The sequence below is a fragment of the Pseudomonas sp. B5(2017) genome, assembly GCF_002112825.1.
GTDB classification, from domain to species: Bacteria; Pseudomonadota; Gammaproteobacteria; order Pseudomonadales; family Pseudomonadaceae; genus Aquipseudomonas; species Aquipseudomonas putida_Z.
Window position 1 is genome coordinate 114889 of the sequence record NZ_NEIR01000005.1, and the last position, 114131, is coordinate 229019.

Here is a 114131-nt window from a genome sequence, read left to right on the forward strand (position 1 = left end):
GGCCACCCGTAGTGGCTCCCAGCTGCCGTATGCGATCACCACGCCATACCGCAACACCATCCCTGTCACCCACGAAGCACGCATGCCTGGCGACCTGTTCATGGAACGCCGCATTCGCTCGATGGTGCGTTGGAACGCCCTGGCCATGGTCATGCGTACCAACCTGAAAGACTCGGACCTGGGCGGACACATCTCCAGCTTCGCCTCCAGCGCCACCCTGTACGACATCGGCTTCAACTACTTCTTCCAGGCCCCGACCGAAGAACACGGCGGCGACCTGATCTTCTTCCAGGGCCACGCTTCGCCAGGCGTCTACGCCCGTGCGTTCATGGAAGGCCGCATCAACGAAGACCAGATGAACAACTTCCGTCAGGAAGTGGACGGCAACGGCCTGTCTTCGTACCCGCACCCATGGCTGATGCCTGACTTCTGGCAGTTCCCGACCGTTTCGATGGGTCTGGGCCCGATCCAGGCCATCTACCAGGCACGCTTCATGAAGTACCTGGAAGCCCGTGGCTACATCCCGGCGGGCAAGCAGAAGGTCTGGTGCTTCATGGGCGACGGCGAGTGCGACGAGCCGGAATCCCTGGGTGCAATCGCCCTGGCCGGCCGCGAGAAGCTGGACAACCTGATCTTCGTCATCAACTGCAACCTTCAGCGCCTCGACGGCCCGGTTCGCGGCAACGGCAAGATCATCCAGGAACTCGAAGGCGTGTTCCGTGGCGGTGGCTGGAACGTCAACAAGGTCGTCTGGGGCCGTTTCTGGGACCCACTGTTCGCCAAGGACACCAACGGTGCCCTGCAGCGCCGCATGGACGAAGTCATCGACGGCGAGTACCAGAACTACAAAGCCAAAGACGGCGCGTACGTTCGCGAGAACTTCTTCAACACCCCAGAGCTCAAGGCCATGGTCGAAGACCTGTCCGACGAAGAGATCTGGAAGCTCAACCGTGGCGGCCACGACCCGTACAAGGTCTACGCGGCGTACCACCAGGCGGTCAACCACAAGGACCAGCCTACCGTCATCCTGGCCAAGACCATCAAGGGTTACGGTACCGGTGCCGGCGAAGCCAAGAACACCGCGCACAACACCAAGAAGGTCGACGTCGACAGCCTGCGTCACTTCCGTGACCGCTTCGACATCCCGGTCAAGGATGCCGACCTGGAGAACCTGCCGTTCTTCAAGCCGGAAGAAGGTTCTGCCGAAGCCAAGTACCTGGCCGAGCGCCGTGCTGCCCTGGGCGGTTTCGTGCCACAGCGCCGCGCCAAGAGCTTCAGCGTACCGACCCCGCCACTGGAAACGCTGAAAGCGATCCTGGACGGCTCGGGCGACCGCGAAATCTCCACCACCATGGCCTTCGTGCGTATTCTGGCGCAGCTGGTCAAGGACAAGGAAATCGGCCAGCGCATCGTCCCGATCATCCCGGACGAAGCCCGTACCTTCGGTATGGAAGGCATGTTCCGCCAGCTGGGCATCTACTCGTCGGTCGGCCAGCTCTACGAGCCAGTCGATAAAGACCAGGTGATGTTCTACCGCGAAGACAAGAAGGGCCAGATCCTCGAGGAAGGCATCAACGAAGCCGGCGCCATGTCGTCGTTCATCGCTGCCGGTACCTCGTACAGCTGCCACAACCAGCCGATGCTGCCGTTCTACATCTTCTACTCGATGTTCGGCTTCCAGCGTATTGGCGACCTGGCCTGGGCCGCTGGCGACAGCCGCACCCGTGGCTTCCTGATCGGCGGTACCGCCGGCCGTACCACCCTGAACGGTGAAGGCCTGCAGCACGAAGACGGTCACAGCCACATGATGGCGGGCACCATCCCGAACTGCCGCACCTACGATCCGACCTACGGCTACGAGCTGGCGGTGATCATCCAGGACGGCATGAAGAAGATGACCGAAGAGCAACAGGACATCTTCTACTACATCACCGTGATGAACGAATCCTACCAGCAGCCAGCCATGCCGGCCGGTGTCGAGGAAGGCATCATCAAGGGCATGTACCTGCTGGAAGAAGACACCCGCGAAGCCGCGCACCACGTACAGCTGATGGGCTCCGGCACCATCCTGCGCGAAGTCCGCGAAGCAGCGAAGATCCTGCGTGAAGAGTTCAACGTCGGTGCCGACGTGTGGAGCGTCACCAGCTTCAACGAACTGCGTCGCGACGGCCTGGCCGTGGAACGCGCCAACCGCCTGAAGCCTGGCCAGAAGCCACAGCAGACCTACGTCGAGCAGTGCCTGAACGGTCGCAAGGGCCCGGTCATCGCCTCCACCGACTACATGAAGCTGTTCGCCGAGCAGATTCGCCAGTGGGTACCGAGCAAAGAGTTCAAGGTCCTGGGTACCGACGGTTACGGTCGCAGCGACAGCCGCAAGAAGCTGCGTCACTTCTTCGAAGTCGACCGCCACTTCGTGGTGCTGGCTGCCCTGGAAGCCCTGGCTGACCGCGGCGAGATCGAACCAAAGGTTGTTGCAGACGCTATCGTCAAGTTCGGTATCGACCCGGACAAGCGCAACCCACTGGACTGCTGAGGAGTATTTTTAAGTGAGCGAACTCATTCGCGTACCTGACATCGGCAGCGGTGAAGGTGAAATCATCGAGCTGTTCGTCAAGGTCGGTGATCGTATCGAGGCTGACCAGAGCCTGCTGACCCTGGAGTCCGACAAGGCCTCCATGGAGATCCCGGCCCCGAAAGCCGGCGTCATCAAGGAGCTGAAGGTCAAGCTGGGCGACCGCCTGAAAGAAGGCGACGAGCTGCTGGTCCTGGAAGCCGAGGGCGCCGCTGCTGCGGCCCCTGAGGCCCCGGCCGCAGCCCCGGCCCAGGCTGCTGCGCCGGCTCCGGCCGCCGAAGCCGCCCCTGCCCCTGCAGCAGCCCCGGCTGCCGCCAGCGTGCAGGACATCCACGTGCCGGACATCGGCTCGTCGGGCAAGGCCAAGATCATCGAAGTGCTGGTCAAGGTCGGCGACACCGTCGAAGCCGACCAGTCGCTGATTACCCTGGAGTCCGACAAGGCCTCCATGGAAATCCCTTCGCCGGCTGCCGGCGTGGTCGAAGAAGTACTGTGCAAGCTGGAAGACGAAGTCGGCACTGGCGACCTGATCTTCAAGCTGAAAGTCGCGGGCGCTGCCCCGGCTGCTGCTCCGGCACCTGCCGCTGCTGCTGCCCCGGCCAAGGCTGAGGCGGCTCCGGCCGCCGCACCTGCCGCTGCTGCCCCGGCTGCTACCCCTGCACCGGTTGCTACCGCACCGGCTGCCGGCAGCAACGCCAAGGTTCACGCAGGCCCGGCGGTTCGCCAGCTGGCCCGTGAATTCGGCGTCGACCTGGGCGCGGTTGCCGCGACCGGTCCGCACGGCCGCATCCTGAAAGAAGACGTGCAGGTCTACGTCAAGGCGATGATGCAGAAGGCCAAGGAAGCACCGGCAGCCGCTGGTGCAACCGGTGGCGCCGGCATCCCGCCGATCCCTGCCGTGGACTTCAGCAAGTTCGGTGAAGTGGAAGAAGTGGCCCTGACCCGCCTGATGCAGGTCGGTGCTGCCAACCTGCACCGCAGCTGGCTGAACGTGCCGCACGTGACCCAGTTCGACTCCGCCGACATCACCGAGCTGGAAGCCTTCCGCGTTGCGCAGAAGGCCGTGGCCGAGAAGGCTGGCGTGAAGCTGACCGTGCTGCCACTGCTGCTCAAGGCCTGCGCCTTCCTGCTCAAGGAACTGCCGGACTTCAACAGCTCGCTGGCGCCAAGCGGCAAGGCCATCATCCGCAAGAAGTACGTGCACATCGGCTTTGCCGTGGACACCCCGGACGGCCTGCTGGTCCCTGTGATCAAGAACGTCGACCAGAAGAGCCTGCTGCAACTGGCTGCCGAAGCGGCTGCGCTGGCCGAAAAAGCCCGCACCAAGAAGCTGTCGGCCGACGAGATGCAAGGCGCCTGCTTCACCATCTCCAGCCTCGGCCACATTGGCGGCACCGGCTTCACGCCGATCGTCAACGCGCCGGAAGTGGCTATCCTGGGCGTCTCCAAGGCGACCATGCAGCCGGTCTGGGATGGCAAGGCATTCCAGCCGAAGCTGATGCTGCCGCTGTCGCTGTCCTACGATCACCGTGTGATCAACGGCGCTGCCGCCGCGCGCTTTACCAAGCGCCTGGGCGACGTGCTGGGCGATATCCGCACCATGCTGCTGTAAGGCAGCCCACTGCCCCTCCCCGCGAGGGGCAGTACCCTTTTCGAGCTGCCACGCTCGTACCTCAACCCCGTCGATTGGCGGGGCTTTTTTTTGCCTTGAGAAAGCCGGGAGGGCTTTGCCCTCCTATCGCGACACAAGGCCGCTCCTACAAGGTACCGCGATCGCCTGCGATGGGCTGCAAAGCAGCCCCGGAAATATCAGCCAGACTACAGATTCCCACCCACCAGCCGATAACCCGTCCACAGCATCACGCATGGCTGCTTGCCAGCCCCCGGGACATGATGCAACCTTGCCAGACCTGCCGCCCCCAAGGCCGCGTTTCCTCTTCAAGCGAGTCTTCGATGAAAAGCCAACCCGATGCCGCCAGCCGTGTGGCGGCCGAGGTCGTCACGCAGTTACCCGTGCCCTCGCGGCTCGGCATGCTGCGTTTCGAAAGGCTCAACGAAGCCAGCTGGACCATGCTCTACCTCGACCCGGCCTGCGAGCGCCAGTTCGGCCTGCACGCCGGCGACCTGTGCGCCCTGGTAGACGCACCCTATGCCAGCCTGATGGAACCCGAAGCCCGCTACCGGCTGCACGACGAGATCCAGCTGCAACTGGCCCAGCGCGGCTACTACCGCGTGCGCTACACCTTGCACACGCCAACTGCATCGCTACGCCTGCTGGAGGCTGGGGAAGCCTACAAGCAGCACAACCGCCACCTGTTGCGCGGCTACCTGAGCGTGCTCGACGACCAGGCCGAAGATACTGGCGAAGCCGGTGCCAGCGACCTGGAATCGCGCAACAACCGCCTGCAACTGGCCCTGCAACTGAACCAGCGCGCGCAGCAGGAACAACTCGAGCATCTGGACCGGGTACGCGGCCAGCAGGACCTGATCCTTCGCCTGGCCCGCCAACGCTACAGCGCCGGGAACTCGCTGCGGGAAGCCGCCCAGCTGATTACCCAGAGCGCCTGCGAGATCTACAAGGTGGACTGCGCCAGCATCTGGCACCTGGAAGACCAGCGTCTGGAGCCGATAATCGCCTGGTACCGGGACGCGCAAGAGCACCGCCAGCCCGAAGCAATCGATGCCAGCCACTTCCCCGATTATCTCGACGCGCTGCACGCCAGCCGCGCCATCGACGCCCACAATGCCGGCCACGACCCACGCACCCGCGCCCTGGCGCAAAGTATGTACCCGGAAAACAAGGCCATGCTCGATGCCAGCATCCGTGTCGATGGCCAGGTAGTCGGCGTGCTGTGCCTGGAACAGACCGGCCAGACACGGGCCTGGCAGTCGGACGAAATCGCCTTTGCCGGCGAACTGGCCGACCAGTTCGCCCAGGTCATCACCAACCACAACCGGCGCACCGCCGCCAGCGCCCTGCACCTGTTCCAGCGTGCGGTCGAGCAGAGCGCCAACGCTTTCCTGCTGGTCAACCGCGACGGTGTGGTGGAGTACGTCAACCCCAGCTTTACCGCCATCACCCAGTACAGCACCGAGGAAGTGCAAGGCCGCCACCTGGGCGAGCTGCCGGCGCTGGAAAACCTGAGCGAGCTGCTGTTCGACTCGCCGTCGAGCCTGGCCATGGGCAACAGCTGGCAGGGCGAGTTCAAGAGCCGGCGCAAGAACCTCGAGCCCTACTGGGGCCAGCTGTCGATTTCCAAGGTATACGGCGACAACCGTGAGCTGACCCACTACATCGGCATCTACGAAGACGTCACCCAGACCAAGCTGGCCCAGCAGCGCATCGAGCGCCTGGCCTACACCGACAACCTGACCAACCTGGGCAACCGCCCGGCGTTCATCCGCAGCCTGGACGAGCGCTTTGCCCGCGATGGCGAGTACTCGATGTGCCTGCTGCTGGTGGACATCGACAACTTCAAGCGCATCAACGACAGCCTCGGCCACCAGACCGGCGACAAGCTGCTGATCAGCCTGGCCCGGCGCCTGCGCAACAGCCTGCACACCGGCGGTATCCTGGCGCGCTTTGCCAGTAACGAGTTCGCCGTGCTACTCGACGACACCAGCCTGGAAGATGGCCAGGGCGTCGCCCAGCAACTGCTGCGCACCCTCGACAAGCCGATGTTCGTCGACAACCAGCTGATCAACGTCACCGCCTCGGTGGGCCTGGCCTGCGCGCCACTGCATGGCGCCGACCCGGCCAGCCTGATGAAGAACGCCGGCCTGGCGCTGCACAAGGCCAAGGCCAACGGCAAGCACCAGGTGCAGGTGTTTACCGAAGTGCTCAATGCCGAAGCCAGCTACAAGCTGTTCGTGGAGAACAACCTGCGTCGCGCCCTGACCCAGAACGAGCTGGAGGTGTTCTACCAGCCCAAGCTGTGCCTGCGCAGCGGCCGCCTGCTGGGGCTGGAAGCACTGCTGCGCTGGAACCACCCCGAACGCGGCATGATCCGCCCGGACCAGTTCATCAGCGTGGCGGAAGAAACCGGCCTGATCATCCCCATCGGCAAATGGGTGGTGCGCCAGTCCTGCCGCATGAGCCAGCAACTGCGCGAGGCCGGCATGGGCAACCTGCATGTGGCCATCAACCTGTCGCCCAAGCAGTTCTCCGACCCGGACCTGGTGGCGTCGATCAGCACCATCCTCGAGGAAGAAGCCCTGCCCCCGCACCTGCTGGAGCTGGAGCTGACCGAAGGCCTGCTGCTGGAGGCCACCGAAGACACCCACCGCCAGCTGGATGAGCTGAAGGCACTGGGCCTGACCCTGGCCATGGACGATTTCGGCACCGGTTACTCGTCGCTGAGCTACCTGAAAAAGTTTCCGATCGACATCCTCAAGATCGACCGCAGCTTCATCAACGAGATCCCGGACAACCAGGACGACATGGAAATCACCTCGGCGGTGGTGGCCATGGCTCACAACCTCAAGCTGAAGGTGGTGGCCGAGGGTATCGAGACGCCGGAGCAGCTGGCGTTCCTGCGCCGGCACCGCTGCGACGTGGGCCAGGGCTACCTGTTCGACCGGCCGATTCCGGGGCGCGAGCTGGCTGAACGGCTGAAGCGCTATCCGCGTGGCCCGGTGGCCTGACAGCCGCGCAAACCTCGGGCACTATAGAGCCCATACGGGCCCCTTCGCGGGCACGCCCGCTCCCACAGGTACATCACAATATTCGAAATCTGTGCAGGACCTGTAGGAGCGGGTTTACCCGCGAATGCCCCAGCCCCCATCTCAAAGATCTACAGAGGAACGGCCATGGTCCTGCGTTCGGAAATCCTGGTGAACAAAAACGTCATGCCAACCGCGGAACAGGCCCTGCCTGGCCGCGAAACGCCAATGAGCCTGCCCGAGTTCCACTACGTGTTCAAAGACACGCCGCTGCTCGGCCCTTTCTTCGAAGGCGCCATCGACTTCGCCATCTTCGGCCTGGGTTGCTTCTGGGGCGCCGAGCGTCGCTTCTGGCAGCGTGAAGGCGTGGTCAGCACAGTGGTCGGCTACGCCGGCGGCTTCACTCCCCACCCCACCTACGAAGAAGTGTGCTCGGGCCTGACCGGCCACACCGAAGTGGTGCTGGTGGTGTTCGACAAGGACAAGGTCAGCTACCGCGAGCTGCTGGCGATGTTCTGGGAGCTGCACAACCCGACCCAGGGCATGCGCCAGGGCAACGACATCGGCACCCAGTACCGCTCGGCCATCTACTGCACCAGCCCTGAACAGCTGGAACAGGCCAAGGCCAGCCGCGACGCCTTCCAGGCCGAACTGAACAAGGCCGGCTTCGGCGAGATCACCACCGAAATCGACCAGGCACCGACCGTGTACTTCGCCGAGGCCTACCACCAGCAGTACCTGGCCAAGAACCCGGACGGCTACTGCGGTATCGGCGGTACCGGCGTGTGCCTGCCACCGAGCCTGCAGGGTAACTGAAGCATGAGCACGATGACTCTGTTCCACTCGCCGTTGTCGCCTTTCGTGCGCAAGGTCATGGTGGTGTTGCACGAGACTGGCCAGCTTGAGCGCGTGCAGCTGCAGCCGGTGAACATCAGCCCGGTCAGCGGTGACCCACAGCTCAACCAGGACAACCCGATCGGCAAGATCCCGGCCCTGCGCCTGGAAGACGGCACCGTGCTGCATGACAGCCGGGTGATCTGCGAGTACCTCGACCTGCAGCACGTCGGCCTGCCGCTGCTGCCGCGCGAAGGCTTGGCGCGCTGGCGGCGCATGACGCTGGTGTCACAGGCCGATGCCATCATGGATGCGGCGGTGTCGAGCCGCTATGAGAGCTTCCTGCGCCCTGAAGACAAGCGCTGGGATGGTTGGCTGCAGGCACAGGGCGACAAGATCCGCCGTAGCCTGGCCAATCTGGAGCAGGAGCATTTGCCCGAGTTGATGTCCGGGTTCGACCTGGCAGCGATCGGCGTGGCCTGTGCGCTGGGGTATCTGGATTTGCGCCAGCCCGAGTTTGGCTGGCGTGAACACCAGCCTGGATTGGCGGCGTGGTATGCCGAGGTGGCCAAGCGGCCGTCGATGGTCGCGACCTCTCCGGTGGCCTGAAGGGCCTCTTCGCGGGCGTGCCCGCGAAGGCCTCACCTCGATGTCAAAGGAAACAGCTGCCCGATCCTGAGGGCCAACCACCGCCCGATCTCTCTGTCCTCCCTCATGCCGCCCTCCCCACCCGGGCCCAGTCCAGCCGCCGGGTCAGCACCATGAATACCCCCAGCAGGCCAAAGCACAGCAACGAGCCCATCAACAGCGCATAGTCCTCGGCACTCAGCAGCCCGTAGAGCAGCGCATACAGCGCCGCCAACCCCACCGCAAAGCCCACCCCACGCCCCAGGCTGCGCAACACATGGCTCAGGTAGAAGCCGATCAGCAGCACACACGCCGAAGCTGACAGCCCATACGCCAAACCAAAGCCGATGTGTTCGGACAACGACAGCAACAGCAGGTAGAAGAACGCCAGCGCCACCCCCACCAGGATGTACTGCACCGGGTGCACGCTGAGGTTCTTCAGCACTTCGAACAGGAAGAAGCCGGCGAAGGTCAGGGCGATGAACAGCAAGGCGTACTTGATCGCACGCTCGCTCTTCAGGTACTGGTCCACCGGGTCGACGAAGCTGACACCGAAGCTGCGCTCGCTGAAGTCCGCACACTGCCCGGCGGTGGCGCACTGGCGCAGGGCGTCTTCGAGGTTGGTGGCAAAGAACGAGGTCTGCCAGTGGGCAGTGAAGCCCTGGGCGTCGATGTCGCGACGACTGGGCAGGTAGTTGCCGACGAAGCTCGGGTGCGGCCAGTTGGCGCGCAGGTCCACGGCACTGGTGCGGCCCACCGGCACTACGTGCAACTGGCCGGTGCCCTGCAGTGCGAGATCGAAACCGTAGCTGAATTCACGCGCCTGCAAGCCGTCCAGCCCCGGCAGGCTGGCGTGCACGCCGCCGCGCATCCAGTCGAGCCGGGTACCGGCTTCGAACGGCACCTTCTGCTCGCCCATGCTCAGCTCAAGGCCGTTCTCGATGCCGCGGATATCGCTGATGCCCACCACCAGGAACGGCTTGTCGAAGCGGTAGTCGTCGAAGTCCTTGTCGATGCCCCAGCGTTCCGGGAGCTTGAAGCGGCCACTGATACGGCCCTTGGCGTGGAACAGCCGGGCCTGGTAGATGCCACGGGCGCGCAGTTCGGTGTCCACGCCCAGGTCGGCGTCGAAGGTTTCCGGCAGGAAGTACAGGTGGCCGGCAATGATGCTGGTTTCCTGGGTGCGCTCGCCGTCCTTTTCGATCCAGCGGCGCTGGTACTTGCGGTAGGGCACCACCAGCAGCGGGCCGCTGAGTTGCTGGTCGAAGCTGGCGCTCTGGGCGATATCGCGCAGCACATTGTCGCGCAGTGCCTGGCGTTCACCGATCAGGCCGCTGATCAGCAGTAGCGGGACGAGCAGCAGCAACATCAATACGGCGATCATACCGAGTTTGAAACCGAGGGTCTTGTTCATGGGGCCTCCTGTGGCAGTGGGCGCAGTGTCTGCGCCTTGCGTGGAGGCCATAGGGAGGCTGTGTGGAGATTGTGTGTTTTTGGGGCCGCTTTGCGGCCCATCGCGACACAAGGCCGCTCCTACAGGAGGGCGCGCGCTCTTGTAGGAGCGGCCTTGTGTCGCGATGGGCTGCGCAGCAGCCCCGGCAATGTCAGCTGATACGCCGCACCGGCAGCCACAACCTCACCCGCACCCCTCCATCGACGTTATCCACAGCCAACGCCCCGCCATGCAGCTGCATCACCTCGGCCACAAAATTCAGCCCCAACCCGGTGCTCTTGCGCCCACTCCCCGGCCGCGGCAGCGAGTAGAATCGCTCGCTCACCCGCCCAATGGCGTAGGCCGGTATCGCCTGCCCCTGGTTGAACACACTCAGCGCCACCCGCTCGCCATCGCGCTCCAGGTCGAACAACAGCGCGCCTCCCTCCGGGGTGAAGTCCAACGCGTTGTCGAGCAGGTTGGCCAGCGCCTGGCGCATCAGGAACGGGTCACACAACAAGCGCAAGCCAGCCGGCACCCGCTGGCGCACCTGCAAATCGGCACCTTCGATACGCACCGCATGGGCCAACAGCAACTCGTCCACCAACGCCGCCAGCGCCACCTGCTGCTCATCCTCCAGCGCCTGCATCTGCTCGACCCGGGCCAGGTTGAGCAGGCGTTCGATCATCTGCTGCAAACGCTCGCTCTCGCGCTCGATGTTGCCGGCAAAGCGCGCCCGCTGGTCAGCCGGCATATCATCGCCCTGCAACAGCTCGGACGCACCACGAATGGCCGCCAGCGGGCTTTTCAGCTCGTGTGTCAGGGTATGCACATACCGCTCGACATAGGCCTTGCCCTCCAGTTGCGTGCGCATGCGCTCGACCGCCTGGGCCAGGTGCGCCAGTTCGCCACCCTTGTAGTGCGGCAGGGCGGCGCGCTCGCCCTCGCTGACCGCCTGGGCGTAGCGGGCCAGCCGGCGCAGCGAGCGCGCCAGCCACCACGACAACGCGGCACCGATCAGCAGGCCCAGGCCGATCAGCCCCAGGCCCAGGGTCAGCAAGCGCCGTTCGGAGCGGTCGATGTAAGGTTGCAGCGAGCTGTTGGGCTTGGCCACGGTGACCACGCCGATGATCTTGCCATCGTCGATGATCGGTGCACCCACGTGCATCACCGAGGTGCTTTCATCGTCGGGGTCGCTGCGGGTGGAGCGGGCGCCGTACTGGCCACGCAAGGTCAGGTACACGTCATTCCACTTCGAGTAGTCCTTGCCCAGATCCTCGCCGCTGGAGTCCAGCAGCACGGTGCCCTTGGCATCGGTGACATAGATGCGGTGGCTGACCTGATTCTTGGCCAGGCCCCAGATCTGCGCACCCGGGCTGCGCGAGCCATAGGCCTTTAGCACCTCGGGCAAGCGGATCTGGTTCAGGGTGCCGGCCTTGACGTCATCGTGCAGGATCTCGGCCAGCAGGTTGGCGGTGTCTACCAGCGTTTCTTCAGAGGACTGGCGCACCACCGGACGGATCTGTTCGCGCACCGTGTTGAGCAGAAAGTAGCCCGCCAGTCCGACGAACAGGAAGTACACCAGGAAGATCCGGATGCCCAGGCGCATCAGGCATGGTCCGGGCTGTAGCTGTAGCCGAGGCCACGGTGGGTCTGGATCGGTTCGGCATCGCTGGCCACCTGGCGCAGCTTGGCGCGCAGGCTCTTGATATGGCTGTCGATGTTGCGCTCGTAGCCCACGTCAGAGGCCACGCCCACGGCGTCCAGCAGCTGTTCGCGGCTGAATACCCGGTGCGGTTGCTCGAGCAGGCATTGCAGCAGGCGGAATTCGTGGAGGGTAAGGGGGAGTGGCTGGCCGCGGTAGGTAATCTGCATGCGCAAGGTGTCGAGCTGGAACAGCGTGGCCTCGACAGCGGGCTCGACCCTGGGGCCCATGCGCTTGAGGATCGCCCGTACCCGCGCCGCCACTTCACGCGGGCTGAAGGGTTTGACCACATAATCGTCTGCGCCGATTTCCAGGCCCACCACCCGGTCGATTTCGCCATCGCGGGCGCTGAGGAACATTACCGGTACTTCGCTGAAGCGGCGCAGCTGGCGGCAGGTTTCGAAGCCACTGATATCGGGCAAGCCGATGTCGAGGATGACCAAGTCGGCCGGGCGCTGGCGCTGCTGGTCGAGGGCGGCGCCGCCCAGGGTTACCCATTCGGTGCTATGGCCGTCGGCCTGCAGGGCGTAGACCAGGGTATCGGCGATGGCGGCTTCGTCTTCGACGATGAGGATGTGGGGCATGGCGTCCGGGCCTGTGCAGATATCTATGGCGACGCACTATTGTGTAGGAGCGGCCTTGTGTCGCGAAAGGGCCGCAGAGCGGCCCCGGCGATTTCTGCATCAGCGCTGAGATCGTGGGGCCGCTATGCGCCCCATCGCAGGCAAGCCAGCTCCCACAGGTACCGCGCAGCCCACAAGGACACGCGCCATCCCTGTGGGAGCGGGCGTGCCCGCGAAGAGGCCGAGGCTTGCGATCAGCAGTCAGGCTTGCCAGCGGTGAACTTCTTGGCCGGGTTGACCGCCGCCTTGAACTCGCGCAAAGCCTTGGAGCCCACCAGCAACGGGTAGTTGAAGCTGCTGCGGTCCACCAGGTTGACCTCGACGGTGCGTTTCACGTCCCCCAGGCACAGCTCCAGGTCGACCACCGGGCGCTTGGAGATTTCCGGCGCATCGCCTTCCTCCTCTTCATCGGCACGGCCCTTGATCTTGCTGATGCGCGAGACCTTGTGCTCGTACACCTTGCCGTCCGAGTCCTTGGTAGCCAGGCGGAAGCGCACCCACTCGTCGCCATCACGGGTGAACAGCTCGATGTCCTTGGCCGACAGCGACGCGGTGAAGGCACCGGTATCCATCTTGGCTTTCAGGGTTTCGCCCAGTTCGGGCAGGGCTATGTTCTCGTAACGGCCATAGATTGTGGGCTCGGCGGCCATGACCGGCAGCGCCAACAACGACAGCAGGGCAAGCAGAGGTTTCACAGGCAAGCTTCCTTGAGGAGGGTCAGTGCTTAGACTGCACTGGCAGGATAGGTTCGCTGTCACAAGCCTAACCAACATAATGTGAAACATTTGTCCTCGCCGCAGGGCACTGGAAATTTGGCGTAGGCCACTGCCCTGCTTATCATTGCCAACCGTTTATCTCCCACAACAAGAGTCTCTTTATGCGTCGCCTGCTGACCGGCATCCTCACTACCACCCTGCTGCTGCTCAACACCCTGGTGTTGATCTGCCCGCTGCTGGTCTTCGCCCTGCTCAAACTGGTGCTGCCGGGGCGTGGGCGTGACTATGCCTCATGGGCGGTGATGTGGGTGGCCGAGACCTGGTCGGAGATCGACAAGGCTATCTTTGCCCTGTGCATTCCTACCCAGTGGGATATCCGTGGCGTCGAGAACCTGCGCAAGGACACTTCGTACCTGGCCGTCAGCAACCACCAGACCTGGGTCGATATTCCGGCGCTGATCGAGAGCCTCAACCGCCGTACACCGTTCTTCAAGTTCTTCCTGAAGAAGGAGCTGATCTGGGTACCACTGCTGGGCCTGGCCTGGTGGGGGCTGGATTACCCGTTCATGAAGCGCTACAGCAAGGCCTTCCTGGAGAAGCACCCCGAGCTGAGGGGCAAGGACCTGGAAATCACCAAGGCTGCTTGTGAACTGTTCAAGCGCCAGCCGGTGACCGTGGTGAACTACCTGGAAGGCACACGCTTTACCGAGGCCAAGCACCGCGAGCAGCAATCGCCCTATCGCTACCTGCTCAAGCCCAAGGCTGGTGGTGTGGCGTTCGTGCTGGCGGCATTGGGCGAGCAACTGGATGCCTTGCTGGACGTGACCATCGTCTACCCCGGCAACAAGGCGCCGGGGTTCTGGGATTTGCTCAATGGCAGCATCAGCCGGGTGATTATCGACATTCGTGTACGTGAACTGGACCCGATGCTGTGGGCGGGGGATTACGAGAATGATGCTGAGTTCAGGCAGACCGTGCAGGCCTGGGTGAACCAGTTGTGGGTGGAGAAGGACTTGAGGATCGAGCAGCTGCGGGTGGAGATGGGCTGAGATTTCCATTGCCTGACCAGGCCTCTTCGCGGGTGAACCCGCTCCCACAGGTAATGCGCAGAACTCAAGACCTGTGAGCCCCCTGTGGGAGCGGGTTTACCCGCGAAGAGGCCGGAACAGGCATTACAAGAATCCGATTAAAAACCTGGCTAATAATCAGCATTAGGATTACTTCTTTGTCACGCCCCACCTAAGTGGATAAAAATCGACCAAAGCACAACTACAAAAATGCTCTGGATCGAACGATGGCCAACCCACCCAGCTCTACCCCCGTCCAGCTCCGCCGTGTCCTCGGCCTGCCCGCCCTGGTGTTCTTCGGCCTGGTGTACATGGTCCCGCTGACCATCTTTACCACTTACGGCATCGTCACCGAACTTACTGGTGGCCGCACGGCCGGCGCCTATATCGTCACCTTGGTGGCCATGCTGTTCACCGCCACCTCCTACAGCTTCATGGTCAAACGCTTCCCGGTCGCGGGCTCGGCGTACTCCTACACCAACATGGCCTTCGGCCCGAACGTTGGCTTCCTGGCCGGCTGGTCGCTGCTGCTCGACTACCTGTTCCTGCCGATGATCAACTACCTACTGATCGGCCTGTTCCTGAACATCGCCTTTCCGGCCATCCCCGCGTGGTCTATCGCGCTGGCCTCGATTGCCCTGGTCACGCTGCTCAACGTGGTCGGCATTCACTCTGTGGCCAAGACCAGCAACCTGATCGTCGGGGCGCAGATCGTCTTCATCGTGGTGTTCGTCGCCCTGTCCTGCCAGTCCCTGGCCGGCCAGCCGCTCGAGCTGTTGTCGCCACTGCTGGGCAACGGTTCGCAGCCGGGCTTCGGCGCGCTGATGGCTGGTGCGGCGGTGCTGTGCCTGTCGTTCCTCGGCTTTGACGCTGTCTCGACCTTGGCCGAAGAATGCCGCGATGCCCGCCGCGATGTGCCACGGGCAATCATCCTCACCACCCTGTTCGCCGGCGTGCTGTTCACCGTGCTGGCCTATGTCAGCCAACTGGTACTGCCGGGCACCACTTTTGCCAATGCCGATGCGGCGGCCAATGAGGTGATGTTCAAGGCGGGCGGGCAGTTCCTGGCCAACTTCTTCACTGCGGCCTATGTGGCCGGCAGCCTGGGCTCGGCGCTGGCCTCGCAGGCGGCTGTGTCGCGCATTCTGTTCACCATGGGCCGTGACAAGGTGCTGCCGCAGCGAACGTTCGGCTACCTGTCACCGCGCTTCGGCACGCCGGTGTTCGCCATTCTGCTGGTTTCGGCGTTCTCGTTGCTGGCGTTGGTGATCGACCTGGCGACCCTTGCATCGCTGATCAGCTTTGGTGCGCTGGTGGCGTTTTCGGCGGTGAACCTGGCGGTGGTGAAGACCCACCTGGTGGACGATGCCTCGCAGCGCAGCCTCAAAGGGCTGCTGAGCTATGGCCTGGTGCCGCTGGTGGGGTTGGGGCTGACACTGTGGCTGTGGACCAGCCTGTCGGCGCTTACCTTGGTGATTGGCCTGTGCTGGTTTGCGCTGGGTCTTGCGTATCTGGCAGTACTGACCGCCGGCTTCCGCCGCCCGGTGCGGCTGGTGGATTTCACAGAAGCGACCTGACTCGCCTTTGCGGGATACACCAATCTCATGGCCTGCGCTGGCCTTTGTAGGAGCGGCCTTGTGTCGCGAAAGGGCTGCAGAGCAGCCCCGGCTATATCTGCATCGACGCTGAAATAGTGGGGCCGCTTTGCGGCCCTCTCGCGACACAAGGCCGCTCCTACAGGTACGGCGTCAGCCTTCAACGCTGTGATACTGGCGAAATCCTCAGACCGAAGGCCCGGTCAACGGAGCAGGAGTGGTCCACAAACTCCCCAGATTCTGCAACAGCGACCCGGCAATCCCCTGCTGCCCCAGGTACTGCAGCAGCAACGGCGCAAACTGCCCGATCATCCCGGTGTCCATCCCCAGCGCCTTGAACGCATTGTCCAGGTCGCTGCGGTTTTCCACATTGTTGCCCAGCGCATTGCTCAAGGCCGACTGGCTCTCGCTGTTCTTGCCCAGCAACTCACCCAGGCCACTCAAGCCACCCAGTACATTGGCCCCGGCAAGCAGGTCAAGCCCCGGCACGGCCTTGGTCAATTGGCCGTAGTCGTCGCTGCTCAGGTTGTTGCGCGCCAGCCCCAGCATGGCCCCTGCACCGCCCACGGCTTGCTCCGGGGTGATATTCAATTGGCTGCCCAAGGTGTTGAGCAGGTTGGCCTGCGCCTCGGGCGCCTGCACCTGGCCTTGCTGGCTCTGATTCTGGTTCTGCATGGCCGACACGGCGTTGGCGGCGTCGCTGAGGTTGAAGGCGAACACAGGGCTTGCGGCCAGGGTCATCAGGGTTGCCAGGGTGAATGCTTTCATCGGGAGGGACCTCGTCGGCCGGGATGGCCTGGGAAACGAGGTTTGGACTGATGATTTGGGCGATTGTTCCAAGCGGCTTGTCGGGAGGCCAATCCTAAGCCGTAGCGGACGCCTGTTATTTTTGCCAGTAGCGGTGTCAAAAGAGTCATCCGATACTCATGCATGACCTTGAACTCCATAGCCGAGGGTTACCATGAGTACTAAAAATTTAGACCAACAATTTTTTTATATGGATGGGCGTCCCCACAACCTGAAAACACCAACGGGAAGTCGCACATTACTTCGTAATCACCAGAACATACTGGCCGAATGGGAAAGCGACATTGAAAGCCCTGCAAAGCTTTATTTGACTGATGAGTCAGCAAGCGTCTTGAAGAGGTCAGGCTGCACAGAACGACCTGTTGCCTACACTCCGTACGGAAATATTTCAAATGCCCCCGAAACAGGAACCTTTCCGGGATACAACGGAGAACTCCTACTTATTGAGCTAGGGCTGTACCTGCTCGGAATTGGTCACAATCGCCCCCTTAGCGTCCGCCACCTGAGATTCATCTGCCCTGACACTCTAAGCCCGTTCAATCTAGGCGGAATCAATGCTTACAGCTACTGCGGGAATGACCCGATAAATAACATTGATCCTTCAGGCCATATAAAAATCTGGAAAACTTTTAGAAACATTTTTTTTGGCCGAAAAAAATCTCTCACTCGACAAGTCAATACTTATAATACCGAGCTCGAAGCCCGATCCAAGGCAATCATAAACTTTGAAATCCCTAGCCCCCGAAGAAAATTAAGTGATCTAGAAAAGTCAAAACAGGAGATGTTAACCAACCAAAATAACCTCCCCAAAGTACACAGCCTAAGCAACGAAGCCAAAAAATTTAGACACAAACACTATATTCTCAAAGATAAAAATCTTGCAGAACACTATCGCATACTAAATGAACAGACAAAGCAAGCAAAAGATACAATTAAAGCCGCATTCAATGATATCGACAAAGAAATCGACGACATACACCGGGCGAAAAAAAAGAAATGGCTAAAAGATAGGAAAAAAAATCCGCATTATAAAGAGTCGCCTATTGAACGAGTGCAGACAGCCGCACGCGATATAAGAGAACCCAAAGGCCACTTTCAGTGGGAGATGTGATGGATGATGCCTAAGAGATTGAGTGACGGGCCTGGCCCCATCGCCGGCAAACCAACTCCCATAGGTACGGCGTCAGGCTTGAGTTTGCAACCTTCCCTGTGAGATCGGAAGTGCCATGAAAAAGCCCCTCAATATGAGGGGCTTATCTTATTCGCGCTATTACGCCGCACCCCACATCTTGTGCGGGTCGATGACGAATTTCTTCGGCACACCGGCATCGAACTCGCCATAACCTTCCGGCGCCTGATCCAGATTGATCACCTGCACACCCACCACTTCAGCGATGTTGATTCGGTCCCACATGATCGCCTGCATCAGCTGGCGGTTGTACTTCATGGTCGGGGTCTGGCCGGTGTGGAAGCTGTGCGACTTCGCCCAGCCCAAGCCAAAGCGAATGCTCAGCGCGCCGATCTTGGCGGCAGCATCCACCGCACCCGGGTCTTCGGTCACGTACAAACCCGGGATACCGATGTTGCCGGCAACGCGGGTAACCTGCATCAGCGAGTTCAGCACGGTGGCCGGCGCTTCATGCTTGGCACCTTCGTGACCATGGCCGCGGGCTTCGAAGCCGACGGCGTCGACGGCGCAGTCCACTTCCGGCTCGCCGAGGATGTCGACGATCTGCTCGTGCAGCGGGGTGTCCTTGGACAGGTCGACCACTTCGAAGCCTTGGGACTTGGCGTGGGCCAGGCGGGCTGGGTTGAGGTCGCCGACGATGACGCAGGCAGCGCCCAGCAGGCGTGCCGAGGCAGCGGCAGCCAGACCGACCGGGCCGGCACCAGCAACGTAGACGGTGCTGCCTGGGCCTACACCGGCAGTCACGGCACCGTGGTAGCCGGTCGGCAGGATGTCGGACAGGCAGGTCAGGTCACGGATCTTTTCCATGGCCTTGTCGCGCTCGGGCAGTTTCAGCAGGTTGAAGTCGGCGTACGGCACCAGCACGTACTCGGCCTGGCCGCCGGTCCAGTCGCCCATGTCGACGTAACCGTAGGCACCGCCAGCGCGGGCAGGGTTGACGGTGAGGCAGACACCGGTATGCATTTCCTTGCAGGAGCGGCAGCGGCCACAGGCGACGTTGAATGGCACCGAGACCAGGTCGCCAATCTGCATGCGCTCGACGTCACGGCCCTTCTCTACGATCTCGCCGGTGATTTCGTGGCCCAGGACCAGGCCGACCTGGGCAGTGGTGCGACCGCGGACCATGTGCTGGTCGGAGCCGCAGATGTTGGTGGAGACCACCTTCAGGATCACGCCGTGCTCGATCTTCTTGCCGCGTGGGTCCTGCATTTTCGGGTAGTCGATCTTCTGCACCTCGACCTTGCCGGCGCCGAGATATACCACTCCACGATTGCCAGACATGCTCTTACCTCGCTTGATTTATATTTATGCAGCGGTGGTTGAACGCGCCGCCATCCGTGGGCGGCATGTGTTACTGGAATGCAGGGAATTGTGGGCCTGATGGGGACGGACGCGCTGACTGGAAACGACAGGCAAATACCTCTGAACGGCAATCGGCCAGGTGGTGGTCGCGCGCATGCCCGGGGCGATGAATATCTACCGCAATACGTTGGCGACCGAGTGTTTCGATAGGGATGCAGTAACCCATCGTCTATCAAACCGGAGAACCACCATGACGGATATTGAGCGCCCCGAGGACGCCTTCTGGCCATACTGGGTCGAGGCTGCCAGGCAGCAGGGCTTCGACCCAGACATCGAAGCAGCATTGTTCGGCAAACAGCGGTACTTTCTGGACGCCGACAAGATCTTCTATTACGCGGCTTATGGTCCAGGCTACGACTTCGACGAAGAAGCCGAAGGCATGGATCTTCACGAGTTCAAAGCAGGCTGGGTGGACCGCGACGGCGATCCAATCCCAGGTAACAAACTGGGTGCGGACATGCGCCAGAGGTTCGTTACAGCCATCCGCGAAACCCTGAAAGCCCATGCCCGCGATAAAAGCTAGACGCGGTCAGAGCACCACAGTCCTGTTCGCATTGAGGAACACTCGTCGCTCGATGTGATACCCCACCGCTCGCGCCAGGGTCAGGCACTCGATGTCGCGCCCTTTGGCAATCAGGTCTTCGGGGTAATGACTGTGGTCGACCACCTCCACACCCTGGGCGATGATCGGGCCTTCGTCCAGGTCGTTGTTGATGTAGTGCGCGGTAGCGCCAACCATCTTCACGCCCTTGTTGTACGCCTGGTGATAAGGCTTGGCGCCTTTGAACCCTGGCAGCAAGGAGTGGTGAATGTTGATCGCCCAACCATCCAGGCGCCGGCACAGCTCTGGCGACAGCACCTGCATGTAGCGCGCAAGAATCACCAGTTCGGCGCCGGTTTCCTCGATCACCTGAAGTACCTTGCGCTCTTGCCCGGGCTTGTCCTTGGGGTCGAGGGCAAAGTGGTAGTAAGGAATCTTGTGCCAGTGTGCCAGGGGTTCGAGATCAGGGTGGTTGGATACCACCGCGACCACGTCCATGGCCAGCTGACCGATACGCTGGCGATACAGCAGGTCGTTAAGGCAGTGGTCGGCCTTGGACACCATGATCACCACTTTGGGGCGATGGTTAGGTGCGGTCAGCTCGAAGGTCATGCCGAACGCCTCGCTGCGCTCGGCAAGGCCGGCCCGGAAGCCGGCTTCATCGAAATCATCCGGCTGGCGGAACTCCACGCGAATGAAGAAACGCCCCGACAGCCGGTCATCGAAGGAGTGGTGCTCCGTCACGTAGCAGCGCTGCTCGAAGAGGTAACGCGTCACCACGTCGACGGTGCCGAGCATGCTCGGGCAGTCGGCGGTGAGAATCCAGGTATCCGGTGCCCGACTCATGTTCTGTTCTCCTTAAGCCTCGATGCTCAGGCCGTACTCGGCCGAAGCGTCCTGCAGCCACAGCCACCAGTAGTCGGCGAAGCTGCGGCGAATCACCAGCTCCCAGGTATCTTCGGCGGTGCGGCGAATCACCAGTTGCGACTTGGCGAACACGGTGCCGACTGCCTTGCCCACCGGGAAGTTGTTCGGGTGAACATCATAGCTGGTGGATTTCATCAGAACTTCGCGCACATTCGGGCCGCGCAGTTCCAGCAGGCTCTGCCCGCCGCTGACATTGACCACCTGGATGTGCTGGCCTTCGAGGGCTGCGCGCAGCTTTTGCTCAACGGCAAACTCCTGGCCACCCGGGACGATCAGCAACCACTCGTCGGGGCCCATCCATTGCAGCGACATTTCGTTGTTGGCGACCACGGTCAGTGCCACTGGCAGCTCCAGGCCCAGGGCCTTGTGCACGCCGGCGGCGAATTCCGGGTTGTGGCCGTCGCCACGGATGGTCAGGTGGCCGAGGAACTTGCGTTCACGCAGGGTCACGCCTGCGTTCTTGCGGCCTTTGCCAACCAGGCTGGCCAGGTCGGCGTGGTGCAGTGGCGACTGGGCCTTGGCCTCGGCGCCGGGGTTTTGCTGGAAGACGTTGATAGCGCTCATTTCTTACCTGCCTTGAATTCTGTTGATCGCGAAGACCTGAGGTAGAACCTGTAGTCACAGACTGAGGAGACCCAGTGTGGGAGCGGGTTTACCCGCGAAGAGGGCGGTGAATCCACCATCGCATTCGCGGGTGAACCCGCTCCCACAGAGGCCGCATTCCAATCAGAGCTACCGGTGAAGCCTCAAACGTTCTGCCGCTCACCCTTCGGATCGAAGAACACCGAAGACACGATCTCCGCCTCGATCACGCTGCCATCCGCCTGCGGCGAGTAGACGCGCTCGCCCATGCGCTTGAGGCCGCCTTTGACCACCCCCATGGCGAACGAGTAGCCCAGGGAGTTGGACGCATAGCTGGAGGTGACGTGGCCAACCATATCCATCGGGATCGGCTGTTTCGGGTCGAATACCAGCTGGGCGCCTTCCGGCAGCCACTGGTTCGGGTCGACCGGCTTCAGGCCTACCAGTTGCTTGCGGTTCTCGCGCACGCAGTCTTCGCGGTTCATGCCACGCAGGCCGATCCACGAGTACGGCTTGTTGCGGCCTACGCACCAGCTCATGTTCAGGTCGTCCGGGGTCATCGAGCCGTCGGTATCCTGGCCAACAATGATGAAGCCCTTCTCGGCACGCAGTACGTGCATGGTCTCGGTACCGTACGGGGTCAGGTTGTACTTCTTGCCTGCCTCGATGATCTGTTCCAGAACGCCCATGGCGTAGTTGGCCTGCACGTTGACTTCGTACGACAGCTCGCCGGTGAACGAGATACGGAACACCCGGGCCGGTACGCCGCCGACGTTGCCTTCCTTCCAGGTCATGAACGGGAAGGCTTCCTTGTCCATGTCGATGTCGGTCAGCTCGCTCAGCAGCTTGCGGCTGTTGGGGCCGGACAGGGTCATGGTGGCCCAGTGGTCGGTGACCGAGGTGAAGTACACCTTCAGTTCCGGCCACTCGGTCTGGTGGTACAGCTCCATCCACTGCAGCACACGGGCGGCGCCGCCAGTGGTGGTGGTCATGATGAAGTGGTTGTCGCCGACGCAGGCGGTTACGCCGTCGTCGAAGACCATGCCGTCTTCCTTGCACATCAGGCCATAGCGGGCCTTGCCCACGTCGAGCTTGGTCCAGGCGTTGGTGTAGATGCGGTTGAGGAACTCACGCGCATCCGGGCCCTGAATGTCGATCTTGCCCAGGGTCGAGGCGTCCAGCAGGCCCACGCTGTCGCGCACGGCCTTGCACTCACGGGTCACGGCGGCGTGGATGTCTTCACCGGCTTTCGGGAAGTACCACGGGCGTTTCCACTGGCCGACGTCTTCGAACTCGGCGCCGTTCTTCACGTGCCAGGCATGCAGGGCGGTGAAGCGTACGGGCTCGAACAGGTGACCACAGTGACGGCCCGCTACTGCACCGAAGGTAACCGGCGTGTAGTTGGGGCGGAACATGGTGGTGCCCATTTCCGGGATGGTAATGCCGATCGAACGGGCGGCAATGGCCAGGCCGTTGATGTTGCCCAGTTTGCCCTGGTCGGTACCGAAGCCCAACGCGGTGTAGCGTTTTACGTGCTCGACCGACTCGAAGCCTTCGCGGGTGGCCAGTTCGATGGCGGCCGCGGTGACGTCGTTCTGCTGGTCGACGAACTGCTTGGGTGCGCGGGCAGTGCCCTTGTCGTGCGGCACCTGGAACAGTGCCACGGTGGCCTCTTCCTTGCGCGCAACGGTTTTCGGCAGGCTGCCAACGGTGGCCTTGAAGCCCGCTTCGGTGGCTGCGCGAACGCCGCCTTCGAAGCCATCGGCGATCACGTCGCCCAGGGCGTAGACGCCGTTGATGCCACCCACGCATTCGCGTTTTTGCGGGGCATCGCCCGGCACGAAGCCGAGGATGTCTTCACGCCATACCGGGCGACCGCCCAGGTGCGAAGCCAGGTGCACGATCGGGCTGTAGCCGCCGGAGGTGGCGATCAGGTCGCACTCGAGGGTTTCGCCAGGGCTGGTGACCTTGTGTGCCTGCACATCGATGGCGGCCACGCGGGCGCCGGTGACGTGCTTGCTGCCCTTGGCCTCGATCACGGCGCTGGAGGTGAGGATGCGAATGCCTTTGGCACGTGCTTCTTCAACCAGCGAGCCACGCGGGTTGTGGCGGGCGTCGGCAATGGCGACCACTTGCAGGCCGGCGTCGTGCCAGTCCAGCGCGGCGCGGTAGGCGTGGTCGTTGTTGGTCGACAGCACCAGCTTGCGGCCCGGGGCCACGCCGTAGCGGCGTACGTAGGTGGACACGGCACCGGCCAGCATGTTGCCCGGCAGGTCGTTGTTGCCGTACACCAGCGGGCGCTCGTGGGCGCCGGCAGCCAGCACCACGCGCTTGGCGCGGACGCGGTGCACGCGGTGGCGTACCTGGCCGATCGGGGCGCGGTCGCCGAGGTGGTCGGTGAGGCGCTCGTGGATGGTCAGGAAGTTATGGTCGTGGTAGCCGTTGACCGTGGCACGTGGCAGCAAGGTCACTTCCGGCAGGCTTTCCAGCTCCTTCACCACGGCGCTGACCCAATCGGCAGCAGGCTTGCCGTCGAGGGTTTCGCGGGTGTCGAGCAGGCTGCCGCCGAACTCTTCCTGCTCGTCAGCCAGGATCACGCGGGCACCGCTGCGGGCAGCGGCCAGCGCTGCGGCCAGGCCGGCAGGGCCGGCGCCGACGATCAGCACGTCGCAGTGCTGGTTCATGTAGTCGTAGCTGTCCGGGTCGTTCTGCAGCGGCGCGCGGCCAAGGCCCGCGGCTTTGCGGATGTACTTCTCGTAAGTCATCCAGAACGATTTCGGGTACATGAAGGTTTTGTAGTAGAAGCCCGGCGGCATCATGCTGCCGCCCACCTTGCCCAGGATGCCCATGACGTCGTTGTTGACGTTCGGCCAGCCGTTGGTGCTGGTAGCTACAAGACCTGCGTACAGCGCCTGCTGGGTGGCACGCACGTTGGGGATCTGGGTGGCTTCGCTGGAGCCGATCTGCAGGATGGCGTTCGGCTCTTCGGTACCAGCGGCGATGATGCCGCGTGGGCGCGAATACTTGAAGCTGCGGCCGACGATGTCGACGCCGTTGGCCAGCAATGCGGCGGCCAGGCTGTCACCGGCATAACCTTGATAGGTCTTGCCGTTGAAAGTGAAGTTCAGGACCTTGCTGCGGTCGATACGGCCGCCGCTGGCGAGGCGATAGGTCTGGCTCATACTTTTTCCCCTTGGCCTTTGACGGTCGACGCGGCGCTGCTCTGCTTGCCGCTGGCGGTCACTTGCGGCTTCTCGCCAATCTTGTAGGTTTCCAGAATTTCGTAGGTCACGGTGTCGCGGGTGACGTTGAAATACTGGCGGCAGCCGGCAACGTGGTCCCACAGTTCGTGGTGAATACCGCGTGGGTTGTCACGGTAGAACATGTAGGTACCCCACTCCTCGTCGGAGCAGGCGTTAGGGTCCAGCGGGCGGGCGATGTGCGCCTGGCCAGAGGCGTGGAACTCTTCTTCGGAGCGCAGCTCGCCGCAGTGGGGACAGAAAATATGCAACATGACGGTGTCTCCGGTTAGTGGGCGACGGCGGCGGCGCCGTGTTCGTCGATCAGTGCGCCGTTGTAGAAACGGTCCATGGAGAACGGCGCGGCCAGTGGGTGCATTTCGCCCTTGGCCAGGCTCGCGGCGAAGACGTTGCCCGAACCCGGGGTCGCCTTGAAGCCGCCAGTACCCCAACCGCAGTTGAAGAACATGTTCTTGACCGGGGTCTTGGTGATGATCGGGCAAGCGTCCGGCGAGGTATCGACGATGCCGCCCCACTGGCGGTTCATGCGCACGCGCGAGAGGTTGGGGAACATCTCGACGATGGCCTGCAGGGTGTGCTCGATCACCGGGTACGAACCGCGCTGGCCGTAGCCGACCCAGCCGTCGATACCGGCACCGATCACCAGGTCGCCCTTGTCGGACTGGCTGATGTAGCCGTGCACGGCGTTGGACATGATCACGCTGTCGATGATCGGCTTGATCGGCTCGGATACCAGTGCTTGCAGCGGGTGCGATTCCAGCGGCAGGCGGAAGCCGGCCAGCTTGGCCATGTGCCCGGAGTTACCGGCGGTGACCACGCCGACGCGCTTGGCGCCGATGAAGCCTTTGTTGGTTTCCACACCGATGACCGCGCCGTTTTCCTTGCGGAAGCCGATCACTTCGGTCTGCTGGATCAGGTCCACGCCCAGGGCGTCGGCGGCACGGGCGAAGCCCCAGGCCACGGCGTCGTGACGGGCCACGCCGCCACGGCGCTGCACGGTGGCACCAAGGATCGGGTAGCGGGTGTTCTTCGAGCAATCCAGGTACGGGATCTCGGCCGCGACCTGGGCGGTGTTGAGCAGCTCGCCATCCACGCCGTTCAGGCGGTTGGCGCTGACCCGGCGCTCGGAGTCACGCATGTCCTGCAGGGTGTGGCACAGGTTGTACACGCCGCGCTGGGAGAACATCACGTTGTAGTTGAGGTCCTGGGACAGGCCCTCCCACAGCTTCATGGCGTGCTCGTACAGGTGCGCCGACTCGTCCCACAGGTAGTTGGAACGCACGATGGTGGTGTTACGGGCGGTGTTGCCGCCGCCCAGGTAACCCTTCTCGATCACGGCAACGTTGGTGATGCCGTGTTCCTTGGCCAGGTAGTAGGCCGTGGCCAGGCCATGGCCGCCACCGCCGACGATAACCACGTCGTAGACCTTTTTAGGGGTTGGCGTGCGCCACATGCGCTGCCAGTTCTCGTGGTGGCTGAGGGAGTGCTTGAAAAGGCCGAAGCCCGAGTAACGTTGCATGGTGTGTGACTCCACTCAGCGGTAAACAGGGAAATCTGCGCACAGGGCCGCGACGTTCTTCGCCACATCGGCTTCGACGTCTGCGTCACCGAGGTTGTCGAGGATGTCGCAGATCCAGCCGGCCAGGGCCACGCACTGAGCGACCTTGAAGCCGCGGGTGGTGACGGCCGGGGTGCCGATACGCAGGCCCGAGGTGACGAATGGCGACTGCGGGTCATTCGGCACCGCGTTCTTGTTGACGGTGATGTGCGCGCGGCCCAGGGCGGCGTCGGCATCTTTGCCGGTGAGGCCCTGGCGGATCAGGCTGACCAGGAACAGGTGGTTGTCGGTGCCACCAGAAACCACGTCGTAGCCGCGGTCGATGAACACCTGGGCCATGGCCTGGGCGTTTTCGATCACTTGTTGCTGGTAGGCCTTGAATTCAGGCTCCAGTGCTTCCTTGAAGCACACGGCCTTGGCGGCGATAACGTGCATCAGCGGGCCGCCCTGGGCGCCAGGGAACACCGCGGCGTTCAGTTTCTTCTCGATCTCTTCGTTCGACTTGGCCAGGATCAGGCCGCCACGTGGGCCGCGCAGGGTCTTGTGGGTGGTGGTGGTAACCACATCGGCGAACGGGATCGGGTTCGGGTACAGGCCAGCGGCAACCAGGCCGGCTACGTGGGCCATGTCGACGAACAGCAGCGCACCGACCTTGTCGGCGATGGCGCGGAAGCGTGGGAAGTCGAGGGTCTTGGAGTAGGCCGAGAAGCCGGCAACGATCATTTTCGGCTTGTGCTCGACAGCCAGGCGCTCGACTTCGTCGTAGTCGATCAGGCCGGTGTTGGTGTCGATGCCGTATTGCACAGCGTTGTACAGCTTGCCCGAGGACGACACCTTGGCGCCGTGGGTCAGGTGGCCGCCGTGGGCCAGGCTCATGCCGAGGATGGTGTCACCAGCCTGCAGCAGGGCCAGGTAGACGGCACCGTTGGCCGAGGAGCCGGAGTGCGGCTGGACGTTGGCGTAGTCGGCACCGAACAGCTGCTTGGCGCGCTCGATGGCCAGGGCTTCTACCTTGTCCACGTGCTCGCAGCCACCGTAGTAGCGCTTGCCCGGGTAGCCTTCGGCGTACTTGTTGGTCAGGCCGCTGCCTTGGGCCTGCATCACGCGCTTGGAGGTGTAGTTTTCCGAGGCGATCAGCTCGATGTGGTCTTCCTGGCGCTGTTCTTCGGCATTCATCGCCGCCAGCAGTGCATCGTCGTAACCCTGGATCTGGTCTTGCTTGCTGAACATCGTGTATCTCCCGGCAGCGATCATTTTTTGTCGTGGGGCACTGTGGCCCTTTGTGGCGATGTTATGACTGGCCGGGGCGGGTCAGATGCCTGCGCACGCCTTGCAATGGCGCGTTTACGACATTGTCGTGTTCGAGGCTGCTGCACCTGGTTGAGTTGAGCGTTGACCAGGTACAGCCAGGCCTGGCATTTCTACCAGTTGCCGACATTGATCTGGGAGCTTGAAGATCTTGTCAGCGGCGGCGCCAATTTCTGCCGAAGCATGAGGAGCAACGCTATGGAAATTAAAGCCAACTTCGGACTTTTTACATTCCCACTGGAGCCTCAAGCCTATGGCTCGCTGGTGCATTTGCGCGCCGGAGATATTCTTGATATCAAGTCTTTTGATTTGCGGCGATCAACTGCAAAACTCAGTTTATTTGAATCAGATTTATCTGATAAACAGCAACTGGTACGCATCACTGGCGCCGAATTAAAGACGTCCGAACTTTCAGAAAAAATCTACACGCAATGCCAGCAAGCCAGGAAAGCCGAGAGATCAAGCCGCTCACGCCGGAAAAATGTTACTGAAAAAATATATGCTCACGTTCAGCTCTACACAAACGGCGACCTCATCAAAAATTTCTCTGAAGATCAGAGTGATCTCGGCTACGCCGCATTAGCCAACAATGGAAACTTAAAAATTAATGGCAAGAATTACGAAATTGATTTTCGCTATATTGATGCAACTTACTATGAAGTCGCCGGCATCATTGAAGACATCTACTGGGAAATCCACTTGAGTGAGCGTCGAGGTTAGTTGTAGAGAAGTGGGGCGACGCTATGCCACCGCCCCGCTACCTTACTGGCATGCACCACTCTGCTTGGCGCATGCTCAGGCAGCCCATTCGAACCACCGAGCTTGTATAGGCAACCGACCAAATGATGGTTTAGAGTGCTGTTCTGCGTCGTTCACAGGACAGTGTCATGACAGATAAGAGCCAACAATTCGCCAGCGACAACTATTCCGGCATCTGCCCCGAAGCCTGGGCAGCGATGGAAAAGGCCAACCATGGCCACGACCGCGCCTATGGCGACGACCAGTGGACCGAACGCGCCGCGGAATACTTCCGCAAGCTGTTCGAAACCGACTGCGAGGTGTTCTTCGCCTTCAACGGCACCGCCGCCAACTCCCTGGCCCTGGCCTCGCTGTGCCAGAGCTACCACAGCGTGATCTGCTCCGAGACCGCCCACGTCGAAACCGACGAGTGCGGTGCGCCGGAGTTCTTCTCCAACGGCTCCAAGCTGCTGACCGCGCCCAGCGTCAACGGCAAGCTGACACCGCAGTCGATCCGCGAAGTGGCGCTGAAGCGCCAGGACATCCACTACCCCAAGCCACGGGTGGTGACCATTACCCAGGCCACCGAGGTGGGCACCGTCTATCGACCCGACGAGCTGAAAGCGATCAGCGCCACCTGCAAGGAGCTGGGGCTGAACCTGCACATGGACGGCGCCCGCTTCAGCAATGCCTGTTCGTTCCTGGGCTGCAGCCCGGCAGAGCTGACCTGGAAGGCCGGTGTCGATGTGCTGTGCTTCGGCGGCACCAAGAACGGCATGGCGGTGGGCGAGGCGATCCTGTTCTTCAACCGCCAACTGGCCGAGGACTTCGACTACCGCTGCAAGCAGGCCGGGCAGCTGGCATCGAAGATGCGCTTCCTGTCGGCGCCTTGGGTGGGCCTGCTGGAAGATGGCGCCTGGCTGCGCCATGGCGCGCATGCCAACCATTGCGCGCAGTTGCTTGCCTCGCTGGTGAGTGACTTGCCGGGGGTGGAGCTGATGTTCCCGGTTGAAGCCAACGGGGTGTTCCTGCAGGTGCCGGAGCACGCGATCGAAGCACTGCGCGGCAGAGGGTGGCGGTTCTATACCTTCATTGGTAGCGGCGGGGCGCGGTTCATGTGCTCGTGGGATACCGAGGAAGAGCGGGTGCGCGAGCTGGCGGCGGATATCCGCGCCATCATCGGCGCCTGACAGGCCGCATTCGCGGGTAAACCCGCTCCCACAGGGATCGCGCAGGTTTCAAGGCCTGAGGTGAGCCTGTGGGAGCTACAGGTACAGCTCTGCCCTCAAGAGCAATGATGAACCTGTGGGAGCGGGTTTACCCGCGAAGAAGCCAACACGGATCTAAAGCCTGAACCCACCCATCTGCCGCGCCAGGTCATCAGCCAAACCACGCAGCGCCTGGCACTCCTCGCGACAGCCCTGCACCTCCGCCGCGGTCTCCCGCGCCAGGTCGGAAATCCCCTGCACCGTACGGTTGATCTCCTCGGTCACCGCCGACTGCTCTTCGGTCGCAGTAGCCACCTGATGGTTCATGTCGCTGATGTGCTCCACCTGGTCAGTGATCGCCCCCAATGACGCCCCGGTGCGCTGGCTCGACTCCACCCCGCTACCCGTCGCCTGCTGCCCCGCCTGCATCGAACTCACCGCCGAACCCGCGCCCTGCTTCAAGCGCTGGATCATCTGCTGCACTTCGTCGGTGGACAGCTGCGTGCGCCGGGCCAAGGTACGCACCTCATCGGCCACCACGGCAAACCCACGGCCCATCTCCCCTGCCCTGGCCGCTTCAATGGCAGCATTCAGCGCCAGCAGGTTGGTTTGCTCGGAAATGCTACGAATAACCGCTAGAACTTCGTCGATCGAGGCCACTTCATCGGCCAGCTGGCTGACTGCGTCGGCCGCCTTGCCGATATCACCCGACATCCCCTCGATACCACGGATCGAGCGTTGCACCACTTCACGCGCCTGCAGGGCTTCGTCCCTCGCCGACTGCGAGGCCTGGGCCGCATCACCGGCATTGCGGGCAATGTCCTGCACGGTCAAACCCATTTCGTGCACGGCGGTAGCGACCATTTCGGTCATTTCCTGCTGGCGCCCGGAACGCTCGGCGGTGTTGTCCACCACCTGTGTCACCTGCTCGACCGCCAGGTGCAGCCGCTCGGAAGTGTGCAATACCTCGCCGATCAACCGGCGCTGGCTGTCGAGGAAGCGGTTGAAGCCACGCGCCAGGTCGCCCAGTTCGTCCTGGCGTGAATCGTCCAGCCGGTGGCTGAGGTCACCCGCGCCGCTGCCAATCTGTACCAGCGCCGCTGTGACGCGGCGGATCGGCCGCACCAGGCCACGCGCCAGCAGCACCACCAGCAGCAGCGACACCAGGGCCACGGCACCACCGATCAGGCTGGTCAGCCATACCGCCTGGTGCATTGGCGCGTAGATTTCCTCCTCCGGCACCTCGGCCACCAGGGTCCAGTTGAGGTCGCGCAGGGGCAGGCCGAGCGCCAGGTAGCTTTCGCCGTCACGGCTGAAGCGGCTGCTGCGCAGGCCTTCGCCGCCGGTCATCAGCGCCTTGGCGGCATCCGCGCCGAGCTGTTCGGGGAGCTGGCGTTTGCCGCTGAAGGCAGCGTCCGGATGAACCTGGATCAGGCCATCGTTACGCACCAGGAACACCTTGCCGTGCTCGCCAAATTTGAAGTCATGGATCAGCTTCGACAGTTCGGTCATGCGCAGGCCCATGCCAGCCACACCGACCAGTTGGCCATTCTTTTCCACTCGATAGTCGATGAACAGCGCGAGCTCGCCGGTGGCACCGTCGATGTCGATGTTGATCAGGCGTTCGGCACCGCTGTCGATGTAGCCGTAGAACCATTTGTCCTTGGGGTTGCTGCGGCTGAGGGTACGGTCCAGTCCATTCTCGTTGTAGTAGTGGCCGGTTTCGGTCGAGACGAACAAGGTGGTGAAGGCCTGGTTGCGCTGCTTGGCGGCGGTCAGGTATTCGATGAATGGAGCGGCCTGGGCAGGGTCTTCACCGGCGGCAAGCCAGTCGCGCAGCAGGGTGTTGCCGGCAATATCCGCCGCCGCCACCAGCGGCTGGCCGAGCATGCGCTCGATGTCGTTGCGGATGGCCTCGATGCTGGCGGGCAGCGCGGTATCGACCAGGTAGCGTTCGGTGAGGCGGTTTAGCGCCACCGTGAAAATGATGACCACCACCAGGATGCTCGCCAGCAGGGCGGCGCCCATGCTGGTGATCAACTGCCACTGGATGCTCTTGCGCCAGATACGCATGCCCTACTCCCCGCATAATTATTGTTCTGCGGAAAGTGTATACACTTGCGTATCCAGTTAATCCAGTGATCTGAAGCAATCATATGCCCTGCGGGTGCGGGTTTACCCGCGAATGCGATGCTGAATGCACTGACGCATTCGCGGGTGAACCCGCTCCCACAGAGGTCGATGCAAGGCCTTATTGTTCGGCTATGGTTCGCACGATGGCGTCCACCGTGGCGTCGATCTGCGCCTGGGTACGCTCCAGCGTCTTGCGGTGCTCATCCTGCAGTTCGATCTGCCGCGAACACAGGTTCAGCGCGGCCAGCACCAGCAGCTTGTCGCCGATCAGGGTCGGGTACTGACGCTTGGTCTGGGCCAGGGCGGTGTTGAGCATCTGCACGGCCTGGGCCAGGGTCGCTTCCTGGCCTTCAGGCGCCTTGATCGAATAGTCGTTGCCGAGGATCGACACGACATTGATCGGCTGCGCTCGCAGTGTCATGCGCCTACGACGCCAGCGTTGGCGCGCTCGAGCAGGGCCTGCAGACGTGCGGCGGTGCTGCCGTTCTTCTCTTCCTGCTCCATCAGCGACAGCTGCAGGGTTTCGTTCTCTTCCTTGGCCTGGGCCAGTTCCTGGCCGAGGACGGTGTTCTGCTCGGTGAGTTGAGCGTTCTTCTGCATCAGGTCGCTGACCAGTTGCTCGATTTGGTTCAGGGAAGCTTCCAGCATGGGTCTATCTCAGGTTGTTGCGAGGGGCGCACACGATAAAGAAAAGTGCGGCCCATCGCCATTAAATATCGGATTCACAAGGTGTCTAACCCGCAGATTGACAGAGGAACCACCCCCTTGTTCCGACATGGGTCAACCGCCGGTCAGGAAAAGGTTAGCAACCTCACAATTTTCGCCAACAGCACTCAAGACTGAGCAGTCACAACCGATAGCCCGGCAAGTCATGTTCTGTCGCACTTTGCGCACCCTTTTCCCTTTGCCTGGATCGTCCCTTCATGTCTCTACGTAATATGAACATCGCCCCGCGCGCGCTGCTCGGCTTCGCGCTCATCGGCCTGCTGATGCTTGGCCTCGGCATCTTCTCCCTCATCCAGATGGGCAACATCCGCCAGGCCGGCGTCGTCATCGAACAGGTCAGCGTGCCCAGCATCAAGATCCTCGACGAACTCACCGCCCTGAACCTGCGCATGCGCACCCTCTCCTACCGCCTGCTGCTCAACCGCGAGCCGGCGACCCAGCGCGAGACCCTGAGCCTGCTGGACGAACGCAACAGCCAGATCGACCGTGCACGCCAGGCCTACCTGCCGATGATCGGCGCCGCCGACGAACAGGCTGCATTCGACCAGTACGGCCAGTTGCTCAACCAGTACCGTCAACTTGAGTCGCGCATGCGCAGCCTGAGCCAGGCCGACCGCGTCGACGAACTGCGCGACCTGCTCAACCGCGACCTGCTGGCCAACTCCGAACAGATCAACAAAGTCATGGACACCCTGGTGCGCATCAACACCGACCAGACCCGCGCCACCAACGAGAAGGCCGCCAACCAGTACGCCGCTGCCTTCGCCCTGGTGATCGGCCTGCTGGTCGCCGCCACCGTGCTGACTTTCGTCTGCGCCTTCCTGCTGACCCGCAGCATCGTCAAGCCGATCGAAGAAGCACTCAAAAGCGCCGAACAGGTCGCCGACGGTGACCTGACCCACGTCATCCGCGCCGAAGGCACCGACGAAGCCGCCCGCCTGCTGCGTGCCATGGCCCGCATGCAGGACAAGCTGCGCGATACCCTGCAACAGATCGCCGGCTCCGCCACCCAGCTGGCCTCGGCGGCCGAAGAGTTGAATGCCGTCACCGACGAAAGTGCCCGTGGCCTGCAGCAGCAGAACAACGAGATTGAGCAGGCTGCCACTGCGGTAACTGAAATGACCAGCGCTGTGGAAGAAGTGGCGCGCAATGCCGTGAGCACCTCGGAAGCTTCCAGTGAAGCCAGCCGCTCCACCGGTGATGGACGTGACCTGGTGATGGAGACCGTGGGTGCCATCGAGCGTATGAGTGGCGATGTGCAGGCCACTGCCAAACTGATCACTCACCTGGCCGAACAGTCGCGCGATATCGGCAAGGTGCTGGACGTGATCCGTGGCCTGGCCGACCAGACCAACCTGCTGGCGCTGAACGCCGCGATCGAGGCGGCACGTGCCGGTGAGGCGGGCCGTGGCTTTGCCGTGGTGGCTGATGAGGTGCGGGCGCTGGCTCATCGTACCCAGCAGTCGACCAGCGAGATCGAGCGGATGATCGGCAGTATCCAGGGCGGTACGGAAGAAGCGGTGGAATCGATGCGCACCAGCACCGAGCGTGCCGAATCAACCCTGAACATTGCCCGTGGCGCAGGCATGGCGCTGGACACCATCGCCGGGGCGGTGGCGCAGATCAACGAGCGTAACCTGGTGATTGCCAGCGCGGCGGAAGAGCAGGCGCAGGTGGCGCGGGAAGTGGATCGCAACCTGGTGAACATCAATGACCTGTCGGTGCAGAGTGCTACCGGGGCGCATCAGACCAGTGCGGCGAGTGCGGAGTTGTCGCGGTTGGCTGTGGACCTGAATGGGTTGGTGGCCCGCTTCCGTACTTGAGCCTAAATGGTACGCCGTCTTGATAAGCGCCCTTCCCGAACCTGTGAGGCCTGGATCGCGGGAGGGGCTTTAACACCGAGCGAGAGCCCCTTGGGAGGTAGAATCTCCACGATGATGGGCATCACTTTCTGCTTGATGAAATACTCACTAACCATACGCCCGAAGAAGCCGCCAACATCAATTGCCGAGACCCCCAGTTTCACAGAAAAGCTCGCAGCATTGACCCAGTTGGCCCCCGGCAATCCCATCGTAGCCATCGCAACGCTGGCCTTTTTCAGGTATTTGTTCGCATTATCCAGCCTTTTCAATCCTTTCAACTTGGACATGGACGCTTTAGCACGTTTACCAACCCATACGGTGTTTGCAAGCACCTTGGCATAGCTGACTTCGCCACTCGGATCAACTCGGTTGACCGGATCCCCAAGGCAGTACGCATATCCATTGATACCTCCCTGTGAGAATGGGCTCTGCCGATCCGCGCTGTGAAATCGCCTTAATGCTGGGCTGTACATTCGCCTGCCATTACCGAGCAGGTAACTGGCGCTGAGTCTGTTACGCAGCTCACCATTGAATGCCACGACAAAATCATCAATACGATGATCTACACCGTAAGGATCATAGGTGTGGTTTAGTAGTCCAATACTGCGCAAGGCTGGACTAGATGAATCGGCATGTAACAACTCTTCGTGCAATTCGGCCACTCCATATTTCCATGTAGAGCAGATTCTTTAGCCGACGAGCGTTGTCGGGTACTCACAGATATGCTGGTAAGCATAGTGAAACGCGGGTACCTTGTCGTGGCCCCGCTCTCTCAAATCAGTAATCGATCCGCACATCCCCTTTGGGCACGCTGCAGCACGACAGGATGTAGCCCTCGGCTTCGTCCTCTTCGGTAATGCCGCCGTTGTGCTCCATCTCCACTTCGCCGCCCAGCTTGAGCACCTTGCAGGTGCCGCAAATGCCCATGCCGCAGGCTTTCGGGATCATCAGGCCAACCTTGGCCGCCGCCGCGTGCACGGTCTCGCCCGGGGCGATGCGGATGCTCTTCTCGCTGCCGATGAACTCCACCAGGTTGAGATCGGCCGCATCCAGTTCCGGCGCGTCGGCAGCCTGCTCGGCATGCTCCACCGCATCGGCCTTGGCCTCGGGCGGCGTCGCGCCGAACGATTCCTCGTGATAGTTCTTCATGTCGAAGCCGACCGCTTCGAGCATGCGCTTGACCGCAGTCATGTATGGCGTCGGGCCGCAGCAGAACACCACGCGGTCCATGTAGTCCGGCGCGATCAACTCCATCAGGCGCTGGTTGAGGTAACCGCGATAACCCGCCCACGGCTCACCCAGGCCATGCTTTTCACAAATGATGTGCAGGCTGAAATTGGGGATGCGCGAGGCCATCTGCTCCAGCTCGCGGTGGTAGATGATGTCCTTCGGCGAACGGGCGCTGTGCACGAACACCATGTCGACATTGCCGTTGGTGTCGTAGAACCAGCGCGCCATCGACATGACCGGGGTGATCCCGACACCGCCCGAGAGGTAAAGCACCTTCTGCGCCGGGAAATCGATAGCGTTGAACAGCCCCACCGGACCGTGCACCGGCAGCTCGGCGCCTTCGTGCATGGTGTCGTGGAGGAAGTTGGACACCAGGCCGCCCGGTACACGCTTGACGGTGATCGAGAAGCTGTAGGGCACCGACGGTGAACTGGAGATGGTGTAGGAACGCATCACCGGCTTGCCTTCGATCTCCAGCTCCAGGGTGACGAACTGCCCCGGCTTGAAGAAGAACATGATCGGCTGATCGGCCATGAAGCAGAACGTGCGCACGTCCCAGGTCTCCTGGATGACCTTGACGCAGCGCACGATGTGGCGGCCGTTGGCCCAGGTCTGGGTAGTGACCGGATTGAGGAAGGTATCGGACATGTTCATCTCCAGCAGCCGACTATTGGCCTTTTTATGGCTTGGATAATGCGCAAGCTGAAGACGACGTACATTCCTGCCAGCGACATCGGCGTGCTTATCGCGACCAGCCCCGCGCTGCAAGGGCTGGCGCGTCGTAATTCAAATCGGCCATGTCGCCCATGGATACGGTTCATGACGCCTTCGGACGCACACTCCACGGCAAAACAACCAGCTGTTTCTTGATAAGCAGCCTTGCGGCACCACAACAACGATTAGCCACCTTTTGCCGGCCGCACACGGCCCCGAGGAATACACGATGGACGTCACCGCAACCCTGAGCCTGGGCGATCCACTGGAACCTGCACGCAAGGCCACCGCCGAGATGTTGCAGACCCGCGAGCGCACCTACTCGCTGCCCCAGCCTTTCTACACCGACGAGCGTCTGTTCCAGATCGACATGCAGGAGATCTTCCACAAGGAGTGGCTGATCGCCGGCATGACCTGCGAGATCCCGGCCAAGGGCAACTACATCACCCTGCAGATCGGCAAGAACCCGATCATCGTGGTGCGTGGCGCCGAAGGTAAGGTGCACGCCTTCCACAACGTCTGCCGCCACCGCGGTTCGCGCCTGTGCGTCAGCGACAAGGGCAAGGTGGCCAAGCTGGTCTGCCCGTACCACCAGTGGACCTACGAGCTGGACGGCCGCCTGCTGTTCGCCGGTACCGAAATGGGTGCCGACTTCGACATGAACCAGTATGGCCTGAAGCCTGTGAACGTGAAGGTCGCCGGCGGCTACATCTTCATCAGCCTGGCGGAAAACCCGCCTGCCATCGACGAGTTCCTGGCCACCCTGGACCACTACATGGAACCGTACGACATGGAAAACACCAAGGTGGCGGTGCAGACCACCTTGATGGAAAAGGCCAACTGGAAGCTGGTGCTGGAAAACAACCGCGAGTGCTACCACTGCAACGGTTCGCACCCGGAGCTGCTGCAAACCCTGCTGGAATGGGACGACACCAACGACCCACGCGCCAGCCAGGAATTCAAGGACCACGTGGCCGCCTCCGCCGCCGCCTGGGAAGCCGAGAAGATCCCGTACCTGCACAAGAGCCATGGCCTGCGTAACCGTATCGTGCGCATGCCACTGCTCAAGGGCACCGTGTCGATGACCATGGACGGCAAGCAGGCCTGCCAGAAGCTGATGGGTCGTATCCAGAACCCGGACCTGGGCTCGATGCGCATCCTGCACCTGCCGCACTCCTGGAACCACTGCATGGGCGACCACATGATCGTGTTCACCGTGTGGCCGATCAGCGCCCAGGAAACCATGGTCACCACCAAGTGGCTGGTGCACAAGGATGCCGTGGAGGGTGTGGACTACAACCCCGAGAACATGCGCAAGGTGTGGGACGCCACCAACGACCAGGACCGTCGCCTGGCCGAGGAAAACCAGCGTGGTATCAACTCCACTGCGTACCAGCCTGGGCCATACTCGAAGACCTACGAGTTTGGCGTGGTCAACTTCATTGACTGGTACAGCCAGCGCTTGCTGAACAACCTGGGGGCGGAGCCGGCGGCGTATCTGAAGGAAGTTCAGGCGCAGTGATACACGCCAACCAAGCCTGTGGATAATTCACAGGCTTGGTTTTCTGACTAGACTTCCCGGATATCCTGTAGGGATGGTGCGAGATCTGGAACAGTCGATGAGGAACTCTTCCCGCTGATCTCTTCGAGTTCGTGCTCGATCGTATAAACCGATCCTACCGCTTTCCTTGGTGAGCCGCTTGGCGGCGCCACCCTGCGCTTCTTTTTCTTAACTTGCACCTTGAAAATCGTTCTCAAATTCGATCTGAAGTTTTTCTTGGTACCGTGCCAAAGCGCTGATCGCTTATCCCATAATGATTTAGCCAGACGGATACCTGCACCAGTCATCAGCAGTCCGGTTCCTGCGGCAGAGACATAGGGAGCTGCACCAACTCCGGCGAGCCCAAGACCAGCACCTACGACGCTAGTACCAGACCCCGCTAGTGCCATGCGCGAGGCATTTGTCGCAAGGCCGCCTTTTGGGGGTGGGCCGAGCATGATTGCCAACGGCGAAACCACATGCAAAATTGCTGTCAGAGCGCGCTGCGCCTGCGGCAACCATAAAGGAATGGAGCCACTGGGATCGTGGCGGTTTACAGGGTCGCCTTTACAATACATGTACACATTGAGCCCGCCTTCACCGAACGGGCTGTATTCATCTGGCGACTGTAAACGCATGAGCTTCGGATTGTACTGGCGATGACCATTACCCAAAGGGTAGCAACCTGTCAGGGGATCTATCGGCTCGCCACAGAACGCACTTATCGGTCCGCCCTGGATAGCGAAATACCCGTAGGCCGTGTACACCCTACCGATGCTATCCAACCCGCTGAGAACAGAACGCTGCCTGTCGACTGCCAGCAAAAGCACCAAACTCATAGCGAAACCTCTAAAAGGCCTGCCTTGATCCTAAGAGCATTGAAATCGATACGAAACTGGCAAAAATGACGGGTAGCTATTAGTTATCCCGAGGCTTACACACAGCCAACGTGGAAAATGCTCGCCGACGGTGTTTCGCTATCTGGTATCGCAAATTGAACATTTTTTGATCAAACCTTTGAAAGCCTTGCTAATAAAGGCTTGGAGGCCTCCGCGAACACTTTGTCCACAGAGACACCAACAGAGTTTGTGGGCAACCAATGGATGTTCTTCGATCGAGCTGTGGATAAGCGACTCAAGAGCATGATTTCCGAAGAAAGAGAAGACCTCACCCGGACTTGATCATTTTTTGAGCAAGTGTACCGAGGCCCTTAAATATAAGGCCTACAGGCGCTATCAAACAGATTATCCACAGACCGGCTAACAGCGATTGTGGGCAAAATCAGGAGGGTACTGCCGCGCGTTGCATGCGAAGGCAGGGATAATACTGGTTGTTTTTTGACCATAATCTTGGAGGCCCCGTCATACAAGGGCTGCGGCCATGCGCCAACACTTTATCCACACCTTGGCGAACAGATTCGGTGGGCAAAAGCGCCCGATCGAGGCTGTGTATGGAATGTAGGAGCGGCCTTGTGTCGCGATGGGCCGCAGCGCGGCCCCAGGATCTCGACTACGAGTCAAGATTGCCGGGGGCTGCTGCGCAGCCCATCGCGACACAAGGCCGCTCCTACACCGGGACCGCGTGAGGCTCTAGCGCAGCACGCCCTCTTCCACCAGCAGCTTGAGGATGGCCTCGGCGCCTTCCTGTGGAGAAACGTCCTTCAACACCTTGCCACCGCCGCCACTGGCCTTGGCCGTCGCCGCCTTCATCCGGTCGGCACCGCTCTTGGCCTTGATCACCTTCAGCCGCTTGGGCCGTGGGCGGGCTGGCTGCAGTTCGGATTCGGCCAGCAGTTCGTCCTCGACGATAGCCACGTTGCGTGCCGCCAACACACCCCGACGCGCCGGCCCGAAAGCACTCTGGCGCGGCTTGGGCGCAGCGTTATCCACAGTCGCCAGCAACGGCAGGCGCACCTTCAGCCGACGCCGCTGACCGCGCGGCAGCGCCTGCAATACCTGGGCGGTGCCGTTGTCGATCGACTCCACTTCAGCCAACCCCACAATCAGCGGCCAGCCGAGCTTTTCGGCCAGCAGAAACGGCAACATGCCCGACCCTTCGCCGGTCTCGGCCTGGCTACCGGTCAGCACCAGCTGTGCCCCGGCATCGCGCAGGTAATCCCCGAGCACGCCCAGCACGTCGGCACCAGCCGGCTGCTCCAGCACATCCAGATGGTCCAGACCCATCCCCAGGTAGGCGCGCAGCGCCTCTTCCCGTGGGTCGCCGGCATGCACCACCTGCAAGTTATCCCCAGCCAGCTGCAAACCCAGCTCCACGGCGCGCGCATCCTGCTCGGCGCGGCGAGCGCGGCCGGAGCTGGGGTGGGCACCGATGGAAACCAGGCTGATCACTTTCGTACTCATGCTCGTGCCCTTATGCCGCGTCGCGCTGGCCGCCGCTGCGGTAGTTGTCCACAGCCTCGATCAGTGCCTGGAGAATCGCCGAACTGTCGCCAATTACCGACAGGTCGGCCCGTTTGATCATGTCGCAGCCCGGGTCCATGTTGATCGCCACCACCTTGTCGCAGGCGCCGATGCCCTGCAGGTGCTGGATCGCGCCCGAGATACCCACAGCCACGTAGACCCGCGCGGTAACCCAGGTACCAGTGGCACCCACCTGGCGGTTGCGCGGCATGAAGCCGTCATCCACCGCCACCCGCGAGGCGCCTTCGGTGGCGCCAAGGGCCGCGGTGGCCTTGTGATACAGGTCCCAGTCCTTGACCCCGTTGCCGCCCGAGACGATGAACTCGGCTTCGGCCATGGCAATGGTGGCCGGGTCCACGGCCACCGAACCGAGGTCTTCGATGCGCGACAGGCTGCGCGCCACGCTTGTGGACAACTCCACGGGCAGCGCTTCGTGCCGGGTTTCGCTGACTGGCTCGGCGCACTCGGCCGCCGCCAGGATCAAGCGTGGTACGGCGCGCTGCAGGTCTTGCTGGCCGGCACCGGCACGGCCGATGCACTGGCCGTCCTTGACCTGCCATACCCGCGTCGCCGGGCGCTCACCCAGTGCCGCGCCCAGGCGCCGGCCCAGTTCGCCACCACCGGTGCGGCTGTCGGGCAGCAGCCAGTGGCGCGGGGTGAACTGGTTATCCACAGCCCGAAGGCCTTGTACCAGTTGCTCCGGTGCATAACCTTCGAAAGCCTCGCCTTCGATGACCAGCAGGCGGTCGACCCCGGCTGTGGAAAAGTTGCTTTCCTTGTGCTCGCCAAACACCACTGCCAGCACTGCACCGTCGCTGCCGGCCAGGCTGTGGGCCAGGCCGAGCAGGTCGCGGTCGTGGCTGCTCAGGCGGCCACCGACCATGTCCGGCACCACGGCGATGTAGAACGCCGGCGCCGGCACCTGGTGCAGCGGCAGCTTGACCTCGGCCGCCGCCGTGCGTCGTCCGCCCACGGCGGTGCCCTGCTGGGCGCCGCTGCGGTCGATGCGCTTGATGCCGGCCGGGCCGATGAAGCCTGCGGCAATCGCATGGGGGTTCTTGCGGATGAGGCCGTTGGGCCCCATCCAGCTGGTCTGCTGCGTCTGCATCGCTGCATGCAGCGGGTGCAGACGGTTACGGGCGATCCACTCGGCGCGTGGGTCGCGGCGGATAATGTCGCTCATCAGTGCACCTCCGCGGGTTCACGTTTGGCCGTTTGCGGCTTTGGGGCAGAGGGCGCGTCCTCTTCGATCAGCACGTCGGCCACCAGTTCGGCCAGGTCCTTGATCTGCGGGCGCGGTTCGACCACACCTTCGAGCATGGCGGTGCACTGTGGGCAACCCACAGCTACCAGCTCGGCCTCGGTCTCGCGGATGTCGTCCATGCGCATGTCCGGGATACGCTGCTTGCCAGGGATGTCGGTGATCGGCGCACCGCCACCACCGCCGCAGCAACGGGAACGGAAGCCCGAGCGCTGCATCTCGCGCACTTCGATACCCAGGGCCTTGAGCACGGCACGCGGAGCTTCGTACTCACCGTTGTAACGGCCCAGGTAGCACGGGTCGTGGTAGGTGACGCTGCCGCCCTTGTGCTGGCCGAGGTTGAGCTTGTTGGCCGCGATCAGTTCGGCGATGTAGGTGCTGTGGTGCTGCACCTGATAGTCCCCGCCCAGGGCGCCGTACTCGTTCTTCAGCACATGGAAGCTGTGCGGGTCGCAGGTGACGATGCGCTGGAACTTGTACTTGGCCAGGGTCTGGATATTGCGTTTGGCCAGTTGCTGGAAGGTCGCCTCATCGCCCAGACGGCGCGCCACGTCGCCGCTGTCGCGCTCTTCCAGGCCGAGCACGGCAAAGTCCACGCCCGACGCCTTGAGCACCTTGACGAACGAGCGCAGGGTGCGCTGGTTGCGCATGTCGAAGGCGCCGTCACCGACCCAGAACAGCACCTCGGTGGTTTTCACCTCCGACAGCAGTTGCAGGTTGAGGTCGGCGGCCCAGTTCATGCGCCCACCAGGGGCGAAGCCGCCCGGGTTGTCGGTAGCGATCAGGTTGTCCAGCACTTCGGCGCCCTTGTTCGGGGTGGCGCCTTTTTCCAGGGTGAGATGACGGCGCATGTCGACGATGGCATCGACGTGCTCGATCATCATCGGGCATTCCTCGACGCAGGCACGGCAGGTGGTGCACGACCACAGCGTTTCGGCGTCGACCAGGCCATTGACGATCGGCTGGTGCGGGTGGCCGCCATGCTCACCGATCGGTTTGCCCGGGTATGGGCTGCCGGCGAACTGCGCGTCGGTGCCACCGGCCAGGCCGATGACCATGTCCTGGATGAGCTTTTTCGGGTTCAGCGGCTGGCCGGCGGCAAAGGCCGGGCACATGGCTTCGCATTTACCGCACTGCACGCAGGCGTCGAAGCCCAGCAGCTGGTTCCAGGTGAAGTCCACCGGCTTTTCCACGCCCAGCGGCGCGTTCGGGTCTTCCAGGTCCAGCGGCTTGAGGCCGGTGGAACGGCCGCCGCCGAAGCGTTCGGCGCGACGGTGCCAGGCCAGGTGCAGGGCACCGGCGAAGGCGTGTTTCATCGGGCCGCCCCAGGTCATGCCGAAGAACAGCTCCGACACGCCCCACAGCACGCCCAGGCCGAGAATACCCACCATCACCCAGCCACCGGTGTTGGCCGGCAGGATGCCGGCGACCGGCAAGGTGGCGATGAAGAAACTCACGGCAAACGCCAGCAGGCTCTTCGGCAGGCGCATCCACGGGCCCTTGGACAGGCGCGAAGGCGGGTTGAGGCGGCGCTTGAAGACGAAGATGGCGCCGCTGAACATGATCACCGTGGCCACCAGCAACGCGTAGCCGAGGATCTTGCTCTGCAGGCCGAAGCCGTGCACCAGGATCGCCAGTACGGCCGACAGCACGAAGCCGCCAGCGGTGGCCACGTGGGTCTTGGACATGTACTTGTCGCGCTCGACCACATGGTGCAGGTCCACCAGGTAGCGGCGCGGCATGGCCAGCAGGCCGCCGATCAGGTTGACCTTGGACGGCCGGCCACGCCGCCACATGCGCACCCGGCGCAGGGCGCCGAGCACTGCCAGGCCAAGGGCAGCGAACAGCAGGATAGGTAGAAGGGTGTTCAACATGGGAGGCTCCCACAACAGCTGGATTCTTGCGCCACTCTGAAGGTGGGATTGGCCCCTTGTGGGAGCGGGTTTACCCGCGAATGCGTCAGATCAGACAACTCTGTTGCTTGTGCTGACGCTTTCGCGGGTGAACCCGCTCCCACAGGGACCGCGCCCGGTGGCGACGATTTTTCTCGATCAGAAGTCCTTGCACAGGCGCAAGGCGTCGTAGATCGCCGCATGCACGTTGCGCTGGGCCACGCAGTCGCCGATGCGGTACAGCAGGTAGCCTTCGCCCGGCTGGCTGAGGATCGGCTGTGGCTTGATGGCGAACAGCGCCTCCACGTCGATCTGGCCTTTGTTGCGCGAACCTTCCTTCAGTGCGTAGTACAGCTGCTCGTCAGGACGCACGCCGTTCTCCACCACCACCTGGTCGACCACGCGCTCTTCCTTGGCACCGGTGTATTCGTTTTCCAGCACCGCCACCAGCTTGTCGCCTTCGCGGTAGACCTTTTCCAGCATCATGTCGCCGGTCATGATCACTTCTTTCGGGTACATGCTGCGGTAGTAGGTCGGGAAGGTAGTACCGCCCATGGCCACACCCGGCTTGATGTCGTCGGTGACGATCTCGACCTGGCTGCCCTTGTCGGCGATGAAGTCAGCCACCGACATGCCGGTGAACTCGCAGATGGTGTCGTACACCAGCACGTTCTTGCCCGGCGCAACCTTGCCGTCGAGCACGTCCCAGCTGCTGACCACCAGCCCTTCGGCGGCGCCCCAGTGCTCGTTCTGCTCCAGGAAGGAATGCCCACCCACCGCCAGCACGATGATGTCCGGGCGCAGGTCCTGGATGGCAGCCACGTCGGCGGCGGTGCCCAGGCGCAGGTCGACCTTCAGGCGCGCCAGCTCCAGCTGGTACCAGCGGGTGATACCGGCGATCTGGTCGCGCTGCGGGGCCTTGGCGGCGATGGTGATCTGCCCGCCGATCTGCTCCTTCTTCTCGAACAGGGTCACGTCGTGGCCACGTTCGGCAGCCACGCGGGCCGCTTCCATGCCGGCCGGGCCGGCGCCAACCACCACCACCTTGCGCTTGGCGCCGGTGGTCTTCTCGATGATGTGCGGCACGCCCATGTATTCACGGGAGGTCGCGGCGTTCTGGATGCACAGTACATCCAGGCCCTGGTACTGGCGGTCGATGCAGTAGTTGGCACCGACGCACTGCTTGATCTGGTCGATCTGGCCCATCTTGATCTTGGCGATCAGGTGCGGGTCAGCCATGTGCGCACGGGTCATGCCGACCATGTCCACGTAGCCGCCTTCGAGGATACGCGTGGCCTGGTTCGGGTCCTTGATGTTCTGCGCGTGCAGCACCGGGACCTTGACCACTTCCTTGATACCGGCCGCCAGGTGCAGGAACGGCTCCGGCGGGTAGCTCATGTTCGGGATGACGTTGGCCAGGGTGTTGTGGGTGTCGCAACCCGAACCGACCACGCCGATGAAGTCGAGCATGCCAGTGGCGTCGTAGTAGGCAGCGATCTGCTTCATGTCCTCGTGGCTGAGGCCATCGGGGTGGAACTCGTCGCCACAGATACGCATGCCCACGCAGAAGTCGTCACCGACCTCGGCGCGCACAGCCTTCAGTACTTCGAGGCCGAACTTCATGCGGCCTTCGAAGGTACCGCCCCATTCGTCGGTACGCTTGTTGACCCGCGGGCTCCAGAACTGGTCGATCATGTGCTGGTGCACGGCCGACAGTTCCACGCCGTCCAGGCCACCTTCCTTGGCGCGGCGGGCAGCTTGCGCGTAGTTGCCGATCACGCGCCAGATCTCTTCCACCTCGATGGTCTTGCAGGTGGCGCGGTGCACGGGTTCACGGATACCCGACGGCGACATCAGGGTCGGCCAGTTGAAGCCGTCCCAGCGCGAGCGACGGCCCATGTGGGTAATCTGGATCATGATCTTGGCGCCATGCTTGTGCATGGCGTCGGCCAGGTTCTGGAAGTGCGGGATGATGCGGTCGGTCGACAGGTTGACCGACGCCCACCACTCCTGCGGGCTGTCGATGGCCACCACCGACGAGCCGCCGCAGATCGCCAGGCCGATACCGCCCTTGGCCTTTTCTTCGTAGTACTTCACGTAGCGGTCGGTCGTCATGCCGCCGTCAGTGGCGTAGACCTCGGCGTGCGCGGTGCTGAGCACACGGTTGCGGATGGTCAGTTTGCCGATCTGGATCGGCTGGAACATTGCTTCGAATGCCATGACGCTATCTCCGGCTTACAACGGCTTTGTAACGAACAGGCCATCTTCGTGGCCTTCTTCCGACCCGCCATAGACCTGTTCGGCCACGGTGCGGATCGAGCTGCCGCGGGCAGCGAGAATCTGGTCCATGGCACCGGCGAACCAGCCGGTGAACATGTAGTCGACCTTGCGGCCGCACTTGCCATAGACGTACACGAACGCGGAGTGCTTGAGCTTGACGCTGCAGGTGCCCTTGTCGAGGTCGATGTCCTGGATTTCGAACAGGCCCCAGCCGCGCTGGCTCAGGCGCTTCATGTAGTGCTCGAACACCGCAACGCCTTCCAGGCCGTGGCACTCGGCTTCTTTTTCACACCAGTGCCAGGCGGACTTGTAGCCGGCCTTGTAGAGGATCTCGGCGTACTTGTCGGCGCCCAGGACTTCTTCGATGCCCATGTGGTTGTTGACGAAGAAATGGCGCGGCACGTACAGCATCGGCAAGGCGTCGCTGGTCCAGACACCGGTCTCGCTGTCTACTTCGATTGGCAATTGCGGGGCGATCTTGGCCATGGAAACTCAACTCCATAAAATTTTTTATTGGGATGCCCCGGCGTTGCTGGCAGGGGCTTTCAGGCTTGGAGAGCGGCTTACTCGCCCCACACGTCCTTGAGGACGTTGACCCAGTTCTCACCCATGATCTTGCGCACCACGCGCTCGGAGTGGCCGCGCTTGAGCAAGGTTTCGGTAAGGTTGGGGAATTCGCCCACAGTGCGGATGCCCAGCGGGTTGATGATCTTGCCGAAGTTGGTCAGGCGACGGGCGTAGCCCTTGTCGTGGGTCAGGTACTCGAAGAAGTCCTGGCCATGGCCCTGGGTGAAGTCGGTGCCGATACCGATGGCGTCTTCACCGACGATGTTCATGGTGTACTCGATGGCTTCGGCGTAGTCGTCGATGGTGGAGTCGATGCCCTTGGCCAGGAACGGCGCGAACATGGTCACGCCGACGAAACCGCCGTGGTCGGCGATGAACTTCAGCTCTTCGTCCGACTTGTTGCGCGGGTGTTCCTTCAGGCCCGAAGGCAGACAGTGCGAGTAGCAGACCGGCTTTTTCGATTCGAGGATGACTTCTTCGGAGGTCTTGGAGCCGACGTGGGACAGGTCGCACATGATGCCGACGCGGTTCATTTCGGCAACGATCTCGCGGCCGAAGCCCGACAGGCCGCCATCACGCTCGTAGCAGCCGGTACCGACCAGGTTCTGGGTGTTGTAACACATCTGCACGATGCCCACGCCCAGCTGCTTGAACACATCGACGTAGGCGATCTGGTCTTCGAAGGCGTGGGCGTTCTGGAAGCCGAAGAGGATGCCGGTCTTGCCCAGCTCCTTGGCCTTGCGGATGTCGGCGGTGGTGCGTACCGGCATCACCAGGTCGCTGTTATCGCGGATCAGCTTCTGGCTGGCGGCGATGTTGTCGACGGTAGCCTTGAAGCCTTCCCAGACCGACACCGTGCAGTTGGCCGCAGTCAGCCCGCCTTTGCGCATGTCCTCGAACAGCTCGCGGTTCCATTTGGCAATGATCAGGCCGTCGATGACGATGCTGTCGGCGTGAAGTTCGGCTGGGCTCATCAGGCTGTCCCCTTTTATTGAATGGGTTTGCGCCAAACCTTATTGCCGGCGCTTTGGGGCCAGCATATGCCTGTGCCCAAAGGCGCCCCGATGCAAAAACGACAGGGGGTTTGCCGAAAGCGTCAATGCGCGACATCGCGCCCTCTGGCGCGCCGTCTGGCGATGAGAGACAGTCTCGATAACGACATTTCCGGCCGTTTCATGAACATTTCTTCAGGGAGCTATCGTCTTGTCGGCGGCTGAGCGAGAATCCAGCCGATTCGTCAGCCTTGTTGAGGAGAAAACGGATGAAATCAATGGCATGGCTGGTATTGCTGGCTGTCGTATCGGGCGCCCAGGCCGGCGAGGAAGAAAGCACCCCGTGCGACAACGTCGAGACCGACCAGCAGACATTCGCTTGCGCGGCGTTCAACAAGCAGACGGCCGAGCGTGAACTGAAGTCGGCGTATGACGACCTGATACAGCGCATTCGCGACCAGTACGCCGACGAAGGCGACAAGGCAGATGCGCTGGCCGGGCGCATGGAGGCGGCCGAAAAACTGTGGGCGCAACTGCGCGATGCCGACTGCAAGGTCGAAACCTACGCCGAGAAGCCGGGCAGCAAGGCGTTCGAAGCGGCGTGGAACACTTGCGTGGCACAGCGCAGCGATGACCGCTCTGAGTACCTGCAGTCCATCGGCCAGCAGTAAGGGAGTTCCTCGGCAGGAAAGGCTTTCGGCTTATCTGTCTTGACGATCCGAACCAAAGTGCGTCCCCGGCGCCTCACCCGAGGTGCCGATGATGAACTCGATCGGAAACCAAGACATGACCTCCACTATCAGCAAGACCGACATGAACAGCGCCATTGCCGCCCTGAAGAAAGAAGGCGAAGAACGCGCCGTCATGGTAGCCAACACCGTCTGCATCTTTGCCCCGGATGTACCCGCCAGCGTTGCCGAAGACGTGCTCGATGGCATGCGCCTGATGAACCTGTCGGCGAACAAGAAGTTCGACAAGGAAACCCAGCAGCGCGAGTGGTACAACTTCTACAACGACGGCCTGGGCAAGTTCGGCTGGACGCTGACCGGCGCCGCCCATGTCGAAGAAGCAATCGACAAGGACACCCACACGCTGGCCACCCTGGTGCCTCAGATCGTCACCGTCCAGATCGGCGCCAGCCACCGCCTGAGCCGCTGCGTAAAACGCTCCTTCGAAGTGATCGTGCAAACGCCGAAGGCACAGCAACTGCTCGAAGAAAGCAGCGTGAGCGTTTCGGGCAAATCCAGCACCATTCAGATTTCGGCCTGCGAGATGACACCTCAAGGCCTGCCGATCATGCACATGACCAGCGTTCAGCTGAGCTATGACAAGGCTGAAAAAACCGCAGGCTCCGCTGGCCGCATCATCGACAAGTCCAACACCCGCGTATACCGGGCCTCGCAGCAGGGCTCGTTCAGTGTTCGCCACTTCGACGCCATGCGCGAAGCCGTCAGGATGAAGCTGGCCAGCCAGGCGTTCGACATCCTGGCGCTGGACATCTGACCTGCACCTGGCGCCGCATAGCGGCGCCAGGTTCCCCTTCCTACGCCTGCAGCGAGGGCCACAAGCATGCCCACCAAACCTGCCAACCAACCCTGGGAAGACCTTCATGCCTGCCTGCGCCTGGCGCAACTGGAGGCCAACCAGGTTCACGATCGCCAACAGGATGGCCAGCGCTGGTTCAACCGTTTTCTGCAGGGCCTGGAAAACAGCGGTGTCGAACTGATCGAACGGACAACGAAAAGCATCAACTGCGTACCCACGGATGCTGTGTTTCAAGACGTCTTCAACGGCTGGATTCCAGCGCCCCAGCGTCGCAACCTCAAGTTCGAGCGGGTTGCCAACGACATACTTAATGGCTTGAAACAGCCAGACCTCGCCCTGCTGCGCAGCACCTCGGCCAGCTCGCACCTGCGCATCGAATTTGACCTGGATGACAGCGGCAGCCCGCTGGCGATCGTCTTCAACCTGTGCTGTTCGACCGACCCGGGTGCCCCACGTACACGCCTTGCCCTGCAACTGGACCACATGGGCGCGAAACTCGACGTCCGGGCTTTCGAAGCACGGCGAGTACAGGTCGAAAACCGCCTCCAGGCGCTTTCCGACCTCGATCAGTTCTGATCCGGCAGCTGTGGCTTGAGCGCCTGACGTTCTTCACGCGGACAGCGCCCAAAGCGTCTTTTGTACCGGCGGGTGAAGTACGACGGCAGCTCGAAACCACATGCCACGCTGACCTGCGTGATGCTCATCTGCGTCTGACACAGCAGCTGACGTGCCTTGTCCAGACGCAGGTCAAGATAGAAGCCACTGGGCGTATCATTCAGGTACAAACGAAACAAGCGCTCCAGCTGACGCCTGGTGATCATGGCACGGGCGGCCAGCTCCAATGTGCTCAACGGTGGCTCGGTATGCTTTTCCATCTCGCCGATCACCTGCACCAGCTTGCGGTTGCTGATGCCATAGCGAGAGGCGATCTGCATCCGCTGATGATCCTGCCGCGGCCGAATACGGCCCAACACGAATTGCTCCGAAACCTGCACCGCCAGCTCGCTGCCATGGGATTGTGCAATCAGGTCGAGCATCAGGTCGATTGAGGCAGTGCCGCCCGCACAGGTGATGCGCCGTCGGTCGATTTCGAACAGTTCCTGTGTGGCCTGCAGGCTCGGGTAATTCTCCTTGAACGCCTCCAGCGCCTCCCAGTGCACGGTGGCGCGGTGGCCGTCGAGCAGGCCGGCCTCGGCCAGCACCACCGCGCCGGTATCGATGCCACCCAGAACCACCCCCTCATGATCCAGGCGGCGTAGCGCCTGCTGCAGCGCCGGCCCGTAACAGGCCAATGGCTCGAAACCGGCGACGATCAGCAGGATGCCACCAGGTTCGCCCGCCCCCAGCGCCGCATCGGCGTTCACCGACATGCCATTGCTGGCCTGCACCGCCCCGCCGTCCAGGCTCAACACCTGCCAGCGATACAGTGGGCCCTTGAAACGATTGGCCACCCGCAGTGGCTCCAGGGCACTGATGAAACCCATGGCCGAGAACCCGGGCAACAACAGGAAGTGAATGATTTGCGGCATTGCATGCTCCACGGCAAAGGTGGTCGCCTCCGTGCAAATGTTGGTCGCCAGGGTGCGATTTTCCACCCTGACAGCAGCGTAGCTTCTTCATACGACCCAGAGAGGTCGAACCCCAATAACAATATGCACTGCCGATGGAGAGCCACCATGCACAGCTTGATCCGCCGCAGCCTGTTGACCCTTGCCCTGAGCAGCATCGCCACTTCCCCACTATTCGCCGCCGAGCCTGCGGCCTGCAAGAACGTCCGTCTGGGCGTGGTCAACTGGACCGACGTCATCGCCACCAGCGCCATGGCCCAGGTGCTGCTCGATGGCCTTGGCTACCAGACCAAACAGACCAGCGCCTCGCAGCAGATCATCTTCGCCGGCATCCGCGACAAACGCCTGGACATGTTCCTGGGTTACTGGAACCCGATCATGACCCAGACCATCACCCCGTTCGTCGACGCCAAGCAGGTCAAGGTGCTCGACAAACCCAGCCTGGAAGACGCCCGCGCCACCCTGGCGGTGCCCAAGTACCTGGCCGACAAGGGCCTGAAGACCTTCGCCGACATCCACAAGTTCGAAAAGGAACTGGGCGGGAAAATCTACGGCATCGAACCGGGTTCCGGCGCCAACACCCAGATCAAGGCGATGATCGCCAAGAACCAGTTCGGCCTGGGCAAGTTCCAGCTGGTCGAGTCCAGCGAGGCCGGCATGCTCGCCGCCGTCGATCGCGCGGTGCGGCGCAACGAAGCCGTGGTGTTCTTTGGCTGGGCGCCGCACCCGATGAACGTGAATATCGACATGGTCTACCTGGGCGACAGCCAGGACGCCCTGGGCCCTGACGAAGGCCGCGCGACAGTGTGGACGGTGACCGCGCCGGACTACGCCGAACGCTGCCCCAATGCCCACCGCCTGCTGGCCAACCTGAACTTCAGCGCCGAGGACGAGAGCCGCATGATGCAGCCGCTGCTCGACCACAAGGATGCACTGGAGTCGGCCCGCCAGTGGCTCAAGGACCACCCCGAGGACAAGGCCCGCTGGCTGGAGGGTGTGACCACCTTCGATGGCAAGCCGGCTGCCGACAACCTCAACCTCACTGCCAACTGATCCGGCCCATTCGCGGGTAAACCCGCTCCCACAAGTCATGCACATGCCAGGGGCAACATCGTCCCCTGTGGGAGCGGGTTTACCCGCGAAAAGGCCACCAGACACCACAAGGAACCCCGCCATGAACCACGACGTCATCATCACCTGCGCCCTCACCGGCGCCGGCGACACCGCCTCGAAAAGCCACCTTGTTCCAGTCACCCCCAAGCAGATCGCCGATTCTGCCGTAGAGGCCGCCAAAGCCGGCGCCACCGTGGTCCACTGCCACGTGCGCGACCCACAAACCGGCCGCTTCAGCCGTGACGTGGCGCTGTATCGCGAAGTCATGGAACGCATCCGCGAAGCCGACGTGGACATCATCGTCAACCTTACCGCGGGCATGGGTGGCGACTTGGAAATCGGCCCAGGTGAAACACCGCTGGAATTCGGCGCGGGTACCGACCTGATCGGCCCACTGGAGCGCCTGGCCCACGTCGAAGCGCTGCTGCCGGAAATCTGCACCCTCGACTGCGGCACCCTCAACTTCGGCGACGGTAACTCGATCTATGTCTCCACCCCGGCACAACTGCGCGCCGGCGCCAAGCGCATTACCGAGCTGGGGGTAAAAGCCGAGCTGGAAATCTTCGACACCGGCCACCTGTGGTTCGCCAAGCAGATGATGAAGGAAGGCCTGCTCGACGACCCACTGTTCCAGCTTTGCCTGGGCATCCCGTGGGGCGCGCCGGCCGATACCACCACCATGAAGGCGATGGTCGACAACCTGCCGGCCAACGTCACCTGGGCCGGGTTCGGCATCGGCCGCATGCAGATGCCGATGGCCGCCCAGGCCGTGCTACTGGGCGGCAACGTGCGGGTGGGCCTGGAGGACAACCTGTACCTGGACCGTGGCGTGCTGGCCAGCAACGGCCAGTTGGTCGAGCGCGCGGTAGAGATCATTTCGCGCCTTGGCGCCCGTGTACTGACCCCGGCCGAAGGCCGGGAAAAGATGAACCTCAAACGCCGCTGACACTTTCAGGAGCCCAACATGACCTTCATCACCGAGATCAAGACCTTCGCCGCCCTGGGTAGTGGCGTGATCGGCAGCGGCTGGGTCGCGCGCGCCCTGGCCCACGGGCTGGACGTGGTCGCCTGGGACCCGGCGCCAGGCGCCGAGCAGGCGTTGCGCAAACGCATCGCCAACGCTTGGCCGGCATTGGAAAAGCAAGGCCTGGCACCAGGCGCCTCACAAGACCGCCTGAAGTTCGTCGCCACCATCGAGGAATGCGTCCGCGATGCCGATTTCATCCAGGAAAGCGCCCCTGAACGCCTGGACCTGAAACTCGACCTGCACGCAAAGATCAGCGCTGCCGCCAAACCCGACGCGATCATCGGTTCAAGCACCTCGGGCCTGCTGCCCAGCGAGTTCTACGAATCGGCCACCCACCCCGAGCGCTGCGTGGTAGGCCACCCGTTCAACCCGGTGTACCTGCTGCCGCTGGTAGAAATCGTCGGCGGCAAGCGCACCACCCCCGAGGCCATTGAAGCTGCCAGGACCATCTACACCGCCCTGGGCATGCGCCCGCTGCATGTTCGCAAGGAAGTGCCCGGGTTCATCGCCGACCGCCTGCTCGAAGCCCTGTGGCGCGAGGCCCTGCACCTGGTCAACGACGGCGTGGCCAGCACCGGCGAAATCGACGATGCCATCCGCTTCGGCGCCGGCCTGCGCTGGTCGTTCATGGGCACGTTCCTCACCTACACCCTGGCCGGTGGTGACGCAGGCATGCGTCACTTCATGGCCCAGTTCGGCCCGGCGCTGCAGCTGCCGTGGACTTACCTGCCGGCACCAGAGCTGACCGACAAGCTGATCGACGATGTGGTCGAAGGCACTTCCGAGCAACTGGGCGACCGCAGCATCGCCGCGCTGGAGCGCTATCGTGATGACACCCTGTTGGCAGTGCTGGAAGCGGTGAAGACCAGCAAGGCCAAGCACGGTATGGCTTTCGGCGACTGAGGAGACCGCGATGCCCGCACTGATCACCTACCGCACCCCAGTCCAGGAGGACTGGGTCGACTACAACGGGCACCTGCGCGATGCCTTCTACCTACTGATCTTCAGCTACGCCACCGACGCGCTGATGGAGCGCATCGGCCTGGATGCCGACAGTCGCGGCCAGAGCGGTAACTCGCTGTTCACCCTGGAGGCGCACATCAACTACCTGCACGAAGTGAAGCTGGGTAGCGAGGTGTGGGTGCAGACACAGATCATCGGCTTCGATCGCAAGCGCCTGCATGTCTACCACAGCCTGCACCGGGCAGGGTTCGACGAAGCGCTGGCGGCCAGTGAGCAGATGCTGCTGCATGTGGACCTGACAGGGCCGAAGTCGGCGCCGTTCAGTGAGCGTAGTGTCGGGTTGCTGCAAGGGTTGGTGGATGAGCAGCAGGATGTGCCCTCGGCTGAGTTCGTCGGCCGGGTGATAGCCCTGCCTACGCCAAACTGAGCAGTAACACATAACCTGTGGGAGCGGGCACGCCCGCTCCCACAGGTCATGTATTCAGGCAAAAAATAACCCCGGAAAGCCGTGAGCATCCGGGGCCAAGAGCGAGCAACATCCACTGTGCACGAACGAGGGTGACCAAACCCTCCGTTGCGGTAGATGGCTTGAGTTTGCTCACTTCCCGGCAGGTGGATTTAGCCGGGAACGACCTGTTCTTAGCCAAAGCAGCCATGGCGCCATTCTGTTGTTGCGGGCATGTCGCCGGCGTCACAGAATCGGTCGTAAATCACAGCAGCACTCTCTTAGCGATAAAAGGGACAACAGCCATGATGCATGCGGATTTGATTGACCAGGACGATCTGGCAGGCCACCTGCGCGCGCGCGGGTTCGAGATTCCGGCCGGCGCTACTGCCGAGCAGGCGTGCGAAGCGGTGGTGCGTGGGCTGACCGAGCCCAATGCACGGGCGCTGAAGGGGATGGTGGAGCAGATGTATACCGGTAGCGCGACGATCCTGCCGGCGGTGCGCCAGGCCATCGACAAACAGCTGTTGCCGGCGTTGGCGCAGTTCAACAAGCGCGGCTGACAGAGTTTTCCTGCACCGGCCTCTTCGCGGGCTTGCCCGCTCCCACAGGGATTGCACAGATTTCAAACACTGTGCATCTCCTGTGGGAGCGGGCAAGCCCGCGAAGAGGCCGGCTCCGTTTCAGAGCCTTACACTGGCAAAGGTCGACTCGTTGCGCGCCTGGCTCAGGGCCGCCATCGGCCCGCTGTGCGGCGACAGGGTCATGGCCTGCGGGATCGGCATCATCGCCACCTGCTGTGCGGTGTTGGAGCCCACGCGCTCGTCACGCGGTGGAATGCCGAAGTATTCGCGGTAGCACTTGGAGAAGTGCGGGGTAGACACGAAGCCGCACACCGACGCCACTTCGATGATCGACATCGGCGTCTGCTTCAGCAGCTGCCGGGCGCGGATCAGGCGCAGCTTCAGGTAGTAACGCGACGGCGAACAGTGCAGGTACTTCTGGAACAGGCGCTCGAGCTGCCGGCGCGATACCGACACGTATACCGCCAGTTCATCCAGGTCGATCGGCTCTTCGAGGTTGGCCTCCATCAGCGCGACGATTTCCTGCAGCTTCGGCTGGTTGGTGCCAAGCATGTGCTTGAGCGGCACGCGCTGGTGATCCTGCTCGTTGCGGATGCGCTCGTAGACGAACATTTCGGAAATCGCAGCCGACAGTTCACGGCCGTGGTCGCGGCTGATCAGGTGCAGCATCATGTCCAGCGGCGCAGTGCCGCCGGAGCTGGTGAAGCGGTTACGGTCGAGGGTGAACAGGCGGGTGCTCATGTTGACCCGCGGGTAGGCCTCCTGCATGGCCGCCAGGCATTCCCAGTGCACGCTGCAATCGAAACCATCCAGCAGCCCGGCACAGGCCAAGGCCCAGCTACCGGTACATACCGCGCCCAGACGGCGCGACTGACGGGCCTGGGTTTGCAACCAGGTGACATGCTCGCGGGTAACGCTGCGCTGGATGCCCACGCCGCCACAGACAATCACGGTATCGATGGGGGGCGCACTGTGCATGGCGGCGTCAGGGGTTATCTGCAAGCCATCGCTGGCCCACACCTGTCCACCATCGGCGGTGAGGGTGTGCCAGCGGTACAGCTCGCGGCCGGACAGCTGGTTGGCCATGCGCAGCGGCTCGACGGCCGATGCCAGGGAAATGAGGGTGAAATTGTCCAGTAGGAGAAACCCGATGGACTGGGGGGCTGTGCGGTTCTGGGTTGGGTTCCCGGAGGTGTACGACGTCATCGCGATTTCTCCTCACACAAATGCAGGGTGTGCCTCAGGCGAGCACTGATTTCTTGTTATGTATGGCCCCGGTTCATGTGCAGGGGCCTTGGTGCCAATCTCAACGCAAACGCCGTGCCTGAAATTGAACGGCTATCCAAAAAAACCTGAAAACGACGCCTTTGTCAGGCAAATCAGGTGCTTTGATCGAGTTGGCCAATCTTCGTGGAACTGGCGTGCTAGGCGCTGTGCGTGTAACGGCTGAGCAATTTGGTGACATGCGCAGTGTAGGATGCCCAGAAACGACACTCATGAGTGTCACCGACAACGCCCACACTGATAACGACACCCGACGATCGGTATGCGTCGTACTGCACCATAAAGGGGCATTGGCTTGCGTACTGCACCTGTTTCAATCTCAAGGGCCCCTTCGCGGGCACGCCCGCTCCCACAGGGATTGCACAGTTCCTGTGGGAGCGGGCGTGCCCGCGAAGGGGCCCTTGAGGTCAGATCAAGCTATCAGCACTCGATCGCGCTGACTGCCAAACCACCGCGCGAGGTCTCTTTGTACTTGTCGTGCATGTCGGCCCCGGTATCGCGCATGGTGCGGATCACCTGGTCGAGGGAAATGAAGTGCTCGCCATCACCCCGCAGGGCCATCTGCACCGCGTTGATGGCCTTTACCGCGGCAATCGCGTTGCGCTCGATGCACGGCACCTGCACCAATCCGCCGACCGGGTCGCAGGTCAGGCCCAGGTTGTGCTCCAGGGCGATCTCGGCAGCATTCTCCACCTGTGGCGGGGTCGCACCCAGCACTTCGGCAAGGCCCGCCGCAGCCATGGCGCAAGCCGAACCGACTTCACCCTGGCAACCCACTTCGGCACCGGAGATCGACGCGTTCTTCTTGCACAGGATGCCCACCGCGGCAGCACCGAGGAAGAAATCGACCACGCTGGACTCGTCCACCGCATCGCTGAAGCGCATGTAATAGTGCAACACTGCCGGGATGATGCCCGCCGCACCGTTGGTCGGCGCCGTAACCATGCGCCCGCCGGCGGCGTTCTCTTCGTTGACCGCCAGGGCGAACAGGTTGACCCACTCCATGGCGCTCATGGTCGAGCCGATCACGTTGGGCTTGCCGATTTCCTGCAGGCTGCGGTGCAGCTTTGCGGCGCGGCGGCGCACGTTCAACCCGCCGGGCAGCGTGCCTTCGTACTTCAGGCCGTTGTTGACGCATTCCTGCATGGCTTCCCAGAGCTTGTGCAGGCCGGCGCGGATCTCTTCCTCGCTGCGCCAGACCTTCTCGTTGGCCATCATCAATTGCGACACGCTGAGGTCGTTTTGCTTGCACAGGCGCAGCAGTTCGGCGGCGCTGTTGAAGTCGTACGGCAGCACCGTCTGGTCAGCATCCAGCACACCGCTGGCGGCCTGGGCGGCATCGACCACGAAGCCGCCACCGACCGAGTAGTAGGTGTCGCGGTGCAGCTCGCCCTGCTCGCCTTCGGCAATCAGGGTCATCGCGTTGGGGTGGTACGGCAGGTTCTCGTCCAGCAGCAGCATGTCTCGGGCCCAGACGAATTCGATGGGCAGGCGGCTGTCCAGCTGCAAGGTGTTGGTTTCGCGCAAGTCGGCGATACGCGGTGCGATCTGGGTCGGGTCGATGGCGTCAGGCCATTCACCCATCAGGCCCATGATGGTGGCATTGTCGGTGCCATGCCCCACACCCGTGGCCGACAGCGAGCCATACAGGCGCACTTCGATCCGCTTCACACGTTCCAGCTCGCCGCGTTCGCGCAGGCCCTGAACGAACAGGGCGCCAGCACGCATGGGGCCGACGGTGTGGGAGCTGGAGGGCCCGACACCGATCTTGAACAGGTCGAACACGCTGATGGCCATTGTCGAATCACCTCTTGCTGGGCTTGTCTCTGCGCGCCATGCGCAGGGCGGGGCAGCTGCTAGGCTGAAGCAGCGGGCCGCCTTGAATGCAAGCATCATCGGGCTTTTACCAACCCCCTCGCCGTCTGCAACCGACGTACTTTTGTCCAGCAGCGCCGCGCTGTTTTTTACCGGGGAGCTGCCCTCGCCACGCCGCTTTCCGGCGGCCTGGTGACGTAAAAATGCGGCTGAGGGGGTGGAAAAATCCATAAGCGACATCGCCCATACTGGATACGACCCGTTCCGTACTGGTTACGACCCCACCAGTAGGCGATTGCCCAGCGCTGGAGGATTATCGAAAGCGACTCGTAAAGCACGGCCACGCATCCTGCCCTCTGCAGGCCTGGTCGACCGGACCCTGAGAAAGCCCGGCGACCCACGCGAACCCGAAGACAAAATCACAGGAGTCCATCCATGAAAGGTTCACCCTCGCTGTTGCTGGTTGCGTTGCTGTCCGCGCCTTTGCTGGCCCAGGCCGCCGAACCCGAGCAATGTCAGACGGTACGGTTCTCGGATGTCGGCTGGACCGACATCACGGTAACCACCGCGACCGCCAGCGTTGTGCTCGAAGCACTGGGTTACAAGACCCACACCACCATGATCTCGGTACCGGTGACCTACAAGTCGCTGGCCACCGGCAAGGACCTGGACGTGTTTCTCGGCAACTGGATGCCGACCATGGAGAACGACATCAAGCAGTACCGCGACGCCGGTACTGTAGAAACAGTGCGCGCCAACCTGGAAAACGCCAAGTACACCCTGGCCGTGCCCCAGGCGCTGTATGACAAGGGCCTGAAGGATTTCAGCGACATTCCCAAGTTCAAGAAAGAACTCGACAGCAAGATCTACGGCATCGAGCCCGGCAACGATGGCAACCGCACCATCCAGAGCATGATCGACAAGAACGCCTTCGGCCTGAAGGACGCCGGCTTCAAGATCGTCCAGTCCAGCGAGGCCGGCATGCTGTCGCAGGTCGACCGCGCGCAGAAACGCGGCGATGCGCTGGTGTTCCTCGGCTGGGAACCGCACCCGATGAACACCCGCTTCAAGATGCAGTACCTGACCGGCGGGGACGAGTTCTTCGGCCCCGACTTCGGCAAGGCGACCGTATTGACCAACACCCGCAAGGGCTATGTGCAGGAATGCAGCAACGTTGGCCAGCTGTTGAAGAACCTGTCGTTCGAGCTCAAGGATGAAAGCACCATGATGGGCTATGTCCTGGACGACAAGATGAAACCCGAGGCGGCGGCCAAGAAGTGGCTCAAGGACAACCCTGGCAAACTGGATGCCTGGCTGGCCGGCGTAACCACCGTGGATGGCAAACCCGGCCTTGAGGCGGCCAAGGCCAAGCTGACGCAGTAACGAAATACGCAATAGCGCTACCTCGGGGCAGGCCCGTGCCTGCCCCGGGTTGATTTCAATCTATGCAGGTGGAAGCTCGCTATCATGCTTATCGATCAGAAAATACCCCTGGGCCAGTACATCGCGTCGTTCGTCGAGTGGCTGACCCAGAACGGCGCGAATTACTTCGACGCCATCGCGCAAGGCCTGGAGTTCATGATCCATGGCGTCACCAGTGCCCTGACTTTCTTCAATCCGTTCGTGCTCATCGCTCTGTTCGCCGCCCTGGCGCATTTCATCCAGCGCAAGTGGGCGCTGACCGCATTCGTTGCCCTGTCGTTCCTGCTGATCCTCAACCTGGGTTACTGGCAGGAAACCATGGAAACCCTGGCGCAGGTCACCTTCGCCACAGTGGTTTGCGTGGCCATCGGCGTGCCACTGGGCATCGTCGCCGCGCACAAACCGATGTTCTATACCGCCATGCGCCCGGTACTCGACCTGATGCAGACGGTACCTACCTTCGTCTACCTGATCCCCACCCTGACCCTGTTCGGCCTGGGTGTGGTGCCGGGGCTGATCTCGACGGTGGTGTTCGCCATCGCCGCGCCGATCCGTCTCACCTATCTGGGCATCTGCGACGTCCCGCAGGAGCTGATGGACGCCGGCAAGGCCTTTGGCTGCTCGCGGCGCCAGCTGCTCACCCGTATCGAACTGCCGCACGCGATGCCAAGCATCGCCGCCGGCGTTACCCAGTGCATCATGCTGTCGCTGTCGATGGTGGTGATTGCCGCCCTGGTCGGCGCTGACGGCCTGGGCAAACCTGTGGTCAACGCACTGAACACCGCCGATATTTCCCTGGGCTTCGAAGCGGGCCTGGCGATCGTGCTGCTGGCGATCATGCTCGACCGTATCTGCAAGCAACCGGACCTGCCGGTAAGGGGTGAAGCATGAGCATCATTCGTTTCGAAGACGTCGACGTCATCTTCTCCAACAAGCCGCGCGAAGCGCTGGCCCTGCTCGACCAGGGCCAGACCCGCGAGCAGATCCTCAAGCAGACCGGCCTGGTGGTGGGTGTCGAAAAAGCCAACCTGGATATCCAGAAGGGCGAGATCTGCGTGCTGATGGGCCTGTCCGGTTCTGGCAAGTCGAGCTTGCTGCGCTGCATCAACGGCCTGAACACCGTCAGCCGCGGCAAGCTGTTCGTCGAGCACGAAGGCAAGCACATCGACATTGCCCACTGCACCCCCGCCGAGCTGAAGATGATGCGCACCAAGCGCATTGCCATGGTGTTCCAGAAATTCGCCCTGATGCCCTGGCTGACGGTGCGCGAGAACATCAGCTTTGGCCTGGAAATGCAGGGCCGCCCCGAGAAGGAACGGCGCAAGCTGGTCGACGAGAAGCTCGAGCTGGTGGGCCTGACCCAGTGGCGCAACAAGAAGCCGGACGAACTGTCTGGCGGCATGCAGCAGCGCGTGGGCCTGGCCCGGGCGCTGGCGATGGATGCCGACATCCTGCTGATGGACGAACCGTTCTCGGCACTGGACCCGCTGATCCGCCAGGGCCTGCAGGACGAGTTGCTTGGCCTGCAGGCCAAGCTGAGCAAGACCATCGTGTTCGTCAGCCACGACCTGGACGAAGCGCTGAAGCTGGGTAGCCGCATCGCCATCATGAAGGACGGGCGGATCATCCAGTACAGCAAGCCGGAAGAGATCGTGCTCAACCCGGCCGACGAGTATGTGCGTACCTTCGTCGCCCACACCAACCCGCTGAACGTGCTGTGCGGGCGCAGCCTGATGCGCAGCCTGGACAACTGCAAGCGGGTGAATGGTTCGGTGTGCCTGGACCCGGGTGGCGATTCGTGGCTGGACCTGGGCGAAGGCAACTCGATCAAGCGCGCACGCCAGGGGCAGAACGGGCTGGAGATGCAGAACTGGGCGCCGGGGCAGTCGGTGGAAGGGCTGGGCCGCAGGCCGACCCTGGTGCATGCGGATATCGGCATGCGTGATGCGCTGCAGATTCGTTACCAGACCGGGAACAAGCTGGTGCTGCAGGAAAATGACAAGGTGGTGGGGATTCTGGGCGACAGCGAGCTGTATCACGCGCTGCTCGGCAAGAACCACGGTTGATGCCATTGGGGCCGCGTTGCGGCCCTTTCGCGACACAAGGCCGCTCCTACAGGGGAACGCGTATCCCTGTAGGAGCGGCCTTGTGTCGCGAAAGGAGGGCAAAGCCCTCCCGACAATGGATCAGCGAACGACGATCCCGCGCGAAGCCATGTAGGCCTTGGCTTCCGGCACCGTGTACTCACCAAAGTGGAAGATACTGGCCGCCAGCACAGCACTGGCATGCCCTTCCAGAATGCCGTCAGCCAGGTGCTGCAGGTTACCCACCCCGCCCGAGGCAATCACCGGAATACCCAGCGCATCACTGATCGCACGGGTAACACCCAGGTCGAAGCCGTTCTTCATGCCGTCCTGGTCCATGCTGGTCAGCAGGATCTCGCCGGCCCCCAGGCCTTCCATCTTCTTCGCCCATTCAACGGCATCCAGCCCGGTCGGCTTGCGCCCGCCGTGGGTGAAAATCTCCCAACGCGGCTGCTCACCCGGCCCGGACACCTTCTTGGCGTCGATGGCGACTACGATGCACTGCGAACCGAAACGGTCCGCTGCCTCGCCGACAAACTCCGGGTTGAACACCGCGGCCGTGTTGATCGAGACCTTGTCGGCACCGGCATTGAGCAGATTGCGGATGTCCTGCACGGTGCGCACGCCACCGCCCACGGTCAGTGGGATGAACACCTGGCTGGCCATGCGCTCGACGGTATGCAGGGTGGTGTCGCGGCCGTCGACGCTGGCGGTGATGTCGAGGAAGGTGATTTCGTCGGCACCTTGCTCGTCGTAGCGACGGGCGATTTCCACCGGGTCGCCGGCATCACGGATGTTCTCGAACTTGACGCCCTTGACCACCCGGCCGTTGTCCACGTCCAGGCAAGGGATGATGCGCTTGGCCAGTGCCATGGTTCAGTCCTCAGCCTTGGTAGTTGTCGCAGAAGGCCTGGGCCTCGGCGACATCGAGGGTGCCTTCGTAGATGGCACGGCCGGTGATGGCGCCGATGATGCCCGGGGCCTTGGCGTCCAGCAGGGCCTTGATGTCGCCCAGGTTGTGGATGCCGCCCGAGGCGATCACCGGGATCGAGGTAGCTTCTGCCAGCGCCTTGGTGAACGGCACGTTGCAGCCTTGCATCATGCCGTCCTTGGCGATGTCGGTGTAGACGATCGCCGAGACGCCATCGGCCTCGAAACGCTTGGCCAGGTCGATGACCTGCACCGAGCTCACTTCAGCCCAGCCGTCGGTGGCGACGAAGCCGTCCTTGGCGTCCAGGCCAACGATGACCTTGCCCGGGAAGGCCTTGCACGCTTCGGCGACGAACTCCGGCTGCTTGACCGCCTTGGTGCCGATGATCACGTAGCTGACGCCAGCCTTGACGTAGTGCTCGATGGTTTCCAGCGAGCGGATGCCACCGCCGATCTGGATCGGCAGGGTCGGGTAGCGCTTGGCAATGGCGGTGACCACTTCACCGTTGACCGGCTGGCCTTCGAAGGCGCCGTTGAGGTCAACCAGGTGCAGGCGGCGGCAGCCACCCTCGACCCACTTGGCGGCCATGCTCACCGGGTCGTCGGAAAATACCGTGGAGTCTTCCATGCGGCCCTGGCGCAGGCGCACGCAAGCACCGTCCTTCAGATCGATAGCGGGGATAATCAGCATCTTGGGAACCTGTCTGTTCTTGGGTTTTCAGGGCTTCTCGAGCGCCCACAGATCGCTTTCGATGCTCTCGAACCGCTCCTTGAGGTGCAGCTGAACATCGGCAATCGCCCTGTTGTAGTAAAGGGGTGCAATTTCTTTGCTGAACAGCTCGAGGACTTCGGCCACTTCGAACGACCCCAGCTCCAGCTCGAAACGGTCTTCGAGGAAGCGCTTGAGCGTGTGCAGCGCTTCGCGCTCCTGCTCGGGGGCCAGGGTGATGACCGGGGCCTTGGTCTTCGACCTGCTCATTTACCAGCGCCCGTCCCAGGCGACGAAGTTCTGCAGCAGCTGCAGGCCATGGGTATGGCTCTTCTCCGGGTGGAACTGCACGGCAAAGCGCGAGCCATCGGCCAGCGCAGCGGCGAAATCGACACCGTAATGGCCGCGGCCGACCACCTGGGCCGGCTTGCCGGCATTGATGTAGTAGCTGTGCACGAAGTAGAACCGCGCACGGTCGGGGATGTCGTGCCACAGCGGGTGGTCGTTGGTCTGGCCGACTTCGTTCCAGCCCATGTGCGGCACCTTCAGGTGCTCGCCGTCTTCCTGCAGGTCTTTGCCGAAGAAGCGCACCTGGCCGGGGAACATGCCGATGCAGTCGACACCGTCGTTTTCTTCGCTGTGGTCGAGCAGTGCCTGCATACCCACGCAAATGCCGAGGAACGGGCGGTCCTGGCTGACTTCGCGCACCAGGCTGTCGAAGCCCAGGCGGCGGATCTCGGCCATGCAGTCGCGAATCGCGCCCACACCCGGGAATACCACGCGGTCGGCTTCGCGGATGACCGTGGCATCGCTGGTGACCAGCACCTTACCGGCCCCTACATGCTCGAGCGCCTTGGCCACCGAGTGCAGGTTGCCCATGCCATAGTCGATTACGGCTACCGTCTGCATTTACAGGCACCCTTTGGTGGATGGCATCTGCCCGGCCATGCGCTCGTCGAGGGTAATGGCCATGCGCAGGGCGCGGCCGAAAGCCTTGAACACGGTCTCGATCTGGTGGTGGGTGTTGTGGCCACGCAGGTTGTCGATGTGCAGCGTCACCAGGGCGTGGTTGACGAAGCCCTGGAAGAACTCCTGAAACAGGTCGACATCGAAGCCACCGACGCTGGCGCGGGTGTACGGCACGTGCATCTGCAGGCCCGGGCGACCGGAGAAGTCGATGACCACTCGCGACAGCGCTTCGTCCAGCGGCACATAGGCGTGGCCGTAGCGGAAGATGCCCTTCTTGTCACCGATGGCCTGGGCGAATGCCATGCCCAGGGTGATGCCGACGTCTTCGACGGTATGGTGATCGTCGATATGCGTGTCACCCTTGCACTCGATATCCAGATCGATCAGCCCATGGCGGGCAATCTGGTCCAGCATGTGTTCAAGGAAAGGCACACCGATATCGAATCGGGCCTTGCCACTGCCATCGAGGTTGATCGAGCACTTGACCTGGGTTTCCAGGGTATTGCGCTCGACGGAAGCCTTACGTTCGACCATCACCAGCTCCGCAAAATCATTAGGCGAAAAGGGCTTCATTATAGGCCTAGAACGCGCCGGCTTGAAACGCGGATGACATATGGCAGAACGAGGAATTACGCAGGTTGGATACCGTTACAGGTCTATACAACCGCATGGCTTGGGGCTGCTTTGCAGCCCATCGCGACACAAGGCCGCTCCTACAGGGGACCGCGTTCGCAGAGAAAACGGGGACAGATGTAGGAGCGGCCTTGTGTCGCGATGGGGCGCAAAGCGCCCCCAATCAATGGAACAGCACAGCCGTCTTCTGCAGGGTAATCCAAACGCCCCAGGCCAACGGCACGACCACCACCGCCCAGGCCAGCAGCACCAGCGGCAGGCTACCCGGCGCCGCCTTCCACTCCAGCGAGCGCGCCCCGTCGGAGCCCTTGTCATGGCTCAACGCCCGCTCGGCAGCCAGTTCGGCATCGCTCATGAAATGCTTGTCGGCCACTGGTCGCACCAGCATGTTGCAGACAAAGCCCAGCACCAGCAGGCCGGCGAGGATGTAAAGGGTCATGTCATAAGCAGCCGCACGCTCCACCCCGGCCGCCAACTGGTACTCGCGCAGGTAGGTGATAAGCACCGGCCCCAGCACCCCGGCCGCCGCCCAGGCGGTCAGCAGGCGGCCATGAATGGCGCCGACCATCTGCGTGCCGAACAGGTCGGCCAGGTAGGCCGGTACCGTGGCAAAACCACCACCGTACATCGACAGAATGATGCAGAACGCCGCCACGAACAGCGCCACGTTACCCAGGTGCCCCATGTTCGGCACCAGGCTGTACAAGCCCACGCCCAAGGCAAAGAAGGCGAAATAGGTGTTCTTGCGGCCAATGTAGTCCGAGAACGACGCCCAGAAGAACCGCCCGCCGATGTTGAACAGGCTCAGCAGGCCGGTGAAGCCGGCGGCGATCGCGGCAATCTGCGCCAGCTGGGCGCTGTTCAGCTCGCTGAAGCTCAGCCCGTTGCCCAGCAGCTTGCCGGCGAACACTTCCTGCAGCAACGGCGAAGCCATGCCGAGGATGCCGATACCCGCCGACACGTTCAGGCACAGCACCAACCAGATCAAGGCGAACTGCGGGGTCTTCCAGGCCACGCTGACGTGCACGTGGCGGTCGGTGACCATGGCGTTGCCAGCTTTCTTCACCGGGGCGCTCCAGCCTTCTGGCTTCCAGCCGGTCGGCGGCACGCGATACGCCAGGGCACCGGCGGTCATGAACACGAAGTAGATCGCCGCCATGACGACGAAACTTTGCCACACGCCCACTTCCTGCGCATTGCCGAAATGGCCCATCAGCGCGGTGGCCAGCGGTGCACCGACCATGGCCCCACCACCGAAGCCCATGATCGCCATGCCGGTGGCCATGCCGCGCTTGTCCGGGAACCACTTGATCAGGGTCGACACCGGCGAGATGTAGCCCAGGCCCAGGCCGATACCACCGATTACGCCGGAACCCAGCCACATCAGCCACAGCTGATGGGTTTTCACGCCAATCGCCGAAATCAGCATGCCGCCGCACCAGCACAGCGCCGACACCAGGCCGGCCTTGCGGGGGCCGGCGTGTTCCAGCCAGCCACCCAGCACAGCCGCCGAGCAACCGAGGAAGACGAAGAACAGGGTGTAGATCCAGCTCAGCATGGAAATCGGCCAATCGCATTCGGCGCTGAACATACGGGCCATGAAGCCCATGTCCGCAGCGCAGGCAACCGGGGCGGTGATGCCGAGGGCTTGCGACAGCGGCAGCCAGAACACCGAGAAGCCATAGGCCATGCCGATGCACAGGTGGATGGCCAGGGCGGCCGGGGGGACCAGCCAGCGGTTGAAGCCCGGACGGGCGATGATGCGCTCCTTCGACAGGAAGCCTGGCGCACTGGCCAAGGTCCCCGCCGCGACGGTACTGCTCATGAATCAGATCCTTCTTATAGGGAGGGTGCAGGCAAAGCGGCGCAAGGGTAGCAGCATCAAGTAGCGTGAAAGCAATCTGATATCGTTAATTTTTGCTCGGCTGAAACGGTCCTCTTTCCGAAAACCTGCTCTCCCCTGTAGGAGCGCATTTGATCGCGGGCTGAAAAATCAAGGTCGAAAGCCGTACCATCTGCTGTACGCGTAGGAAATGCCCTGTATCTCTAGTCGAATACGCAGGGGCAACCACTGCGGCGCTATACTCTGGCGCTTGAATTTCAAAAACGGACTACAAGGACTCGCCCATGAAAGCGTTCGGCAAAATCCTGGGACTTGGGCTTCTCGGGTTGCTGCTGATCATCGTGGCGCTGGGCTTCGCCCTGACCCACCTCTTCGATCCCAACGACTACAAAGACGAGATTCGCCAGCTGGCACGTGACAAGGCTCACGTCGAGCTGACCCTCAACGGTGACATTGGCTGGAGCCTGTTCCCGTGGCTGGGCCTGGAGTTGCACGAAGCGAGCATTGCCACCTTGAACAAACCCAAGGAACCGTTCGCCGACCTGCAGATGCTCGGGCTTTCTGTACGTGTGCTGCCACTGCTGCGCCGCGAAGTGCAGATGAGCGACGTGCGCGTCGAGGGCCTGAACCTGACCCTGGCCCGTGACGAACAGGGCCATGGCAACTGGGAAGACATCGGCAAGCCGCTGCCCGCACAGAACGGCGCCAGCGCCGATGCGCAGGCCAGTGCTCCGGCCCAGGCACCGGCCGAACAGGCGTCGGCACCGGTCGCCAGCAACGAACGCGCCGTGAAGCTGGACATCGACAGCCTGACCGTGAACAACGCCCGCGTGCAGTACACCGATGCCAAGACCGGCCAGAGCTACAGCGCCGAAAGCATTCAGCTGAGCACCGGCCCGGTCCACGAAGGGGCGAACATTCCGCTCAAGGCCAGCGCCTTCCTCAGTGCCAGCCAGCCGAACATCAAGGCCCGCACCGAACTGGCCGGCGAGCTGCGCTTCGACCGCAAGCTCAAGCGCTACAACTTCGAAGACATGCGCCTGTCGGGCGAAACCTCGGGTGAGCCCACCGGCGGCAAGACCGTGACCTTCGCCGCCCAAGGCCAGTTGCTGGTCGACCTGGCCGCCAATGTCGCCTCGTGGAACGGCCTGAAAGTCTCGGCCAACCAGCTGCGCGCCCTGGGCGAGCTGAACCTGCGCGACCTGGACAAGGCGCCACAGCTGAGCGGCGGCCTGTCCATCGCCCAGTTCGACCTGCGCACCTTCCTCGACAGCATCGGCCGCCCGCTGCCGGCCACCAACGACCCGGCGGCCTTCGCCAAGCTGGAACTGGTCACCCGCCTGCAGGGCACGCCGAACAGCCTGGCCCTGGAAGACCTGGCGGTGAAGCTGGACGACAGCACCTTCAGTGGCCGCGTGGCCGTCGAAGACTTCGCCAAACAGGCCCTGCGCCTGCAGCTCAAGGGCGACACCTTCAACGCCGACCGCTACCTGCCGGCCAAGAGTGAAGAGGCCAAGGGCGCCACCGCCGCGCGCCAGGCCGAGGTCAAGCAACAGGAAGCCAGCGCGGTCGCCGGCCCTGGCACCACGCCGCTTCCCAACGCCCCGACCCAGGTCGCCTGGAGCGACGACAAGCTGCTGCCGGTCGACCGCCTGCGCGCCCTCGACTTGCAGGCCGACCTGGCCTTCGGCTCGCTGACCCTGGACAAACTGCCGATCGAAGACGCCCAGCTCAAGGCTATCGGCCAGGGCGGCCTGCTGACCCTGCAAACCCTGCGCGGTGAACTGTACAACGGCACCTTCGAGGCCAAGGGCACCGTCGACGTGCGCCCTGCCGTGCCGCAACTGGGCGTCAACACCAGCATCCAGCGGGTGCCGGTGGAACACTTCATCAAGACCGAGGGCAAGGAACAGACGCCACCGGTCAAAGGCCTGCTGACCCTGACCAGCGACCTGACCGCCACCGGCAACAGCCAGAAGGCCCTGGTCGACACCCTCAACGGCAACGCCAACTTCGTCATCAACGACGGCGTGCTGGTCAATGCCAACCTGGAACAGCAGCTGTGCAAGGCCATCGCCACGCTGAACCGCAAATCGCTCACCGGCGAGCCTCGCGGCAAGGACACCCCGTTCCAGGAACTGCGTGGCAGCCTGGTAGTACGCAATGGCGTCGCCAACAACCCGGACCTCAAGGCACGCATTCCGGGCCTGACCGTCAATGGCCATGGTGACCTCGACCTGCGTGTACTGGGCATGGACTACAACGTTGGCGTGGTCGTCGAAGGCGACCAGCGCGCCATGCCGGACCCGGCCTGCCAGGTCAACGAACGCTATGTGGGTGTCGAAATACCGCTGCGCTGCCGCGGCCCGCTGGAGCTGGGCGCCAAAGCCTGCCGCCTGGACCAGGACGGCCTGGGCAAGGTTGCCGCCAAGGTGGCCGGCAACCGCCTGCAAGACAAGATCGATGAAAAACTCGGAGACAAAGTGAGCCCGGAACTGAAAGACGCGCTCAAGGGGCTGTTCAAGCGATGAGCCCCGAGCAGTTCTCCAGCGCAGTGCTGGATTGGTATGACGAACACGGCCGGCACGACCTGCCCTGGCAACAGGGCATCAACCCGTACCGGGTGTGGGTGTCGGAAATCATGTTGCAGCAGACCCAGGTCAGCACCGTGCTCAACTACTTCGACCGCTTCATGCAGGCCCTGCCGACCGTGCAGGCCCTGGCCGAGGCGCCGGAGGACGAAGTGCTGCACCTGTGGACGGGCCTGGGCTACTACACCCGGGCACGCAACCTGCAAAAGGCCGCGAAGATCGTGGTCGAACAGCATGGCGGCGAATTCCCGCGCAGTGTCGAGCAGCTCACCGAGCTGCCCGGCATCGGCCGCTCCACCGCCGGCGCCATCGCCAGCATCAGCATGGGCATCCGCGCACCGATCCTCGACGGCAACGTCAAGCGCGTGCTGGCCCGCTACACCGCCCAGGCCGGCTACCCCGGCGAACCCAAGGTGGCCAACCAGCTGTGGGCCACGGCCGAACGCTTTACCCCGCAGCAGCGAGCCAACCACTACACCCAGGCGATGATGGACATGGGCGCCACGCTGTGCACCCGCAGCAAGCCCAGCTGCCTGATCTGCCCGCTGCAGCGCGGCTGCGAAGCGCACCTGCACGGTGAAGAAACCCGCTACCCCGAGCCCAAGCCGCGCAAGGCACTGCCGCAACGCCGCACACTGATGCCACTGCTGGCCAACCACGAAGGCGCCATCCTGCTTTACCGCCGCCCGTCCAGCGGCCTGTGGGGTGGTTTGTGGAGCCTGCCGGAGCTGGACGACATCGCCCAGCTCGACGATCTGGCCTACCAGCACGGCCTGCGCCTGGCTGACAGCCGCGCCATGGACGGCCTGACCCATACCTTCAGCCACTTCCAGCTGGCGATCGAGCCCTGGCTGGTGCGCGTCGACCCGGTCGGCCAGCACGTGGCCGAGGCCGACTGGCTCTGGTATAACCTCGCCACCCCGCCGCGCCTGGGCCTCGCCGCCCCGGTGAAAAAGCTGCTCAAACGCGCGGCCGACGAACTGATTGCAGGAGACGCCCGATGACCCGCACCGTGATGTGCCGCAAGTACAAAGAAGAACTGCCAGGCCTGGAGCGCCCGCCCTACCCCGGCGCCAAGGGCCAGGACATCTTCGAACACATCTCGCAGAAAGCCTGGGCCGACTGGCAGAAGCACCAGACCATGCTGATCAACGAAAAGCGCCTGAACATGATGAACGCCGAGGACCGCAAATTCCTCCAGGGCGAGATGGACAAGTTTTTCGCCGGCGAAGAATACGCCCAGGCGGAAGGCTACGTTCCACCCTCGGAATGACCCCACGGAACGTAAGCGACGGAATTAATTTAAAATTTTTTCAAAAAGTCGTTGACGAGCGGTCTGAAAGTCTATTTAATTCACCTCGTCGCCCAGATAGCTCAGTCGGTAGAGCAGAGGATTGAAAATCCTCGTGTCGGCGGTTCGACTCCGTCTCTGGGCACCACCTTCAAGCTTCTGGTGGTTGCAAAGTTACCCGAAGCGACAACAAAAAACCCGCCTAGTGCGGGTTTTTTGTTGTCTGTGGTTTTTGTTCTCCAGGAAAGCCCCCGCCTCATCGAGGGGGGGCCGCACTACAAAAACGCTTAACCCTCAAACTCACTCTGCGTCATCTGCCCCAAGTAGGAGACGCTCAACAAATGCAGCGTCTGGCCCGGGACCGAATCGGCGATTTTCTTGATGTCCGCCGCGGTCACCCGATAGTTGTCAGCAGGCAGAGTTCCCGAGCGGTAACCCACCTCCTCGCCGTCTTCGTCATAGCTGATGAAGTTGAGATAAAAGTAGTGCTTCATGTGTAACCTCCAATTCAAGTGCCCCACACCGTGCGAGGCCTACGCAGCCTATTTGGCACTTGCAGCCGACAGCAGATGGAACCGATGACAAGGTGGCGCCAGGCCATTAGCCATTGACCCGCATCAACGAGGCAGCCGCCCACTCTCGATAGCATGGAGCATGGACATCCGAATCGACCCGCAAGGACCTCCATGAGCGAAGAATCCCCCCTCCTGCTCCCCGCCCCCAGCGCGCCCGCCACCACCCAAGCCCGCACGCGCCGCCCACGCCAGCGCAAGCCGGAACCGACGATTACCAGCATCAGCCAGCAGCCTGCAGCGCTGGAAGTCGCCACCGCCCCCAAGGGCAGCAACGAAGACAGCACCTCGGCCCGCTTGCCGACCAGCTACCCATACCGCACCCGTCTGCGTCGCCAGGACTACGAGAAGGCCAAGCACGCGCTGCAGATCGAGTTGCTCAAGGTGCAGAGTTGGGTAAAGGAAACCGGCCAGCGCGTGGTGATTCTGTTCGAAGGGCGCGATGCGGCGGGCAAGGGCGGTACCATCAAGCGTTTCATGGAGCACCTCAACCCACGCGGCGCCCGCATCGTGGCCCTGGAGAAGCCTTCCGAGCAGGAAAAAGGTCAGTGGTACTTCCAGCGCTATATCCAGCATCTGCCCACGGCGGGAGAAATGGTGTTCTTCGACCGCTCCTGGTACAACCGCGCCGGGGTCGAGAAGGTGATGGATTTCTGCTCGCCACTGCAGTACCTGGAGTTCATGCGCCAGGCGCCGGAGCTGGAGCGCATGCTGTGCAACAGCGGCATCCTGCTGTTCAAGTACTGGTTCTCGGTGAACCGCGAAGAGCAGCTGCGCCGCTTCATCTCGCGCCGGGACGACCCGCTCAAGCACTGGAAGCTGTCGCCCATCGACATCAAGTCGCTGGACAAGTGGGAGGACTACACCGCAGCCAAGGAGGCGATGTTCTTCCATACCGACACGGCCGATGCACCGTGGACGGTGATCAAGTCCGATGACAAGAAGCGTGCGCGGATCAACTGCATCCGGCACTTCCTGCATTCGCTGGATTACCCGGGCAAGGACCACAGCGTGGCGCATGCCCCGGATGCGCTGCTGGTCGGGCGCGCATCGCGAGGTTTCGAGGAAGATGAGGCAGAGCCGCAGGCCAGTTGAATCGGCGTGCCTGCTGCGCTTCAATACGCGCAATTTCCGCCCCACCAAGGATTCACCCCATGGCCACCCCCACCAAGCAACAGAAACGCGCCAAGCGCGCCGCCAGCAAGGCCAAGCAGAACCGCATGGTACGCAGCGGCCAGGCAGTCAAGGCCAGCGCTGGCGACAGCGCCAGCATCGAGCAGGTGTACAACAAGGCCATGGAATCGGGCAGCTACGACCCGCTGTTCAAGAAAATGAAGGAAGCCCAGGAAGGCGGCCTGGTGCCGATGATTTCGGTGTTCCTGGTAGACCCGCTGCTGGCCCTGGTGCTCAAGGGGCACAAGGAAGAACACGCCACCGACTACATCGTGCTGGTGTTCAATGCCTACCGCAAATGGCTGGACGGGGCCGACGAAGAGGCCACCATGGCCTGGCTGGAGAGCGATGAGTTCCAGGCAGCCTATGTGGCGGCTTCGGAGCTGGTTGCCAAGCAGCAACAGCAGCAGTTTGGCTGACAGGGCTGGATAACCTGCCCGGGCCCTATCGCCGGCAAGCCGGCTCCCACATGAACACCACAGGCCCGAAGGCAATGCCGTCCCTGTGGGAGCGGGCAAGCCCGCGAAAGGGCCGGAACAGGCAACAAAAAAGGCCGCGCCCTTCACAGGACGCGGCCTTTTCATTTCAGCCAGCGCGGATCAGTTGTCCAGCGCCACCCGCCCGGCAGCTTCACGCTTGCGGTGCACCAGCAAGCCAGCCGCCACCACACCAATGCTCAGCAATGCGGTCGCGATGATTTCGGCGCGGTGGTCCTCACGCAGCGCCATTACCACCAGGATGGCAATGATGAAGGCAATGGTCGCCCAGGTCAGGCCCGGGAACAGCCACATCTTGAAGGTGATCTTCTCGCCGCGGGCCTCACGCTGGGCACGCATGCGCAGCTGCGACACGGCAATCACCAGGTACACCAGCAGCGCAATGGCACCAGAGCTGGCCAGCAGGAACTCGAACACCTGGGCCGGGGCCACGAAGTTGGCGAACACACAGAGGAAGGCCGCTGCAGTGGACAGCAGAACCGCCACATGCGGGGTAGCCGACTTGGTGGTGCGCTGGGCAATGGCCGGGGCGTCACCACGCTTGCTCAGCGAGAACAGCATGCGCGACGAGGTGTACAGCGCCGAGTTCAGGCAGCTGGTCACGGCAATCAGCACGACGATGTCGACGATCAGCTTGGCATTCGGCACGCCGATGCGGCTCAGCACGGTCTGGTAGGAACCGGTCTCGGCCAGGGCCGGGTCGTTCCACGGTACCAGGGCCACGACCAGGAAGATCGACACCAGGTAGAACAGGCAGATACGCCAGATCACCGAGTTGGTGGCGCGGCTGATCTGCTTGCCCGGGTCCTTCGACTCGGCAGCGGCGATGGTAACGATTTCGGTACCCATGAACGAGAACATGGTGGTCAGCATGGCTGCCAGCACCGCGCCCAGGCCGTTAGGCATGAAGCCCTGGGTGTCGAACAGGTGGCTGGCACCGCTTACCTGGCTGCTCGGCACAAAGCCGAACATGGCAGCACAACCCACAGCGATGAAGCCGATGATCGCCAGCACCTTGAGCAGGGCGAACCAGAACTCGAACTCGCCGTAGTTCTTCACGCTGCACAGGTTGGTCAGGGTCAGCGCCAGGGTGATGACCAGGGAGAACGCCCACAGGTCGACCGCAGGGAACCAGGCATGCAGGATGGCCGCGGCGGCGTTGGCCTCCAGCGGAATTACCAGCACCCAGAACCACCAGTACAGCCAGCCAATGGTGAAACCGGCCCAGCGCCCGATGGCGCGGTCGGCATATGTAGAGAACGAACCGGTGTCAGGCGAGGCGACAGCCATTTCACCCAACATGCGCATCACCAGCACGACCAGCGTACCGGCGGCAGCGTAAGCCAGCAGCACGGCTGGGCCGGCAGCAGCGATGGCGTGGCCGGAGCCAACGAACAGGCCGGCACCGATGACGCCAGCGATGGACAGCATGGTCACATGCCGTTGTTTGAGCCCCTGAGCGAGGTCATTGGAATTGTTACCGCTCATTAAAACTACCTTTGTAAGGAGTGGACCACTCCGACTGCGGTTACGGAGCGCGCCTGGGGTTGACCTGGGCGTCGCTGCAATCGGCGGTTTCCTACTGGCAATAAGCGCGCCATGTGCTGAATGCATTCGTCAGAAAAGTCGGCGGGCCTTTTAGCATGCGGTTTGGAGGGCTTTCGGCCAACGACTGACCGAAAGGCCGCCAAATCATCGGATTACTGAAATACCCACTTACAAACGCACCAAAGGTGCTCCCCGGTAACACCTGTGCACCGCTGCAATGCAAAAAAGTGCAACCTCAAGGTACAACCTCGAGACCTCCTTGGGGCCTTCGCGGGTAAACCCGCTCCTACAGGGATCGTCTAACCTGCAGGAGCGGGTTTACCCGCGAATGGTCTAAAACCGCTTCCAAGAGCGGGCCAAAGCTGGCACCATCGCGCCTTTTTTCATCAAGGCTCTGGTGCTGGGCGACACCTTCGCGGACATCCGCGCGACGTTGCGCTGCAACGATGCGACAAACCGCCCCACCAGCGCCCCGAGTCCCCAGCGACCCTGTTGGCCGTGATAATGCCGCTATGCTAGCTTGGCGCACGCCAGGAAGGCCGCCAACAGCTGGGAACGCACCCGTACACATGAGGACCGCACATGGCTCAGGCCACGCCCGCGCTGGAAATCCGCAATCTGCACAAACGCTACGGCGAGCAGGAAATTCTCAAGGGCATTTCGCTGACCGCACGCGACGGTGACGTGATCTCCATCCTGGGGTCGTCCGGCTCCGGCAAGTCCACCCTGCTGCGCTGCATCAACCTGCTCGAAAACCCGCACCAGGGCGAAATCCTGGTTGCCGGTGAAGCCCTCAAGCTCAAGGCCGCCAAGAACGGCGACCTGGTCGCCGCCGACAACCGCCAGATCAACCGCCTGCGCAGCGAGATCGGCTTCGTCTTCCAGAACTTCAACCTGTGGCCGCACATGTCGATCCTCGACAACATCATCGAGGCGCCGCGCCGCGTGCTCGGCCAGAGCAAGGCCGAGGCCATCGAAGCCGCCGAAGCCCTGCTGAACAAGGTGGGCATCTACGACAAGCGCCACAGCTACCCCGCCCAGCTTTCCGGTGGCCAGCAACAGCGCGCCGCCATTGCCCGTACCCTGGCCATGAAGCCCAAGGTCATCCTGTTCGACGAGCCAACTTCGGCGCTCGATCCGGAAATGGTCCAGGAAGTGCTAAACGTTATCCGCGCATTGGCCGAAGAAGGCCGTACCATGCTGCTGGTGACGCACGAGATGAACTTTGCCCGCCATGTGTCCAGTGAAGTCGTCTTCCTGCACCAGGGCCTGGTCGAAGAGCAGGGATCGCCGCAGCAGGTCTTCGAGAACCCGACCTCGGCGCGTTGCAAGCAATTCATGTCCAGCCACCGCTAACGGAGCAATACATGCAAACTTACAAGAAGTTCCTCCTGGCAGCTGCTGCCACGCTGGTGATGTCGGCCAACGCCCTGGCCGCAGAAAAACTGCGCATGGGTATCGAAGCCGCCTACCCACCGTTCAACAACAAGGATGCCAGCGGTAACGTGGTCGGCTTCGACAAAGACATCGGCGACGCCCTGTGCGCCAAGATGAAAGTCGAGTGCTCGGTCGTCACCTCCGACTGGGACGGCATCATCCCGGCCCTGAACGCCAAGAAGTTCGACTTCCTGGTGTCGTCGCTGTCGATCACCGACGAGCGCAAGCAGGCCGTGGACTTCACCGAGCCGTACTACTCCAACAAGCTGCAGTTCATCGCGCCGAAAAACGTCGACTTCAAGACTGACAAACCTTCGCTGAAGGGCAAGGTCATTGGCACCCAGCGCGCAACCTTGGCTGGCACCTACCTTGAAGACAACTACCCGGATGTCGAGGTCAAACTCTACGACACCCAGGAAAACGCCTACCTCGACCTGGTTTCCGGCCGCATCGACGGCATCCTGGCCGACAAGTACGTGCAGTACGAGTGGCTGAAGAGCAAAGACGGCTCGAACTTCGAGTTCAAGGGCGAGCCGGTGATGGACAGCGACAAGATCGGCATTGCCGTGCGCAAGGGTGACACCAAGCTGCGCGACGACCTGAACAAGGCCCTGGCAGAAATCAAGGCCGACGGCACGTACAAGAAGATCAACGACAAGTACTTCCCGTTCAGCATCGAATGATCCGCCCCGACCGGCGCGCCCTTGCGGCGCGCCAGTCCCTAGAATGACCTGCCCATGAATATCGACCTGCACGGATTCGGTCCGGCCATGATGGCCGGCACCCTGATGACCGTAAAACTGGCGCTTTGCGCCTTGCTGCTGGGCCTGGTCCTGGGCCTGCTCGGCGCCCTGGCCAAGACTTCCTCGATCAAGCCACTGCAATGGCTTGGTGGCTTCTATTCGACCCTGGTTCGCGGCGTGCCCGAACTGCTGTGGGTACTGCTTATCTATTTCGGCACCGTCGGCTTGATGAACGCCCTCGGTGAAGCCCTGAACATGCCGGGCCTGGAGCTCAGCGCCTTCGCTGCGGGCGTGATCGCCCTGGGCCTGTGCTTCGGCGCCTACGCCACCGAAGTGTTCCGTGGCGCCATCCTGGCGATCCCCAAGGGCCACCGTGAAGCCGGCCTGGCGCTTGGCCTGTCCAAAGGCCGCATCCTGTCGCGCATCATCCTGCCGCAGATGTGGCGCATCGCCCTGCCCGGCCTTGGCAACCTGTTCATGATCCTGATGAAGGACACCGCCCTGGTGTCGGTGATCGGCCTGGAAGAAATCATGCGCCACGCACAAATCGGCGTGACCGTGACCAAAGAGCCGTTCACCTTCTACATGGTTGCGGCCTGCATCTACCTGAGCCTGACCATCATTGCCATGACCGGCATGCACTTCATGGAAAAACGCGCCGCTCGCGGCTTTGCGAGGGCTGAATAATGAATTGGGAAGTCATCATCAAATGGCTGCCACGCCTGGCCCAGGGTGCGACCCTGACCCTGGAGCTGGTAGCCATCGCGGTGGTTGCCGGGTTGATCCTGGCCATCCCGCTGGGCATCGCCCGCTCCTCGCGCCACTGGTATGTGCGCGCGGTGCCGTTCAGCTACATCTTCTTCTTCCGTGGCACGCCGCTGCTGGTGCAGCTGTTCCTGGTCTACTACGGCCTGGCGCAGTTCGACCTGGTGCGTTCGAGTTCGCTGTGGCCGTACCTGCGCGACCCGTTCTGGTGCACCGTGCTGACCATGACCCTGCACACTGCTGCCTACATCGCCGAGATCCTGCGCGGCGCGTTGCAGTCGATCCCCAAGGGTGAGATCGAGGCGGCGCGGGCGCTGGGCATGTCGCGGGGCAAGACGCTGTTCTACATCATGCTGCCACGCGCCGCGCGCATCGGCCTGCCGGCGTACAGCAACGAAGTGATCCTGATGCTCAAGGCCAGCGCCCTGGCCAGTACCGTGACCCTGCTGGAACTGACCGGCATGGCCCGTACCATCATCGCCCGCACCTACCTGCCGGTAGAGATCTTCTTTGCCGCCGGGGTGTTCTACCTGGTGATCTCGTTCGTGCTGGTGCAGGGCTTCAAGCTGCTGGAGCGCTGGTTGCGCGTGGATGCCTGCCAGGGCCGCTGAGACCACTTAGCTTTCTTCGCGGGTAAACCCGCTCCCACAGAGTCCCCACAGCCCTCAAGCTGTGCACTATACCTGTGGGAGCGGGTTCACCCGCGAAGAGGCCCTGAAAACCAACACACATCCCATGCCCAACCACCTCCACAGCCCCCACCTAAGCACCCGCTTCCAGGCCCTCGACCAGTTCCTGATCGAGCACCAGCAGCTGTGGAAACCCCGCCCCTTCACCAGCCTGCAGCTGGCCTGGGAAACCGCCTACCCCGAGCTTGCCGCCCATCTGCGCCAATGCTCCCTGGCAGACGCCGAAACCGACACCACCGCTGCCCCGTTGCCCGCCCCGTTCCCGCAACTGGCCCAGCAAGCCCGACAGCTTTCGGCACTCGGCAACCTCCCGGAAACCGACCTGCCCCCCGCCGCGCATCGCCTCGACGTAGCCGTCCCCGGCCGCAAATGGCAGCAGATCGAAGCCTTCGCCAGCCACCTGGCCTTCCGCGAACAGCCCCGTCACTGGCTGGACTGGTGCTCCGGCAAAGGCCACCTGGGCCGCCGCCTGCTGCAACCCGACCAACACCTGACCTGCCTGGAATACGACGCCGAACTGGTCGCCGCCGGCCAGGCCCTGAGCGTGCACCACCACTTGCCGGCGCAGCATGTACACCAGGATGTGATGGCCAACGACAGCGCCCGCCACCTGGCTGGCGACAAAAGCGTGGTCGCCCTGCACGCCTGTGGCGACCTGCATGTGCGCCTGATGCAACTGGCCAGCCAGCAAGGTTGCCGGCAACTGGCCGTGGCCCCCTGCTGCTACAACCGCATCGCGGCGCATCAGTACCAGGCGTTATCCACAGCCGCCCAAGCCTCCAGCCTGCGGCTGTCACTGGACGACCTGGGCCTGCCCTTGAGCGAAACCGTTACCGCCGGCGCCCGCGTACGACGCCAGCGCGACACCTCGATGGCCCGGCGCCTGGGCTTCGACCTGCTGCAACGCCAGCAGCGCCAGACCGACGAGTACCTGCCGACACCGTCGCTACCCGTGGCCTGGCTGGAGAAGCCCTTCGAGCAGTACTGCCGCGACCTGGCCGAACTCAAGCAATTGCAGCTGACTGGCAACCCGGACTGGGCAGCCCTGGAAGCCGCAGGCTGGCAGCGCCTGGCCGAGGTCCGCAACCTGGAGCGCGTGCGCAACCTGTTCCGCCGGCCGCTGGAGCTGTGGCTGGTACTCGATCGGGCCCTGTTCCTCGAAGAACAAGGCTACAACGTGCGCCTTGGCCTGTTCTGCGACTACCCACTCACCCCGCGCAACCTGCTAATCCTTGCCGAACGCGACCGTTAGCCGCAGCACAACCTGTGGATAACTCTGTGAACAAGCTTGTGATTACCTGTTGGATCCAAGCGCTATTTCAAGCGTTTGGCTTATTCCGGCTTGCGCGTCAAGGCCAGTAAAAACAGGCGTTTGCGCAAAGACCGGCGGTGTACTGATCCGGCATGCCTTTCGCGCAAGGCGCCGATGCCACTTGTGCATAAACATTTCTTGTGGTTGGCGACTGCGTCTAAAGCCTTACCCAGAATGGCCTGATTTACGCGGTCCCTTGTAGGAGCGGCCTTGTGTCGCGAAAGGGCTGCAACGCAGCCCCAGCGATCTCTGCAAATACGCCAAAAACGGGGGCCGCCTTGCGGCCCATCGCGACACAAGGCCGCTCCCACACTGACCGCATCAGGGCTCAATGCGCCTTATTCTTGGCAATCTCGATATCGTTCATCAGCGCCTTGGCCATGTCGCACAGATAATCGGCGGCGCCCAGGAATTTATGGTCATCCTCCATATCCCCCTCGCGCACCAGATGCTTGATGTAGCCCATCAGGATCGAGACATGCTCATAGGCAGCATCGACGGGGACGCCAGGCTCGACGCGTAGCAGATTGAGGGATGGGTTACCGGCTGCGAGGAAGGTTTCCACGCCTGCGGTGGTGATGGGTTCGATGATGATTTTCTTCATGGCATAAATCCTTACTCGGGGAGGGGACTGCCAGAAATCTTTCTCACGGATTTGGGTGGCAGCCGTACGCGGGGTGAGAAACCGGTCGAATAAGGAAGCCCGGCCAGACCGAAGTCTGCCCGCGTACGGCCACCATAAATGGGTAGCGCTTATTCGATCAGGGTTCTCACACCCGGTCGCCAGAGCGACCCGAAAACGGTATCCGTGAGCCATTTCCCCGACAACAGCGATACTTCGGCGGCGCGCGTAGGATAGTTCCGAAGCCACCAAACCCTGAAGCTGTTAGCCCTAAAGTTCAGAATCTTCGTACAGCTGATGGCCCTTTCGCGGGCGCGCCCGCTCCCACAGGTACTACACAGTTTCAAGGCTTGTGGAGATCCTGTGGGAGCGGGCAAGCCCGCGAATAGGCCATCACAAGCAACACAAAGCTAATGCCTGACCACCGCAACGGTGTATCATCCGCCCCCCAAATGATTAAAAAGTGACGTCGCGCGCTGCCCGCCAGCCCCGCGACCTTCTGGCGTTGCGCCAGAACCGACAATGGACTAACGGACCCGACCATCGTGACCCAAGCCAAGCCCCTCGCCCTGCTGACCCTCGCCCTGGCCCTGGCCCTGACCGGCTGCGCCAGCGGCACCGCTCCCCACTCCAACAGCAGCCTGGGCTGGAACCACCCCGGCATGCAGCTGGGCGGCGACAACGGCCTGCCCCTGCGCACCGGAAGCCCCTGCCGCAAGCGCGGCTGCGACAACGACAAGCTGTTCTTCAACCCGGGCAAAACCGAGCCAAGCGTCACCACCATCCATCGCGGCTGGTAGGAAAATTCTTCTTTCAGGTCGGTGACTTAGGTCATTTGCGAACATTCGCAACGAAGTGGTTTACAGGCGCCAACCGATCGTTATAATGACGCCCCATTGCCGGTATAGCTCAGATGGTAGAGCAACTGACTTGTAATCAGTAGGTCCCGGGTTCGATTCCTGGTGCCGGCACCATATAAATCAAGGGCTTGCAGCGATGCAGGCCCTTGTCATTTCTGCTGGGGTAACGCTCTGGGGTAACAAAACCGGGCTGCTACCCTCAGTCAGTCCCCGAGTCGTATTGCTCAACCCCGGTGCACAGGGGTGGCTACTCAGCCCAGTAATCACTGCACAGCACGCTTTGCGCTCAAGCATCTGCATTGCCTCGCCCGGTGCACAGTGGTACGGGTGTCGGGTGGGGCGTGCACGGGCGTTTACGTCATGGCCTCAAGCAGGCGAGCCCGCTACCGCATTCCAATGCCGCTTCACGGTAGCGAGGCTGATACCTAGCGAGGCTGCTGCTGCCGATTGACTCAAGCCTTCCGCCTTTGCTGCCTGAACTTGTGCGGTCGTACCGGTAGCGGCGGGGCGCCCCAGCTTCTTGCCTTGAGCCTTTGCGCGTTCCAGGCCTGCGGCGGTGCGCTCTATGAGCAGATCGCGCTCAAACTCAGCTACGGCACCCAGCACCTGCATGGTCATCTTGCCTGCTGCGCTGGTGAGGTCTACGCCCCCAAGGGCGAGGCAGTGCACCCGGATACCAGCCTGTGCGAGGCTCTCGACGGTCTGGCGTACGTCCATGGCGTTCCGCCCCAGGCGGTCCAGCTTAGTGACTATGAGTACGTCGCCACTCTCCATGCGCTCCAGCAGCTTCTTGAAGCCAGGGCGGTCAGCAGCTTGTGTACTACCCGATACGGTTTCAGTGATTACGCGCTGAGGCTCTACTGCAAAGCCAGCGGACCGTACCTCAAGAATTTGGTTATCGGTCGTCTGCTCTGCGGTACTCACTCGGGCGTACAGGAAGGTGCGGCTCATGGCGAATCCTCAGTGGTGTCATGTAACGTGGTGTCACTGTAGGATTGGCTCATAAAGTCGTCAAGCATGTTTTATGACACCAGCAACGCTACCCGACCAGCGGTGTCATTTAACGGACGATTGATGATGCCTTGAGGTTGGGCGTGGCAGGCACGCCCGAGGCGCAGCCTACTTCTTACCCTTACCGCCTTTGCCGCCTCCTGTAGGCTTCTTATCCGTCTCCTTCACCGACTCACGAGGATTGCGCTTTGCCTTATCCTCAGTGATGTACTGCCCTGTTACTGCGCTACGGTGTCGCGTTGCCATACCTGCTCCTAGATCATTAAGCGCCACCATGGCGCCATCACTAAACCTAGACCAGAACGGGCGGTTCTTCATTTGAGCGCGGGCGCACGCACGGACACGCACGCAGGCAGGCAGGCAGGCAGGCAGGGGCACGGGGGCATGCGCGGCTTGACAGTCAGAGGGGCACCCTCGCCTGAGCACAATATTTTTAGGTCGCCAGTGCAGGCCGGACAGCCAGGGCAGCGGCTGGCCAGTTCGGCCAAAAGGGAAGCAGCCGCTAGGCCACTTCCGATTCAGGGTGAATCCCCAGGTGCCGCTCCAGCGCTGCAATCAGCCGCGCCTCCTCGGCGTGCTCTTGCAGGATCTCACGCAGCGTCCAGGCGGGAACATGCTGCATGACCATATCCCACTTCGTGAACCCGCCCAGGTCCTCACCTTCCCAGTCAACCTGCACGTACACGCTGTAATTCCGTGGCCAGATACAATGGTGCGCCATGCTTCTGTCATACGGCCAAGTTGGCTCGTTCGGGCTTCCGGCTGGCACGCTGGGGACGCCATTCACCAGATATCGAAGGCCACTCGCTGAGGTGTCACTGAGTGTGTATTCCTCATGCCATGGCTTGATCGCAGGCTTCGCATTCCGGTCCACGATTGGTCTCGCGGCTGTGCCGCGTGCCCGGCTCATGCCCGCGCCTCACGGTGGGCTGCTCGGTGTAGGGCCACAAGAACATCAGAGGCAAGGTATTTCTCACTGTCCAGTGATACTAGGTAAGTGCCGGTATTGGTGGCGCCGCCTGCAATGTCCCCCGGTTCGCGTTTGCGCGTGCCGTAGTTGCCGTTCCAGCGCTTCCAGCGCAGGCCCGAAGGTGACGCCAGGTCGAGGTAGAACGCCTCCTGCATTGCTGCCAGGACGGGCTTAGTGATCTTCGCTTTCATAATTCCTCCAGGCCCGCCCAGAGGGCAAGCATCAATGTTTGTTCGGTTTCAGATTCGATACGGCTTGGGCCACTGCCCGGACGCACACGGCGAGGTCTCGGTCTTGCTGGAGCAGCGGGGCCATAACCTCACGGGCTTGGGCTGGATCACCGGACAGCAGCGCATCAACCGCCAGCATCAACGGCTCGGTGTCGAGCACCACGCTGCCAGCCCCGAGCACACGACCGCCGACCAGGATGTACCGGCCTACGGCGATGCTTCCCAGGCGTGACAAGGTGACGGCTTGATCTTGCAGACGCTGAGCCCGCAAATGGCGTTGCTGCCAGTTCTCCGATGCAGCTTCATCGGTGGGGATGTACACAGTGCCCACGCCAGGCACAGGCTTGAACACACGCTCAGGCCGCTGCACAGCGCAGCCACGGCATGCGAGGTTCCGGGTGTATCTCTCGCTGCTGCCGCACTCCGCGCACCGCCAATCGTCATCTGTGAAGGTCCGGGCGCCCGTCAGCACTGCCTCATACCGGGCAGGCTTCAGGCGCCGCATACTGTCCAGCCGCCCTTGGTAACCGGGATAGCCGAGCCGCATCCGATCAAGGTCCGCTTGAGTTGGGTGCTGCCCACGCCGAAGCGCGGGCTTATCGGTTCTCACAGTGCACTCCGAAGCTCATCAGCGAACACCACGCCGGTATAGGGAGCTGGCTTCGCGGCTTCGGATCGAGTGAGCATTACGTGGGCACGGGTAGCGGCTGCGCGGGCCTTGCCCTTCGATGATGCCTGGATCGGCAACCATTGCTGATCGACGTACACGCTCAGCACCCAGCCTTCGCCGGGTTGAACGTCCAGGCTGTAGCTGCACCAGCCCGCTGCGTTCTTCCCAGCCTCGAATGTCACAGCGCCACGGGTGCGGCAGGCACTAGCCCAAGCATCAGCCAAGGCACGCCAATCGGTGCCACGGCCTTTGGCCAGCGCGGACACATCCACCTTATCCCCGGCGAGGTTCTGCGCCATCCCGCAGCGGTTCGAGTCCACCAGCTCCAGCAAGAACTTGAACTCCTCGCCGGTCAGTTGGCCCGCAGCCTGGATTGCTGCCACTTCACCCTGTACAGCGGTCAGCACGTTGCCCTGCCATTCGGTGTGTGCTTCCTCAGCTGCAAGGCGCTCTTGGGTCATCAGGTTGCGGAAACGGTTGCCAATCAAGCTATCTACGGCATGGGCGGCAAACACCCGCAGGGCATAGCGCAGGTCATCGGCGGTCTTGATGTGTTCGCCCACGGCGTCATACAAGGCTCTGCTCAATCGCCCGCCGTTGCTGCGCAGCAGACCGGATACAGACTCGTCGGCAGGCACACCGCCCACACGGTACTGGCGAGCAGGCAGGGCGGCAGTGCTATCAATCCCGGCGATGCTGTCGGCCTGCGCCAGCAGCGTGTCCAGATCGGGCAGAACAACGGTCGGCGCCAGGGGGGCGGTGATCGGTAGCGCTGGAGTTTCATCCAGGCCCGACTCATCAAGGGCCAGTGGTGCCAGCAAGTCAGCATCGGATAGGTTCGCCAGTACGGCGAGGTGTGCAGCGGATGGGGTGGAATCAGTCATGGTCGTTCTCCTTTAAGCGGTTCGGGATTACTCGGCGGGTGTGGCGCGGTACAGGTCAGCGAACTCTTGACCTGTCGCCTGCGCGTCAGCATCGATGCCGGAGTTCCTGAAGTAGTAAGCAGCCAGCGCAATGTCGCCACGGGTCAGCTCTTTGCCTTCAAGCAGTTGCGCAATCTCTTGTTCGTACCGCGCCTTCACAGATGGGCGGGCGCCGCTGCGCAGATGCGAGGTCAAAAACTCCAGGCGCTGGCGGTCCTGATAGGTAAAGCTGGTTTTCTTGGCCATGGTTGGGCCTCCTGTTCTGATTCTGGATAGGTCTCGGACTACGCCGAAATCGAGGTTTAGACCCACGGAATACGCGGGCTGTAGAGGTGTGAAAGTAGTGACTGGCACCCTTGCCTCATCCACTACTTTTAAGCGCTTGGATGGGCCATTACAGGGCGCTGTGAGGCCGGTCGAGGTACGCCCTGGCAGCGGTGGTGCCGCATTGGAACTGCTCGTGCAGGCTGTGCACGCCCGCGTCAGGGTGCTCGGTGATGAAGGCGGAGATTGCGGCGTCTCGGTCGATGACCTGTGCCGGGGTTGGCTCTCGGTAGCGCTGGTTCAGGTTATCGGTGCGAGGCTTCGACTGGGCTTTACGGGAGCCGGTGATGTAGTCGAGGACTGCCGCACTACGGGCAGCGATCTCGCCTATGTCCGGGCAGAGGCCGGGGTTCTTCTCACGCCAGTTGTAGTACGCGCTCAGCGCTTTGGTGCTCGCTGGGATGAATCGAACCTTGCCGGTGTCGCTGGGCGTACTGCTGGATGCGACCACGGAATGCACAAGGTTCGATGCTCTATGGATAGTGAAGTAGTTCATGCGGTCTCCTTTGGATGGGCGAACCGCAGGCACGGGCGAGCGCAGCCGGGCACCGGGTGGTGGGCTGTCGTCGTGCTGGGTTCTATTTATGCGGTCAGCCGGACGGCTGTCGCGGAATAGGTGCTGGTGCCCGTCGAAGGAGTACAACGTCACCAGCGGCCACAGGCGGGGACCAACCAGCCTATGGCGGGGAAATCAGCCGAGTGGACCGGCGTTATTCGTCTTCGTCGTCGAGGTGGGCGCCGTCATTGTATCGGCGCAGCCAGTACGCCTCAGGCGTTTCATACGGGACTTCAAGCCAGCGATGAACATCCTCCAGCGGCACCTCCAAGGCTTCGGCTATCTCGATTGGGGTGCTGCCTTCGTGCGCCATGCGCCGGGCTTCGAAGTCCGGATTCAGCTCGGAGTCGTCGATGATGAAGGTACCGTCTGGCAGGGTGATGGTAGTCATGCTGGCTCCGGGCAGGCTGTAATTAGATACTATGTATCTTTAGAGTATTGGCCAATTTCAGGGGTGCCAAAGGGTGCCAAGCCTGACACCCTCGGATCATCATGCTGCTTTGATCCAGTTACGGACGGTAGATTGACTGCGACCGAGGCGACTAGCAATTGCCTTGTAGCCTAATCCGGCAGTGTGTAGCCGCAGGGCTTCGAGTCGTGGGTCTACACCGGCATCTTCTACAGCGTGGCGCACTTCCACAGCGGCCAACCGCGCCTCCAGTTCGGCAATCCGACGGGCGTGGTCTGCTTCACTCTGCTCAAGGCGGGCTAGTCTGGCTTGAGTCTTCATATTCACGGCAATACCCTCAAGGCTTCCCGACAAGGTATCGGTGGCTAGGCGTAGGTACTCGCGCCTGCCTTCGTTCTGGATCATCCGCTTTGCGTTCTGGTGCTCGGCATGCTTCTGCAGTGCCTTCCTCACCTTGCGGCGGGCACCGGTCTTGCCGCTAATCCGGGCCACTTCATCAGCAGGCACCCCGGCATCCAGCAGCGCGGCACGTGGCAGCACTCCGCCTTCGGCGTCAATCACCAGCAGCACGGCGGCATCAACGGTGGATTGGTTGGCGCTGTATCGGCCCGCGTGCTCGGCGGCACACGCCCGGTAGAAATCCTGCTGCGCTCGTTTCAGTGCCAAGAATTTCTCGCGGGATTTGCTAGCAGCCTTTCCGTTAACTGCCCGCCATGCATCGGCGGCGACACGGTACGCTGGTACGTCACGGTACGCGCTCGAATCAATCTCAGCACCGGTATCCCATCGGGCCCACCACGCTCGCTGCACTTTGCTTAACCCAGCGGCTGGGTCTTCAAACATTGGCTCCAAGGCATCTAGGGCTTCTTCAAGTTCGGTCATTGGTCGTCTCCTTTGTTCGTCAGCCCTCCATCAGGCTATTAGCGGGAAGGTCCGCATCCTGTGCCGTCATCCCTCCCTGTACTCCAAGTGTCCTTCTATTGCTTCACAGGGCTGTAAACCCCTGGTAGACAGTCCGGAGCCGTACCCCACGGATCGCAAGCCTTCGCTACCCTCAAGGTGTTCTGATGTTGCTTCGCCAACCCGCCGCACCTTACTTCCCTACAGAGTGCGGAACTATTCCGAAGGCTCTAACTCAAGGGTAGGGTTCTAGAGATGGTGCTTTCGGCGCTGACGCAAGGGCTTTGTGCTTCAACCAGGCAGCGGGTTATTGGGCACACAGAACGTTTTCACGGTTTCAACGTGAGCTTCAAAAGTAAATTCCGCAGTATCGGCGGCCCTTCGGCAATCCGCTTCGGTGTGGAACGCAGCCGTTGCAAGTGCAGGACCATGCGCTGCACCTTGCCCGACCACAAGAACAAACAGAATCCAGCCCATATCGTACCCGCGCAGTTGTTAATCAAGCGGGCAGCATACGCTGCCATTCATCCGCGAACCGGTACTCGACCAACTCAGCGCCCGTCTGCTCGTCGTAGCCCGTCATTCGATCCTGAGTCGCGTACAACATTTCAGCCCAGCGGCTCAGCGCCTCCCGCTTTTCTTTGTCGTAGCTGTACCGGTCGTAAACGGCTGAGACGGACGGGTCCGTGTGGTTCAGCACCTTCATTAGCGTCAGCCGGGGATACCCTAGGCATGACAGGGCGGTCGCAACGGTACGGCGCAGGTCGTGCGGGGTGAATGGCTGTAGATCGTTGAAGAACCGGCCGGGGGCGAACTCATCGCGTAATGCATGGGCGGGCGCTGTCGCTATGATCGCGCTACCAGGCTTCCGGTGACTCTCGAACACGGGGCCAGTAGCTGCCGGATCAGGCACGCCGATCAAGTCCAGGGCGAGGCTATCCAAAGGTACGCGATGCGCCTTCCGGTTCTTTGAAATAGCGGCGGGAATAGTCCACCAGTACCCGTCGGCCTCGTTGGATATGTCTTCCCACCGCATCGCCAGAACTTCACCCTTGCGCTGCCCGGTTATGAGCATCACCCCGAGGGCCTTCCGGACAGGCGCCGTTGCCTTGATCCAGTCGGTAGCCGTCAATGCCCCGTACAGGCTTTGGACTTCCTCAAAGGTCAGGACTCGCTCACGGCCTCGCTCACGGTGCTGACGGCTAATACCGGCGACGGGTGATTCATCCAGTTCGCCCCGCTCCACTGCCCAGGCGAACATCTTCCGGAGGACTGCCAGTAACCGGTTAGCGGCCACCCCTGCCCCGGCATCCACCTTCCGGTCAATCAAGGCCACTACATCACGACGGTGTACGTTCTTCGCAAGCTTCTTCCCCAGGATCGGCACAACGTCCTTTTGTAGCTGGCGCTCATCCTCACGCCAGGAACTCTTGCGGGGCTTGGCGTACCGCTGAATGTACACCTCGCAGAGTCCGGCGACCGTCAGGGCGGTGCGCTCAGCAATTGCCAGGGCTGCCTTAGCCGCTGCTGGGTCTTGCCCACCCTGCACCACTTGAGCCGCTTTGGCATACGCTGCCCGCGCTTCCCGGCAACTCATCGCTGGGAATTGCCCCAAAGTTAAACGTCGCACCCGCCCGCCGTGCCTGTACATGTAGCACCACGACACAACGGACGACACGCGAACGCCTAGACCGGGACTGCCCTCGTCCCATAGGTCATAACGCTTTTTGGTTGGCTCCAGCTTGCGCAGAAATGCGTCTGTGAGCACCTGTTTACTTCCGGCCATATCCACCCCATCCAGTTACCCCGAAAGTCGTCAGGGTAACACCACGACCAGCCGGAAAGCTAAAGGGTACGGGAAGGGATAGCGGAGTTACGGCGATAACGCCTGACACGCGAGACTTGTAATCAGTAGGTCCCGGGTTCGATTCCTGGTGCCGCACCATACGCAGTATCAAAAAAGGCTCACCGAAAGGTGGGCCTTTTTTGTTTTCAGGGTCCCCCAACCCCATCAGCCTTGGCCTTGAGGTCGATGCGCTCGGTGTAGGAGCTGGCTTGCCTGCGATGGGCTGCGCAGCGGCCCCCAGCGATCCCAAAGAAGAGCGCAGCCAGAGACCAGACACGTCTTCCAACATAAACGCTTTGACTCGCCCACCTGGCCCCGCTACGATTTATCGTAAATTTTAGATATTCCTGCTGAGGCAAGCCAATGGCGCTTCAATTCCACGAAAGCCCTTTCCACGCCACCCACGATGCAGACACAGCCAGCAAAATGGCCTTGAAAATGGACCTGTCCATTTTCATCACGGACTGCATCAAAAAAATGGGCCTCAAGCAGCATGATGCTGCTGTCAGGCTGAACGTAACCCAATCCCGAATATCCGAGCTTGCAAATGGCAAGATCGAGAAATTCACCCTCGATGCCATGATGGACATGCTCGACAAACTCGGCTTTCGCACGAGCCTCACCCTGCCCTCGAACGATGCCGGTTCACCGCCGCAGATCGTGATCACTCAAGCGCCTGGCAGCTAAACCCTGTACGCCATTTCTTGCAGCTCGTGTTTGAGCAATAAAGACGTAGCGCAGGGCCCTACGAACAGCATGCTAAAGGGCCACAACTCTGCTTTTTGCAAAGCGATGTTTCAACGAAACAACTCTTGCGCCATCCGTGAGTAAAGTGCCCTGCCAACCTCAGGAGCCCTGCCTCATGCTGCACCTGCAAACCCCTTTGGCGCAGGCCGTGCGCCAGCTCTTCGACAGAGCCTTGCCTCTACTGGCTGGGCAGCGCTCGGGAACAGTCAAGATCTATGTATTTGGCGGGTGCGCCTTGCACATGCTGACGAATGCCCGCGGTAGTGCGGATATCGATGCGGAGATTCAGGCCAGCGAACACCTGCTCAGGGACGAGATCAAGGCAGTTTTTGCCGCGCCGGAAGACTACGAGCAGGATGGTCTGGACCTGTCCGTGGTGTTCGACCAGCAATTCAATAACTCGCTATGCCCCTTGCATGAAGACTACGATGCGCGGGCAATCCTCCTTCCCGGCCAGGAGTGCTCTCCTTTACAGGTTTTCATAGCTCACCCGATCGACCTCGCCATTTCAAAACTCGGGAGATTCACCGAACGCGACCAGGATGACATCAATCTGCTTATCAGGTCAGGCAAGCTGAATCTCAAGGAATTTGATAGGCTTGCCAAAGAGGCAATCGACTATTACCCCTGTGATAGAAGCACCGTAACCAGCTGCCTGAGGTTGATTCTCGATGAAGCGCGAGAGTGGGGCCAGTAATACCAGTGAGGCGATGACTGTGCCCTCGAATACGGCGCATGGGGCCCGGCATTGCGACACCTCCTCGCTCGATTACTCGCTAGAAAAACTCTGGGCGCTTGTGTCCTCTGACATGCCCCCCTCTGATCAACATGCCCGTCAGGCACTCGAGCACCTGGTCGTTCAAGCTACAAAAACCTCGCTGGACAAGCTCGACAAGGCCGTTGCCGAGACTTTCGCTCTCCTCTTCTGGTACAGAAACGAGGATATGCGCGAAGCACTGGAAAATCGCTTGAACATGCCAAGGCTCGCCCCCGTAAGGAAGCGGCGCCTGATGTATCTGGTTGACCGGCTTCGCCGTTTTCCATGCATGAAGCCGGAACAAGCCGAGCAGATGAAGAAGCTGGTCACCCGATGGAAGGACCTGGCTCAAGATCTGAATGGAAAACTGGTAGAAAAGGCGCAAGCGGTAAACCGTTACGACAAGGTTGCTGCTACCTGGGGCGTGGCTGAGCCCGTATCCAGTCTGATGAACATGGTGCTAGAACTGCAAACCCGGCACTTTGTAGATGCCCATCATCTGCCGAATGGCTATGCCCAGTTGGCAACGCGTCCACCTCAACACTGATCCGATAATGTTGGGTCAGTTGTTTGTAGTGGCTGTACTCCTCCCCAAGATTGATCTCAATCAAGCCTGACGCCGGCACGCAGCTTAGCCTGAGATCAGTCAGTCCTTGAGGGAAGGAAACCATGGCCAAGAAATTCCCCACAAACCCCAGCCACCCGGAGCGCATTTGCTGGGGCTGCGACCTGTATTGCCCGGCCAAGTCATTGGCCTGTGGCAATGGTGCGAGCCGGACCATGCACCCGGTGGAACTGTTTGGTGAGGACTGGGACAGTTTCGAGGACCGGCTGGAGAAGCCGATTGATCGCCGGCAAGAGACTGGCCCTAGGTGAAATAGGGCAGCTTTGTGGCCCATAGCCGGCAAGCCGGGCTCTCATAGAACTGCACATAACTCATTGAATTAGCAGGGGCCCTGTGGGAGCGGCTTTAGCCGCGAACACCGGCGCAGTCGGTGCCATGCACCGCGTTGGATTCTTCGCGGCTAAAGCCGCTCCCACAGGGGACGCGGATTGCTTGCAATTTCAGTTATCTACGCGACAGCGCAGCCCAAAGGGCTGGGCCATCTACCACAGGTACAGCGCATGGTTTGAGACTGGCGCCGACCCAGCGAATCAGGTGCTGCGGTGGATGGCACGGGCTTCGCCCGTGTTCGCGGGCGCGCCCGCTCCCACAGGGATCGCGCCACCTGTTAGAAATTGAGCAAGGCAGTTGCTACTAAAATACCTGTGGGAGCCCGGCTTGCCGGCGATGGGCTGCGCAGCAGCCCCAGGTGCGTTTGATCAGAACGCTGTGCTAACCGTCAGCGACAGGTTGCGTGGGTCACCATAAATCGCCCCGGCATAGAACCCGTAGCGGGTGTAGTAGTGCTTGTCGAACAGGTTGTTGGCGTTGAGGCTGACGCTGGTGTCGTCGGTCAGCTGGTACTTGGCCATGGCATTCCAGATGGCATAACCGGACCAGTTCACGTCAGTGGCACCGTTGCTCACACCATTGCTCGGCTGGCCCGCCGGGCTGGAGATTGCGCGGATGTTGCTCTGCGCAGTAACCCCGGCACCCAGGGTCAGGCGGTCGAGCGAGCCGGAAAGGCGGTAGGTGGTCGAGGCCTTGAACAGGTGCGATGGGTCGCTGCGGCCGTCGCTGTCGACGCGGCGGAAGTGCAGGTAGGTGTAGCCGGCGTACAGGTTCCAGCTGGGGGTCAGGGCGCCGGCGATTTCCAGGTCGATACCGTCGGTTTCCTGGCCGGAACCGGCCTTGTAGGCGTCGCCACCGGTCGGGGTGGTCAGGTCGCCGTCGAGCACTGCCTTGTTTTCCTGCTTGGTGCGGAAGTACGCCGCCGAGGCATTCAGGCGGCCATCGAACCACTCTCCCTTGATACCCGTCTCGTAGCTTTGCCCGCGAATCGGCTCGACCTTGCTGCCGCTGCTGGTTTCAGCGGTTTGCGGGGTGAAGATGTCGGTGTAGCTGGCATACAGCGAGTAGTTGTCGTTGAGGTCGTACACGGCGCCCAGGTACGGGGTGACGATGCCGTTCTCTTCCTGGCTGGTACGTGCGCCAGCCACGCTGCGGGTGGTGGCCGAGTAGTTACTGGTGCGCACACCGAGGATGACCGACAGTGGGTCGGTGATGCTCAGGCGGGTTGCCGCGTACATGCCCTGCAGACGGGTGGTGGTCTTGCTGTGGCGGCCGGTGCGCGAGGCGATGATGTTGTAGTCGTCATCCACGCCATTGCGCCAGTCGGTCAGCGGGAAGCCGTTGTTGGCGCGGAACTGGCAACCCAGCGCAGGCGCACTGGCCTTGCCGTCGCCAACCATGGTGCAGGTGTATTCCGGCGACCAGGCCACGGTGCGGCTGTCGTTGTAGCCAACCATCGCCTGGTGGGTACGGCCGAACAGCTGGAACGGGCCGGACAGGTCGACCTGCGCCGACTGCTGGGTGGTGTCGGTGGAGCTGTGCAAGCCGTTGAGCACGGCACCGCTGCCATCCTGGTCCCAATAGCCGCCGTAGCTGCCACGGCCCGCCGAGTTGACCTTGGCCAGGCCGCGGTGGTTGAGGGTTTCGGCGGTGCTCTGGGCGGCTTTCAGGTCCAGCGTCCAGTCGTTGTCGAAGCGGTGCTCCAGCGAGCCGAACGCGGTGCGGGTGGTGTACTCGCCAAAGCTCCAGCTGGGTACCACGTTGGTGCTGCGCGGCAGGTCGGTCTTGCTGCCATCGCTGTACCAGATCGGGATGTTCGCACCCCAGCCACCACCAACAATCTTGTTGTACTCGTACTGGTAGCCGGCACCGAGGGTTGTGGCGTCGTCCAGGTCGAACTCGAAGTTGGCCAGGGCGGCGCGGGAGCGTTCGGACTGGTTGTCGCGGAATGAGTTGGCGTCCTGCTGGGTCATCACGAAGCGCGAACGCAGGCGGCCGTCTTCGGACAGCGGCAGGTTGAGGTCGGCGCCCAGGCGGCGCTTGTCCCAGCTGCCGTAGGTGGCATAGGCGCTGCCGCCGAACGTCCTGGTCGGTGCCTTGCGGATCAGGTTGACGGTGGCCGACGGGTCGCCGGTACCGCCCAGCAGGCCGTTGGCGCCGCGCACGATGTCGATGCGCTCGTACAGGTCCATGTTCAGTGCGTTGCCGCCACCACTGAAGTCGGAGCCGCCCTGGAACTGCAGGCCATCGACCTTCCAGTTGCTGATCGAGTAACCACGGGCTCGGTAGTCGGTACGCCCGCCCACTTCGGACTTGCTCGCTGTCACGCCTGGGGTGGTTTCCAGCGCTTGCTCGATGGTGTGGATGTCGCGGTCATCCATCTGCTGGCGGGTAATGGTGGTGACCGACTGCGGCGTCTGGCGCGGCGTCAGGGCCAGGCCGGTGGAGCTGCGGGTGCTTTCGACGGTGTAACCCAGCTGACCAGCTTCGTCGGCAGGCAGCAGGGCGCTGTCTTCGATCTGCGTGGCCTCCAGTTCCAGGGGCTTGCTGTCGGCAGCCATCGCGCCCCCGCTGACGGCCACGGCAATGAACAGGGCCAGCGGTTTGAGGCGCGTGCCGCCTCGGCTGCTGGAGGGGAAGGCGTTCGGGGTGCTCTCGGAGTTCATTTGGGAAGGCTTCGTATTTGCAGATGATTTTTTGTTAGGATTCTAGGGATCGGCCCCCCGGGCTCCAGACCCGGCTTGTACGGGGATGTAATCGAACGTAACGAGCGCCACCGGCCCTCACCGAACAGGTGTTTATCTGCATGAGCACAACTTTGCTTGTTGTCGACGATGACGACGAGATCCGCGAACTTCTTTGTGATTACCTGACAGATGCCGGCTATAACGTGCTGGCAGCGGCTGACGGCGAGCAGATGCGCGAACAACTGGCCCGGCACAAGGTGGAGCTGGTGGTGCTGGACCTGATGCTGCCGGGCGAAGACGGCCTGAGCCTGTGCCGCCAGCTGCAAGCCACGCCGGGGCTGGCGGTGATCATGCTGTCGGCCAAGGGCAGCACGCTGGACCGCATCATCGGCCTGGAGGTGGGTGCCGATGACTACCTGGCCAAGCCCTTCGAGCCACGCGAGCTGATCGCCCGGATCAAGGCCGTGCTGCGTCGTCCGCAACGCCTGGATGCGCCCGCTGAAGAGCCGGTAGAAGATGCCCAGCTGTTCGCCGGCTTCCGCCTGGAACACGTGAAGCGCCTGCTCACCCGCCCCGATGGCGAGACCCTGACCCTGCCCCGCTCCGACTACCGCGTACTGCGCGAGCTGCTGGAAGCCAACAACCGCGTGGTGTCCCGCGACCAGCTGACGCGCAGTGCGTTCGGCCGCGACCACCTGCCCGACGACCGTTCGGTGGACATGTGCGTCAGCCGCCTGCGCCAGCACCTGCGCCACGCGCCGGCGGGTGCCGCGCAAATTCTCACTATCCGCAACGAAGGCTATTTGCTGAGCATCGCCGCCAACGGGGCCGATGCCTGACATGCGCTGGCTGCGCCGGCTGTGGCCACGCACATTGTTCGGCCAGTTGCTGCTGATAATGGTCAGCGGCACCGTGCTGATCCAGTTGATGTCCAGCAGCATCTGGTTCGATGTGCGTTTTGCCCAGGTTCTCGAGGCCCCTGTCCGGCTGATTGCCGCACGCAGCGCGCCGTTGATCGCCCAGGCTGACTGCCGTGCCGGTGCATTGCAGGCGCCAGCGCATTACCAAGTGCGTTGCAGCGAAGCCCTGCCCACGCCGGTGCAGGACGAGCGCCGCGGGCGCAGGCGTGTCGAGCTGTTGCTGCACCAGGCCCTCGAGTACGAGTTGGGGCATGCTCAGGACGTGCGCCTGATGAAGGTGCAGTTGACCGACGAACAGGGCCAACCGATCGTCTGGCGCAGCCTGTTCGGCCTGCGCACGGCCCAGGCGCATCTGCAGCTCGCGGTGCCGTTGGCCGATGGGCACTGGCTGACCATCGAGGGCCAGGAACTGCAAGGCTGGAGCGGCGAGTCGGCCTGGGTGTTGATCAGCGATTACCTGTTGCGGGTGTACGCGCTGCGCATCGTCGCAGTATTGCTGGTGTGCCTGATAGCCGTTCGCCTGTGCCTGCGCCCGCTGCGGCGCCTGGCCGATGCCGCGCGCGGCCTGGGTAGCAACCTCGAGCAGCCGCCCTTGGCGCTGGATGGCCCGGAGGAAGTGCGCCAGGCGGCCCAGGCCTTCAACGCCATGCAGCAGCGGCTGATCGCGATGGTCAACGACAAGGCCTACTTCCTGGCCGCCGTGTCCCACGACCTGCGCACCCCGCTGACGCGCATGCGCCTGCGCCTGGAGCGCCTGCCGGACGACGACAACCGGCAGCGCCTGCGGCAGAACATCGCGCAGATGGACAACATGATCGGCCAGGTGCTCGATTACCTGCGTGCAGGGGAGCAGCAGAACTTGCAGCAGGTAGACCTGGACCGGCTGGTGGTGCGCCAGTGCGCGGAGCTGGCCACTGCCGAAGAGCCGTTGCCGGTGCATGGCCAGGCGGGCAGCCTGCGGGTCGATGCCCTGCTGCTGCAGCGCTGCCTGCAGAACCTGCTGGTCAATGCGTTGCGTTATGCCAAGGAGGTTTCGGTCACGCTGGAACAGGCGACCACGGGGGTGTTCATCCATATCGATGACCGCGGCCCGGGGATTGCTCCGAGCCTGCTGGCGACCATCATCGACCCGTTCGTGCGTGGTGAAGGGTCGCGCAACCAGGCGTCCGGGGGGTATGGGCTGGGGTTGAGCATCGCCCAGCGGATTGCTGCCAGCCATGGGGGCGAGTTGCTGCTGGCGAACCGCGAGGGGGGTGGGTTGCGGGTCAGCGTGTTACTACCCAATCAGCCTTTACGCGCCCCCCTGTAGGAGCGGCCTTGTGTCGCGATGGGCTGCGCAGCAGCCCCGGATTCTGGAGTTGATGCAAAGAGTGCCGGGGCCGCGTCGCGGCCCTTTCGCGACACAAGGCCGCTCCTACAAAGGACCGCATGAGCCTGGAAATACGCGATCAGGTAACAGTCTTTTACCAATTACCCAGGTTTTCCCCTCCCCGCCTTTGCCTATCCTATGCCCGGTCATCCTGCCTGCGATGGACCCATGAAACACTCTCTACCCAGCCGCTACGCCTGCCTCGCCCTCTGCCTGCTGTTCAACTTCGCCAGCCTGCCGCTGCTACCCCAGCATGCCTGGCTGTGGCCGTTCACATTGATCACCGCGCTGCTCAGCCTGGTCGGCCTGAACGACCTGCGGCAAAGCCACCACGCCGTGCGCCGCAACTATCCGATCCTGGGCAACATCCGCTACCTGATCGAAACCATCCGCCCGGAAATCCGCCAGTACCTGATCGAGGGCGACGACGACAAGCTGCCGTTCTCCCGCTCGCAGCGTTCGCTGGTCTACGCCCGGGCCAAGAACGAAAGCGCCGAGAAGGCCTTCGGCACCCTCAACGATGCCTACAAGCCCGGCTTCGAGTTCATCAGCCATTCCATGCTGCCAGTGGCCACGCCAGACCCGGCATCGTTCCGCATCGCCATTGGCGGGCCGCAATGCCGCCTGCCCTACTCGGCATCGATCTTCAACATCTCGGCCATGAGCTTCGGCGCCCTCAGTGCCAACGCCATCGCTGCCCTGAACCGCGGTGCACGCATGGGCCGTTTTGCCCATGACACCGGCGAAGGCAGCATCAGCCCGTACCACCGCGAACATGGCGGGGACCTGATCTGGGAAATCGGCAGTGGCTACTTCGGCTGCCGCACCGAGGACGGGCGCTTCGACCCACAGCGCTTCGCCGAGCAGGCGCGCTCGCCGCAGGTGAAGATGATCGAGATCAAGCTCAGCCAGGGCGCCAAGCCGGGCCACGGCGGCATCCTGCCGGGGCACAAGGTCAGCCCCGAAATTGCCGCAACCCGTGGCGTGCGCGTGGGCGAGGATTGCATCTCGCCGGCGGCGCACAGTGCCTTCCGTACCCCGGTCGAGTTGCTGCAGTTCGTTGCCAGCCTGCGCGAGCTGTCGGGTGGCAAGCCGGTGGGGTTCAAATTCTGCCTGGGCCACCCTTGGGAGTTCATGGGCATTGCCAAGGCCATGCTGGCCACTGGCATCACTCCGGACTTCATCGTCGTCGATGGCAAGGAAGGCGGCACCGGGGCGGCGCCACGCGAGTTCAGCGACAACATGGGCGTGCCGATGCGCGAGGGCCTGATGTTCGTGCACAACACCCTGGTCGGCCTGAACCTGCGCGCCAGTATCCGCATTGGCGCGGCAGGCAAGATCGTCAGCGCCTTCGACATCGCCAGCGTGCTGGCCATCGGGGCGGACTGGGTCAACTCCGCGCGCGGCTTCATGTTCGCCATTGGCTGCATCCAGTCGCAGAGCTGCCATACCAACAAATGCCCGACTGGCGTGGCCACGCAAGACCCGCTGCGCCAGCGCGCCCTGGTGGTGCCGGACAAGGCCGAGCGGGTGGCAAGCTTCCACCGCAACACGCTGCATACGTTGGCCGAAATGTTGGCTGCCGCAGGCCTGGAACACCCTTCGGAGCTCAAGCCCAAGCACCTGGCGCGGCGTATCAGCCCTAGCGAAATCGGGCTGTTCTCGGACCTGCACACGTTCCTCAAGCCGGGCGAATTGCTCAGTGGCTCGATTGAAAGCGAGTTTTATGCGCGGATGTGGCGGATGGCGCGTAGTGACAGCTTTGCGCCGGAGACTGGGGAGGGAGAGATGAAGGTTGCTGGGGTGCGGCGCAGGGAAGTGGTGGAGACGGCGTGAAAGCCGGGGCCGCTTTGCGGCCCTTTCGCGACACAAGGCCGCTCCTACAGGAGTACGCCATCTCATGTAGGAGCGGCCTTGTGTCGCGATGGGCTGCAAAGCAGCCCCTAGGCCATCAGATCAGGATCAGAAGATGCTGATCGGGTACTCGACGAATACGCGGACTTCGTTGCCGTCGTCGTTGTAACCGTTCTGCTGCACGGCGTTGTTGGTACGCACGAACGAGCTACGCAGCTTGATCGACAGGTCCTTGGCCGGGCCGTCCTGCACCACGTAACGGATCTGGTTGAAGATCTCGCGCTCTTTACCTTCACCGAAGCCCTGCGGGTTGTCGACGTTGCGGGTGTTGATGTTGTCACCCACCACGTAGGCCAGCTTGTAGGTCAGGCCAGGGATGCCGTAGGCACCGAAGTCCAGGCCGTAGCCCAGCTGCCAGGAGCGCTCGTCTTCGGCGTTGAAGTCGGACCAGTACGAGTTGGCCAGGTAGATGGTCGAACCACCGTCACCCACGCCACCCTCGTTCTGGTACCAGCCGTAGTTGTAGCCGGTGCTGCCGGTGCTGCGCTGGTGGGCGATGGTGAACGAGTGCGCACCGAACGCGTAGGTAGCTGCCAGGCTCCAGATGGTGTTGGAGTCGCCGTTGAGTTTGGCGCTCTTGACGAACTTGTTGTCGATGTCCGACTTGTAGCCGTTGAAGTCCAGGGTCAGGGACTGGTCATTGGCGATCGGGAAGACGTAGTTCAGGCCCAGGTAGTGCTTCTTCATCACGTCTTCGTTGTCGGCGGTGTACAGCGAAGCGGTGAAGTTGTCGGTGAACTTGTAGCTACCACCAAGCACGTTGATCGACTTCAGGCCACCACCGTCACGGCGCTCGGCGCTCTTGCGCGCTTCCTGGGTGAAGCGGCCGGCGTTCAGTTCCAGGCCCTGGATCTCTTTGGAGGTGATCAGGGTACCGGTGAAGCTTTCTGGCAGCAGACGGGCGTCGTCGTACTGCAGCACTGGCAGTGCCGGCATCTGGTCACCGTACTTGAGCACGGTGTTGGAGATGCGGAACTTCACTGCAGCGCCACCACGGGCCAGGTTGTGCGGCGAGTTGGCGTTGCCGTTCTCGTCCTTGAAGTCCGAAGGCTTGAAGAAGTCGACACCGGCGCCACCGTTGTGGCCCTTGCCGCCGTCCAGACGCACGGCGTACAGGCCGAATGCATCGACACCGACACCGACGGTGCCCTGGGTGAAGCCGGAGGAGAAGTTGGCGATGACGCCCTGGCCCCATTCGATCTGGTCGTCGGTGCCGTGCTTCTTGTCACGATTGATGTAAGCGTTACGCAGCAGGACGTTGGCGTGGCTGTCCTCGATGAAGCCTTTGCTGTCGGCCTGATCATTGGCCTGTGCCTGGGTCGCGGCGATCATCGCCAGGGCGACCAGGCTGATCCTGGTTTTCAACATGTTGTTTTCCTTATTTCTTAATCAAAAACGCTCTGCAATATGACGCCAGGAACCAACGCCCCTTCGTAGGTTCGACGCTATGCGGATCCAGACTGGAAGGCCTGCCGGTAATCACACGGCGGCCTCTGGCAGCAGCATGGTCAAGATCATGGCCAGCAGGCGTTGGCCGAATCCTAGCCGTGTGCGATTACAAATGTCAAAAAGTCGTGAAATGCAGGTTGATATAACCAAAATTGCCTGTGGGTCTGGTGCATTTCCATGCAGGTTTGCGCTATCAGCGGACAATTTATCTTGTGTAGGAAATAGCCTTTTGATCGAACGGACAATTTCCGGTGAGGGCGCTTTCGCAGCACAAGGCTGCTCCTGCACGGAAACGCGGCGCAGCAGCGACCGTAACAAACTGACACAGATGTAATGACAACCCTTTACAAATACTCAAGCAAGAGCAAATAACAAGCATTACCATCCGCACCTCTTTTTCACCTGCTCGATCCGGATGTGCCCATGCTTGTACCCTGCCGTCTTTCACCCCTGACGCTTGGCCTGTCGCTGCTGTTCGGCGCCAGCCTGGCCAGTGCCGCCACCACCACCCTGCCGGAACTGTCGGTAACCGCCGACAGCGAGCGCGAAGAGGACAACCCGCGGGTCAAGGAGGTAAGCACCGCGACCCGCACCTCGACGCCGGTACGCTATGTGCCGCAGGCCATCGACACGGTGAAGACCGTCAACGTGCTGGATTACGGCAGCAACACCCTGGGCAAGGCGCTGGAAGGCATCCCCAACGTCAGCAGTGGTGCCGACACCCGCTTCGACAGCGTGCGCATCCGCGGCTTCGAGGCCAGCAACGACTTCTACCTGGACGGCATTCGCGACGACAGCCAGTACATCCGCGACCTGCATAACATCGAGCGGGTCGAAGTGCTCAAAGGGCCGGCAGCGGTGCTTTATGGCCGTGGCAGCCAGGGCGGTATCGTCAACCGGGTAAGCAAGGCGCCGGAGCACGGCCGCCGTTCGAGCATCGAGGCGCAGGCCGGCAGCGAAGACCTGCGCAGCCTGTATGCCGACCTCAGTGCCGACCCCAGCGACACCGTCAGCCTGCGCCTGAACATGGGCAACCAGGACAACAACAGCTTCCGCGACGGCATCGACGGCAGCCGCCAGCTGTTCGCCCCGTCGATCAGCTGGCAGGTCACCCCCGACCTGAACTGGCTGGTGCAATACGAATACAGCCGCTACAACCGCACCCCGGACCGTGGCATCCCCGGGGTCAACGGCCGCCCGGCAGATGTCAGCCGCAGCACCACCTATGGCGACACCCAGCGCGACTACATCGATGACCGCGCCCAGTCGCTGCGCTCGCGCCTGAACTACCAGCTGAACGAAACCTGGCAGCTGCGCCATACCCTGGGCCTGTTCAAGCTCGACAGTGAGTTCGACAACACCTACGTCACGGGCTACGACGCCAGCACCGACACCTTGACCCGCCAGCGCTGGCAGCAGGACCTGAACACCCGCAACCTGTTCAACACCCTCGAGGCCGAGGGCGACTTCGACACCCTGGGCCTGGAGCACAAGCTGTTGCTGGGCCTGGAGTTCGGCAACCAGAAGCGCGACCCGGTGCTGTACAAAGCGGTCGACCAGAAACTGCAGGGCCTGGGCAAGCCCGGCCGCAACCAGCAACTCAATGGCCCAATGACGTTGTTTAGTGACAACCATACCGTGGTCGATAGCCGCGGCCTTTATCTGCAAGACCAGATCCGCCTGAACGATCAGTGGCAGGTACTTGCCGGCGTACGCTTCGACCAGTTCGACGTGCAGACCACCAACAAGGATGGCCTGAGCGAAACACAGGACAGCAACAGCACCAGCCCACGCCTGGGTGTGGTCTACACACCGTGGCGCGACCATTCGTTCTACGCTTCGTGGAGCAAGACCTTCTCGCCTGTAGGTGGCGGTCTGATCGGCATCACCCCAGGCGCAAAGGGCAACGGTAACGATGCCAAGCCGGAAGAAACCCGCCAGAAAGAAATCGGCGTTAAAAGCGACTGGCTGGACCAGCGCCTGACCACCACCCTGGCCATCTACGAGCTGGAACTGTACAACCGCCGCACCCGCGACCCGCTTGTCCCGGAAAACATCTTGCTCAGCGGCATGCAGCGTTCGCGCGGTATCGAGCTGACCGCCACCGGCAACATCGTTGGCAACTGGTACGTGCGCGGTGGTATCGGCCTGCAGGACGCGACCATCGTCAAGGACAACAACGGCCAGGAAGGCAACCGCATCAATGACGTGGCCAAGCGCAACGGCAGCCTGTTCGTGACCTGGAAACCGGAACTGGGCTGGTACGCCGAAACCGGCCTGACGCTGGTGGGCGAGCGTTATGCGGACAACCAGAACACCACGGTGCTGCCGGGGTATGGCCGCTGGGATGCATTGGCGGGGTACCGCACGCAGGACTGGGATGTGCGGGCGGCGCTGAGCAACATTGCCGACAAGACCTACTACAGCTCGGCGACCAGCGCGGCGCAGATCGAGGTGGGTGAGCCGCGTAGCCTGGTGGTGACTGGCAGCTACAGCTTCTGATCTCCAGCGCCTGTGCCGGCCTCTTCGCGGCTAAAGCCGCTCCCACAGGTACCCCACATGTATCGAGCCCAGTGGGGTACCTGTGGGAGCGGCTTTAGCCGCGAAGGGGCCAGCACAGGTTTAAGCAATCGATCAGTGCCACACCGCCATCAGCGCCTGCATTTCTGCTTCGCTGATCAGCCCTTGGGGATATCGTCCGGCAAGCAGACGTTGTGGGTCGGTCGTCCTGACCCTGATGCATCCATGGTGTTTCAACCACTTCGCCACAAGCCTGAGCGATTGGTGATTCACTGCCGATGGGCGCAAAGCCGACTCACTTGCTGCGTTCATTTCTACACGTACTCCCTGGCCCGTGAGCGGCTAATCTACGTAAGGATTGTTACAGATCCGAGAGCTCGGCATGGCCGAGCTATCTAACTGAAAACAATACAAAACATATGCCAGCACAGGCCTGCGGACTGCCCCGGAAACAAAAAAGGCCCGTCATCTGACGGGCCCCTTCATTCACCGTGCGCTCAACGCTTGACCGGTGCCGGCTGCTGCTGGGTCAGGCAGTGGATGTTGCCACCGCCCAACAACAACTCGCGACCTGGAATCATCACCACCTCGTGGTCGGGGAAGATCTTCGCCAGAATCGCTCTGGCTTCGGCATCTGCCGGGTCGTCGAAGCTTGGCGCGATGATACCGCCGTTGACGATCAGGAAGTTCACGTACGAGCCGGCCAGGCGCACCGACGGGTCACGCTCCTGGCTGCCGGCCACCTGATCGACACCGGCACACTCTTCGGCGGTGGCGAACAGCGGGCCCGGGATCGGCATCTTGTGCACGATGAATTCACGGCCCTTGGCATCGCGGGTGTTCTTCAGCACCTCCATGGCGGCATGGCAGCGTGCATAGTTGGGGTCGTTGGAATCATCGGTCCAGGCCAGTAACACTTCGCCCGGGCGCACGTAACAGCAGAAGTTGTCGACATGGCCATCGGTCTCGTCGTTGTACAGGCCATCTGGCAACCAGACCACGGTGTCCACCGCCAGCTGGTCGCGCAGCACCGCTTCGATCTGCTCGCGGTTCAGGTGCGGGTTGCGGTTGCGATTGAGCAGGCACTCTTCGGTGGTGATCACGGTGCCTTCGCCGTCCACGTGGATCGAGCCGCCCTCGAGCACGAAACCTTCGGTGTGGTAGCGCTGGCAGCGCTCCATTTCCAGGACCTTGGCTGCCAGCTCCTCGTCGCGGTTCCACGGTGCGTACAGGCCGCCGTCAAAGCCGCCCCAGGCATTGAAGCCCCAGTCCACGCCACGCACTTCACCCTGGTCGTTGATGACGAAGGTCGGGCCGGTGTCACGCACCCAGGCGTCGTCGTTGCTGATCTCGACCACGCGGATGTTCGGCTGGTCGAGCTGACGACGGGCATTTTCGTACTGGCCAGCGGAAACCGCGACGGTTACCGGCTCGAAGCGGGCAATGGCCTTGGCCAGGGTCACATGGGCAGCCTGCGCCGGCTTGCCGCCCAGGCGCCAGTTGTCGGGGCGCTCCGGCCAGACCATCCACACCTGGGTTTGCGGGGCCCACTCGGCGGGCATGTGGAAACCATCGGCACGGGGAGTGGAGTTGAGGGTTTTCATGGTTGACCTCTGTGATGGCCCTGAGCCGGACTGTGCTGGGGCGTTTGTCAATTTATAACCGATATATATCGATATTTGAAGCCCGATAATCGGGAAATCCATGAGCAAATACCGCTAGTAAATCGATAACAATCGAAACATACGCAACCTTGGCCGAGAACCAAAGCGGCACGACCTCTACCATAGACAGCCCTTGTGAATGCCGTTGAAGCCCAAGGCGGAAAAAACGGCCAGACCGGCTAGGGTCAATACATGAGCAGAACGGGCCAGCGAACCGCCATGAACATCATCCCTACCGCGATCCCTGAAGTACTGATCATCGAGCCAAAGATTTTTGGTGACAGCCGTGGTTTTTTCTTCGAGGCGTTCAACGCCCGTGAGTTCGCCCGGAAAACCGGCGTGAATGTCGAGTTCGTTCAGGACAACCACTCGCGCTCCATCAAGGGTGTGCTGCGTGGCCTGCACTATCAGGTGGCAAACACCCAAGGCAAGCTGGTGCGCGTGGTGCAGGGGGAAATCCGTGATATTGCCGTGGACGTGCGCAAGAGCTCGCCAACCTTCGGCCAATGGGTCGCGGTGCAGCTGTCGGCCGACAATCATCGCCAGTTGTGGATTCCGCCCGGCTTCGCCCATGGCTTTGCGGTGATGAGCGAGTCGGCCGAGTTTCTCTACAAGACCACCGACTACTACAACCCGGGCGCCGACCGCTGCATCCGCTGGGATGACCCGACGCTGGCCATCGACTGGGAGCTGCAGCAGCCACCGGTGCTGTCGGACAAGGACAAGCTCGGCCTGCCACTGGCAGAGGCGGAACTGCTGCCTTAACTAGCGCATAATTGCGGCAGACTTTTCTGGCGCCTTTACGTGATGATTGCAAAACCCACGCCCCCACGCCGTCCCCGCTGGCGCAGCCTGGCCCTGTTGGCCCTGTGCCTGGCCCCGTTACTGTGGCCCCTGCATCACCTGGCCGAACGTTACTACCAGGAAGAACTGGCCTCGCAGAACCGCCAGACCCTCGACCTGTACGTCGCCAACCTGCTCGGTACCCTGCACCGCTACGAAACCTTGCCGCAGATACTCGGCGACCTGCCGGCGCTGCGCGGGGTGCTGGCCGACCCGTTCCGCCTGGAAGCGGTGACAAACGCCAACCGCCTGCTCAAGGACATCGTCCAGCAGACTGGCGCCGAGGTGATGTACCTGATGGACGTCAGCGGCAACACCCTGGCCGCCTCCAACTGGGACAAGCGCGACAGCTTCGTCGGCCGCAACTTCGCCTTCCGCCCCTACTTCAACGAAGCCATGGCCGGCCGCCTGGGGCGCTTCTTTGGCCAGGGCACCACATCGGCCAAGCGCGGCTACTTCTTTGCCGCCGCCGTGCATGACCGTGACCGCATCGTTGGCGTACTGGTGGTCAAGGTCGACCTCGACCACACCGAAACCCTGTGGGGCCGCACCCCCGAGCAGCTGTTGCTGACCGACCACAATGGCGTGGTCATCCTGACCTCGCGGCCCGACTGGCGCTTCCGCGCGACCCGCGCGCTGACCGAGGCCGAGCGCCAGGCCATCATCGCCATCCAGCCCTACCCGACCCAGGCCCCGCAACCGCTGGTGCTAAACCAGGACGCATGGATCAGCCAGACCCGCGACATCAAGGAAACCGGCTGGCAGGTCAGCATCCTCGCCCCGCGCATGCTGGTCGACCGTTCGGTGCAAACCGTGATGGCCATCGGCGCTGGCACCCTGCTGGTGCTGATGCTGCTGGCCGGCCTGGTGATGCAGCGGCGCCGTCACTACATCGACCGCATCGACTTCGAGGCACGTGGCCGCCAGGAACTGGAAAAACGCGTGGCCGAGCGCACCGCCGACCTCGAAGGCCTGAACACCCGGCTCAAGAGCGCCGTGCTGGAGCGCGAGAACGCCCAACAGGAGGCCGTACGCGCCCAGGACGAACTGGTGCAGGCCGGCAAGCTGTCGGTGCTCGGCACCATGTCGGCCAGCATCAGCCACGAACTCAACCAGCCGCTGGCCGCCATCCGCAGCTACGCGGAAAACGCCGAGATCCTGCTCGACCACCAGCGTACCGAGGACGCCCGTGGCAACCTCAAGCTGATCGGCGAGCTGACCGGGCGCATGGCCTCGATCATCGCCCACCTGCGCGCCTTCGCCCGTCGTGACCGCCATGCCCCGGAGAGCGTGGCCCTGCAGCCGGCCCTGGACGATGCCTTGGCGCTGCTGGCCAAGCGCCGCCGGGCGATGGCCGTCGAGCTGATCCGCGACCTGCCGGAAGCCACCTTGTGGGTACAGGCCGGCGAGACCCGCCTGCGCCAGGTGCTTGGCAACCTGCTGGCCAATGCCCTCGACGCCCTGACCGAAAAGGCCAACCCGCGCCGCCTGTGGCTAAGTGCCGAGCAGCGCGATGACTGCGTCTACCTGTACATTCGCGACAACGGCCCCGGCTTCAGCCGCCAGGCCCTGGAGCACGCCAAGGAGCCGTTCTTCACCACCAAGACCCGCACCCAGGGCCTGGGCCTGGGCCTGGCCATCTGCGAAAGCCTGATGCGCGCCCTGGGCGGTGAACTGCTACTGGCCAACCACCCGGAGGGTGGCGCTCTGCTGACCCTGCAGCTGCGTGTGGCCGCGCCTGGCGCTACTTTGCCCAATTCGGAGGACCCCTCGGCATGACCACCGAGACACTGATCGACAGCCGAGCCCAGGTCATCCTGGTCGATGATGACCCGCACCTGCGCCAGGCCCTGAGCCAGACCCTGGACCTGGCCGGGCTCAAGGTGGTCGCCCTGGCCGATGCCCAGGGCCTGGCCGAACGCATCGAGGCCGACTGGCCCGGGGTGGTGGTCAGCGACATCCGCATGCCGGGCATCGATGGCCTGCAGCTGCTGGAACAACTGCACGGCCGTGACAACGAGCTGCCGGTGCTGCTGATCACCGGCCACGGCGATGTGCCGCTGGCGGTGCAGGCGATGCGCGCCGGCGCCTACGACTTTCTGGAAAAGCCCTTTGCCAGCGACGCCCTGCTGGACAGCGTGCGCCGCGCCCTGGCCCTGCGCCGCCTGGTGCTGGACAACCGCAGCTTGCGCCTGGCCCTGAGCGACCGTCAGCAATTGGCCACCCGCTTGGTGGGCCAGTCGCCGTCCATGCAGCGCCTGCGCGAGCAGATCGGCGCCCTGGCCGGCACCCGCGCCGATGTGCTGATCCTGGGTGAGACCGGTGCCGGCAAAGAGGTGGTGGCCCGCGCCCTGCACGACCTGTCCAGCCGCCGCGACGGGCCGTTCGTGGCGATCAACGCCGGCGCACTGGCCGAGTCGGTGGTCGAAAGCGAGCTGTTCGGCCATGAGCCTGGGGCGTTCACCGGCGCGCAGAAACGCCGCATCGGCAAGTTCGAGTTCGCCAACGGTGGCACGCTGTTCCTCGACGAAATCGAGAGCATGAGCCTGGATGTGCAGGTGAAACTGCTGCGCATGTTGCAGGAACGGGTGGTCGAGCGCCTGGGTGGCAACCAGCTGATCCCGCTGGACATCCGCATCATCGCCGCGACCAAGGAGGACCTGCGCCAGTCAGCCGACCAGGGGCGTTTCCGCGCCGACCTGTATTACCGCCTGAACGTGGCGCCGCTGCGTATTCCACCGCTGCGCGAACGCGGCGATGACATCCTGGTGCTGTTCCAGCACTTCGCCGACGCCGCCAGCCAGCGCCATGGCCTGCCGCCACACGCCTTGCAGCCGGCCCAGCGCGCCATGCTGCTGCGTCACGACTGGCCCGGTAACGTACGCGAGCTGCAGAACGCCGCCGAGCGTTTCGCCCTTGGCCTGGAACTGGCCCTGGACGGCCAGGCGCCACCTGCGGCAATGCCTGCGGTACCGATGCCGAGCGGCAACCTCAGCGAACAGGTCGAGCAGTTCGAACGCTCGCTGATCGCTGCCGAACTGGCCCAGCCACACAGCTCCATGCGCAGCCTGGCCGAGGCGCTGGGCATCCCCCGCAAGACCCTCCACGATAAGCTGCGCAAGCATGGCTTGAGCTTCGACGGCGGTAGCGGCGGGCATGACGATCAAGAGGACAACCGTTAATGAACACCGATAGCCAGTACTTGCAGTCCGTCCTGCACGGCGACATCCCCCTGACCCGCGAAATGGGCCTGGAAGTGCTCGATTGGCAGCAGCACACCCTGCGCCTGCAATTGCCGCTGGCGGCCAACGTCAACCACAAGAGCACCATGTTCGGCGGCAGCCTGTACTGCGCCGCGGTGCTGGTGGGTTGGGGGTGGCTGCACCTGCGCCTGCGCGAGCTGGGGATCGATGACGGGCATATCGTCATCCAGGAAGGGCAGATCAGTTATCCGCTGCCGGTTACCGGGGCGGCGGTGGCGCGCTGTGCGGCGCCGGATGAAAAGACCTGGGAGCGGTTCTTGACCATGTACCAGCGCCGCGGGAGGGCACGGTTGACGCTGGAGACCACGGTGAGCAATGCCGGTAGTGACGAGCCTGCTGTTACCTTCAGCGGCCAGTACGTGCTGCACCGCTGAAACCAATGGACTGTCGCGACTCCTGTAGGAGCGGCCTTGTGTCGCGATCGGGCCGCGAAGCGGCCCCGGCAATTAATGCGGCAATGCTGAAACCCTGGGGCCGCGCTGCGGCCCGATCGCGACACAAGGCCGCTCCTACACGATCATGTCCGCCTGTCAGATCAGGCTCAGGAAGGCTTGGCGCCAAGCAGCATTTGCCGGCAACGCCAGGAAATGCGGGTTGAGCAACGACTCCCGCGCCGGGTACCGGAACGGCAAGCCATCCAGTCCGATTACCTCCCCACCAGCACCTTCCACCACGCCCTGCGCCGCCGCGGTATCCCACTGCGAGGTCGGTGCCAGGCGCGGATAGCAATCGGCGCTGCCCTCGGCCAACAGGCAGAACTTCAGCGAACTGCCGATATTGGCCAGCTCCAGCTCACCCACCGCAGCCCCCAACCCGGCCAACAAGGCTTCCTGTTCCGGGCTGGAATGGCGACGGCTGGCAACCACGGTGAAACGCCCACCCGCCGGCGGCGCATTGCGTACCTGGATCGCCTGGGCGACCTCACCCGCGTCTGCACGCCAGGCGCCCAACCCGCGACCACCGAAGTAGCAGCGCCCGTTGGTCGGCATGGAAACCACGCCAAACACCACCTCGCCGTTTTCGACCAGGGCGATGTTGACCGTGAACTCTTCGCTGCCGGCAATGAATTCCTTGGTGCCGTCCAGCGGGTCGACCAGCCACCAGCGGCTCCAGCCCTGACGCTCGGCCAGCGGAATGTTGCAATCCTCTTCGGACAGCACCGGGATCTGCAGCGCCAGCGCCAGCAGGCCATCGGCAATCACCCGGTGCGCCGCCAGGTCGGCGGCGGTGACCGGCGAATCGTCGGCCTTGTTGGTCACGGCCACATCGGCGCGCCAGAACGGCAAGATCGCCTCGCCTGCCAACAGGGCCAGCTTGACCACTTCGTGCATCAATTGCAGGTCGTTCATGCTTCCAGCAGCCCCCGCTGAATCAGCAGGTCACGCGCCAGGTACAGCGCCGCCAGGGCACGCCCCTCGGTGAACTGCGGGTGCATGGCCAGGGCCGAGAGTTCGCGCAGGTTGACCTTGTCGACCCGCATCGGCTCCGGCTCGTCGCCCTCCAGGCGCTCCTCGTAGAGATCGCTGGCCAGCACCACCTGGATCTTCTGGCTCATGTAGCCCGGCGACAGCGACAGCTCGGTCAGGTGCTCCAGCTGGCGCGCGCCAAAACCGGCCTCTTCCTTGAGCTCCCGGTCGGCTGCCGCCAGCACGTCCTCGCCCGGCTCGATCAGGCCCTTGGGCAACGACAGCTCGTATTCGTCGGTGCCGCCGCAGTATTCCTCCACCAGCACCGCGTGCTCGGCATCGAGCATGGCCACGATCATCACCGCGCCGTAGCCATTACCCCGGCCCACCAGGCGCTCGTAGGTACGCTCGTTGCCATTGCTGAAGCGCAATTGCACGGCTTCGACGCGAAACAGGCGGCTGCTGGCGACGATTTCGCGGCTGAGGACGGTGGGTTTCTGGCGCATGGGGCGGCTCCTTGGCGTGAACGGGTTACTATACCGTGGCTTGCCGACTGATCGAGAGTTTCCCATGCCTGTTCTTCCCTGGTCTGCCATCGATACCGTCCTGCTGGACATGGATGGCACCCTGCTCGACCTGCATTACGACAACCGCTTCTGGCTGGACCACCTGCCCCAGCGCTATGCCGAGCTGCACGGGGTGAGCCGGGCCATGGCGGAAATGGAGCTGCAGCCGCTGTTCGAACGCAATGCCGGCACGCTGAACTGGTATTGCCTGGACTTCTGGAGCCGCGAACTGCGGCTGCCGATCCGCGAGCTGAAACAGGAAATCGCCGACCTGATCGCCCTGCGCCCGGATGCCGATACTTTCCTTGCCGCTATCCGCGACGCGGGCAAGCGCGTGGTGATGATCACCAATGCGCACCGGGATTCGCTGTCGCTGAAGCTGGAGCGGGTGGAGCTGGCGCCGTATTTCGAACGGCTGATCAGCTCGCATGACTATGGCTACCCGAAGGAAAGCCCGCAGTTCTGGGACGCATTGCAGGCGGACATCGGCTTTGAACCGGAGCGCAGCCTGTTCATCGATGACACCCTGGCGATTCTGCGCAGTGCGCGACGGTTTGGCGTGGGGCATCTGCTGGCGGTGCGCCAGCCGGATAGCCAGGCAGGGCCGCGGGATACCGAGGAGTTTGCGGCGGTCGAGGATTACCGGGAATTATTGGTAGGCCTGTGAAGGCCCTTTCGCGGGTAAACCCGCTCCCACAGGATCACCACAGGTCTGAACTGTGTGCGATCCCTGTGGGAGCGGGTTTACCCGCGAAGAGGCCGGTACAGGCTGCAGAGATCAGTCAGGAATACGCAACACCTGCCCCGGATAGATCTTGTCCGGGTGCTTGAGCATCGGCTTGTTGGCCTCGAAGATCTTCTGATACTTGTTGGGGTCGCCATACACCTTCTTCGAAATGGCGCTCAACGTATCACCCTTCTCCACCGTCACGAACCGCGCGGCCTGGGCCACCGGTCCAGTCACGGTGATCTGGTCATCGACACTGGCCACGCCAGCGACGTTGCCCGCCGCCAGGATGATCTTCTCCTTCTCCTCCTGGCTGGCCACCTCACCCTTGAGGATGATCGTGTCGCCCTCTACAGTGGCCGTGATATTCGGGTTGCCCAGGCCGACACTTTCCACGTGTTTCTTCAGCTGCTCTTCGGCATTGGCATTGCCGGGGGTCAGCAGGTCGATCAACTTCTCGCCCGCTTCCTTGACGAAACTGAACAAGCTCATAGCGCTCTCCTTGTTGACGAAACCTCGGACACAGCAGTCTAGGCCAGCTTTTCCCCTGGCGCCCCCATGCGACCAATCGACGCGGTCTATCAAGGCATAGACCCTAGCGATTAGACGCCGCCGGCCCGCACGCCTAGGCTTGTGCTATCTGAAAGCTGCCGATAGCCCCGATGAAAAGTCAGCCCCGATGAACAGCAAACCTCCGGTCTGCGCGGCCTCATCGCCCTTGACCATGCCCGCCGCCAGCAACACCTACGATTACGTCCAGCTCAATGACGCCAGACGCGACAGCACGCCCCTGGCCGAAGAAGTGGCCCTGGCCATTGTCTACAACGGCCTGAACCAGGCGGTGATGCTGGTCAGCCCCACCGACCTGGAAGACTTCGCCGTCGGCTTCAGTGTCGGCAGCGGCATAGTGGAAGGCACCACGGAAATCTACGACCTGAAACTCTCCGGCAGCGGCTCGGCAATGTATGCCGACCTGGAGATTTCCAGCCGTGCGTTCTGGAACCTGAAAAACCAGCGCCGCCAGCTGGCCGGCACCAGTGGTTGCGGCCTGTGCGGGGTCGAAGCGCTGGAGCAGGCACTGCCAGAGCTGGCCAAGTTGCCTGGCGCACCCTTGCCACCGGCGCAATGGCTGGTCGGCCTGCGTGAGCGTATCGATGCCTTCCAGCCCCTCGGCCAGCACTGCGGCGCGGTGCATGCGGCGCTGTTCATGGACCGCCACGGCGAACTGCTGCTCGGCCGCGAAGACATCGGCCGGCACAATGCCCTCGACAAGCTGATCGGCGCCTTGCTGCGCCAAGGCATCGACAGCCAGGGTGGCCTGGCCATCGTCACCAGCCGCTGCAGCCTGGAGCTGATCCAGAAGGTGCTGCGGGCCGGTATCCAGACCCTGGTCAGCCTGTCGGCGCCCACCGGTCTTGCCCTGCAATGGGCGCGCAAGCACAACCTCAACCTTATCCATCTGCCCAAGCACAGCGCACCGCGGGTCTACAGCCCAGCGGCGGAGTCGTAACAGTCGTGACCTCGTACCAACACCTCCCGAACAACGCCCCAGCCTCCTCCCCTCGCTACAAGCCCTACCACGGCCCCGCCGGTGGCTGGGGCGCGCTGCGCAGCGTGGCCAAGGCCTGGGTTGGCAGCGATAACGCGCTGAAGAACATTCGCGCGCTGCTCAAGACCAACCAGAACGGCGGCTTCGATTGCCCCGGCTGCGCCTGGGGCGACTCGCCGGAAAGCGGCATGGTCAAGTTCTGCGAGAATGGTGCCAAGGCAGTGAACTGGGAGGCGACCAAGCGCCGCGTCGATGCCGCCTTTTTCGCCCGCTACAGCGTCACTTCGCTACTGCAGCAGAGCGACTACTGGCTGGAGTACCAGGGGCGCCTGACCGAGCCGATGGTCTATGACGCGTCCAGCGACCGCTACCAGCCGATCAGCTGGGACGCCGCCTTCACCCTGATCGCCCGCGAGCTGAACAAGCTGGCCAGCCCTGACCAGGCCGAGTTCTACACTTCGGGGCGCGCCAGCAACGAAGCAGCGTACCTGTACCAATTGTTCGTGCGGGCCTACGGCACCAACAACTTCCCCGACTGCTCGAACATGTGCCACGAGGCCAGCGGCGTGGCCCTGGGGCAAAGCGTCGGGGTCGGCAAGGGCACCGTCACCTTCGACGACTTCGAGCACGCCGACGCGATTTTCGTCTGGGGCCAGAACCCCGGTACCAACCACCCGCGCATGCTCGACCCGCTGCGCGATGCGGTAAAGCGCGGCGCCCAGGTGGTGTGTATCAACCCGCTCAAGGAGCGTGGCCTGGAGCGCTTCCAGCACCCGCAGAACCCGCTGGAAATGCTGACCAACAGCGACCGGCCGACCAACACCGCATTCTTCCGCCCGGCCCTGGGCGGCGACATGGCGCTGCTGCGCGGCATGGCCAAGTTCGTCCTGCAATGGGAACGCGAAGCCCAGGCCAACGGCGAACCGGCAGTCTTCGACCACGCCTTCATCGCCGAACATGGCCATGGCGTCGACGACTACCTGGCGGTAGTGGATGCCACCCCGTGGGAGCACATCCAGGCCCAGTCCGGCCTGGCGCTGGCCGACATCGAACTGGCCGCGCGCATGTACTGCCGTGGCAAGCGGGTGATCATGTGCTGGGCGATGGGCATTACCCAGCACCGCCACTCGGTGCCGACCATCCAGGAAATCGTCAACCTGCAGATGCTGCGCGGCAATATCGGCGTGCCAGGCGCAGGCTTGTGCCCGGTGCGTGGTCACAGCAACGTGCAGGGTGACCGCACCATGGGCATCAACGAGCGCCCGCCGGTGGCCCTGCTGGACGCCATCGAGCAGCGCTTCGGCTTCCCCGTGCCCCGGCAGAATGGCCACAACACCGTCGAGGCGATCCACGCCATGCTCGACGGCCGGGCCAAGGTATTCATCGGCCTGGGCGGCAACTTCGCCCAGGCAACGCCAGACACCGAGCGCACCGCCCAGGCACTGCGCAACTGCGAGCTGACCGTGCACATCAGCACCAAGCTCAACCGCAGCCACCTGGTGCACGGCAAGCAGGCACTGATCCTGCCGTGCCTGGGGCGCACCGACATCGACCTGCAGGCAGAAGGGCCACAGGCGGTAACGGTAGAGGACTCGTTCAGCATGGTCCACGCCTCCAATGGCCAGCTCAAGCCGCTGTCGACGCAGATGCGCTCGGAGCCAGCGGTTATCGCCGGTATCGCCGCTGCCACCTTGGGCAAGAAGCCCGTGGACTGGCACTGGCTGGTGGCTGACTACGACCGTATCCGCGAGCTGATCGGCGACACCATCGCTGGCTTCAGCGGCTTCAACCAGCGCCTGCGCGAGCCGGGCGGTTTCTACCTGGGCAACAGCGCTGCCAGCCGCGAATGGAATACCAGCACCGGCCGCGCCAACTTCAAGGCCAACCTGCTGCCCGACACGCTGCTCGACGAGCGTGTACGCGCCAGCGGCCAGGTGCCTGACCTGATCATGCAGTCGATGCGCTCGCACGATCAGTACAACACCACCATCTACGGCCTGGACGACCGCTACCGTGGCGTGCGTGGCCAGCGCGAGGTGCTGTTCGCCAACGAAGCCGACATCATCCGCCTGGGCTTCCAGCCGGGGCAGCAAGTCGACATCGTGTCGTTGTGGGGGGATGAGCATGTGCGCCGTGTGCACGGCTTCACCCTGCTGGCCTTCGACATCCCGGCCGGGCAGGCGGCGGCGTACTACCCGGAGGTGAACCCGCTGGTGCCGCTGGAAAGCATTGGCGATGGCAGCCATACGCCGACGTCGAAGTTCATTGCCATCAAGCTGGAGCGGGCGCGGGACGACGGGCGCATCCTGTAGGACTGGTGTTGGCCTCTTCGCGGGTAAACCCGCTCCCACAGAGGCAACTCAAGGACTGAGAGCGGTGGTATCCCTGTGGGAGCGGGTTTACCCGCGAAGAGGCCGGAAGCCCCTGCGCAAAAATCAAAAAAGCCCTGTTCCATAGCGGTTCAGGGCTTCGTCATAAAGGTCTCAGACAGCGAAAAAACGATAAAGTTTCACAGTAAATACAGTAAGTTAGAGAATTGTGTACAACTCGTGTTACTCGTCGGATTTCCGTTGCCAGGCGTGCTTGCAAAGCTCAAAAATCGCCTCGTCATCCTTATGAGGCTCTCTTGATGAAGAAGTACTCCTCGATACTGTTGTTGTCTTTCAGCTTGCTCAGCGGCGTTGCCATGGCAGGCGGCACCACCGAGGCCGGCATTGGCGGCGCATTGGGTGGGGTACTGGGCTCCGTGGTGGGCAACTCCATCGGTGGTAGCACCGGCGGCGCCATTGGTGCCGGCCTGGGCGGCGCGGCTGGCGGTGCCTTGGGTGCCGACAAACGTCAACGTGGGGAAGCCGCTATCGGCGGCGCGCTGGGCGCAGCAGGCGGTAACGTGGTCGGCCGCTCCGTGGGCGGCACTACCGGTAGCTACATTGGCGCAGCAGCCGGCGGTGGTGCCGGTGGCGCACTGGGTAACTACCTGGGTAAAGAGGCC

Annotated in this window: 103 protein-coding genes, 2 tRNA genes and 1 pseudogene (2 of these 106 only partly in view); 53 read left to right on the forward strand and 53 right to left on the reverse strand. The window is 62.5% G+C overall.

The annotated features are described in order from the left end of the window. The 5 genes from aceE to CAG00_RS09305 all read left to right on the forward strand — a co-directional run. A protein-coding gene (gene aceE, locus CAG00_RS09285; protein WP_085618446.1) for a pyruvate dehydrogenase (acetyl-transferring), homodimeric type crosses the window boundary here: on the forward strand, window positions 1-2533 show its 3' portion. The gene continues 113 nt to the left of window position 1, outside the view; the window shows 2533 of its 2646 coding nt (coding positions 114-2646); its start codon lies beyond the left edge, outside the window; the stop codon is at window positions 2531-2533. 13 nt (window positions 2534-2546) lie between these two features. Further along, the gene (aceF, locus tag CAG00_RS09290; RefSeq protein ID WP_085664113.1) at window positions 2547-4184 is read left to right on the forward strand and encodes a dihydrolipoyllysine-residue acetyltransferase; all 1638 of its coding nucleotides are present in this window, start codon (window positions 2547-2549) and stop codon (window positions 4182-4184) included. A 341-nt stretch (window positions 4185-4525) separates the two neighbouring features. After that, window positions 4526-7216 carry a bifunctional diguanylate cyclase/phosphodiesterase gene (locus CAG00_RS09295; RefSeq protein WP_085664114.1) on the forward strand — a complete coding sequence of 897 codons (2691 nt, stop codon included), beginning with the start codon at window positions 4526-4528 and terminating at the stop codon, window positions 7214-7216. Window positions 7217-7381: 165 nt separating this feature from the next. Continuing rightward, a complete protein-coding gene (gene msrA / locus CAG00_RS09300) occupies window positions 7382-8050 on the forward strand; it encodes a peptide-methionine (S)-S-oxide reductase MsrA (protein WP_085664115.1) in 669 nt (222 codons plus the stop codon). Between the two features lie 3 nt (window positions 8051-8053). Further along, window positions 8054-8677: a glutathione S-transferase gene (locus CAG00_RS09305; protein ID WP_085664116.1), complete on the forward strand. Its 624-nt coding sequence runs from the start codon at window positions 8054-8056 to the stop codon at window positions 8675-8677. Window positions 8678-8780: 103 nt separating this feature from the next. Here CAG00_RS09305 and creD read toward each other — a convergent pair whose 3' ends face one another. The 4 genes from creD to CAG00_RS09325 form a co-directional block, all read right to left on the reverse strand. Beyond that, window positions 8781-10109 carry a cell envelope integrity protein CreD gene (gene creD, locus CAG00_RS09310; RefSeq protein ID WP_085664117.1) on the reverse strand — a complete coding sequence of 443 codons (1329 nt, stop codon included), beginning with the start codon at window positions 10107-10109 and terminating at the stop codon, window positions 8781-8783. A 190-nt stretch (window positions 10110-10299) separates the two neighbouring features. Next, complete coding sequence (gene creC / locus CAG00_RS09315; protein WP_085664118.1) at window positions 10300-11736, reverse strand: two-component system sensor histidine kinase CreC; 1437 nt, start codon at window positions 11734-11736, stop codon at window positions 10300-10302. Next, window positions 11736-12416, reverse strand: coding sequence for a two-component system response regulator CreB (gene creB, locus CAG00_RS09320; protein ID WP_085664119.1), 681 nt, complete (start codon window positions 12414-12416; stop codon window positions 11736-11738). Before creB ends, creC begins: the two co-directional genes overlap by 1 nt. Before the next feature lie 233 nt (window positions 12417-12649). Continuing rightward, the gene (locus CAG00_RS09325; RefSeq protein WP_003257529.1) at window positions 12650-13150 is read right to left on the reverse strand and encodes an ATP-dependent zinc protease; all 501 of its coding nucleotides are present in this window, start codon (window positions 13148-13150) and stop codon (window positions 12650-12652) included. A 182-nt stretch (window positions 13151-13332) separates the two neighbouring features. Here CAG00_RS09325 and CAG00_RS09330 point away from each other — a divergent pair, with 182 nt between their 5' ends. Both CAG00_RS09330 and CAG00_RS09335 read left to right on the forward strand, forming a co-directional pair. Further along, the gene (locus tag CAG00_RS09330) at window positions 13333-14220 is read left to right on the forward strand and encodes an acyltransferase (protein WP_085664120.1); all 888 of its coding nucleotides are present in this window, start codon (window positions 13333-13335) and stop codon (window positions 14218-14220) included. Window positions 14221-14465: 245 nt separating this feature from the next. After that, entirely contained in the window at window positions 14466-15815 is a 1350-nt protein-coding gene (locus CAG00_RS09335; protein WP_085664121.1) for an APC family permease, read from the forward strand. Window positions 15816-16019: 204 nt separating this feature from the next. Here CAG00_RS09335 and CAG00_RS09340 read toward each other — a convergent pair whose 3' ends face one another. Next, the gene (locus tag CAG00_RS09340; protein ID WP_085664122.1) at window positions 16020-16601 is read right to left on the reverse strand and encodes a DUF2780 domain-containing protein; all 582 of its coding nucleotides are present in this window, start codon (window positions 16599-16601) and stop codon (window positions 16020-16022) included. Window positions 16602-16794: 193 nt separating this feature from the next. Here CAG00_RS09340 and CAG00_RS09345 point away from each other — a divergent pair, with 193 nt between their 5' ends. Beyond that, window positions 16795-17751 (forward strand): RHS repeat-associated core domain-containing protein, encoded by a 957-nt coding sequence (locus CAG00_RS09345; protein WP_085664123.1) that lies wholly within the window; start codon window positions 16795-16797, stop codon window positions 17749-17751. A 159-nt stretch (window positions 17752-17910) separates the two neighbouring features. On the opposite strand, the gene fdhA is transcribed toward CAG00_RS09345, so the two are convergent. Next, window positions 17911-19110 carry a formaldehyde dehydrogenase, glutathione-independent gene (gene fdhA / locus CAG00_RS09350; protein ID WP_003255673.1) on the reverse strand — a complete coding sequence of 400 codons (1200 nt, stop codon included), beginning with the start codon at window positions 19108-19110 and terminating at the stop codon, window positions 17911-17913. Between the two features lie 271 nt (window positions 19111-19381). Here fdhA and CAG00_RS09355 point away from each other — a divergent pair, with 271 nt between their 5' ends. Continuing rightward, window positions 19382-19714 (forward strand): hypothetical protein, encoded by a 333-nt coding sequence (locus CAG00_RS09355; RefSeq protein ID WP_085664124.1) that lies wholly within the window; start codon window positions 19382-19384, stop codon window positions 19712-19714. Window positions 19715-19720: 6 nt separating this feature from the next. Here the strand turns inward: CAG00_RS09355 and purU are convergent, their stop codons facing one another. The 6 genes from purU to CAG00_RS09385 all read right to left on the reverse strand — a co-directional run bounded on the left by purU (window position 19721) and on the right by CAG00_RS09385 (window position 27289). After that, entirely contained in the window at window positions 19721-20578 is an 858-nt protein-coding gene (gene purU, locus CAG00_RS09360) for a formyltetrahydrofolate deformylase (RefSeq protein WP_013970522.1), read from the reverse strand. A 12-nt stretch (window positions 20579-20590) separates the two neighbouring features. Continuing rightward, window positions 20591-21223: a sarcosine oxidase subunit gamma gene (locus CAG00_RS09365; protein ID WP_085664125.1), complete on the reverse strand. Its 633-nt coding sequence runs from the start codon at window positions 21221-21223 to the stop codon at window positions 20591-20593. Window positions 21224-21405: 182 nt separating this feature from the next. Next, window positions 21406-24423 carry a sarcosine oxidase subunit alpha gene (locus CAG00_RS09370; protein WP_085664126.1) on the reverse strand — a complete coding sequence of 1006 codons (3018 nt, stop codon included), beginning with the start codon at window positions 24421-24423 and terminating at the stop codon, window positions 21406-21408. Beyond that, window positions 24420-24755 carry a sarcosine oxidase subunit delta gene (locus CAG00_RS09375; protein ID WP_039613194.1) on the reverse strand — a complete coding sequence of 112 codons (336 nt, stop codon included), beginning with the start codon at window positions 24753-24755 and terminating at the stop codon, window positions 24420-24422. Before CAG00_RS09375 ends, CAG00_RS09370 begins: the two co-directional genes overlap by 4 nt. Before the next feature lie 14 nt (window positions 24756-24769). Beyond that, entirely contained in the window at window positions 24770-26020 is a 1251-nt protein-coding gene (locus CAG00_RS09380; RefSeq protein WP_003255680.1) for a sarcosine oxidase subunit beta family protein, read from the reverse strand. A gap of 15 nt (window positions 26021-26035) precedes the next feature. Next, window positions 26036-27289 (reverse strand): serine hydroxymethyltransferase, encoded by a 1254-nt coding sequence (locus CAG00_RS09385; RefSeq protein WP_025337394.1) that lies wholly within the window; start codon window positions 27287-27289, stop codon window positions 26036-26038. 276 nt (window positions 27290-27565) lie between these two features. On the opposite strand from CAG00_RS09385, the gene CAG00_RS09390 reads away from it, so the two are divergent. Together CAG00_RS09390 and CAG00_RS09395 are read left to right on the forward strand one after the other, a co-directional pair. Next, window positions 27566-28087, forward strand: coding sequence for a hypothetical protein (locus tag CAG00_RS09390; protein WP_139832753.1), 522 nt, complete (start codon window positions 27566-27568; stop codon window positions 28085-28087). Window positions 28088-28254: 167 nt separating this feature from the next. Next, a complete protein-coding gene (locus CAG00_RS09395) occupies window positions 28255-29295 on the forward strand; it encodes a low specificity L-threonine aldolase (protein WP_085664128.1) in 1041 nt (346 codons plus the stop codon). 153 nt (window positions 29296-29448) lie between these two features. Here the strand turns inward: CAG00_RS09395 and CAG00_RS29265 are convergent, their stop codons facing one another. From CAG00_RS29265 to CAG00_RS09410, 4 genes and pseudogenes are all read right to left on the reverse strand, one after another. Next, entirely contained in the window at window positions 29449-30186 is a 738-nt protein-coding gene (locus CAG00_RS29265; RefSeq protein WP_371915766.1) for a methyl-accepting chemotaxis protein, read from the reverse strand. A 126-nt stretch (window positions 30187-30312) separates the two neighbouring features. After that, window positions 30313-31386: pseudogene (locus CAG00_RS29270) on the reverse strand (cache domain-containing protein); the annotation flags it as partial. A 178-nt stretch (window positions 31387-31564) separates the two neighbouring features. After that, window positions 31565-31867: a cell division protein ZapA gene (locus CAG00_RS09405; protein WP_003257516.1), complete on the reverse strand. Its 303-nt coding sequence runs from the start codon at window positions 31865-31867 to the stop codon at window positions 31565-31567. Next, entirely contained in the window at window positions 31864-32094 is a 231-nt protein-coding gene (locus CAG00_RS09410) for a hypothetical protein (RefSeq protein ID WP_085618417.1), read from the reverse strand. Before CAG00_RS09410 ends, CAG00_RS09405 begins: the two co-directional genes overlap by 4 nt. Window positions 32095-32369: 275 nt before the next feature. On the opposite strand from CAG00_RS09410, the gene CAG00_RS09415 reads away from it, so the two are divergent. Then, on the forward strand, window positions 32370-33995 hold the full coding sequence (locus CAG00_RS09415) for a methyl-accepting chemotaxis protein (RefSeq protein WP_085618415.1): 1626 nt from the start codon (window positions 32370-32372) through the stop codon (window positions 33993-33995). 2 nt (window positions 33996-33997) lie between these two features. On the opposite strand, the gene CAG00_RS09420 is transcribed toward CAG00_RS09415, so the two are convergent. Continuing rightward, window positions 33998-34696, reverse strand: coding sequence for an RHS repeat-associated core domain-containing protein (locus CAG00_RS09420; RefSeq protein ID WP_176240868.1), 699 nt, complete (start codon window positions 34694-34696; stop codon window positions 33998-34000). Window positions 34697-34811: 115 nt separating this feature from the next. Continuing rightward, window positions 34812-35912, reverse strand: a complete 1101-nt coding sequence (gbcB, locus tag CAG00_RS09425; RefSeq protein ID WP_015268654.1) for a glycine-betaine demethylase subunit GbcB — start codon at window positions 35910-35912, stop codon at window positions 34812-34814. A gap of 295 nt (window positions 35913-36207) precedes the next feature. On the opposite strand from gbcB, the gene gbcA reads away from it, so the two are divergent. Continuing rightward, window positions 36208-37500, forward strand: a complete 1293-nt coding sequence (gene gbcA, locus CAG00_RS09435) for a glycine-betaine demethylase subunit GbcA (protein ID WP_013970512.1) — start codon at window positions 36208-36210, stop codon at window positions 37498-37500. Window positions 37501-37547: 47 nt separating this feature from the next. Here the strand turns inward: gbcA and CAG00_RS09440 are convergent, their stop codons facing one another. The 7 genes from CAG00_RS09440 to CAG00_RS09470 all read right to left on the reverse strand — a co-directional run bounded on the left by CAG00_RS09440 (window position 37548) and on the right by CAG00_RS09470 (window position 46912). Next, window positions 37548-38357 carry an RHS repeat-associated core domain-containing protein gene (locus CAG00_RS09440; RefSeq protein ID WP_085664130.1) on the reverse strand — a complete coding sequence of 270 codons (810 nt, stop codon included), beginning with the start codon at window positions 38355-38357 and terminating at the stop codon, window positions 37548-37550. Between the two features lie 750 nt (window positions 38358-39107). Further along, window positions 39108-39878: an electron transfer flavoprotein subunit beta gene (locus CAG00_RS09445; protein WP_085664131.1), complete on the reverse strand. Its 771-nt coding sequence runs from the start codon at window positions 39876-39878 to the stop codon at window positions 39108-39110. Between the two features lie 10 nt (window positions 39879-39888). Next, entirely contained in the window at window positions 39889-41121 is a 1233-nt protein-coding gene (locus CAG00_RS09450) for an electron transfer flavoprotein subunit alpha/FixB family protein (RefSeq protein WP_039613190.1), read from the reverse strand. Then, window positions 41121-43073 carry a dimethylglycine demethylation protein DgcB gene (gene dgcB / locus CAG00_RS09455; RefSeq protein ID WP_013970509.1) on the reverse strand — a complete coding sequence of 651 codons (1953 nt, stop codon included), beginning with the start codon at window positions 43071-43073 and terminating at the stop codon, window positions 41121-41123. The genes CAG00_RS09450 and dgcB overlap by 1 nt, the downstream gene beginning before the upstream one ends. A gap of 177 nt (window positions 43074-43250) precedes the next feature. Beyond that, window positions 43251-45311 (reverse strand): dimethylglycine demethylation protein DgcA, encoded by a 2061-nt coding sequence (dgcA, locus tag CAG00_RS09460; RefSeq protein WP_025337383.1) that lies wholly within the window; start codon window positions 45309-45311, stop codon window positions 43251-43253. A gap of 15 nt (window positions 45312-45326) precedes the next feature. Continuing rightward, a complete protein-coding gene (locus CAG00_RS09465) occupies window positions 45327-45857 on the reverse strand; it encodes a DUF5943 domain-containing protein (RefSeq protein ID WP_013970507.1) in 531 nt (176 codons plus the stop codon). A gap of 77 nt (window positions 45858-45934) precedes the next feature. Then, complete coding sequence (locus CAG00_RS09470; RefSeq protein ID WP_003257506.1) at window positions 45935-46912, reverse strand: dipeptidase; 978 nt, start codon at window positions 46910-46912, stop codon at window positions 45935-45937. Window positions 46913-47199: 287 nt separating this feature from the next. Between CAG00_RS09470 and CAG00_RS09475 the strand changes: the two genes are divergently transcribed. The 3 genes from CAG00_RS09475 to CAG00_RS09485 all read left to right on the forward strand — a co-directional run bounded on the left by CAG00_RS09475 (window position 47200) and on the right by CAG00_RS09485 (window position 49051). Further along, window positions 47200-47601, forward strand: coding sequence for a lysozyme inhibitor LprI family protein (locus tag CAG00_RS09475; RefSeq protein WP_085664132.1), 402 nt, complete (start codon window positions 47200-47202; stop codon window positions 47599-47601). 115 nt (window positions 47602-47716) lie between these two features. Beyond that, complete coding sequence (locus tag CAG00_RS09480; RefSeq protein WP_080958440.1) at window positions 47717-48433, forward strand: hypothetical protein; 717 nt, start codon at window positions 47717-47719, stop codon at window positions 48431-48433. A gap of 66 nt (window positions 48434-48499) precedes the next feature. Continuing rightward, a complete protein-coding gene (locus CAG00_RS09485; RefSeq protein ID WP_085664133.1) occupies window positions 48500-49051 on the forward strand; it encodes a hypothetical protein in 552 nt (183 codons plus the stop codon). Here the strand turns inward: CAG00_RS09485 and CAG00_RS09490 are convergent. Beyond that, entirely contained in the window at window positions 49042-50004 is a 963-nt protein-coding gene (locus tag CAG00_RS09490) for a GlxA family transcriptional regulator (protein ID WP_085618407.1), read from the reverse strand. The genes CAG00_RS09485 and CAG00_RS09490 overlap by 10 nt on opposite strands. A gap of 147 nt (window positions 50005-50151) precedes the next feature. On the opposite strand from CAG00_RS09490, the gene choX reads away from it, so the two are divergent. From choX to CAG00_RS09515, 5 genes are all read left to right on the forward strand, one after another. Continuing rightward, a complete protein-coding gene (gene choX / locus CAG00_RS09495; RefSeq protein ID WP_013970502.1) occupies window positions 50152-51096 on the forward strand; it encodes a choline ABC transporter substrate-binding protein in 945 nt (314 codons plus the stop codon). A 121-nt stretch (window positions 51097-51217) separates the two neighbouring features. Then, window positions 51218-52102, forward strand: coding sequence for a 3-keto-5-aminohexanoate cleavage protein (locus CAG00_RS09500; protein ID WP_085664134.1), 885 nt, complete (start codon window positions 51218-51220; stop codon window positions 52100-52102). An 18-nt stretch (window positions 52103-52120) separates the two neighbouring features. Continuing rightward, window positions 52121-53086, forward strand: a complete 966-nt coding sequence (locus CAG00_RS09505; RefSeq protein ID WP_085664135.1) for an L-carnitine dehydrogenase — start codon at window positions 52121-52123, stop codon at window positions 53084-53086. Between the two features lie 10 nt (window positions 53087-53096). Beyond that, window positions 53097-53573: a thioesterase family protein gene (locus CAG00_RS09510; RefSeq protein ID WP_085664136.1), complete on the forward strand. Its 477-nt coding sequence runs from the start codon at window positions 53097-53099 to the stop codon at window positions 53571-53573. A 323-nt stretch (window positions 53574-53896) separates the two neighbouring features. Further along, window positions 53897-54154, forward strand: coding sequence for a hypothetical protein (locus tag CAG00_RS09515; RefSeq protein WP_003257487.1), 258 nt, complete (start codon window positions 53897-53899; stop codon window positions 54152-54154). Between the two features lie 120 nt (window positions 54155-54274). On the opposite strand, the gene CAG00_RS09520 is transcribed toward CAG00_RS09515, so the two are convergent. After that, window positions 54275-55381, reverse strand: a complete 1107-nt coding sequence (locus tag CAG00_RS09520; protein WP_025337376.1) for a GlxA family transcriptional regulator — start codon at window positions 55379-55381, stop codon at window positions 54275-54277. A 498-nt stretch (window positions 55382-55879) separates the two neighbouring features. Next, entirely contained in the window at window positions 55880-57256 is a 1377-nt protein-coding gene (locus tag CAG00_RS09525; RefSeq protein WP_025337375.1) for an L-serine ammonia-lyase, read from the reverse strand. A 453-nt stretch (window positions 57257-57709) separates the two neighbouring features. On the opposite strand from CAG00_RS09525, the gene CAG00_RS09530 reads away from it, so the two are divergent. The 3 genes from CAG00_RS09530 to choV all read left to right on the forward strand — a co-directional run bounded on the left by CAG00_RS09530 (window position 57710) and on the right by choV (window position 60762). Further along, complete coding sequence (locus CAG00_RS09530; protein WP_085664137.1) at window positions 57710-58657, forward strand: choline ABC transporter substrate-binding protein; 948 nt, start codon at window positions 57710-57712, stop codon at window positions 58655-58657. An 81-nt stretch (window positions 58658-58738) separates the two neighbouring features. Beyond that, window positions 58739-59587, forward strand: a complete 849-nt coding sequence (gene choW / locus CAG00_RS09535; protein WP_169774667.1) for a choline ABC transporter permease subunit — start codon at window positions 58739-58741, stop codon at window positions 59585-59587. Beyond that, window positions 59584-60762 carry a choline ABC transporter ATP-binding protein gene (gene choV, locus CAG00_RS09540; RefSeq protein WP_025337373.1) on the forward strand — a complete coding sequence of 393 codons (1179 nt, stop codon included), beginning with the start codon at window positions 59584-59586 and terminating at the stop codon, window positions 60760-60762. Before choW ends, choV begins: the two co-directional genes overlap by 4 nt. A 120-nt stretch (window positions 60763-60882) precedes the next feature. Here the strand turns inward: choV and hisF are convergent, their stop codons facing one another. From hisF to CAG00_RS09570, 6 genes are all read right to left on the reverse strand, one after another. Further along, window positions 60883-61653 carry an imidazole glycerol phosphate synthase subunit HisF gene (hisF, locus tag CAG00_RS09545; protein ID WP_025337372.1) on the reverse strand — a complete coding sequence of 257 codons (771 nt, stop codon included), beginning with the start codon at window positions 61651-61653 and terminating at the stop codon, window positions 60883-60885. Window positions 61654-61663: 10 nt separating this feature from the next. Further along, on the reverse strand, window positions 61664-62401 hold the full coding sequence (gene hisA, locus CAG00_RS09550) for a 1-(5-phosphoribosyl)-5-[(5-phosphoribosylamino)methylideneamino]imidazole-4-carboxamide isomerase (protein WP_003257484.1): 738 nt from the start codon (window positions 62399-62401) through the stop codon (window positions 61664-61666). A gap of 27 nt (window positions 62402-62428) precedes the next feature. Then, complete coding sequence (locus CAG00_RS09555) at window positions 62429-62689, reverse strand: DUF2164 domain-containing protein (RefSeq protein WP_003257483.1); 261 nt, start codon at window positions 62687-62689, stop codon at window positions 62429-62431. Next, entirely contained in the window at window positions 62690-63328 is a 639-nt protein-coding gene (gene hisH / locus CAG00_RS09560) for an imidazole glycerol phosphate synthase subunit HisH (RefSeq protein WP_025337371.1), read from the reverse strand. Beyond that, on the reverse strand, window positions 63329-63922 hold the full coding sequence (gene hisB, locus CAG00_RS09565) for an imidazoleglycerol-phosphate dehydratase HisB (RefSeq protein WP_003255736.1): 594 nt from the start codon (window positions 63920-63922) through the stop codon (window positions 63329-63331). 262 nt (window positions 63923-64184) lie between these two features. Then, window positions 64185-65846 (reverse strand): OFA family MFS transporter, encoded by a 1662-nt coding sequence (locus CAG00_RS09570; protein WP_085664138.1) that lies wholly within the window; start codon window positions 65844-65846, stop codon window positions 64185-64187. A gap of 302 nt (window positions 65847-66148) precedes the next feature. Here CAG00_RS09570 and CAG00_RS09575 point away from each other — a divergent pair, with 302 nt between their 5' ends. The 4 genes from CAG00_RS09575 (at window position 66149) to CAG00_RS09590 (ending at window position 69894) form a co-directional block, all read left to right on the forward strand. Next, a complete protein-coding gene (locus tag CAG00_RS09575; RefSeq protein ID WP_085664139.1) occupies window positions 66149-68395 on the forward strand; it encodes an AsmA family protein in 2247 nt (748 codons plus the stop codon). Further along, complete coding sequence (gene mutY / locus CAG00_RS09580) at window positions 68392-69459, forward strand: A/G-specific adenine glycosylase (protein WP_013970490.1); 1068 nt, start codon at window positions 68392-68394, stop codon at window positions 69457-69459. Before CAG00_RS09575 ends, mutY begins: the two co-directional genes overlap by 4 nt. Beyond that, window positions 69456-69728 carry an oxidative damage protection protein gene (locus CAG00_RS09585; protein ID WP_003257478.1) on the forward strand — a complete coding sequence of 91 codons (273 nt, stop codon included), beginning with the start codon at window positions 69456-69458 and terminating at the stop codon, window positions 69726-69728. Before mutY ends, CAG00_RS09585 begins: the two co-directional genes overlap by 4 nt. Before the next feature lie 90 nt (window positions 69729-69818). Continuing rightward, window positions 69819-69894: transfer RNA gene (locus tag CAG00_RS09590), tRNA-Phe, on the forward strand. A 139-nt stretch (window positions 69895-70033) separates the two neighbouring features. On the opposite strand, the gene CAG00_RS09595 is transcribed toward CAG00_RS09590, so the two are convergent. Then, window positions 70034-70240 (reverse strand): hypothetical protein, encoded by a 207-nt coding sequence (locus CAG00_RS09595; RefSeq protein WP_085591894.1) that lies wholly within the window; start codon window positions 70238-70240, stop codon window positions 70034-70036. A gap of 192 nt (window positions 70241-70432) precedes the next feature. Here CAG00_RS09595 and ppk2 point away from each other — a divergent pair, with 192 nt between their 5' ends. Both ppk2 and CAG00_RS09605 read left to right on the forward strand, forming a co-directional pair. Next, complete coding sequence (gene ppk2, locus CAG00_RS09600; RefSeq protein WP_085591892.1) at window positions 70433-71413, forward strand: polyphosphate kinase 2; 981 nt, start codon at window positions 70433-70435, stop codon at window positions 71411-71413. 59 nt (window positions 71414-71472) lie between these two features. Next, window positions 71473-71910: a hypothetical protein gene (locus CAG00_RS09605; RefSeq protein WP_085664140.1), complete on the forward strand. Its 438-nt coding sequence runs from the start codon at window positions 71473-71475 to the stop codon at window positions 71908-71910. Window positions 71911-72090: 180 nt separating this feature from the next. Here CAG00_RS09605 and gabP read toward each other — a convergent pair whose 3' ends face one another. After that, window positions 72091-73476, reverse strand: coding sequence for a GABA permease (gene gabP, locus CAG00_RS09610; protein ID WP_025337364.1), 1386 nt, complete (start codon window positions 73474-73476; stop codon window positions 72091-72093). Between the two features lie 642 nt (window positions 73477-74118). Here gabP and CAG00_RS09620 point away from each other — a divergent pair. From CAG00_RS09620 to CAG00_RS09640, 5 genes are all read left to right on the forward strand, one after another. After that, window positions 74119-74892, forward strand: a complete 774-nt coding sequence (locus CAG00_RS09620) for an ABC transporter ATP-binding protein (RefSeq protein WP_075044343.1) — start codon at window positions 74119-74121, stop codon at window positions 74890-74892. Window positions 74893-74903: 11 nt separating this feature from the next. Next, window positions 74904-75656: an ABC transporter substrate-binding protein gene (locus tag CAG00_RS09625; protein ID WP_085664141.1), complete on the forward strand. Its 753-nt coding sequence runs from the start codon at window positions 74904-74906 to the stop codon at window positions 75654-75656. Between the two features lie 54 nt (window positions 75657-75710). Then, window positions 75711-76403, forward strand: coding sequence for an ABC transporter permease (locus CAG00_RS09630; RefSeq protein WP_025337363.1), 693 nt, complete (start codon window positions 75711-75713; stop codon window positions 76401-76403). Further along, the gene (locus CAG00_RS09635) at window positions 76403-77092 is read left to right on the forward strand and encodes an ABC transporter permease (RefSeq protein WP_085664142.1); all 690 of its coding nucleotides are present in this window, start codon (window positions 76403-76405) and stop codon (window positions 77090-77092) included. Before CAG00_RS09630 ends, CAG00_RS09635 begins: the two co-directional genes overlap by 1 nt. A 124-nt stretch (window positions 77093-77216) precedes the next feature. Further along, complete coding sequence (locus CAG00_RS09640; protein WP_085664143.1) at window positions 77217-78422, forward strand: methyltransferase; 1206 nt, start codon at window positions 77217-77219, stop codon at window positions 78420-78422. Window positions 78423-78810: 388 nt separating this feature from the next. Here CAG00_RS09640 and CAG00_RS09645 read toward each other — a convergent pair whose 3' ends face one another. After that, a complete protein-coding gene (locus CAG00_RS09645) occupies window positions 78811-79086 on the reverse strand; it encodes a DUF3077 domain-containing protein (RefSeq protein WP_085664144.1) in 276 nt (91 codons plus the stop codon). 563 nt (window positions 79087-79649) lie between these two features. On the opposite strand from CAG00_RS09645, the gene CAG00_RS09655 reads away from it, so the two are divergent. Then, entirely contained in the window at window positions 79650-79904 is a 255-nt protein-coding gene (locus CAG00_RS09655; RefSeq protein WP_085664146.1) for a hypothetical protein, read from the forward strand. Between the two features lie 98 nt (window positions 79905-80002). Next, window positions 80003-80078, forward strand: a tRNA-Thr gene (locus tag CAG00_RS09660). Window positions 80079-80330: 252 nt separating this feature from the next. Here the strand turns inward: CAG00_RS09660 and CAG00_RS09665 are convergent. The 9 genes from CAG00_RS09665 to CAG00_RS09715 form a co-directional block, all read right to left on the reverse strand. Then, entirely contained in the window at window positions 80331-80915 is a 585-nt protein-coding gene (locus tag CAG00_RS09665; protein ID WP_085664147.1) for a recombinase family protein, read from the reverse strand. Window positions 80916-81881: 966 nt separating this feature from the next. Continuing rightward, on the reverse strand, window positions 81882-82136 hold the full coding sequence (locus CAG00_RS09680) for a hypothetical protein (RefSeq protein ID WP_085664149.1): 255 nt from the start codon (window positions 82134-82136) through the stop codon (window positions 81882-81884). A 31-nt stretch (window positions 82137-82167) separates the two neighbouring features. Then, window positions 82168-82497 (reverse strand): hypothetical protein, encoded by a 330-nt coding sequence (locus tag CAG00_RS29025; protein WP_256578978.1) that lies wholly within the window; start codon window positions 82495-82497, stop codon window positions 82168-82170. 284 nt (window positions 82498-82781) lie between these two features. After that, complete coding sequence (locus CAG00_RS09690) at window positions 82782-83729, reverse strand: hypothetical protein (RefSeq protein WP_085664150.1); 948 nt, start codon at window positions 83727-83729, stop codon at window positions 82782-82784. Between the two features lie 27 nt (window positions 83730-83756). Beyond that, on the reverse strand, window positions 83757-84014 hold the full coding sequence (locus CAG00_RS09695) for a hypothetical protein (protein WP_085664151.1): 258 nt from the start codon (window positions 84012-84014) through the stop codon (window positions 83757-83759). 148 nt (window positions 84015-84162) lie between these two features. Next, window positions 84163-84588, reverse strand: a complete 426-nt coding sequence (locus CAG00_RS09700) for a hypothetical protein (protein ID WP_085664152.1) — start codon at window positions 84586-84588, stop codon at window positions 84163-84165. A 214-nt stretch (window positions 84589-84802) separates the two neighbouring features. Next, on the reverse strand, window positions 84803-85039 hold the full coding sequence (locus CAG00_RS09705) for a hypothetical protein (RefSeq protein WP_085664153.1): 237 nt from the start codon (window positions 85037-85039) through the stop codon (window positions 84803-84805). Between the two features lie 99 nt (window positions 85040-85138). Further along, window positions 85139-85939, reverse strand: a complete 801-nt coding sequence (locus tag CAG00_RS09710) for a helix-turn-helix domain-containing protein (protein WP_085664154.1) — start codon at window positions 85937-85939, stop codon at window positions 85139-85141. Between the two features lie 517 nt (window positions 85940-86456). Next, window positions 86457-87743, reverse strand: a complete 1287-nt coding sequence (locus CAG00_RS09715; protein ID WP_085664155.1) for a site-specific integrase — start codon at window positions 87741-87743, stop codon at window positions 86457-86459. Between the two features lie 423 nt (window positions 87744-88166). Here CAG00_RS09715 and CAG00_RS09720 point away from each other — a divergent pair, with 423 nt between their 5' ends. The 4 genes from CAG00_RS09720 (at window position 88167) to CAG00_RS09735 (ending at window position 90183) form a co-directional block, all read left to right on the forward strand. Beyond that, complete coding sequence (locus tag CAG00_RS09720; protein WP_085664156.1) at window positions 88167-88490, forward strand: helix-turn-helix domain-containing protein; 324 nt, start codon at window positions 88167-88169, stop codon at window positions 88488-88490. Window positions 88491-88665: 175 nt separating this feature from the next. Then, entirely contained in the window at window positions 88666-89247 is a 582-nt protein-coding gene (locus CAG00_RS09725) for a DUF6036 family nucleotidyltransferase (protein WP_085664157.1), read from the forward strand. Next, complete coding sequence (locus CAG00_RS09730; protein WP_256578979.1) at window positions 89222-89854, forward strand: hypothetical protein; 633 nt, start codon at window positions 89222-89224, stop codon at window positions 89852-89854. Before CAG00_RS09725 ends, CAG00_RS09730 begins: the two co-directional genes overlap by 26 nt. A gap of 122 nt (window positions 89855-89976) precedes the next feature. Then, entirely contained in the window at window positions 89977-90183 is a 207-nt protein-coding gene (locus tag CAG00_RS09735) for a DUF3079 domain-containing protein (RefSeq protein WP_085664158.1), read from the forward strand. A gap of 447 nt (window positions 90184-90630) precedes the next feature. Here the strand turns inward: CAG00_RS09735 and CAG00_RS09740 are convergent, their stop codons facing one another. Next, window positions 90631-92928: a TonB-dependent siderophore receptor gene (locus CAG00_RS09740; protein WP_085664159.1), complete on the reverse strand. Its 2298-nt coding sequence runs from the start codon at window positions 92926-92928 to the stop codon at window positions 90631-90633. Window positions 92929-93068: 140 nt separating this feature from the next. Between CAG00_RS09740 and CAG00_RS09745 the strand changes: the two genes are divergently transcribed. From CAG00_RS09745 to CAG00_RS09755, 3 genes are all read left to right on the forward strand, one after another. Beyond that, window positions 93069-93788 carry a response regulator gene (locus tag CAG00_RS09745; protein WP_054573664.1) on the forward strand — a complete coding sequence of 240 codons (720 nt, stop codon included), beginning with the start codon at window positions 93069-93071 and terminating at the stop codon, window positions 93786-93788. A gap of 1 nt (window position 93789) precedes the next feature. Next, window positions 93790-95178: an ATP-binding protein gene (locus CAG00_RS09750; protein WP_085664215.1), complete on the forward strand. Its 1389-nt coding sequence runs from the start codon at window positions 93790-93792 to the stop codon at window positions 95176-95178. A 228-nt stretch (window positions 95179-95406) separates the two neighbouring features. After that, a complete protein-coding gene (locus CAG00_RS09755) occupies window positions 95407-97074 on the forward strand; it encodes an FMN-binding glutamate synthase family protein (protein ID WP_085664160.1) in 1668 nt (555 codons plus the stop codon). A 126-nt stretch (window positions 97075-97200) separates the two neighbouring features. Here CAG00_RS09755 and CAG00_RS09760 read toward each other — a convergent pair whose 3' ends face one another. Then, on the reverse strand, window positions 97201-98520 hold the full coding sequence (locus tag CAG00_RS09760) for an OprD family porin (RefSeq protein WP_015268619.1): 1320 nt from the start codon (window positions 98518-98520) through the stop codon (window positions 97201-97203). Window positions 98521-99024: 504 nt separating this feature from the next. Between CAG00_RS09760 and CAG00_RS09765 the strand changes: the two genes are divergently transcribed. After that, complete coding sequence (locus tag CAG00_RS09765) at window positions 99025-101103, forward strand: TonB-dependent siderophore receptor (protein WP_085664161.1); 2079 nt, start codon at window positions 99025-99027, stop codon at window positions 101101-101103. Window positions 101104-101235: 132 nt separating this feature from the next. Here the strand turns inward: CAG00_RS09765 and CAG00_RS29030 are convergent, their stop codons facing one another. Together CAG00_RS29030 and aguA are read right to left on the reverse strand one after the other, a co-directional pair. Continuing rightward, window positions 101236-101433, reverse strand: coding sequence for a hypothetical protein (locus tag CAG00_RS29030; RefSeq protein ID WP_075044327.1), 198 nt, complete (start codon window positions 101431-101433; stop codon window positions 101236-101238). A 185-nt stretch (window positions 101434-101618) separates the two neighbouring features. Further along, entirely contained in the window at window positions 101619-102725 is a 1107-nt protein-coding gene (aguA, locus tag CAG00_RS09775) for an agmatine deiminase (RefSeq protein WP_025337343.1), read from the reverse strand. A 279-nt stretch (window positions 102726-103004) separates the two neighbouring features. Here aguA and rfbC point away from each other — a divergent pair, with 279 nt between their 5' ends. The 4 genes from rfbC to CAG00_RS09795 are packed head-to-tail and all read left to right on the forward strand — an operon-like array spanning window position 103005 to window position 107265. Further along, window positions 103005-103550 (forward strand): dTDP-4-dehydrorhamnose 3,5-epimerase, encoded by a 546-nt coding sequence (gene rfbC, locus CAG00_RS09780; protein WP_085664162.1) that lies wholly within the window; start codon window positions 103005-103007, stop codon window positions 103548-103550. Between the two features lie 42 nt (window positions 103551-103592). Beyond that, window positions 103593-105407 carry an ATP-binding protein gene (locus tag CAG00_RS09785; RefSeq protein WP_085591850.1) on the forward strand — a complete coding sequence of 605 codons (1815 nt, stop codon included), beginning with the start codon at window positions 103593-103595 and terminating at the stop codon, window positions 105405-105407. Beyond that, window positions 105404-106810: a sigma-54 dependent transcriptional regulator gene (locus CAG00_RS09790; RefSeq protein WP_025337340.1), complete on the forward strand. Its 1407-nt coding sequence runs from the start codon at window positions 105404-105406 to the stop codon at window positions 106808-106810. The genes CAG00_RS09785 and CAG00_RS09790 overlap by 4 nt, the downstream gene beginning before the upstream one ends. After that, window positions 106810-107265 (forward strand): YiiD C-terminal domain-containing protein, encoded by a 456-nt coding sequence (locus tag CAG00_RS09795; RefSeq protein WP_085664163.1) that lies wholly within the window; start codon window positions 106810-106812, stop codon window positions 107263-107265. The genes CAG00_RS09790 and CAG00_RS09795 overlap by 1 nt, the downstream gene beginning before the upstream one ends. Before the next feature lie 156 nt (window positions 107266-107421). Here CAG00_RS09795 and cysQ read toward each other — a convergent pair whose 3' ends face one another. Together cysQ and nudE are read right to left on the reverse strand one after the other, a co-directional pair. Beyond that, window positions 107422-108240, reverse strand: coding sequence for a 3'(2'),5'-bisphosphate nucleotidase CysQ (cysQ, locus tag CAG00_RS09805; protein ID WP_085664165.1), 819 nt, complete (start codon window positions 108238-108240; stop codon window positions 107422-107424). Beyond that, the gene (gene nudE, locus CAG00_RS09810; RefSeq protein ID WP_015268611.1) at window positions 108237-108803 is read right to left on the reverse strand and encodes an ADP compounds hydrolase NudE; all 567 of its coding nucleotides are present in this window, start codon (window positions 108801-108803) and stop codon (window positions 108237-108239) included. Before nudE ends, cysQ begins: the two co-directional genes overlap by 4 nt. Window positions 108804-108867: 64 nt before the next feature. Between nudE and yrfG the strand changes: the two genes are divergently transcribed. Then, entirely contained in the window at window positions 108868-109530 is a 663-nt protein-coding gene (gene yrfG, locus CAG00_RS09815) for a GMP/IMP nucleotidase (RefSeq protein WP_003257447.1), read from the forward strand. Between the two features lie 111 nt (window positions 109531-109641). Here the strand turns inward: yrfG and lysM are convergent, their stop codons facing one another. Next, window positions 109642-110082: a peptidoglycan-binding protein LysM gene (gene lysM / locus CAG00_RS09820; RefSeq protein ID WP_023661080.1), complete on the reverse strand. Its 441-nt coding sequence runs from the start codon at window positions 110080-110082 to the stop codon at window positions 109642-109644. 187 nt (window positions 110083-110269) lie between these two features. Between lysM and fdhD the strand changes: the two genes are divergently transcribed. The 3 genes from fdhD to CAG00_RS09835 form a co-directional block, all read left to right on the forward strand. Further along, window positions 110270-111100: a formate dehydrogenase accessory sulfurtransferase FdhD gene (gene fdhD / locus CAG00_RS09825; protein WP_075044326.1), complete on the forward strand. Its 831-nt coding sequence runs from the start codon at window positions 110270-110272 to the stop codon at window positions 111098-111100. 5 nt (window positions 111101-111105) lie between these two features. Beyond that, window positions 111106-113451, forward strand: coding sequence for an FdhF/YdeP family oxidoreductase (locus CAG00_RS09830; protein ID WP_085664166.1), 2346 nt, complete (start codon window positions 111106-111108; stop codon window positions 113449-113451). 317 nt (window positions 113452-113768) lie between these two features. Next, window positions 113769-114131, forward strand: the 5' portion of a protein-coding gene (locus CAG00_RS09835) for a glycine zipper domain-containing protein (RefSeq protein ID WP_085599970.1). The gene runs 120 nt beyond the window's last position; only the first 363 of its 483 coding nucleotides appear in the window; it begins with the start codon at window positions 113769-113771; its stop codon lies beyond the right edge, outside the window.

What these genes read in the sequence shown, in the direction of transcription:
- CAG00_RS09295 (WP_085664114.1), top strand. Translation starts at nt 4,526, where the DNA reads ATGAAAAGCCAACCCGATGCCGCCAGCCGTGTGGCGGCCGAGGTCGTC.
- msrA (WP_085664115.1), top strand. Translation starts at nt 7,382, where the DNA reads ATGGTCCTGCGTTCGGAAATCCTGGTGAACAAAAACGTCATGCCAACC.
- CAG00_RS09305 (WP_085664116.1), top strand. Translation starts at nt 8,054, where the DNA reads ATGAGCACGATGACTCTGTTCCACTCGCCGTTGTCGCCTTTCGTGCGC.
- creD (WP_085664117.1), bottom strand. Translation starts at nt 10,109, where the DNA reads ATGAACAAGACCCTCGGTTTCAAACTCGGTATGATCGCCGTATTGATG.
- creC (WP_085664118.1), bottom strand. Translation starts at nt 11,736, where the DNA reads ATGCGCCTGGGCATCCGGATCTTCCTGGTGTACTTCCTGTTCGTCGGA.
- creB (WP_085664119.1), bottom strand. Translation starts at nt 12,416, where the DNA reads ATGCCCCACATCCTCATCGTCGAAGACGAAGCCGCCATCGCCGATACC.
- CAG00_RS09330 (WP_085664120.1), top strand. Translation starts at nt 13,333, where the DNA reads ATGCGTCGCCTGCTGACCGGCATCCTCACTACCACCCTGCTGCTGCTC.
- CAG00_RS09335 (WP_085664121.1), top strand. Translation starts at nt 14,466, where the DNA reads ATGGCCAACCCACCCAGCTCTACCCCCGTCCAGCTCCGCCGTGTCCTC.
- CAG00_RS09340 (WP_085664122.1), bottom strand. Translation starts at nt 16,601, where the DNA reads ATGAAAGCATTCACCCTGGCAACCCTGATGACCCTGGCCGCAAGCCCT.
- CAG00_RS09345 (WP_085664123.1), top strand. Translation starts at nt 16,795, where the DNA reads ATGAGTACTAAAAATTTAGACCAACAATTTTTTTATATGGATGGGCGT.
- fdhA (WP_003255673.1), bottom strand. Translation starts at nt 19,110, where the DNA reads ATGTCTGGCAATCGTGGAGTGGTATATCTCGGCGCCGGCAAGGTCGAG.
- CAG00_RS09355 (WP_085664124.1), top strand. Translation starts at nt 19,382, where the DNA reads ATGACGGATATTGAGCGCCCCGAGGACGCCTTCTGGCCATACTGGGTC.
- purU (WP_013970522.1), bottom strand. Translation starts at nt 20,578, where the DNA reads ATGAGTCGGGCACCGGATACCTGGATTCTCACCGCCGACTGCCCGAGC.
- CAG00_RS09365 (WP_085664125.1), bottom strand. Translation starts at nt 21,223, where the DNA reads ATGAGCGCTATCAACGTCTTCCAGCAAAACCCCGGCGCCGAGGCCAAG.
- CAG00_RS09370 (WP_085664126.1), bottom strand. Translation starts at nt 24,423, where the DNA reads ATGAGCCAGACCTATCGCCTCGCCAGCGGCGGCCGTATCGACCGCAGC.
- CAG00_RS09375 (WP_039613194.1), bottom strand. Translation starts at nt 24,755, where the DNA reads ATGTTGCATATTTTCTGTCCCCACTGCGGCGAGCTGCGCTCCGAAGAA.
- CAG00_RS09380 (WP_003255680.1), bottom strand. Translation starts at nt 26,020, where the DNA reads ATGCAACGTTACTCGGGCTTCGGCCTTTTCAAGCACTCCCTCAGCCAC.
- CAG00_RS09385 (WP_025337394.1), bottom strand. Translation starts at nt 27,289, where the DNA reads ATGTTCAGCAAGCAAGACCAGATCCAGGGTTACGACGATGCACTGCTG.
- CAG00_RS09390 (WP_139832753.1), top strand. Translation starts at nt 27,566, where the DNA reads ATGGAAATTAAAGCCAACTTCGGACTTTTTACATTCCCACTGGAGCCT.
- CAG00_RS09395 (WP_085664128.1), top strand. Translation starts at nt 28,255, where the DNA reads ATGACAGATAAGAGCCAACAATTCGCCAGCGACAACTATTCCGGCATC.
- CAG00_RS29265 (WP_371915766.1), bottom strand. Translation starts at nt 30,186, where the DNA reads ATGACCGAAATGGTCGCTACCGCCGTGCACGAAATGGGTTTGACCGTG.
- CAG00_RS09405 (WP_003257516.1), bottom strand. Translation starts at nt 31,867, where the DNA reads ATGACACTGCGAGCGCAGCCGATCAATGTCGTGTCGATCCTCGGCAAC.
- CAG00_RS09410 (WP_085618417.1), bottom strand. Translation starts at nt 32,094, where the DNA reads ATGCTGGAAGCTTCCCTGAACCAAATCGAGCAACTGGTCAGCGACCTG.
- CAG00_RS09415 (WP_085618415.1), top strand. Translation starts at nt 32,370, where the DNA reads ATGTCTCTACGTAATATGAACATCGCCCCGCGCGCGCTGCTCGGCTTC.
- gbcB (WP_015268654.1), bottom strand. Translation starts at nt 35,912, where the DNA reads ATGTCCGATACCTTCCTCAATCCGGTCACTACCCAGACCTGGGCCAAC.
- gbcA (WP_013970512.1), top strand. Translation starts at nt 36,208, where the DNA reads ATGGACGTCACCGCAACCCTGAGCCTGGGCGATCCACTGGAACCTGCA.
- CAG00_RS09440 (WP_085664130.1), bottom strand. Translation starts at nt 38,357, where the DNA reads ATGAGTTTGGTGCTTTTGCTGGCAGTCGACAGGCAGCGTTCTGTTCTC.
- CAG00_RS09445 (WP_085664131.1), bottom strand. Translation starts at nt 39,878, where the DNA reads ATGAGTACGAAAGTGATCAGCCTGGTTTCCATCGGTGCCCACCCCAGC.
- CAG00_RS09450 (WP_039613190.1), bottom strand. Translation starts at nt 41,121, where the DNA reads ATGAGCGACATTATCCGCCGCGACCCACGCGCCGAGTGGATCGCCCGT.
- dgcB (WP_013970509.1), bottom strand. Translation starts at nt 43,073, where the DNA reads ATGTTGAACACCCTTCTACCTATCCTGCTGTTCGCTGCCCTTGGCCTG.
- dgcA (WP_025337383.1), bottom strand. Translation starts at nt 45,311, where the DNA reads ATGGCATTCGAAGCAATGTTCCAGCCGATCCAGATCGGCAAACTGACC.
- CAG00_RS09465 (WP_013970507.1), bottom strand. Translation starts at nt 45,857, where the DNA reads ATGGCCAAGATCGCCCCGCAATTGCCAATCGAAGTAGACAGCGAGACC.
- CAG00_RS09470 (WP_003257506.1), bottom strand. Translation starts at nt 46,912, where the DNA reads ATGAGCCCAGCCGAACTTCACGCCGACAGCATCGTCATCGACGGCCTG.
- CAG00_RS09475 (WP_085664132.1), top strand. Translation starts at nt 47,200, where the DNA reads ATGAAATCAATGGCATGGCTGGTATTGCTGGCTGTCGTATCGGGCGCC.
- CAG00_RS09480 (WP_080958440.1), top strand. Translation starts at nt 47,717, where the DNA reads ATGACCTCCACTATCAGCAAGACCGACATGAACAGCGCCATTGCCGCC.
- CAG00_RS09485 (WP_085664133.1), top strand. Translation starts at nt 48,500, where the DNA reads ATGCCCACCAAACCTGCCAACCAACCCTGGGAAGACCTTCATGCCTGC.
- CAG00_RS09490 (WP_085618407.1), bottom strand. Translation starts at nt 50,004, where the DNA reads ATGCCGCAAATCATTCACTTCCTGTTGTTGCCCGGGTTCTCGGCCATG.
- choX (WP_013970502.1), top strand. Translation starts at nt 50,152, where the DNA reads ATGCACAGCTTGATCCGCCGCAGCCTGTTGACCCTTGCCCTGAGCAGC.
- CAG00_RS09500 (WP_085664134.1), top strand. Translation starts at nt 51,218, where the DNA reads ATGAACCACGACGTCATCATCACCTGCGCCCTCACCGGCGCCGGCGAC.
- CAG00_RS09505 (WP_085664135.1), top strand. Translation starts at nt 52,121, where the DNA reads ATGACCTTCATCACCGAGATCAAGACCTTCGCCGCCCTGGGTAGTGGC.
- CAG00_RS09510 (WP_085664136.1), top strand. Translation starts at nt 53,097, where the DNA reads ATGCCCGCACTGATCACCTACCGCACCCCAGTCCAGGAGGACTGGGTC.
- CAG00_RS09515 (WP_003257487.1), top strand. Translation starts at nt 53,897, where the DNA reads ATGATGCATGCGGATTTGATTGACCAGGACGATCTGGCAGGCCACCTG.
- CAG00_RS09520 (WP_025337376.1), bottom strand. Translation starts at nt 55,381, where the DNA reads ATGACGTCGTACACCTCCGGGAACCCAACCCAGAACCGCACAGCCCCC.
- CAG00_RS09525 (WP_025337375.1), bottom strand. Translation starts at nt 57,256, where the DNA reads ATGGCCATCAGCGTGTTCGACCTGTTCAAGATCGGTGTCGGGCCCTCC.
- CAG00_RS09530 (WP_085664137.1), top strand. Translation starts at nt 57,710, where the DNA reads ATGAAAGGTTCACCCTCGCTGTTGCTGGTTGCGTTGCTGTCCGCGCCT.
- choV (WP_025337373.1), top strand. Translation starts at nt 59,584, where the DNA reads ATGAGCATCATTCGTTTCGAAGACGTCGACGTCATCTTCTCCAACAAG.
- hisF (WP_025337372.1), bottom strand. Translation starts at nt 61,653, where the DNA reads ATGGCACTGGCCAAGCGCATCATCCCTTGCCTGGACGTGGACAACGGC.
- hisA (WP_003257484.1), bottom strand. Translation starts at nt 62,401, where the DNA reads ATGCTGATTATCCCCGCTATCGATCTGAAGGACGGTGCTTGCGTGCGC.
- CAG00_RS09555 (WP_003257483.1), bottom strand. Translation starts at nt 62,689, where the DNA reads ATGAGCAGGTCGAAGACCAAGGCCCCGGTCATCACCCTGGCCCCCGAG.
- hisH (WP_025337371.1), bottom strand. Translation starts at nt 63,328, where the DNA reads ATGCAGACGGTAGCCGTAATCGACTATGGCATGGGCAACCTGCACTCG.
- hisB (WP_003255736.1), bottom strand. Translation starts at nt 63,922, where the DNA reads ATGGTCGAACGTAAGGCTTCCGTCGAGCGCAATACCCTGGAAACCCAG.
- CAG00_RS09570 (WP_085664138.1), bottom strand. Translation starts at nt 65,846, where the DNA reads ATGAGCAGTACCGTCGCGGCGGGGACCTTGGCCAGTGCGCCAGGCTTC.
- CAG00_RS09575 (WP_085664139.1), top strand. Translation starts at nt 66,149, where the DNA reads ATGAAAGCGTTCGGCAAAATCCTGGGACTTGGGCTTCTCGGGTTGCTG.
- mutY (WP_013970490.1), top strand. Translation starts at nt 68,392, where the DNA reads ATGAGCCCCGAGCAGTTCTCCAGCGCAGTGCTGGATTGGTATGACGAA.
- CAG00_RS09585 (WP_003257478.1), top strand. Translation starts at nt 69,456, where the DNA reads ATGACCCGCACCGTGATGTGCCGCAAGTACAAAGAAGAACTGCCAGGC.
- CAG00_RS09595 (WP_085591894.1), bottom strand. Translation starts at nt 70,240, where the DNA reads ATGAAGCACTACTTTTATCTCAACTTCATCAGCTATGACGAAGACGGC.
- ppk2 (WP_085591892.1), top strand. Translation starts at nt 70,433, where the DNA reads ATGAGCGAAGAATCCCCCCTCCTGCTCCCCGCCCCCAGCGCGCCCGCC.
- CAG00_RS09605 (WP_085664140.1), top strand. Translation starts at nt 71,473, where the DNA reads ATGGCCACCCCCACCAAGCAACAGAAACGCGCCAAGCGCGCCGCCAGC.
- gabP (WP_025337364.1), bottom strand. Translation starts at nt 73,476, where the DNA reads ATGAGCGGTAACAATTCCAATGACCTCGCTCAGGGGCTCAAACAACGG.
- CAG00_RS09620 (WP_075044343.1), top strand. Translation starts at nt 74,119, where the DNA reads ATGGCTCAGGCCACGCCCGCGCTGGAAATCCGCAATCTGCACAAACGC.
- CAG00_RS09625 (WP_085664141.1), top strand. Translation starts at nt 74,904, where the DNA reads ATGCAAACTTACAAGAAGTTCCTCCTGGCAGCTGCTGCCACGCTGGTG.
- CAG00_RS09630 (WP_025337363.1), top strand. Translation starts at nt 75,711, where the DNA reads ATGAATATCGACCTGCACGGATTCGGTCCGGCCATGATGGCCGGCACC.
- CAG00_RS09635 (WP_085664142.1), top strand. Translation starts at nt 76,403, where the DNA reads ATGAATTGGGAAGTCATCATCAAATGGCTGCCACGCCTGGCCCAGGGT.
- CAG00_RS09640 (WP_085664143.1), top strand. Translation starts at nt 77,217, where the DNA reads ATGCCCAACCACCTCCACAGCCCCCACCTAAGCACCCGCTTCCAGGCC.
- CAG00_RS09645 (WP_085664144.1), bottom strand. Translation starts at nt 79,086, where the DNA reads ATGAAGAAAATCATCATCGAACCCATCACCACCGCAGGCGTGGAAACC.
- CAG00_RS09665 (WP_085664147.1), bottom strand. Translation starts at nt 80,915, where the DNA reads ATGAGCCGCACCTTCCTGTACGCCCGAGTGAGTACCGCAGAGCAGACG.
- CAG00_RS09680 (WP_085664149.1), bottom strand. Translation starts at nt 82,136, where the DNA reads ATGAAAGCGAAGATCACTAAGCCCGTCCTGGCAGCAATGCAGGAGGCG.
- CAG00_RS09690 (WP_085664150.1), bottom strand. Translation starts at nt 83,729, where the DNA reads ATGACTGATTCCACCCCATCCGCTGCACACCTCGCCGTACTGGCGAAC.
- CAG00_RS09695 (WP_085664151.1), bottom strand. Translation starts at nt 84,014, where the DNA reads ATGGCCAAGAAAACCAGCTTTACCTATCAGGACCGCCAGCGCCTGGAG.
- CAG00_RS09700 (WP_085664152.1), bottom strand. Translation starts at nt 84,588, where the DNA reads ATGAACTACTTCACTATCCATAGAGCATCGAACCTTGTGCATTCCGTG.
- CAG00_RS09705 (WP_085664153.1), bottom strand. Translation starts at nt 85,039, where the DNA reads ATGACTACCATCACCCTGCCAGACGGTACCTTCATCATCGACGACTCC.
- CAG00_RS09710 (WP_085664154.1), bottom strand. Translation starts at nt 85,939, where the DNA reads ATGACCGAACTTGAAGAAGCCCTAGATGCCTTGGAGCCAATGTTTGAA.
- CAG00_RS09715 (WP_085664155.1), bottom strand. Translation starts at nt 87,743, where the DNA reads ATGGCCGGAAGTAAACAGGTGCTCACAGACGCATTTCTGCGCAAGCTG.
- CAG00_RS09720 (WP_085664156.1), top strand. Translation starts at nt 88,167, where the DNA reads ATGGCGCTTCAATTCCACGAAAGCCCTTTCCACGCCACCCACGATGCA.
- CAG00_RS09725 (WP_085664157.1), top strand. Translation starts at nt 88,666, where the DNA reads ATGCTGCACCTGCAAACCCCTTTGGCGCAGGCCGTGCGCCAGCTCTTC.
- CAG00_RS09730 (WP_256578979.1), top strand. Translation starts at nt 89,222, where the DNA reads ATGAAGCGCGAGAGTGGGGCCAGTAATACCAGTGAGGCGATGACTGTG.
- CAG00_RS09735 (WP_085664158.1), top strand. Translation starts at nt 89,977, where the DNA reads ATGGCCAAGAAATTCCCCACAAACCCCAGCCACCCGGAGCGCATTTGC.
- CAG00_RS09740 (WP_085664159.1), bottom strand. Translation starts at nt 92,928, where the DNA reads ATGAACTCCGAGAGCACCCCGAACGCCTTCCCCTCCAGCAGCCGAGGC.
- CAG00_RS09745 (WP_054573664.1), top strand. Translation starts at nt 93,069, where the DNA reads ATGAGCACAACTTTGCTTGTTGTCGACGATGACGACGAGATCCGCGAA.
- CAG00_RS09750 (WP_085664215.1), top strand. Translation starts at nt 93,790, where the DNA reads ATGCGCTGGCTGCGCCGGCTGTGGCCACGCACATTGTTCGGCCAGTTG.
- CAG00_RS09755 (WP_085664160.1), top strand. Translation starts at nt 95,407, where the DNA reads ATGAAACACTCTCTACCCAGCCGCTACGCCTGCCTCGCCCTCTGCCTG.
- CAG00_RS09760 (WP_015268619.1), bottom strand. Translation starts at nt 98,520, where the DNA reads ATGTTGAAAACCAGGATCAGCCTGGTCGCCCTGGCGATGATCGCCGCG.
- CAG00_RS09765 (WP_085664161.1), top strand. Translation starts at nt 99,025, where the DNA reads ATGCTTGTACCCTGCCGTCTTTCACCCCTGACGCTTGGCCTGTCGCTG.
- CAG00_RS29030 (WP_075044327.1), bottom strand. Translation starts at nt 101,433, where the DNA reads ATGAACGCAGCAAGTGAGTCGGCTTTGCGCCCATCGGCAGTGAATCAC.
- aguA (WP_025337343.1), bottom strand. Translation starts at nt 102,725, where the DNA reads ATGAAAACCCTCAACTCCACTCCCCGTGCCGATGGTTTCCACATGCCC.
- rfbC (WP_085664162.1), top strand. Translation starts at nt 103,005, where the DNA reads ATGAACATCATCCCTACCGCGATCCCTGAAGTACTGATCATCGAGCCA.
- CAG00_RS09785 (WP_085591850.1), top strand. Translation starts at nt 103,593, where the DNA reads ATGATTGCAAAACCCACGCCCCCACGCCGTCCCCGCTGGCGCAGCCTG.
- CAG00_RS09790 (WP_025337340.1), top strand. Translation starts at nt 105,404, where the DNA reads ATGACCACCGAGACACTGATCGACAGCCGAGCCCAGGTCATCCTGGTC.
- CAG00_RS09795 (WP_085664163.1), top strand. Translation starts at nt 106,810, where the DNA reads ATGAACACCGATAGCCAGTACTTGCAGTCCGTCCTGCACGGCGACATC.
- cysQ (WP_085664165.1), bottom strand. Translation starts at nt 108,240, where the DNA reads ATGAACGACCTGCAATTGATGCACGAAGTGGTCAAGCTGGCCCTGTTG.
- nudE (WP_015268611.1), bottom strand. Translation starts at nt 108,803, where the DNA reads ATGCGCCAGAAACCCACCGTCCTCAGCCGCGAAATCGTCGCCAGCAGC.
- yrfG (WP_003257447.1), top strand. Translation starts at nt 108,868, where the DNA reads ATGCCTGTTCTTCCCTGGTCTGCCATCGATACCGTCCTGCTGGACATG.
- lysM (WP_023661080.1), bottom strand. Translation starts at nt 110,082, where the DNA reads ATGAGCTTGTTCAGTTTCGTCAAGGAAGCGGGCGAGAAGTTGATCGAC.
- fdhD (WP_075044326.1), top strand. Translation starts at nt 110,270, where the DNA reads ATGAACAGCAAACCTCCGGTCTGCGCGGCCTCATCGCCCTTGACCATG.